Annotated in this window: 104 protein-coding genes, 3 tRNA genes and 1 pseudogene (1 of these 108 running past the window's edge); 32 read left to right on the top strand and 76 right to left on the bottom strand. The window is 41.9% G+C overall.

The window, feature by feature from the left end; genetic code table 11:
* Positions 1 to 1,005 carry the start of a neuraminidase-like domain-containing protein gene (locus AAGA18_03450; GenBank protein ID MEM9444384.1) on the bottom strand. 8,982 nt of this gene lie to the left of the window's left edge, so the window shows 1,005 of its 9,987 coding nt (coding positions 1-1,005); the start codon lies at positions 1,003 to 1,005; its stop codon lies off the left edge, out of view.
* 43 nt (positions 1,006 to 1,048) lie between these two features.
* The gene (locus tag AAGA18_03445; GenBank protein MEM9444383.1) at positions 1,049 to 8,764 is read right to left on the bottom strand and encodes a SpvB/TcaC N-terminal domain-containing protein; all 7,716 of its coding nucleotides are present in this window, start codon (positions 8,762 to 8,764) and stop codon (positions 1,049 to 1,051) included.
* Positions 8,765 to 9,340: 576 nt separating this feature from the next.
* On the opposite strand from AAGA18_03445, the gene AAGA18_03440 reads away from it, so the two are divergent.
* Positions 9,341 to 9,415: transfer RNA gene (locus AAGA18_03440), tRNA-Lys, on the top strand.
* A 498-nt stretch (positions 9,416 to 9,913) separates the two neighbouring features.
* Here the strand turns inward: AAGA18_03440 and AAGA18_03435 are convergent.
* The 5 genes and pseudogenes from AAGA18_03435 to istA form a co-directional block, all read right to left on the bottom strand.
* Complete coding sequence (locus tag AAGA18_03435; GenBank protein ID MEM9444382.1) at positions 9,914 to 10,948, bottom strand: nucleotidyl transferase AbiEii/AbiGii toxin family protein; 1,035 nt, start codon at positions 10,946 to 10,948, stop codon at positions 9,914 to 9,916.
* On the bottom strand, positions 10,941 to 11,552 hold the full coding sequence (locus AAGA18_03430; GenBank protein MEM9444381.1) for a DUF6088 family protein: 612 nt from the start codon (positions 11,550 to 11,552) through the stop codon (positions 10,941 to 10,943). The genes AAGA18_03435 and AAGA18_03430 overlap by 8 nt, the downstream gene beginning before the upstream one ends.
* A gap of 71 nt (positions 11,553 to 11,623) precedes the next feature.
* Positions 11,624 to 11,863: a hypothetical protein gene (locus AAGA18_03425; protein ID MEM9444380.1), complete on the bottom strand. Its 240-nt coding sequence runs from the start codon at positions 11,861 to 11,863 to the stop codon at positions 11,624 to 11,626.
* Positions 11,864 to 12,066: 203 nt separating this feature from the next.
* Positions 12,067 to 12,843, bottom strand: coding sequence for an IS21-like element helper ATPase IstB (gene istB, locus AAGA18_03420; protein MEM9444379.1), 777 nt, complete (start codon positions 12,841 to 12,843; stop codon positions 12,067 to 12,069).
* A pseudogene (gene istA, locus AAGA18_03415) lies at positions 12,840 to 13,766 on the bottom strand (IS21 family transposase). The gene istB and the pseudogene istA overlap by 4 nt, the downstream one beginning before the upstream one ends.
* A gap of 127 nt (positions 13,767 to 13,893) precedes the next feature.
* Here istA and AAGA18_03410 point away from each other — a divergent pair.
* Positions 13,894 to 14,955: an integrase core domain-containing protein gene (locus AAGA18_03410; protein MEM9444378.1), complete on the top strand. Its 1,062-nt coding sequence runs from the start codon at positions 13,894 to 13,896 to the stop codon at positions 14,953 to 14,955.
* A 310-nt stretch (positions 14,956 to 15,265) separates the two neighbouring features.
* On the opposite strand, the gene AAGA18_03405 is transcribed toward AAGA18_03410, so the two are convergent.
* The 8 genes from AAGA18_03405 to AAGA18_03370 all read right to left on the bottom strand — a co-directional run bounded on the left by AAGA18_03405 (position 15,266) and on the right by AAGA18_03370 (position 24,128).
* Positions 15,266 to 15,351 (bottom strand) — tRNA-Leu (locus AAGA18_03405).
* Between the two features lie 58 nt (positions 15,352 to 15,409).
* Positions 15,410 to 16,018 (bottom strand): ECF transporter S component, encoded by a 609-nt coding sequence (locus tag AAGA18_03400; GenBank protein ID MEM9444377.1) that lies wholly within the window; start codon positions 16,016 to 16,018, stop codon positions 15,410 to 15,412.
* The gene (locus AAGA18_03395) at positions 16,015 to 17,670 is read right to left on the bottom strand and encodes an ABC transporter ATP-binding protein (protein ID MEM9444376.1); all 1,656 of its coding nucleotides are present in this window, start codon (positions 17,668 to 17,670) and stop codon (positions 16,015 to 16,017) included. The genes AAGA18_03400 and AAGA18_03395 overlap by 4 nt, the downstream gene beginning before the upstream one ends.
* Entirely contained in the window at positions 17,663 to 18,520 is an 858-nt protein-coding gene (locus AAGA18_03390; protein ID MEM9444375.1) for an energy-coupling factor transporter transmembrane component T, read from the bottom strand. The genes AAGA18_03395 and AAGA18_03390 overlap by 8 nt, the downstream gene beginning before the upstream one ends.
* A 12-nt stretch (positions 18,521 to 18,532) precedes the next feature.
* Positions 18,533 to 19,441, bottom strand: a complete 909-nt coding sequence (locus AAGA18_03385; GenBank protein ID MEM9444374.1) for a DUF4430 domain-containing protein — start codon at positions 19,439 to 19,441, stop codon at positions 18,533 to 18,535.
* Positions 19,442 to 19,444: 3 nt separating this feature from the next.
* Positions 19,445 to 21,337 carry a putative Ig domain-containing protein gene (locus AAGA18_03380; GenBank protein MEM9444373.1) on the bottom strand — a complete coding sequence of 631 codons (1,893 nt, stop codon included), beginning with the start codon at positions 21,335 to 21,337 and terminating at the stop codon, positions 19,445 to 19,447.
* A gap of 7 nt (positions 21,338 to 21,344) precedes the next feature.
* Entirely contained in the window at positions 21,345 to 23,441 is a 2,097-nt protein-coding gene (locus AAGA18_03375) for a hypothetical protein (protein MEM9444372.1), read from the bottom strand.
* 30 nt (positions 23,442 to 23,471) lie between these two features.
* Positions 23,472 to 24,128, bottom strand: coding sequence for a PEP-CTERM sorting domain-containing protein (locus AAGA18_03370; protein ID MEM9444371.1), 657 nt, complete (start codon positions 24,126 to 24,128; stop codon positions 23,472 to 23,474).
* A 507-nt stretch (positions 24,129 to 24,635) separates the two neighbouring features.
* Here AAGA18_03370 and AAGA18_03365 point away from each other — a divergent pair.
* Entirely contained in the window at positions 24,636 to 25,934 is a 1,299-nt protein-coding gene (locus AAGA18_03365; GenBank protein MEM9444370.1) for a CHASE2 domain-containing protein, read from the top strand.
* Between the two features lie 61 nt (positions 25,935 to 25,995).
* Positions 25,996 to 27,918 carry a biosynthetic arginine decarboxylase gene (speA, locus tag AAGA18_03360; GenBank protein MEM9444369.1) on the top strand — a complete coding sequence of 641 codons (1,923 nt, stop codon included), beginning with the start codon at positions 25,996 to 25,998 and terminating at the stop codon, positions 27,916 to 27,918.
* Positions 27,919 to 28,522: 604 nt separating this feature from the next.
* On the opposite strand, the gene AAGA18_03355 is transcribed toward speA, so the two are convergent.
* Positions 28,523 to 29,170 (bottom strand): NlpC/P60 family protein, encoded by a 648-nt coding sequence (locus AAGA18_03355; GenBank protein MEM9444368.1) that lies wholly within the window; start codon positions 29,168 to 29,170, stop codon positions 28,523 to 28,525.
* Between the two features lies 1 nt (position 29,171).
* Positions 29,172 to 29,534, bottom strand: coding sequence for a cupin domain-containing protein (locus tag AAGA18_03350; GenBank protein MEM9444367.1), 363 nt, complete (start codon positions 29,532 to 29,534; stop codon positions 29,172 to 29,174).
* A 146-nt stretch (positions 29,535 to 29,680) separates the two neighbouring features.
* On the opposite strand from AAGA18_03350, the gene AAGA18_03345 reads away from it, so the two are divergent.
* The gene (locus AAGA18_03345) at positions 29,681 to 30,502 is read left to right on the top strand and encodes an N-acetylmuramoyl-L-alanine amidase-like domain-containing protein (protein ID MEM9444366.1); all 822 of its coding nucleotides are present in this window, start codon (positions 29,681 to 29,683) and stop codon (positions 30,500 to 30,502) included.
* 440 nt (positions 30,503 to 30,942) lie between these two features.
* Positions 30,943 to 31,027 (top strand) — tRNA-Leu (locus AAGA18_03340).
* On the opposite strand, the gene AAGA18_03335 is transcribed toward AAGA18_03340, so the two are convergent.
* The 9 genes from AAGA18_03335 to icd form a co-directional block, all read right to left on the bottom strand.
* Positions 31,028 to 31,870, bottom strand: coding sequence for an FAD:protein FMN transferase (locus tag AAGA18_03335; protein MEM9444365.1), 843 nt, complete (start codon positions 31,868 to 31,870; stop codon positions 31,028 to 31,030).
* Between the two features lie 17 nt (positions 31,871 to 31,887).
* Positions 31,888 to 33,441, bottom strand: coding sequence for a flippase activity-associated protein Agl23 (locus tag AAGA18_03330; GenBank protein ID MEM9444364.1), 1,554 nt, complete (start codon positions 33,439 to 33,441; stop codon positions 31,888 to 31,890).
* Positions 33,431 to 34,075, bottom strand: a complete 645-nt coding sequence (locus AAGA18_03325; GenBank protein ID MEM9444363.1) for a discoidin domain-containing protein — start codon at positions 34,073 to 34,075, stop codon at positions 33,431 to 33,433. Before AAGA18_03325 ends, AAGA18_03330 begins: the two co-directional genes overlap by 11 nt.
* 143 nt (positions 34,076 to 34,218) lie before the next feature.
* Positions 34,219 to 34,863 carry a hypothetical protein gene (locus AAGA18_03320; protein MEM9444362.1) on the bottom strand — a complete coding sequence of 215 codons (645 nt, stop codon included), beginning with the start codon at positions 34,861 to 34,863 and terminating at the stop codon, positions 34,219 to 34,221.
* A gap of 60 nt (positions 34,864 to 34,923) precedes the next feature.
* Entirely contained in the window at positions 34,924 to 36,324 is a 1,401-nt protein-coding gene (locus AAGA18_03315) for a Gfo/Idh/MocA family oxidoreductase (GenBank protein MEM9444361.1), read from the bottom strand.
* Between the two features lie 35 nt (positions 36,325 to 36,359).
* Positions 36,360 to 36,884, bottom strand: a complete 525-nt coding sequence (locus tag AAGA18_03310) for a MauE/DoxX family redox-associated membrane protein (GenBank protein MEM9444360.1) — start codon at positions 36,882 to 36,884, stop codon at positions 36,360 to 36,362.
* Positions 36,885 to 37,071: 187 nt separating this feature from the next.
* Entirely contained in the window at positions 37,072 to 37,818 is a 747-nt protein-coding gene (locus tag AAGA18_03305; protein ID MEM9444359.1) for an AraC family transcriptional regulator, read from the bottom strand.
* Positions 37,819 to 37,856: 38 nt separating this feature from the next.
* Positions 37,857 to 39,710, bottom strand: a complete 1,854-nt coding sequence (locus AAGA18_03300; GenBank protein ID MEM9444358.1) for a thioesterase family protein — start codon at positions 39,708 to 39,710, stop codon at positions 37,857 to 37,859.
* 44 nt (positions 39,711 to 39,754) lie between these two features.
* Positions 39,755 to 40,996, bottom strand: coding sequence for an NADP-dependent isocitrate dehydrogenase (gene icd, locus AAGA18_03295; GenBank protein MEM9444357.1), 1,242 nt, complete (start codon positions 40,994 to 40,996; stop codon positions 39,755 to 39,757).
* Positions 40,997 to 41,146: 150 nt separating this feature from the next.
* Between icd and AAGA18_03290 the strand changes: the two genes are divergently transcribed.
* Together AAGA18_03290 and AAGA18_03285 are read left to right on the top strand one after the other, a co-directional pair.
* Positions 41,147 to 42,469 carry a replication-associated recombination protein A gene (locus tag AAGA18_03290; GenBank protein ID MEM9444356.1) on the top strand — a complete coding sequence of 441 codons (1,323 nt, stop codon included), beginning with the start codon at positions 41,147 to 41,149 and terminating at the stop codon, positions 42,467 to 42,469.
* 8 nt (positions 42,470 to 42,477) lie between these two features.
* Positions 42,478 to 44,916, top strand: coding sequence for an ATP-binding protein (locus AAGA18_03285; protein ID MEM9444355.1), 2,439 nt, complete (start codon positions 42,478 to 42,480; stop codon positions 44,914 to 44,916).
* Here the strand turns inward: AAGA18_03285 and AAGA18_03280 are convergent.
* The gene (locus AAGA18_03280; GenBank protein MEM9444354.1) at positions 44,906 to 46,048 is read right to left on the bottom strand and encodes a hypothetical protein; all 1,143 of its coding nucleotides are present in this window, start codon (positions 46,046 to 46,048) and stop codon (positions 44,906 to 44,908) included. The two genes, AAGA18_03285 and AAGA18_03280, sit on opposite strands and share 11 nt — an antisense overlap.
* 102 nt (positions 46,049 to 46,150) lie before the next feature.
* On the opposite strand from AAGA18_03280, the gene AAGA18_03275 reads away from it, so the two are divergent.
* The 6 genes from AAGA18_03275 (at position 46,151) to pdxH (ending at position 51,547) form a co-directional block, all read left to right on the top strand.
* Positions 46,151 to 46,756, top strand: a complete 606-nt coding sequence (locus tag AAGA18_03275; protein MEM9444353.1) for a hypothetical protein — start codon at positions 46,151 to 46,153, stop codon at positions 46,754 to 46,756.
* A 12-nt stretch (positions 46,757 to 46,768) separates the two neighbouring features.
* A complete protein-coding gene (locus tag AAGA18_03270; protein ID MEM9444352.1) occupies positions 46,769 to 47,260 on the top strand; it encodes a hypothetical protein in 492 nt (163 codons plus the stop codon).
* Entirely contained in the window at positions 47,257 to 48,618 is a 1,362-nt protein-coding gene (locus AAGA18_03265; GenBank protein MEM9444351.1) for a deoxyribodipyrimidine photo-lyase, read from the top strand. The genes AAGA18_03270 and AAGA18_03265 overlap by 4 nt, the downstream gene beginning before the upstream one ends.
* Positions 48,615 to 50,318, top strand: a complete 1,704-nt coding sequence (locus AAGA18_03260) for a hypothetical protein (protein MEM9444350.1) — start codon at positions 48,615 to 48,617, stop codon at positions 50,316 to 50,318. The genes AAGA18_03265 and AAGA18_03260 overlap by 4 nt, the downstream gene beginning before the upstream one ends.
* A 2-nt stretch (positions 50,319 to 50,320) precedes the next feature.
* Positions 50,321 to 50,815: a DUF1318 domain-containing protein gene (locus AAGA18_03255; protein MEM9444349.1), complete on the top strand. Its 495-nt coding sequence runs from the start codon at positions 50,321 to 50,323 to the stop codon at positions 50,813 to 50,815.
* Between the two features lie 90 nt (positions 50,816 to 50,905).
* Entirely contained in the window at positions 50,906 to 51,547 is a 642-nt protein-coding gene (pdxH, locus tag AAGA18_03250) for a pyridoxamine 5'-phosphate oxidase (protein MEM9444348.1), read from the top strand.
* An 11-nt stretch (positions 51,548 to 51,558) separates the two neighbouring features.
* Here the strand turns inward: pdxH and AAGA18_03245 are convergent, their stop codons facing one another.
* The 5 genes from AAGA18_03245 to ilvB form a co-directional block, all read right to left on the bottom strand.
* Positions 51,559 to 52,410, bottom strand: a complete 852-nt coding sequence (locus tag AAGA18_03245) for an FHA domain-containing protein (GenBank protein ID MEM9444347.1) — start codon at positions 52,408 to 52,410, stop codon at positions 51,559 to 51,561.
* A gap of 511 nt (positions 52,411 to 52,921) precedes the next feature.
* Positions 52,922 to 53,836, bottom strand: coding sequence for an FHA domain-containing protein (locus AAGA18_03240; GenBank protein ID MEM9444346.1), 915 nt, complete (start codon positions 53,834 to 53,836; stop codon positions 52,922 to 52,924).
* A 41-nt stretch (positions 53,837 to 53,877) separates the two neighbouring features.
* Entirely contained in the window at positions 53,878 to 54,729 is an 852-nt protein-coding gene (locus tag AAGA18_03235) for an FHA domain-containing protein (GenBank protein ID MEM9444345.1), read from the bottom strand.
* Between the two features lie 680 nt (positions 54,730 to 55,409).
* On the bottom strand, positions 55,410 to 55,646 hold the full coding sequence (locus AAGA18_03230) for a DUF883 C-terminal domain-containing protein (GenBank protein MEM9444344.1): 237 nt from the start codon (positions 55,644 to 55,646) through the stop codon (positions 55,410 to 55,412).
* 25 nt (positions 55,647 to 55,671) lie between these two features.
* Complete coding sequence (gene ilvB, locus AAGA18_03225; GenBank protein ID MEM9444343.1) at positions 55,672 to 57,420, bottom strand: biosynthetic-type acetolactate synthase large subunit; 1,749 nt, start codon at positions 57,418 to 57,420, stop codon at positions 55,672 to 55,674.
* Positions 57,421 to 57,633: 213 nt separating this feature from the next.
* Between ilvB and rplM the strand changes: the two genes are divergently transcribed.
* The 17 genes from rplM to AAGA18_03140 all read left to right on the top strand — a co-directional run bounded on the left by rplM (position 57,634) and on the right by AAGA18_03140 (position 73,149).
* Positions 57,634 to 58,083, top strand: coding sequence for a 50S ribosomal protein L13 (gene rplM / locus AAGA18_03220; protein ID MEM9444342.1), 450 nt, complete (start codon positions 57,634 to 57,636; stop codon positions 58,081 to 58,083).
* A gap of 3 nt (positions 58,084 to 58,086) precedes the next feature.
* On the top strand, positions 58,087 to 58,491 hold the full coding sequence (gene rpsI / locus AAGA18_03215; GenBank protein ID MEM9444341.1) for a 30S ribosomal protein S9: 405 nt from the start codon (positions 58,087 to 58,089) through the stop codon (positions 58,489 to 58,491).
* A 134-nt stretch (positions 58,492 to 58,625) separates the two neighbouring features.
* A complete protein-coding gene (gene argC, locus AAGA18_03210; protein MEM9444340.1) occupies positions 58,626 to 59,669 on the top strand; it encodes an N-acetyl-gamma-glutamyl-phosphate reductase in 1,044 nt (347 codons plus the stop codon).
* Positions 59,666 to 60,880, top strand: a complete 1,215-nt coding sequence (gene argJ / locus AAGA18_03205; protein MEM9444339.1) for a bifunctional glutamate N-acetyltransferase/amino-acid acetyltransferase ArgJ — start codon at positions 59,666 to 59,668, stop codon at positions 60,878 to 60,880. The genes argC and argJ overlap by 4 nt, the downstream gene beginning before the upstream one ends.
* Positions 60,881 to 60,899: 19 nt before the next feature.
* Positions 60,900 to 61,775, top strand: coding sequence for an acetylglutamate kinase (argB, locus tag AAGA18_03200; GenBank protein MEM9444338.1), 876 nt, complete (start codon positions 60,900 to 60,902; stop codon positions 61,773 to 61,775).
* Positions 61,776 to 61,782: 7 nt separating this feature from the next.
* Complete coding sequence (locus AAGA18_03195; protein MEM9444337.1) at positions 61,783 to 62,235, top strand: DUF1287 domain-containing protein; 453 nt, start codon at positions 61,783 to 61,785, stop codon at positions 62,233 to 62,235.
* The gene (locus tag AAGA18_03190) at positions 62,232 to 62,357 is read left to right on the top strand and encodes a DUF1287 domain-containing protein (protein MEM9444336.1); all 126 of its coding nucleotides are present in this window, start codon (positions 62,232 to 62,234) and stop codon (positions 62,355 to 62,357) included. The genes AAGA18_03195 and AAGA18_03190 overlap by 4 nt, the downstream gene beginning before the upstream one ends.
* Positions 62,358 to 62,438: 81 nt before the next feature.
* Positions 62,439 to 63,389 (top strand): hypothetical protein, encoded by a 951-nt coding sequence (locus AAGA18_03185; protein MEM9444335.1) that lies wholly within the window; start codon positions 62,439 to 62,441, stop codon positions 63,387 to 63,389.
* 286 nt (positions 63,390 to 63,675) lie between these two features.
* On the top strand, positions 63,676 to 63,990 hold the full coding sequence (locus AAGA18_03180; protein MEM9444334.1) for a hypothetical protein: 315 nt from the start codon (positions 63,676 to 63,678) through the stop codon (positions 63,988 to 63,990).
* Between the two features lie 9 nt (positions 63,991 to 63,999).
* Positions 64,000 to 64,170 (top strand): hypothetical protein, encoded by a 171-nt coding sequence (locus AAGA18_03175; GenBank protein ID MEM9444333.1) that lies wholly within the window; start codon positions 64,000 to 64,002, stop codon positions 64,168 to 64,170.
* 85 nt (positions 64,171 to 64,255) lie between these two features.
* Positions 64,256 to 64,546 (top strand): Asp-tRNA(Asn)/Glu-tRNA(Gln) amidotransferase subunit GatC, encoded by a 291-nt coding sequence (gene gatC / locus AAGA18_03170; GenBank protein MEM9444332.1) that lies wholly within the window; start codon positions 64,256 to 64,258, stop codon positions 64,544 to 64,546.
* A 54-nt stretch (positions 64,547 to 64,600) separates the two neighbouring features.
* Entirely contained in the window at positions 64,601 to 66,040 is a 1,440-nt protein-coding gene (gene gatA, locus AAGA18_03165; GenBank protein MEM9444331.1) for an Asp-tRNA(Asn)/Glu-tRNA(Gln) amidotransferase subunit GatA, read from the top strand.
* 18 nt (positions 66,041 to 66,058) lie between these two features.
* Positions 66,059 to 67,504, top strand: coding sequence for an Asp-tRNA(Asn)/Glu-tRNA(Gln) amidotransferase subunit GatB (gene gatB, locus AAGA18_03160; protein ID MEM9444330.1), 1,446 nt, complete (start codon positions 66,059 to 66,061; stop codon positions 67,502 to 67,504).
* Positions 67,505 to 67,554: 50 nt separating this feature from the next.
* Complete coding sequence (locus AAGA18_03155) at positions 67,555 to 69,246, top strand: ATPase, T2SS/T4P/T4SS family (GenBank protein MEM9444329.1); 1,692 nt, start codon at positions 67,555 to 67,557, stop codon at positions 69,244 to 69,246.
* On the top strand, positions 69,246 to 70,922 hold the full coding sequence (locus tag AAGA18_03150; GenBank protein MEM9444328.1) for an ATPase, T2SS/T4P/T4SS family: 1,677 nt from the start codon (positions 69,246 to 69,248) through the stop codon (positions 70,920 to 70,922). Before AAGA18_03155 ends, AAGA18_03150 begins: the two co-directional genes overlap by 1 nt.
* Positions 70,923 to 70,929: 7 nt before the next feature.
* Entirely contained in the window at positions 70,930 to 72,258 is a 1,329-nt protein-coding gene (locus AAGA18_03145) for a type II secretion system F family protein (protein ID MEM9444327.1), read from the top strand.
* A gap of 12 nt (positions 72,259 to 72,270) precedes the next feature.
* Positions 72,271 to 73,149, top strand: a complete 879-nt coding sequence (locus AAGA18_03140; GenBank protein MEM9444326.1) for a glycine cleavage T C-terminal barrel domain-containing protein — start codon at positions 72,271 to 72,273, stop codon at positions 73,147 to 73,149.
* Positions 73,150 to 73,178: 29 nt separating this feature from the next.
* Here AAGA18_03140 and AAGA18_03135 read toward each other — a convergent pair whose 3' ends face one another.
* The 6 genes from AAGA18_03135 to aroE are packed head-to-tail and all read right to left on the bottom strand — an operon-like array spanning position 73,179 to position 79,406.
* Entirely contained in the window at positions 73,179 to 74,594 is a 1,416-nt protein-coding gene (locus AAGA18_03135) for an ankyrin repeat domain-containing protein (protein ID MEM9444325.1), read from the bottom strand.
* A 59-nt stretch (positions 74,595 to 74,653) separates the two neighbouring features.
* Complete coding sequence (ald, locus tag AAGA18_03130; protein MEM9444324.1) at positions 74,654 to 75,754, bottom strand: alanine dehydrogenase; 1,101 nt, start codon at positions 75,752 to 75,754, stop codon at positions 74,654 to 74,656.
* Positions 75,751 to 76,539 (bottom strand): glycosyltransferase family 2 protein, encoded by a 789-nt coding sequence (locus AAGA18_03125; GenBank protein ID MEM9444323.1) that lies wholly within the window; start codon positions 76,537 to 76,539, stop codon positions 75,751 to 75,753. Before AAGA18_03125 ends, ald begins: the two co-directional genes overlap by 4 nt.
* Positions 76,540 to 76,547: 8 nt before the next feature.
* Entirely contained in the window at positions 76,548 to 77,660 is a 1,113-nt protein-coding gene (locus AAGA18_03120) for a glycosyltransferase family 4 protein (GenBank protein ID MEM9444322.1), read from the bottom strand.
* A 21-nt stretch (positions 77,661 to 77,681) separates the two neighbouring features.
* Complete coding sequence (locus AAGA18_03115; GenBank protein MEM9444321.1) at positions 77,682 to 78,458, bottom strand: prepilin peptidase; 777 nt, start codon at positions 78,456 to 78,458, stop codon at positions 77,682 to 77,684.
* 36 nt (positions 78,459 to 78,494) lie between these two features.
* A complete protein-coding gene (gene aroE, locus AAGA18_03110) occupies positions 78,495 to 79,406 on the bottom strand; it encodes a shikimate dehydrogenase (GenBank protein ID MEM9444320.1) in 912 nt (303 codons plus the stop codon).
* Between the two features lie 616 nt (positions 79,407 to 80,022).
* On the opposite strand from aroE, the gene AAGA18_03105 reads away from it, so the two are divergent.
* The gene (locus AAGA18_03105; protein ID MEM9444319.1) at positions 80,023 to 81,249 is read left to right on the top strand and encodes an outer membrane protein transport protein; all 1,227 of its coding nucleotides are present in this window, start codon (positions 80,023 to 80,025) and stop codon (positions 81,247 to 81,249) included.
* Here AAGA18_03105 and AAGA18_03100 read toward each other — a convergent pair.
* From AAGA18_03100 to fusA, 38 genes are all read right to left on the bottom strand, one after another.
* Positions 81,246 to 83,753, bottom strand: coding sequence for a VWA domain-containing protein (locus tag AAGA18_03100; GenBank protein ID MEM9444318.1), 2,508 nt, complete (start codon positions 83,751 to 83,753; stop codon positions 81,246 to 81,248). The genes AAGA18_03105 and AAGA18_03100 overlap by 4 nt on opposite strands.
* A 12-nt stretch (positions 83,754 to 83,765) precedes the next feature.
* Positions 83,766 to 85,538, bottom strand: a complete 1,773-nt coding sequence (locus tag AAGA18_03095; protein MEM9444317.1) for a BatA and WFA domain-containing protein — start codon at positions 85,536 to 85,538, stop codon at positions 83,766 to 83,768.
* Positions 85,538 to 86,410, bottom strand: coding sequence for a DUF58 domain-containing protein (locus AAGA18_03090; GenBank protein MEM9444316.1), 873 nt, complete (start codon positions 86,408 to 86,410; stop codon positions 85,538 to 85,540). The genes AAGA18_03095 and AAGA18_03090 overlap by 1 nt, the downstream gene beginning before the upstream one ends.
* Positions 86,407 to 87,429, bottom strand: coding sequence for a MoxR family ATPase (locus tag AAGA18_03085; protein MEM9444315.1), 1,023 nt, complete (start codon positions 87,427 to 87,429; stop codon positions 86,407 to 86,409). Before AAGA18_03085 ends, AAGA18_03090 begins: the two co-directional genes overlap by 4 nt.
* A 12-nt stretch (positions 87,430 to 87,441) precedes the next feature.
* The gene (locus AAGA18_03080; GenBank protein MEM9444314.1) at positions 87,442 to 89,091 is read right to left on the bottom strand and encodes a hypothetical protein; all 1,650 of its coding nucleotides are present in this window, start codon (positions 89,089 to 89,091) and stop codon (positions 87,442 to 87,444) included.
* A gap of 1 nt (position 89,092) precedes the next feature.
* Complete coding sequence (locus AAGA18_03075) at positions 89,093 to 95,488, bottom strand: tetratricopeptide repeat protein (protein ID MEM9444313.1); 6,396 nt, start codon at positions 95,486 to 95,488, stop codon at positions 89,093 to 89,095.
* Between the two features lie 741 nt (positions 95,489 to 96,229).
* Positions 96,230 to 97,198 (bottom strand): DUF2156 domain-containing protein, encoded by a 969-nt coding sequence (locus AAGA18_03070; protein ID MEM9444312.1) that lies wholly within the window; start codon positions 97,196 to 97,198, stop codon positions 96,230 to 96,232.
* A 161-nt stretch (positions 97,199 to 97,359) separates the two neighbouring features.
* Entirely contained in the window at positions 97,360 to 98,655 is a 1,296-nt protein-coding gene (locus tag AAGA18_03065) for a hypothetical protein (protein ID MEM9444311.1), read from the bottom strand.
* Positions 98,656 to 98,801: 146 nt separating this feature from the next.
* Positions 98,802 to 99,287 (bottom strand): 50S ribosomal protein L17, encoded by a 486-nt coding sequence (rplQ, locus tag AAGA18_03060; GenBank protein ID MEM9444310.1) that lies wholly within the window; start codon positions 99,285 to 99,287, stop codon positions 98,802 to 98,804.
* A 2-nt stretch (positions 99,288 to 99,289) separates the two neighbouring features.
* The gene (locus AAGA18_03055; protein ID MEM9444309.1) at positions 99,290 to 100,300 is read right to left on the bottom strand and encodes a DNA-directed RNA polymerase subunit alpha; all 1,011 of its coding nucleotides are present in this window, start codon (positions 100,298 to 100,300) and stop codon (positions 99,290 to 99,292) included.
* A gap of 93 nt (positions 100,301 to 100,393) precedes the next feature.
* On the bottom strand, positions 100,394 to 101,002 hold the full coding sequence (rpsD, locus tag AAGA18_03050; protein ID MEM9444308.1) for a 30S ribosomal protein S4: 609 nt from the start codon (positions 101,000 to 101,002) through the stop codon (positions 100,394 to 100,396).
* Between the two features lie 19 nt (positions 101,003 to 101,021).
* Positions 101,022 to 101,666 carry a 30S ribosomal protein S11 gene (gene rpsK / locus AAGA18_03045; GenBank protein MEM9444307.1) on the bottom strand — a complete coding sequence of 215 codons (645 nt, stop codon included), beginning with the start codon at positions 101,664 to 101,666 and terminating at the stop codon, positions 101,022 to 101,024.
* A gap of 26 nt (positions 101,667 to 101,692) precedes the next feature.
* A complete protein-coding gene (gene rpsM / locus AAGA18_03040) occupies positions 101,693 to 102,088 on the bottom strand; it encodes a 30S ribosomal protein S13 (GenBank protein MEM9444306.1) in 396 nt (131 codons plus the stop codon).
* Positions 102,089 to 102,101: 13 nt separating this feature from the next.
* A complete protein-coding gene (ykgO, locus tag AAGA18_03035) occupies positions 102,102 to 102,218 on the bottom strand; it encodes a type B 50S ribosomal protein L36 (protein ID MEM9444305.1) in 117 nt (38 codons plus the stop codon).
* 156 nt (positions 102,219 to 102,374) lie between these two features.
* Positions 102,375 to 103,127, bottom strand: a complete 753-nt coding sequence (gene map / locus AAGA18_03030; protein ID MEM9444304.1) for a type I methionyl aminopeptidase — start codon at positions 103,125 to 103,127, stop codon at positions 102,375 to 102,377.
* A gap of 34 nt (positions 103,128 to 103,161) precedes the next feature.
* Positions 103,162 to 104,649 (bottom strand): preprotein translocase subunit SecY, encoded by a 1,488-nt coding sequence (secY, locus tag AAGA18_03025; GenBank protein MEM9444303.1) that lies wholly within the window; start codon positions 104,647 to 104,649, stop codon positions 103,162 to 103,164.
* 47 nt (positions 104,650 to 104,696) lie between these two features.
* Positions 104,697 to 105,173, bottom strand: coding sequence for a 50S ribosomal protein L15 (gene rplO / locus AAGA18_03020; protein ID MEM9444302.1), 477 nt, complete (start codon positions 105,171 to 105,173; stop codon positions 104,697 to 104,699).
* Between the two features lie 18 nt (positions 105,174 to 105,191).
* The gene (rpsE, locus tag AAGA18_03015; protein ID MEM9444301.1) at positions 105,192 to 105,908 is read right to left on the bottom strand and encodes a 30S ribosomal protein S5; all 717 of its coding nucleotides are present in this window, start codon (positions 105,906 to 105,908) and stop codon (positions 105,192 to 105,194) included.
* A gap of 2 nt (positions 105,909 to 105,910) precedes the next feature.
* Positions 105,911 to 106,279, bottom strand: coding sequence for a 50S ribosomal protein L18 (gene rplR / locus AAGA18_03010; protein ID MEM9444300.1), 369 nt, complete (start codon positions 106,277 to 106,279; stop codon positions 105,911 to 105,913).
* Positions 106,280 to 106,301: 22 nt separating this feature from the next.
* On the bottom strand, positions 106,302 to 106,844 hold the full coding sequence (gene rplF / locus AAGA18_03005; GenBank protein MEM9444299.1) for a 50S ribosomal protein L6: 543 nt from the start codon (positions 106,842 to 106,844) through the stop codon (positions 106,302 to 106,304).
* Positions 106,845 to 106,849: 5 nt separating this feature from the next.
* Entirely contained in the window at positions 106,850 to 107,242 is a 393-nt protein-coding gene (rpsH, locus tag AAGA18_03000) for a 30S ribosomal protein S8 (protein ID MEM9444298.1), read from the bottom strand.
* 11 nt (positions 107,243 to 107,253) lie between these two features.
* Positions 107,254 to 107,439 carry a type Z 30S ribosomal protein S14 gene (locus AAGA18_02995; protein MEM9444297.1) on the bottom strand — a complete coding sequence of 62 codons (186 nt, stop codon included), beginning with the start codon at positions 107,437 to 107,439 and terminating at the stop codon, positions 107,254 to 107,256.
* Between the two features lie 22 nt (positions 107,440 to 107,461).
* A complete protein-coding gene (rplE, locus tag AAGA18_02990) occupies positions 107,462 to 108,034 on the bottom strand; it encodes a 50S ribosomal protein L5 (GenBank protein ID MEM9444296.1) in 573 nt (190 codons plus the stop codon).
* Positions 108,035 to 108,057: 23 nt separating this feature from the next.
* Positions 108,058 to 108,348, bottom strand: coding sequence for a 50S ribosomal protein L24 (gene rplX / locus AAGA18_02985; protein MEM9444295.1), 291 nt, complete (start codon positions 108,346 to 108,348; stop codon positions 108,058 to 108,060).
* 14 nt (positions 108,349 to 108,362) lie between these two features.
* Positions 108,363 to 108,728 (bottom strand): 50S ribosomal protein L14, encoded by a 366-nt coding sequence (gene rplN / locus AAGA18_02980; protein MEM9444294.1) that lies wholly within the window; start codon positions 108,726 to 108,728, stop codon positions 108,363 to 108,365.
* A gap of 21 nt (positions 108,729 to 108,749) precedes the next feature.
* Positions 108,750 to 109,022, bottom strand: a complete 273-nt coding sequence (rpsQ, locus tag AAGA18_02975; protein ID MEM9444293.1) for a 30S ribosomal protein S17 — start codon at positions 109,020 to 109,022, stop codon at positions 108,750 to 108,752.
* Positions 109,023 to 109,040: 18 nt separating this feature from the next.
* A complete protein-coding gene (gene rpmC / locus AAGA18_02970; GenBank protein ID MEM9444292.1) occupies positions 109,041 to 109,280 on the bottom strand; it encodes a 50S ribosomal protein L29 in 240 nt (79 codons plus the stop codon).
* The gene (gene rplP, locus AAGA18_02965) at positions 109,277 to 109,702 is read right to left on the bottom strand and encodes a 50S ribosomal protein L16 (protein MEM9444291.1); all 426 of its coding nucleotides are present in this window, start codon (positions 109,700 to 109,702) and stop codon (positions 109,277 to 109,279) included. The genes rpmC and rplP overlap by 4 nt, the downstream gene beginning before the upstream one ends.
* A 3-nt stretch (positions 109,703 to 109,705) precedes the next feature.
* A complete protein-coding gene (rpsC, locus tag AAGA18_02960) occupies positions 109,706 to 110,353 on the bottom strand; it encodes a 30S ribosomal protein S3 (GenBank protein ID MEM9444290.1) in 648 nt (215 codons plus the stop codon).
* 4 nt (positions 110,354 to 110,357) lie between these two features.
* Positions 110,358 to 110,834: a 50S ribosomal protein L22 gene (gene rplV / locus AAGA18_02955; GenBank protein ID MEM9444289.1), complete on the bottom strand. Its 477-nt coding sequence runs from the start codon at positions 110,832 to 110,834 to the stop codon at positions 110,358 to 110,360.
* A gap of 2 nt (positions 110,835 to 110,836) precedes the next feature.
* Complete coding sequence (locus AAGA18_02950) at positions 110,837 to 111,574, bottom strand: hypothetical protein (protein MEM9444288.1); 738 nt, start codon at positions 111,572 to 111,574, stop codon at positions 110,837 to 110,839.
* Positions 111,575 to 111,853 (bottom strand): 30S ribosomal protein S19, encoded by a 279-nt coding sequence (rpsS, locus tag AAGA18_02945; GenBank protein MEM9444287.1) that lies wholly within the window; start codon positions 111,851 to 111,853, stop codon positions 111,575 to 111,577. It abuts the gene before it with no gap.
* Positions 111,854 to 111,855: 2 nt separating this feature from the next.
* Entirely contained in the window at positions 111,856 to 112,695 is an 840-nt protein-coding gene (gene rplB / locus AAGA18_02940) for a 50S ribosomal protein L2 (protein MEM9444286.1), read from the bottom strand.
* Between the two features lie 18 nt (positions 112,696 to 112,713).
* Complete coding sequence (gene rplW, locus AAGA18_02935; protein ID MEM9444285.1) at positions 112,714 to 112,998, bottom strand: 50S ribosomal protein L23; 285 nt, start codon at positions 112,996 to 112,998, stop codon at positions 112,714 to 112,716.
* 3 nt (positions 112,999 to 113,001) lie between these two features.
* Positions 113,002 to 113,616, bottom strand: coding sequence for a 50S ribosomal protein L4 (rplD, locus tag AAGA18_02930; GenBank protein ID MEM9444284.1), 615 nt, complete (start codon positions 113,614 to 113,616; stop codon positions 113,002 to 113,004).
* Between the two features lie 11 nt (positions 113,617 to 113,627).
* On the bottom strand, positions 113,628 to 114,293 hold the full coding sequence (rplC, locus tag AAGA18_02925) for a 50S ribosomal protein L3 (protein MEM9444283.1): 666 nt from the start codon (positions 114,291 to 114,293) through the stop codon (positions 113,628 to 113,630).
* A 56-nt stretch (positions 114,294 to 114,349) separates the two neighbouring features.
* Positions 114,350 to 114,664 carry a 30S ribosomal protein S10 gene (rpsJ, locus tag AAGA18_02920; GenBank protein ID MEM9444282.1) on the bottom strand — a complete coding sequence of 105 codons (315 nt, stop codon included), beginning with the start codon at positions 114,662 to 114,664 and terminating at the stop codon, positions 114,350 to 114,352.
* A gap of 11 nt (positions 114,665 to 114,675) precedes the next feature.
* A partial coding sequence (gene fusA / locus AAGA18_02915; protein ID MEM9444281.1) for an elongation factor G occupies positions 114,676 to 115,343 on the bottom strand: 668 nt, incomplete at its 5' end.

Genomic DNA, 115,343 nt, shown 5'->3' with positions numbered 1-115,343 from the left:
AACTTCAATTTCCTCATCGCTTCTAAAAGAGATGATATTGATTTTCATGGATTCTGTTAAAGCTTCCTTTAGCGTTTCCTTAGTTTGAGAAGCCAGAGAAAAGATATTTAAAGGAATGCTTTGTCGACCTAGGCCATAAAAATAATCGTTTTGTGTGCCCTCAAAATACCTCTCAAAAGCAGTGCTCTGAACTAAAAGAGAAACTTGCTCCAGAGGCCAGTCTACTTCTTGAGCTAGAAACAGAATTTGTTCATCCGACTGCCGGAGATCACTTAACGCTAGGCCAGATTCCTCTAAGAAAGAATTTGCTCTATTTAGCAATTGCTCATATTCAGAACTTTCTCGATAACCACTTAGACTGAGTATCATATGATGGTTTTCGATTTTACCGTCAGCAGTGTAGTTCTCTGGACGAGCTATTTCTGAATGACCCAAAATGATGCCCTGTTGTGCCCCGCTATCTGTCCGTTGCCCCTCGATCGCATAGACGATAACATCTGCCAAACGTCGTTCTGCTTCTCGATAGCTTGTATCTGTAAAACTGATGGAATAAAAACCGGTTTGATCTGTCTGAGTTTGGCCAAGCCTCTCAAAGCCATCACTCTCATCAAGCTCTATTTGTGTTTTAAGACTCTTATAAACACGCACACCTTTAAGATCCACATCGTAGGCGTTCACAGTAACACCTGGAATCGGTCGGCCACGACTATTATAAAGATAACCGCTGACCGAATATAATTTTTCATCTTCCAAAAGCCCTTTTTCGTTTAGTAGCTCATTGATTTTATCTGCAGTGATTTGATCTACCTGGCCAGCGTCTGGTTCTGAGAGTTGATAACGTGTTTGAAATAACCTAACCGCTCTTGAAGTATAGCTACCATAGCTTTTTTCGGATAGCTCTCTATCATGATTAATTGGGAAACCCAAAGCTATCAAGGCCTCTTGTAGATTGCCAACCACTTGGTCTTGATCACCATAACGGATTGGTGGAATAATTTTTTTCATTTTATTTATTATTTATTTTTAATTCTTAAATAGACTATTCAACTTATAAAGCTGGCACAAACCTACCCAAACCACTCATCCTACCAAGGAAACCAATACCCTTTAGAGCCCTAAATGCACCCCCAGTAGCTAAGGTGAGTTCTACTTCTACCGTAGTTCTTAAAACAAATTCAATGTTGGCCTCTCCATCTATTAAAAAGAATTTGTCATACCAAGTAGGGTCAATGAAACGAGGTTCTTTGCCCCTCTCACGAATTTCTACTGGAACACCAACGGGATGACCTCCACTATAATGCACCGTATAAGTAATTAAGCCTGGCTCCGGAAGATATAGGTGAATAGATACCTGGTGACCCCCAATAGTAGTTTTAATGGGATCAAAGACATCTGGATGCTCTGGTTTAACATGGTCGGCTAAATAAGTCCCTCTTTGTGCAGGGAGCCATCCAAGTGGGTCACCCGGATTAGGAAAATCATTATACCAATCGATTTCACCAGCATAGTTCTCGAACTCATAGGGATTATGAGGCTTTAGCTCATATCTATGAATCCCAGGTTCTGTTGGAGGATAAACATCAAAATCAACTCGCCCCGGATTACCACTACCACTTTTGCTTGCCCCAGGTATACGAATTTCAAAGTGAGAGATAATACCGTGCTTGAATAGTCTTTCCGTCAGCTCCGGGAGAACTCGTGCGTGAACTAAACTGCCCAGAGGACCAGTATTGTTGGAAGTAGAAAAAGGTGGCAGCATAGATGGCAACTGACGATCACTGTTCTTATCATCCCCTGCACCATTCCCCGGTTGCGGCAAAATAGGCCAACTTTCGCCAAAGCCACCTTGAACACTATCTCCCATGTTTAAGGGATCTGTCATTTGTTTGACTTGTGCTAAAATTGTTTCACGAGGACTGATACGAAACACCTTTCCCACATGCCAGCCGCTGCCATCCCAGGTGGGTTCCCCCGTAAAGTCATAGCCACTAGCTCTAGCCGCTGTGTGGAGTTGCTCCACTGACTCCTTTCCTGTAAATGTTGTTCCTGGAACAACATTAACCAGGCCCTTTTGCTCAGGTGCTTGACTTTGCTGTCCTGAAGGATCTGAGAGCGCTATAGGGTTATTGGAACTATAAGCAAAAATATTTAGCCCATCTACCAAGCCCATTGGGTCATAGATCGTCCACCTACCTAACCAAGGAATATAATACCTCGCAGAATGATAACTAAGCCCAGATTCCTCATCCCTCTCCATCCCTGTATAACGATAGCGTTTGGCAGCAACTTTGATGGAGGCGTTCACCGCTTGATAAGCTGTCGTACCAAAGGGATGATACTCCTCATAAGAAATTACTTGAGCTGACTCATTGGTTTCTAAACTGACAGATCCCAGGTGATTACCCATTTGATAACGGATCGTTCGCTGCCCCGTATCATCGTCTATTTCATTACGGGTGTCCACCATCGCGACTCTGCCAGCAGTATCAGAAATGTGTAAGGAACGTCGTTCCAAACCTGCATGCTGACCACTATGTTTGCGATAAATTTCCAAACCACCCAAATAAAGGCGCTCTTCTTTCAGAGAGTTCCCTCCCTGGTTTTCTGTGATCTTACGCACCCTCTCTCCCCCAGCATCGTATACATACCAAGTGGTTTCTGATATGCTACTATCGGCCTGTCGCGATGTAGAAAGCAGCTGATCAAGGAAATTCCACTGCATGGAGGGAAGATGCGGCATAGCGATCATGTTGCCGTGCTGTGCATGGTAAGGGTAATGATATATTTGTTGGCCAACTTGAGTGCTTTTTAAGCGATTGTTAGCTGATTCGTAGTTATAGTCACGCGTCCAGTTACCTCCTTGTGCCACATGTTGCATTTGCAGAAGATTACCTACACTATCATATTGATAACTCTGTGTGTAGGGGCGCATGGCCATCGAATCTCCCGCCTGATAACGCTTAAGAAATGGAAGATCATGCCAATGATCTTCTGAGCCTAATGTATTTTGAGCAACATGCTCTCTACCCTTTGCCTCGACCAGACGGTTTAAGCCATCATAGGTATATAGCGAGCGAGCTTGACTCACCATATTTCCAAAGAAAACAGTTGGAGCAGCACTATCCTGTATCTCAGTAATATTTCCAACTGCATCATATTGGTAGATGAAATCCTGCAGAAGTTCTTGATTCATGCCCTTGCTCTGCGAGCGTACTAAGCGGAAGGACTTTGGGTCGTAAATATAGTCAGACCTGGTGCTATTACCATATAGTATAGATTTGCGACGTCCCTTTTCATCGTAACTAATTTTTTTGACACAGTTTTCCTCGATACGGCTCAAACCGTTTGGGGTCTCCATGTTGACTGATATGCTATCCAGCATACTCGCCTCGTTGAAGCTATGGATATAAATACTACCGTCAGATGTCTCTATAAAAATAGGCCGATTCAGTGCATCATAACTAACTTTAGAAATAAATGTTTCCGCTTCTAGAAGGTTGTCAGGATCTAGCCCAGACCAATCGGCAGTTTGTCTATAACCAGAGGCAAAACGACGGTTCCCTTCAAGCAAATTCCCCTTAAAGTCAAAACTAATGCTGCTGATCTTACCTGCGGTATCATAAAGGGCTTGAACCTGACCTCGCATATTCAGATTCTTTGCGTTCGGCATGCTCTCACCATATACCAACTTTTGAAAGACATGATTGAGAGGTTGAGCTTGGTCCCCTCCTTCGACCCGCATCTCTAGTGGCCTTTGAAGTACATCAAAGGTGTTAGAAAGTATATGCCCCCTACCGTCCCAGGCTCGCAATAGACTACCGACTGCATTGACCAGCATCCAACGCTCCCCTGCATCCATGCTATTCTGATAAACGCGATACCCCAAAAAATTATAGCCATATTGCATGACAGAGTTACCCCGGGCATCAATCACTGCAAGGGTATTACCTTCTATGTCGAGCTCAATACGAGTCGCATAAAACGTATCTTGTCCTTGAACTCGATTATGCTCGACACTGTAGACCGGACGACCCTGGCTGTCCAAATGAAGTTGGAGCGGAGTATCATCATATTGAGCAGCTTTCCAGGCTGCGACAACTTGTGGGTCCGTAGAAAGATGATTGTAGGAGGGATCAGCCGGATCAGGACTTCCGCGATCCAAATACCATTGACTGTCGCGGACCGTATCATTTGAGTCATAAATGCGTTGTTGCCAGCTATCAAATTCGACTTTGGTAAACGTGCCATCCGGAAGCTCTGTCCGTATATTACGTCCCAGAGCATCATAGTAGATAACAGGTGTTACACCGCGCTCGACTAATTCCTTAGCATCCTCAAAAAACGGGTTCACTGAAAAGTAAGGCTCAAACTGTTTCACAGGATTACCCTTGTTGTTAAACACTGTTCTGCCATTACCAAGCCAGCGAAGATCATTATTTGTGTCAATCGTCTCCACACTGTAACTGCAATCCGGATAGATATTAAGGCTTAAGGCTTCGCCAGGTTCGGCTTGAGTTTTGACCATGGCAACCTGTCCCATACCATCTGAATATTCGAATCCTAACTGTAGAGGACTATTAGGATTAGTGACATGATGCTCTTCTCTTATGATCCCTCCAACAACAGATGGAAGGTATTTGACTACTTCACAGGGACCTGGATTAATTTGCTCCTCGCGCAATTTCAATGAGGTTTGGTAGCGATCAAAATCATAGACAAAACGAGTCGTAGCATTTTTTAATAATTGACGGGCAGTAGTTCGTAATAGCGTTGTATCTTTGAGAGTAAAATAGTGCTTGATCAAATCGTGTTCGGCTTGTTCGGTGGCCTCACTCAATCCCGACAAGTTATCTGCTTCCTGCCCCTTTCCCATCAAAGCAGTCGCTTTGACTAATCCCAGTTCATCAAGGATGACTTCAGAAAGGTTATCATTGGCATCTCGCATACGTGTAGGGGAGAGCACACGGAAATTGAAATTCTCAGCAGTAATCTCATTACCTAAAGCGTCTACGGTCGATTCCATCAACAAGAAGTAATCTTTAAAGTAATTCACTGTTGTTTTAGAACCGAATGGATCGGTATAAGATAAGGGAGTAAAAAATCGACTTTCAGCATCGAATCGACTCTCACCATTGGAAGTATCAACCAATTGTGTGATACCGGAACGAACCCACCAATTACCCTCCATCTCAATATAACGCCCTTCATTCATCAGGGTATTTTGGTCAATGACCTTGGTTCCGAAGAGATCTAGTAGTAAATCAGGAGTATAAGCTAACTGGTAACTCTCATAGCCTAACCCATGAGTTGGCAGTTGGTATAGCGGCAAGGCATGCGTTAAATCTTCATTATAAAACAAAGTCCTGGTGTGCTCGATAAGCCGACGTTCTCTGCCAGTAGACGCTTGGTCTCGGTAAGCAATTTCACTTGTTCCCACTGGGTTAGTCGTGGAGTTAAATTCTTCCAAGGCCTTTTGAAAATCGCCGAGCTGATAGAGATCACCCGATGGAAGGATACCGGTTAATTCAAAAGTCTCTGTCTCCGCCACCAAACGCAGGCGATATGTCTCAGGTTGAGTAATATCGTTGGTATATTGATGCCGCACACAAGTCATGAAGGTTTGGGCCTGCTTGGCTTGGATGTCTTGTGGCAAATAAGGGTCTACTATTCTTCTCGGATAAACGACAGAAACCGCTTCCAGAATTTGACCCAATTCATCCATACGAGTGTTGAGTAGATGAGTAACCCTAGGATCAACCTCGTTGCGCTCATAAGAGATGCCTATAGCTTCCCTTTCCGTTGTCATGAATACCGCATGCTTGTTGCCTGCTCTAGGCTGGAGCAACTGAATATCGCAATTGTGTGTAGCCACGGAGTACGGTTTAGCCTGAAGCATTAAAGAATCGTGATCTGTCTCTTTACCATCTAAAGCAAATATTTCCTGGCGCAAAATCATACCTCTGCAGGCCCGCAGCGCCTCCCTCCACTCATCTGCACTCAGGTATTCAATGATTGCTTGATCTTCAAGATTTTCTGCTGCTACGACCCTTGCATCCTCTAGTTGCGGTTCATTGACAACAACAGACGATTCAGGGAATAGCCTTTGATAAGCCTCATACCAATACTCTTTCTCGTAGTGGTTCAATATCCGTTCTCGATCCAAAAAAGCCCCTGTATGAAACCAAGTTTTCGTTAACACAGGAGCTTGATACAGCTCCTCCGTTTGCTCCAACTTAGTTCCGCTGCTGCTGGCAGACCATGTCCGGTATAATTCTGTATCAAGTTGCTCTACCATCCCAAAACCTCGAAACTCCTTCTCTGCATGGTCGTAGTAACCATGATGATAACGATAGTTGGTGCTAAAAGACACTGCTGTGATGTGTTCCTCAACGGTAACCTTGCTGACGACCTGGACCGGGAATGGTAACTTGGTTATCCAGGGCTTACCCTCTCGCTTATCTTTGAGATAATCGTGTGTTGAACTCCTATATTCTAAATAAACCTCCTTACCCAGGTTGTTAGCATAACGAGTCATGACATGTGGCTTGCGACTGTCCATCAGGTCAATGTAATGCATAGGCCTTTGACTATCGCTTGCTAAATTAGATGACCAGACAATGCATGAAGTGCCCGTCCCAAGTAGGTCGACTACTGAGACTTGACTGTTGCTATGAATGGGAAGAAAAGGATCAATCTCCTGGCTCTCACTCCAGGCATTACCACTAAGATTGACATAAGCTTTGAAACTCTGTTGACCAAGATACACGATATCGGTAGCTCCAGTTCCACTGATATCTGTAAACAGAACTTTCTCAGGATCAAAGGCATCAGAACAATCAAAAATTGGGGCATTACTCATACTGACTTTGGCACCAAATTTTCCATACCCCTTATTGGGCCAATAACAGATCTCTCCATTGCGCACACGGACAATATCAGTAAGCCCGTCGCCAGACATATCAGCCAAGACGATAGATTCCTGATCACTTAAATCTGCAAAAATAACGCTGGGGCCCAACTCCTCATCAAAGGTTTTTAAGGATCGCTCCGCCGCTTTATAACCCTTCTTTCCCTCTGAAGCATACCAGACAAAGACATTATCTTCGGTCACTACCAAATCGGCCCGGCCATCGCCATTTAAATCTAAAATGCGAGCATGAGCAGCAGATAATCCGATGTTGGCAACTGTTTGAAATGCTTGAAAGGACTTGAAGTCATTGTCTTCGGTCATCTCAAAATAACCTTGGATGCCAGGTTGATTCACTACCAACTGCTTTTCCCCATCAGCTTCTAAATCCTGAAGTGCTACAGCGCCTTGATGAAGTCCTCTAAAAGAAGGCTTAGGTGAAACTTGACTAGCTGGACTTAGCTTAACACCACTGCTGCCATCAATATCACCAAAATTACTCTTATAGTATAATCCTTCTGCTTGCTCGCTTAGAATTCCTGAAATGCCCTCTCCATATAAATCCGTCCATACGTAATCACCACCTAAACCTACTGGGGCATTCATGCAACTATCAGCATCTACTGTTCTAACTTCCGTATTCCAATTAACAGACTGATAATCAAAAATCATAGGCGGCAGAGCTTTAGTCGAATAAGTTTCATCCTGCCGGCGCACATATCCCCTGCTTGTCAGTTGACTTAAGTAACTGACTTCTGTTTGACCTGAGCCATTGATAGAAGAGGGGCTGTAGGTAAGATCTAATGAGCGGACAAGGCAGGGCTCTGAACCAAGCTCTTCAAAATGGTGAAACATCAGGATACGATGACAGCGTCGATACGTTCTTATTTCAAAGCCAGCGCGATAGAAAGAAAAAGCATCTGGCCGTGAACTCCATACCTGAACTTCCTGAGGCGTTGGCACATCTGCATCATGCTCTCCATAATCCATCACGAGTTCAAAAAAACACTCCGCATCATTCGGAGGTAGTGTGGGTTGGTAGGGATCACTGGCAAACCAAGGCTTTCGATTGCCATAGACCACACGCTTTAAATACTGATTAGTAATGGCCGCCAAGCCATTCAAGCGATTCCTTTCGTGCAGTTCACTTGCAAGATTATCAAAATTTTCTCGCTTATAGACGTAACGAATCCAGTTTCCCTTATCATCATAAGAAAACGATGGAAGCCAAGCATAAACCTGGTTGGGGTCTTCCGGATTTTGGATTCGAGAATCGTCATCCAATCCAAATAAAATGACAGTGTTGTCTCCACCAGTAACTTTCCAATAAGGGATTTTGTTGAGCTGAGTAATGCGCTCTATTCTCGAAAAAGAACCTTCCTGCCTAGGCCTATATCGTAGAATAGTTAGATCCCCAACCTGGGATTCTCTAACCTTCCAGTTTTCACCATCCTCATCTAGGTAGGCAACTAAATCCTCCGCACCCGAGAGCGTAAAAACATCCTCCAATTCTCCGGATAAATAACGAGGCAGTAATCGATCCATCTTGCGCTGAATCACTGGGTATGAGACTGACCAACCTAAGCCATAAGGACTATTACCTGAACCGGAATTATAACTTAAAGCTAGATCCGGAGAACTACCACTCCTTGCTGGAGAAACCGGTAAAGGAATACTAAAGCTGCTTGTCCCATTTGCAGGATTAACTTGGAACTGCTCATCGATTCCCTTTAAAGCACCACCACCCTTAGGCAAAGAGATTTCCGGGATCTGTATGGCGTTTGACTTGGCCGTCTTTTCTTTCGTGAGCTGCTCATACAAACCAGATGGAGACTTGCTCTCTTTGACCTCTGGCATTTGATGAGATGTACTCATTAAACGGTTAGACTGTATGAAAACCTGTATTTTTTCAAGAAAGCTTTAAGATTATATATTTTTTAGAATATACAAGAGCATAGCAGATAATGAGCAAAGCCTTCACATCATTGGCCGTTCATCGAGATCATTCGTTAGAAAGTTGATTCGATGCATAATAGTTTCACAGTAGAAGGTAGAGAGCGAACAAGATGTATCAATCGCATCGTCGGAGCAGACCCTATATCGCACAGGAGGAGAAACTATGATGCCCGCTGAGTACGCATTACCAATAAAATCGCGACATAGATCTCAAAATAGCAATATCACTCTAGGAGACTCTATGTTTTTTACAGCCAAGATCTTATGTAAATTCCTATATATCTGTGATTTCATCCGGGTATCATTAGGCTCCCAAATTAGCTTGCCAGTAAGTATCGCACGAAAGTAACATGTACCCTTAGGTATAAGCAGTGACGTAGAGATGGCATACATCGGCTTTCATTCAAGTCTTACCAAACTCAGTGATGGATAGATTTGAAAAGAGTGAGCGGATCTTTACTCCAAGCTTTTTGATAAGCCTCGTTAGCTCAGCGGTAGAGCAGGAGACTCTTAATCTCTTGGTCCTTGGTTCGAATCCAAGACGGGGTACCATTTGACGCATTCATTGCGTCAGAATGTTACACCGTTTGGAAAAGAACACAGTTCGAATGACATGCGCATTAGCGCAACCCTCCTATATCTGCGGAGCAGCACACCTCATAGAGTAGGGTACAAGGGTCTCAATTCCAAGACGGGGTACCAATCCGTTCTTTGATTGGGACTCCTCCGGTTTGGATGTCTTGCCGATCGCGACAGCGATTATATCTTTCTGTGGAGCGGCATTTAGCAAAGCCTCTGGAGAGGGATTAACGCAGTTCGAATGACATTTGCGAAGCAAACTTCTTACTTTAGCGCGGAGCCTTCATGATCCACGCCCTTAGCAGTAATCCAGCCTGTTTCCTAAGTGTTAGAAAAAATCTATTTATGACCTTAGCTCTATGGGGGTAATGGGTAAATAAGGATTTTAAATAAGCCAAATGACATTCAGAAGTTTATACCAAGACTAAGATTCTTAGTATTGATCGAGAGATCTCTCAAATCAAATAAGAACTAGCTAAAAAGCGCATTCCATTTATCTTGAAAAGTTTCAACTGAGTTCACTATTTCTGTAAAGCTTGGAACTTCGCCGAAAAAGAAGTTATTTTTCATAGACTCATAATCCTTCTCCCAAAAAGATAAAGCATCTTGTCCTGGAAGCATTTCCATCGTTCCAGGTCGGAGTGTTTCATAGTCCACCCAACTAACATTGTAATAAAACATGCGATGCTCCCTTACCCGAGTAACTAAAGATTCATTTGCAATAGCCTTATCGCCTATTCCAGCTTTAATCATGCAATACAGATCATAGTAATGACGAGCCATCCTACCTTTTCTTTTCCTGGATTCAGGCCGTTGTCCTTCTTCATGAAGCAGCATAGCCTTTTCTAAGAAGGTTCGACTCGAATCTAGAACATTTACTTTTATTTTACCTTCTGGAGGGAAAACCTGGGGCAACACTTCAATAAGATATGGTTTTATCTCGTGTTTATCAGCAGGCCAATTATCACCTCTTGGTCCTATTTCTAATTTCACATACGGAAGCAATGCTTCCAGACTCTTCTCAGGAAACACTCTTGGATAATAGAACTCTATTGTATTATGGTCGTGATCTTCTTGGTCAAAGATGATCTTAGCTAAAGACGGATCTGGAAGCTCTTTGTTAATTTGTTTCTCTAAACAAGAAAGCAAATCCTCTGAAACAGTTTTCCGACACGCTTTTTTAAGTCTCTCGATACGCTTCTTTTTTTGAGATGAAGTCTGAGCTTCTTCTGGTTCATTTTCTCCACCAAAACCCAAGTATTCACGGTCTACTATCAAATCAATATCTTCTGAAAAGCGATCGATAAGATTCCAGACTTTTGATAAAGAGGTACCACCTTTAAAAGTTAGCTTATCCTTCCACTTCGGAAGTTCAAAGAGTTGTTTAAGCGTCCAGCATACCCAAAAATCTTTTTCAATCGTTGCCGCAGGAATACCTAACTCAGCTTTAGCCTGTTCATAATAAAGAAGCTGCTCATTTACTGGTAATTGAATAAAATCATTCATTTGCAAGAGTTCTAAAGATATCTCCAATCCATGCTGGTGGATAGCTAATATCATCTAATAACTGCTTTTTATCTTTCTGACTCAGTCGCTTTTTAAGCTTTGCGATCATTTTCTCGTCTATCTGTTGTTTTCCCATATGTTTAAGTGCTTGGGTGACAAGCCCACTAATTTTGCCTGACATTGCCATCATCCTAGGTGTTGTTGGTATGAGGCGTATTTCCTGTCTACCTACCTTTACTAGCTTTCTTGGGCCATCTGTAAGAAAAATGATTTTCATGGGAAGCTGTTCAGACAATCCAGTTAAATTGGCAGCGTAAGCACCTGACGGCTGAATTCTAATAGCCTCAGATCCTTTTAGCGCATTAGCTATGCTATCTACTGAAGGAGCTATGAGTCCCAGTTTAGGGTGCTTTCTGGGATAATCATAAAGACCTGGAGCTAGCCTACGAATTGTCCCAGATTCAACATACCTTTTTAGAGCATTAAACACCGCTTGTTTACTGCCCAAATCTCTAAATTTTTTTGGTGTAAATACAATACCCCTTTTAAGGCCATATATCCTTGAGATTATTTTATTATCTATAGAATTTAGGTGTTTTCCCATTATTTTTGTTTACTTTTTTATATATTTTTGTAACCAAAAATAAAGCTATTTTCTAGATTTTTTTACGTCCCTCACCGCCGCAGGTCTTCATGATCCACGCCTTTAGCGGTAATCCAGCCAGTGTTGGAGATGTGGAAGGCATCGGTAAGGTTTTGCAGACCGGTTGCTTGAGGATCAGGAAGAAGATCCGTAAGGTCCTTGCGCTTCCATACCCACTGAGCAAACGGTGCTTCGGGATTGGCTTCGGGCGGTTCTTTTTCCCAGATGACTGCAGCGCCACCGGATTGCCCGACAATGAGCGGTGAATCCACTTCTATTTGAACGCTTTCGGGATCGGCAGGATCTAAGAGAACCGTGATGGTGCGCTTGTTGATAGCACGGGCAACTCCAGGCCACTCAAAGCTGTGTCAACGCGCAAGTAAAAGTGACCCATTAACGAGCATTAAGAATTGACCCACCCTGGGTCAGAAGAGGTGATGTTTTTTTCCTTTCTTTGTATTGAATGTTAATTTCTTTAGGTAGCGATCAGTTGATCTGACCCAGCCTTTTTCTTTTCCTTTAAGCGGAAACTTTCTCCTTTGATATTAAGAACCGTAGAGCGATGAAGTAGTCTATCGAGAGCAGCACTGGCCATAGCAGCATCTTCGCAGAAGACATCAGCCCAATGACTGAAAGCTTTGTTACTGGTGAGGATAATGGCCCCATTTTTCTGATAACGCTGACAGATGACCTGGAAAAGCAAGCTTGCCTGAGGTCCATCGAATTGGAGGTAGCCGACTTCATCGATGATGAGCAGCTTGGGGCGAGTGAGGTTTTTCATCTCTCGGTGGAGTCTGTTTTCATCAACTGCTTTGGTAAGCTTGTGAGCCAGATCCATCGCATTGGTGAAGTAGACACGATGCCCCATTTCCGCACAAAGAACACCCAGCGAGATAGCCAGATGCGTCTTTCCAACACCTGGAGGTCCGAGCAGAACAACATTACGGCCTTCACTTAAGTAACGTCCGGCAGCGAGCTCTTCGATGATTCGAGGGTCAAGGCCTGGTTGAGCATTAAAGTCGAAGTCATCGAGTCGCTTGATGTAGGGGAAGCGTGCAAATTGGATGTTGATGGCAACGGTTTTGCGTCGCCTTTCTCTGAGTTCTCCATCTAAAAGATACCCTAGGAAATGTGTATAGGACCAATCTTGAGCAGATGCTTGCTGGCTGGCAGCATCAAGTTGACCAAGAGCGGTATGGAGACCAAGTTCTTTAAGGCCATCCTTAGCCAGAGTTTGATAGGTTACACTCATGAGTTGACCTCCTCAAAGGTGCTCAGCTCAACTTGTTCAACGTTCTGATCAAAACAAACGTTCCAACGAGGAGAGTTTTCCGGAGGTTTGATTTGTTGGGAAGTGAGTTTCCATAATTCGGCAAGATGGTCTTTATCAACAATGGACTGACCCGGCTTAAGTGCCTGCTTGTGCTCTGCAATAATAAGCTCTTTGGAGCGGATGGTAATCACACCAGCACTGGCTTCAATGGAGACGGTTTTACCTGCATGCTCAGGCGGCACAGAGTAACGACTACCATCAAAGCGCACCATACTCTCCCAATTGACTTTGCGACTTACAGGCTCATGCCAGTGGTAGGCTTTAATCGAATCAAGTGCCGTCAGCGACTCCTGTGGAAAGAGTTCTATAGGAGGAACACCCGTAGTAGCATGAACGCGAACATTAGCCGTATGGTTAAGCCAACTAAAACCTTGAGCATTAAGATCTGCAAGATCATCAAAATGCTTGCCTGCCAGAAAGTTATCCTTCAAGTAATCCACGGCTCGCTCAACTTTACCTTTAGTCCTGGAGCGGTAAGGTTGATGCGTCTTGGGGATAAACCCATAGTGATGACAAAAATCCAGGAAGCCCTCATTCCACTTCGAACGTGAAATGCGAACCTGCTTCATATTGTCATAGACAATCTGCTCAGGCCAGCCACCGAAAAAATCAAAAGCCTTCTTGTGGCACTCCATGAGTTCTTTGATTTGCATCGATGTAGTAAAACAGCTAAAGAGCATGCGCGAATAACCCAAGACCATGACAAAAGCATAAACAGAATGCTTGCTGCCCTGCTTATCAGGAAACTTTCCACAGTAAGCCCAGTCTACCTGAGCCTGTTTACCCGGAGGTGTTTCAAAACGCACCGTGAGCTTTTGCAAACGAGTCTTCTGAGGTTTGAGAGATTGTAGATAACCGTGGTGTCAAAAAATAGGGTTCCAGTTGTAAAACTCTTATGTGTGGTGTCAAAAAATAGGGTTCCAGAGTAAAGTCTTGGTTGCAAGGGTGATTTTGCTAGGAAATTACCCCATGTCCCCTCACTTACCATTGAACCTGCAGCAGGCTTCGCACATCTTGTTGATTCAGATTATTACCTATCTTTTGCTCGAAAACCAGAAGCTTAGTAAATGGATTCCAGGGCATTGTAGGCAAAAACTTACCAATACAGATCGCATGTTACTCTCCAAACTTGCTCACCCTCTAGGCCCACTACGAAAGTATTTCGTTTCCATTGTTCATCCCAAAACTATAGAAAAATGGTTCAGACGCTTTGTTCTTAAAAAACAAAACCCTCCATCAGATAAAAACAATTACGTTGGTAGGCCAGGTATTCCCAACAAGATCCGTAAATTAGTAATCTCTATCGCAAGGGAAAATACCAGTTGGGGCTATGAGAAAATTGCGGGCGTCCTTGCCAATCTAGGCTTTTCTATCTCCCATCAAAGTATCGGCAATATTCTTAGTAATGCCAATATTCCACCTTCTCCAGAACGAAAACTTAGCTCCAGCTGGCATCGCTTTCTTAAAACACACAAACATGTCTGGGCCACTGATTTTTTTACCAAAGAGGTCTGGGAGCTTTCAGGCCTCAAAACTTATTACATCCTCTTCTTTATTCATATTAAGAGTCGAAAAATTTTCATTGCTGGTGCAACTGAATTTCCCAAAGAAGCTTGGATGCTTCAGCATGCCAGAAATATTTCTTCCCGGGATGAGTTCCTCGATAATATAGGCTTTTTGATTCATGACCGGGATTCCAAATACTCTCATGCTTTCGGTAAGGTCTTTTCAGATATCGGCTTTGATACCATCCGACTTCCTAAGCGCTCCCCCAACCTCAATGCTTTTGCAGAGCGTTTCGTGCTCTCTATAAAATCCGAATGTCTTGATCATTTACTCCTGCTTGGTGAGTGTTCATTAATTCGAGCATTACGGGAGTATGAAGCCTTTTATAATACCGAGCGAAATCACCAAGGTATTGATAATGTCATCCCCTTTCCAAAAGATCATGTCGGTCAAAACTGCGGAGAAATTAAAAAGTCCTTCCGTCTGGGCGGTTTACTAAACTATTATTACCGACAAGCCGCCTAATCTTTATTTCAATATTTCAAAAAACTTTCATTTGAGAATTTCTCTTCTCAAACTCAGAACCCCTGTGCCTACTCATTTTAAACTACTTCATCATCAAATGCACAATGGTTCATATTCGACTTAATCGTAAGCTTTTCGGTGCCCTATAAAATTCTACAGCATCTCTAAACTCTTTTTAAATCCTCCTTCTTTGCGGAATCCTATTTTTTTACCCCACGCGGCAGATATTGTGTGATCCTGTTCAGAAGAAACAAGAAGTCTATTAGAGGTGCTAGCTTTGGATGATCTTTGGTGGGAAGTTTTGAAATATTACCCGGGGCGGGGCTCGAACCCGCACGAGAGTCGCCTCTCACAGGATTTTAAGTCCTGTGTGTCTGCCAATTCCACCACCCGGGCGTCTTTAGACGAGCTGGAAACACTACCAGAAACTTCCAAATGGAGGCAAGTCGCCAATTTAACTTTTTGGATGAATATTTAGTTTCTGTCGATATTTCCGAAGCAGTTTGATGCACCAATTTCCAAGAAACCATATCAATGCAGTATTAACCAACCCATGTTGTACATCAAACCAAAGCGATAAAGCGTTGGTCGTTAGCCAGCTTTCCCAGGTAAGCGGGTAAACAAAAGCCAACCAATGCCAAATATTCGTTATCCAACCAAATAAGAATCCCCATGCCAAGCCCATGAGTGCCATGATCTTCAAAGAAAGCCTGGGCCACTTAACACCTAGAAAACCAAAACTCATACCGCAAAGCGACCATGCTAGCATCTGCCAAAGTGTCCAAGTTCCATGTCCTAAAAAAGAATTTGATATAAGAACCGAAACAACTGCAACCACAAACCCATTCAAAGGTCCGAAGACAAAGCCAGACATGATAACCATAAAAGTTGTAGGTTGGAGGCTGGGAAGGGCAGCAAAGGGAATTCTTCCGATACCAGCTAAGGTCCCTAAAACCATGATAAGTGATAGTTGTCGGGCAGTCATTTTCGAGCGCTCAAAAAAGAAAGCCGTTACACCCAAGAAAATGAGTGCCCCCAGTGACCAAGTCATCGCTGCATTCATTGCACCGATTCTTTTATGTGGCTTAATCTCTCTTTCGCACTTTTGGCATGGTAGACATCCTCTGAAAATCCTCTAAAAAGGCGCCGAACTGTTGAAGTATAATAACCTTGCTTGAAAAAATGCTTAGCCTCCAGCAAGTGAGACATCTTCCCCGATTCTATTAATGCAATCCTATCTGCGTATTCTGCGGCAAAATCAACGTCTTGAGTGGCAAGTAAGATGCTTGAGCCCTGATCCAAGTAGCTTCGAAGTAATTTTCCTAACAATTCTTTTAAATCCTGATCCAAACCTCGTGTGGGTTCATCAATTAGTAAAATTTCAGGCTTTTTAATAAGTACACAGCCCAAAGCTAAACGCTGTTTCTCTCCTCCACTCAACGTTCTAGGATCTCTCTCTTCCAGGCCATCCAATTGCAATTGATGAAGCATTTGCTTAATCACATTAGTTTCATCCATAGAATGTAAGGTACTTTGCTCTAAGCTAAATTTAAGTTCTTCATAAACCGTATCATGAAATAAGTAATCATGGGGGTTCTGAGAAAGGTAGCCTATCTTTGTAAATTTGTATAAAGCGTCTAAGCTTTGAAGCGGCTCTCCATGAAACAATACCTGGCCTCGAATATTTTCTAGCAGGCCTGACAACCCCACCAGTAAGGTGCTTTTACCTGCGCCGTTTTCCCCTAACAAACAAACCAGCTCACTTTGATGAAGTTCTAATTGGATATCTTTTAGAATCGGTTTTTCATCAATCGAATATTGGAAATTCACACTCTCTAGAATCAAGGAACCATTGACCCATACCCTTTCTTCACAATCCTGTTTTTCCAAACTCGGGCCTATCAACAATGATTTCAAAATATCTCTACCTTCTTCAATTGTTATGGGAGGCTCATTCGCCACTATTAGCTGACTGACTAATGGAGCACATAAATTGGCAGAAGTCTTGTCTTTCAACGATGCCTTGACGAATTGCCTCGGAATTTCATTATGTATGATTCGTCCTTCCTCTAAGAAAAGCACTCGATCCACTCGATGTAATAATGAATCTACCTGCTGTTCAATGAGAATGATGGTCAACCCCATCTTTTTCTTTAGGTCTGAAAGCATTTTTAATAATTGACGAGAAGCATTTGGATCTAACTGCGAGAAAGGCTCATCTAGAATCAAGGTTTGACAACCCATAGCTAAAATAGAAGCAATAATCACTCGTTGGAGCTCTCCACCAGATAAGTTTTCGCATTTCCGATTTAATAGATGTTTGATGCCTAAGCTGCTAGAAAAATGATCCAACCTCTTTTCCATTTCAGCATGTGGCAATCCAATATTCTCCATACCACATACTATTTCACTGAGGACATCTGGTGTTAAAACCTGTTTCTCAGGGCTTTGAAAGACCATGCCTACGGAACGTCTGAATTCTATATCACGATACTGACTAAAGGGTTTATTTTCCCAAAAAATATTTCCTTTAAACCGTCCCCCATAATAGTCTAATAGAATATTTCCCAAGGCCTTTCCTAAAGTCGACTTACCACTGCCAGACTTTCCCAATAGCAAAATCCACTCACCTTTTTTGATCGTTAAGTTCACACAAGACAAAGCTGGCGATTTAGACTCGGGGTAATCATAGGAGAATTTTTTGAATTCAAACATATTTTCTTCCATTGAAAGCCCTGAGGATGATTGGGATACAGAAGAGAACACACCACAGCAGGGAACACATTATAGAAGGCTTCCAATCAGCAATCACCAGTGCAGGAAAGAATTGCCAATCCACAGGATTCCAATATCTAGCTAGCAAGCTAAATACTAGTGCTGCGATACCACATAAAATAAATACAAAAGAAATCCCATTCATTGGCCATGTCTTATATTGTGTCTTGCTGCCCATTCTAAAACCACGTGCCTGTAAAGCCTCCCCGCGTTCCCAAGCACTTTCCAAGGCTGAGGTAATGGCTACTTTCCAAAGATAAACCCATGCTTTCATTCGCTGGCTGATACATTTTGTTTTGAAAGGAACGCCCCTGCTCTCTAGAACAAGCCGGATGCGCTTTACATCGCTTAATAATTTTGGCAACCAGGCCAGGCTCATTTGCAAGAGTGTACCCAGTTTGGGGAAACTAGCTGTTAACTTAATAATGAGATCGTTGTAAGAGGTAATAACGCCTAGCAAACTGAAAGCCATGATAGTAACCCAAACCTTAACTGCGGCCATTATGCCGTATAACAAGGCTTCTAAAGTAAATTCTCTTCCTAAAAATTCTAAGAGCGCCCTTTCGCCCTGACTATTAACAAGGGCATTAAGAAAGATAAAAGGAATAGCAGAGCAAAAACCAAAATAAGCGAATGCTCTCCATTGCTTAAAGGGCATTAACATAACATGTACCCCCCACAAAAATAAAACCAGACTCACCAAAAGAAGAGGATTATTCATGCTCATAGCTGCAGCAAAAATACCTATGACATAGATGAATGCCGCAATAGGATGAACTTGATTAGACATTATCAAAAATTTTTACCAAACAGGTAATGTTATAATCTCATGCTTACTCAAAGCTATCCCACAACCAAATTGAGTCTTATCAGATGCAGCTAGAAACAGTTTTGATATTTCTTTGATACTCTGGCTTTGGTTACCAGTCACGATCCAGACCGCTCCGTTTTGTCCTACCTTCCCCGCGATCAATGTGGCGCCTCCATCGATTTTTTTGGCCGGCTTCCCATCAAAATAACGAAGCTCCAGTTTTTCTTCTGAATTGAATCTAACAAAAAATCCTAATTTATCCGCATTTTCGAAAAATTTAAGGGTTTGCTTGTTTTTTACTAAATCTTTGTAAGCACCGATAAGCAGCAGATAGGATTTAGTAAAGTCCTTCATTGCAGATAGCTCGGCTGTTTGAACATTATCAACATGATGCTTTTCTAAATCTTCAGCCCACATTTGACCAAGTGCTTGGAATCCTTCGGCATGGGCTACAACAGTCTTTTTTTTCTTGCCACGGTATCCCCCTAGAAAAGGATGAGGATATGCACCAACCAATGCACTTATTGAGATACCTTCTTTCCAATGATGAAAATCCCACCAAATCATATCCTCGTGATGTAGTTGATATTGCTTAGCTCCAACTGGCGCCAAGATACCATTTACATAGTAAAACCAGTCCTTGGTTTCACCGTTCTTTGAAACAGATTGAATACCATTGATAGAGTTCACAAACCCCCCACCAAAACCAGTCTTTAGATCGGTGTGAGCCTTCAGTAATTCAATCACATTTAAAGGTCGGGTTTTGTCACTAAGATGCAAGATGGGTTGTTGAGAAAAACTTTTAGTAATCCTTAAAGTCACCTGCATCTCAGCAATGAGCGTCGAATAAAGACTGAGAAGCAGCGGAAAAAATCTTATAGCTAAAGGTAAAATCATCATCACCTAATAATGGATCGCTTTGACTGCATCGAGGTCAAAGCCACTTTTATTGAAATTTGGGTTAACTGAACCTGTTTCAGTTGTATGCCTCACAAAATCTCCATCTTTATCTTGTATCCATAGGTCGCCGGTAGACTGAATTCTTATGTAGCGCGCCCAGGACAGACCAACTTGTGCGAGGTCGAATTCATCCCCACCAGCATCACCTTGGAACGTAGGATTAACGCCCGCAAACCCTCGCGCATATATGAAAGGATTTGAAGTATCAACTGTTTCACTTTCATCTCCGTCTGGATGAGGTAAAAAATCAAATGGCATTTGCCTCCAAGTCCTACCATCCTTACTTACCCAAACGACTGCTGGCTCCATAAACCGACTATTTTCCGTTCCATAAATATTGAAGACATTTTCAAAAATTTTAAAATCAGGGCCTGGACCATTGAAAATAAAATTATCTAGAAATTTTAGGACAATACTTCCGCCATATCTATCTCTGCTTCCATCGTTAATGGCTGCTCCTAAGGAAACTACATCTGTCGATCCGAAACCGTATTGCGGAAGCATAGGAGGACCTAGAGTCATTTCAGCAGAACCGTAAGGAGAATGATGTAGAGGGCTAAAAGAGTCTATGTCATCCGCATAAGGATCAATCTTTTCACCTTGTAATGAGAGCCCTGTTACCGCAAATCCCAGTGCTAATTCTTTCTCTGAAGATTCTTCGCTTTGCCCGAATAGAGCATAGTAGTATCTGTTACCCTCACTAACATCTAGATCTAGAAAACAATTGTCCCTGCCTAGATATCTATTTTCACCCGTGACAGTAGTTGAAGGATAGCCGGCTTCCGACCTCATAAGAATAAATTGATCTGGTCTTTTGCCTTCTTCTACTTGATTCCAGCAGATTAACATCGCATTTTTTCCGGGTATCATCTTTATTTCCCATTTACTTTCATCTTCTGGTTCAACAACTTCTAAAGTGTGAAGCTTAGTAGCTACCTGGCCCACGCTATCCATAACCTGGACGATAAATGAATAAGTATCTGGGTCACCTTGAGGTGTTCCGCTTAAGCTAGCCTGATTGGAAAAAGTAAATTCCGGAGGCAATGCGCCTTCAATCAATTGCCAACTGTAAGGTTTTTCTCCTCCATCAGCTTGAAAGCTATACTCGTATTCTTCCTCTAGAAAAGCTTGTGGCAGTTCACTCGGAGACATAATAGTCAGGAGATCCTCCTCTTTTTCATTCTCTAGTATTATAGAGAGTCTGTATTCTGCAATGTCTTGATTTCCTGTAGCATCTGATACTTTGATGCGAAAGACTGACTCGGAGATCTCTTCACTTAGGCCATATAAAGTTGCTGCCGCAGGACTAAAAGCAAAGCCTTGAGGGAGGCTGCCATTTACAAAGGACCATTTATAAGGGAAGCTTCCACCAATTGCCTCAAATTTAAAGTATGCTTCCTGACCCACTTCAACAGGACTCAAGGGACCTGTTGTAATATATAAAGGCAAATCCACATAGACCAATTCTTCTCCCCGCTGATTTTTCCAAACAGCCCCGTCAGTAGGGTCTGGAGCTTGTAGCCAGAAACCATTTTTTTTCACTCTTCGGCTCTCGCCTTCGCCTGCTATCTCATCAAACTGAGAAGCTCTTTGGTAAGGTCCACCCTCTTCCTTCAAATCAGAGTCCTCAGGCTGTTCGGCTATGGGGACTGCTATTAAATTTTCATCTGGCTTCTCTCTTTCAGAAAAATTCCCTAGGAGGTTCTTATTTTCTTCAGGTGATGAATTTAGTAACTTTTGACTGACACCATACACTATAAGGCCTATCCCTATAAAAGCCAGAAGCCATAGAGAAGCTTTGGACTTCATATAGATAGCTATGAGTTGATCTACCATGTATGCTTTACTCTAAAAGCTGGACGTTTATTCGCATGAACCTCCGTTCTAAGTCAAAGAATGATTCTCCATCCTCGACCTCAGTCTCAACCAGACCTCCTAAAAGATTTTCCGTGATGCTACCCGCACCCGGAGTTCCTATAGACTGCATAGGGTTACCTCGCTCACTTCTTGCAATTACATCCCAGCTGCCAGGTAGCAAGTCATTGGATACCTCTACGTCCATTCTTAAATCATTGGTTCGATATCGCCTAGGAAAGGAAATCCTAAAGCTATCAGTAGTTAATTGGTAACCAATCAGATTACTTCCATCTACCTCCTGAGGATCCAAACAAAATGCATATTCTTCAAGATTTGTCCAATCGTCACCATCTGGATTTGCATCATTACCCCACAGAGTTGCCTCCAAGGAAGGGTTATCCACATCGTCACCAAAAATCCATCGTTGCCATGTTGTGATAGTAGACGGCAATATAGCGTCGACATTGGCATAGACATAGTAGATTTCTTCAGAGACATCGAATGCATCCCGAGCTAAAAAGGCTATATACTCTTCATTTGCTCTACTAAAGATCTGTATTTGATACATCACAGAGCCCGCGCCAGCTATGACCGGGTGCTCAGGGGCAATTTCAACTAAACCTCCAGTTTTGGGCTCGTAGACTTCAACAAATCCATCTGCTTTAAATCCTCCCGCCCATATGCGACCTTGCCCATCTACCGCGAGAGAACCAGCACTGGTAAAATCAACCTGAAAAACTCCATCACTAAGAACTAGTGCCGCACCTGTGATTGCTGATTCCATTTGGCTAGTGGAAAAGCGGTATACAGCATCTTTCGTTTGTGACAGCTCAAAGGTAGACACATAGACATTTCCATCATGGTCCGTGGCTATTCCGCTACTAAAGGTAGATATAGAATCTATTACTACTTTAGCCGTAAGCCCATCTAGTGATATATAACTGAGTGCGTGCTGGCCAGAGGAACCATTGGTACCAGCAATAAGCCAACCTTCCGCAGATGAGAGCGAAGACTTCCAATAAACCCCATCAAAATTCTGCAAACCAGCTAATGCAGAATAAGAAGGATTTATATTATCTGATGGATTGAATGCAGTCACTTCACTGGCCTGGCCAAAGGTACCACCTGCCCCAATGAGTGCACTTGTATCATCTTTCACGGCAATAAATGCAGGATCGTATGATGGACCATTGGCATATTGAGTCATTCCGGCTTCTCCCCAAGTATCTTGCGCAAATAATTCTGAAAGATGCCCATAAAGAAATCTCCCATCCATTAAGTGATCAAATTTAGGTGAGCGAAATAGTACATTAATGCCATCTACTTCAGGTAGATCAGGCAGTTGTAATACCTGCCAGGTATACGCATGAATAACACCTACTGCATCTAGATCGAATCCTCCTGAAGCAAAAGGCGTTTTCCAAGGGTCATTCACTCTGTTACCAAGAGAATCCAGAGTAGCGTAAGAATTATCTATAGAACCAACTGCATCGATGATTTTAATATGGGTGATGCGATCCACATCTAATAGAGGATTTGTCGTTTTTAGCTCCTCAAGATCAAAGGGTGTGCCAAATCCCGCTCGATATTTTCCGGCAAAATTATACAGCTCTGTGGGGTCTAATACTCCAAAGCTATTCACTTGGGTGGCCGTCTGAGTTTCAGAGACAGAAGGAAAGCGAAAATAGTCTATGCCATTCGAGCTAACTTCTACGTAAGCTAACTCCAAAAAAGTATCTGAGAAGCTATTTTCAAAAACTGCGAAATCAGCACCTGGTCCATTGTAGATAAAGGAATCAAATGTTAAGACCACACTGCCGCCATCTCCTAAACTTAGGACTGGATGTTCTGCACCATCTGAGTCAGCCTTACCCAAGATATTGACCGTTTGTCCAAACGTTGCTAGTGGTCCACCTGGGTCTGATATATCGACAGGACCCATAACAAAGTCTTGATAGCCTGTAGCCCATCCTACGAAAGAACTATCTGAGACGGCAATTGCAGTCGATCCAGGCTGACCTGCAGCTGGCGCAAAAGAGCCAGCTATCAGATACGGATTTAAGTTAATGAAAGTACAAGACAAAAAGCAAAGCAAGAAACGCACAGGCACTCCTTATTCATTGACTCTTTTGCCTTTCCTAATCATTACTCCTAGGACACAAGCCCCTAAAATTAGGAGAGCATAGGTTGACGGCTCTGGAACGATTTGCGCAGCTAGTGGCTCAGTATTAGGCGGGGCTAAATGATCGAAAGTTTGAGGATCTGTTGGGCCAAAACTCCAAGCGTCCCAAACACCATCTGTTAAAACACGTCCAGGGAATGAATCATCACCGAATTGGCTTGGAGAAGCTCCTACAGGAGATATTTCCCATAACACACTAGAAAAATCACTCCCAGTTCCCAGGTAATAGCCCCAGGAATCTGGAGCAAAATCACTAACCCCAGAATGGTTTTCACTACCATCAAAATAATCTATTGAAAGTAGGAAGAAGTTACTCTCGACTGTTCCTCCGAATGAAATAGTTAAATTAGGGTCAGCGTCAGCTATGGCACCAAGCATATCCGCCCCATAAGCAAGTCCATCCCAGCGGTAGCCCCAAATCCAGGACTCTTGGATTTTTCCATCATTCCAATCGATAACTAGCGCCGCTTCATTTGAACCTGAACCAACCCAACTCTCAATATCATTAAAGGTGATAGCAGCATTCAGTGAATATGAACCTGCGTATAGACATACCATCAAAGCCGTGGCATTTAACGTTTTTCTCATTCTCAATCTCCATTTTATAGCAAGAGATCGAAATACTCTAAGCTTTGATTAGCAAACAACTAAGCCATTATCCCGTCTCTCACTCTTCATTTTAGCGATGAAGTTTTTACCTTAGCATTACTCAGTCTAGGGCAAGCGAGTATTTGCAGTCAGATATTCGGACTCCGGGCCTTCATTATCATTTCAAAAGAAAATCTAAAACCTTCCCTCACGCCTTCGCTGATAAATCAACTGACTATTCCCTTACTTGAACAAGGTAGAGGGTCGTATCCCGATACCGCAGCGCAACTGTAACCGAGTCTCACGGTTTTCCCTGGCTCTGCAAACAACGATAACTTCCAAAGAACCACTCTGAAAATATTTCAAAGTATCTTCTGCGGACATTATAGAATTCTAACCATCTGTCAAAATCAATCTTCCCAAACAGATTTTAAAGCACTCATTATTTTTTATTGTAAGAAGGCGCGTCAAAATCTTATATGCTAGTGATAGCACTTTAGCTCATCTATGCCGGAAAAGTATTATGAAAAATCTCTTAGGCTCAGGACATTAGCTGTTCTGTTATTCTCTCTTTTAGTGACTGCGGCGAGTATTTTTGCCTATAAATCTCACATGACTCTATTGCTAGAAGAAGCACTTTTAGATTATCTTCAAAGAAGAGCCCCGCAGAATTACCCCACTGAATCACCTATCGTGCTGGTGAGCATAGAAGATTTGTCATTTCAGAAATGGCCTTGGCCTAAGCTTGACTTTGCACTCATTCTCCAAGCCCTGAGATCTGTATATCCGCAAGTGGTAGCTTTCGATGTTCCCTTCCAACGCCTTGATGCCTATAACCCTGATTTTGATAAAATGTTCATCAAGAGCCTACAACGCATGCGCTCGGTCATTCTCCCGGCAACGGCACTTACTGAAAGGGGATTGGATCAAGAACTCACAAACCTCATCACTATACCTTACAGAGGAACCATTGACTCGATCGACACCTATCATTCTGCCCTGTGGCCTCATGAAAAATTTGCCGATCATGTCTCCGTAGGATTTAGCAACACATCCCCCTCGTTCAATAACACGATTCGGAGACTACCCTTGATCTTCCGATGGAAACATAAAATTGCGCCCAGCTGGGCGCTCCTAGCTTATGCAGAGTACCTGAATGCAGATCTATTTAAATCAGAAGTAATACCCGGCAAGGCAATTATCCTTCGCAATGACAAAAGGGAGTTCATCGAAGAAATACCTATTGACCCTCAGGGGCATCTTATCCTGCGTTACTACCCTTTGGAAGCTCACATAAAAAAGCATGAATTTAATGACATTATCTTAGCTTCCGAAAGCCCCAACCCTGAGGAAATTGCTGGTGTAGATTTTCCCAAACTAAGAAAAAAACTATTGGTTATTGCTCGTATGACTCCAAGCATTTATGAACCCATCGACACCCCTTACCAAAATAATGCGGCACCCGTCTTACCTCATCTGATGGGATTACATAATTTATTCCATAAGTCATATATAAAAAGTCCTTCCCTAACTGTCTTATCTGTCATTCTTTTTCTCCTATCTTTTGTATCAATAGCACTTCCCTTTACTTTTGGTAATTTTAGAGGAGGGCTCTACTTCATACCCCTTCTTGTCACTGAAGTAGCAACATCCATTCTTATTTTCAACCTAGCTAACATATGGCTCCCCACCATTCTTATCATGACGACAATGATCCTTTCCTGGTTGGGAGGCAGCATATTGAATTTCACTTTTGCCAAAAGAAAACTAAGCAATCAGTTAGACCTTTTTGAAGCAAATGCATAACTTCTATTTTTACATCGTTTTTGATGGATCAATAACTGTTTATCTTTATAGATAATGGAAAATGGCTAAATCAAGCGAACGCTGGACAAATAAAAAATCCATCGAAACATACAACATTGATCGATGGGGTGCTGAATACTTTAGTGTCAACAAACAAGGACACATGATTGTCAACCCCCTACAGGATGAAGGACCATCTCTTTCCATCTACGATGTTGCTAAGACCGCAAACGCCAATGGCGTCAGCTTCCCCATGCTGATCCGCTTTCAAGATCTTCTAAGACACCGCGTCGAAAAGATAAACCAAACTTTTCAGGAAGCGATTGATAAGTACCATTTCCAGGGCAGTTATCGAGGCGTCTTCCCTATCAAAGTCAATCAATTACGTGAAGTAGTAGAAGAAATCATAGATGCAGGAGAACCCTATCATTTTGGTTTAGAAGTAGGCAGTAAACCCGAACTGCTAGCCGCTTTAGCGGTTCATCAAGACCCCGAGAGCCTCATTATCTGCAACGGCTATAAAGACACAGCGTTTATACGGCTAGCACTCTTAGGCCGTAAATTAGGTAAGAAGCTCATTTTGGTGATTGAGAAAATGGAAGAACTCCAAAGAGTGCTTGATGTTGCTAAGGACCTTGAAGTCGAACCCTTAATAGGGGTACGCATTCGCCTCCAAACCAAAGGAACTGGCCGGTGGGCTCTATCGGGTGGCGAATCTGCTAAGTTTGGACTTAGCACCAGTGATCTTATTGAAACTTGTAGGATACTTGAGAAGGCAAACATGAAACACTGTTTCCAATTACTTCATTTTCATGTCGGCTCACAAATCCCAGATATCCTGACTTTACAAAAGGCTGTCAATGAAGCTGCCCGCTATTTTGCTAAACTTTATCAACTCGACTTCCATCTCAACTATTTTGATGTAGGTGGTGGCCTCGGTATTGATTATGATGGTTCAGGTACTTCATCTCATAGCTCAATTAATTACACACTCCGAGAATACACCCGCGATATTGTCAAAAGCTTGTGTAAAGTATGTAAGGAAGAAAATGTCCCGCACCCCACTATTGTCAGCGAAAGTGGTCGATCGATTGTGACTCACCATTCGGTTCTGCTTGTCGAGGCTTTTGGAGCTATTGAAAAAACGCGAGGGGAATTTATCCCTGCTTCATCTGGCGATCATGACCTGGCTATCGAGATTTCTAAACTAGTTACTAAGTTGAACAAGCGAAACCGCCGCGAAAGCTTACACCGCGGATTGCAAATCAAGGAAGAATGTGCCACTCGTTTTGAACTGGGTCTACTAGACCTTCACACTAAGGCGAAAGTTGAAACTGCTTTCTGGCACCTAGCAGAGGAAATCGTCAAACTCTTCAAAGGCGCCAAGCAAATCCCGGAAGAAGTCATCGAACTCAGTGAGCAACTCTCTGACCAATTTCTTTGCAATTTTTCTGTTTTTCAATCCCTCATCGACCATTGGGCAGTGAACCAGCTATTCCCCATCGCACCCATACACAGACTAAACGAAAAGCCAACTCACGATGCCACGCTCGTAGACATCACCTGCGACTCTGATGGAAAGATTGATAAATTTATCGACTTCGAAGACATCGCTTCCACGCTTCCTTTACACACGGTAAATGGAAAACCTTATATACTAGGCCTTTTTTTAGTAGGAGCTTATCAAGATGTCATGGGTGACTTACACAACCTTTTTGGGACAGTTAGTGAAGCACATGTCTTTTTAGATGATGATGAAGCTGAAGGCTTTTACATCGAAGAGACAATCGATGCCGCCTCTATTTCAGATGTCTTAGATGAAGTTCAATGGGATGCCGCTCAGCTTAGCCGCCTTATGAAAATGAAAATTGATAAGGCAATTAAATCAGGGTTACTGAAACCCAAGCGCGGCATCATGCTTTTATCTGAATACGAGGCCGCTATCAAAAAATCCACCTATCTTGATCTTCAACCACGGTTCTAGAGATTTTTAAGTTGATTTCAAACCTCTTTTTTTGTCATACCCCGATCCAACATGGGTTCCAGGAGATTGAATGATTCATGGATCCCCCCCGGATGGATCCTCTGACGTCAGCTCCAATATAAGCTCAGATGCCCTATGCCTATTTTCTTGATCCTTCGGTCAAGCCGGAGGATGACAATAAAAAGGCCGAATATGACAGTGAGAGGAGCTAGGAAATAACAGGTTGGATGAAGCACTATTGCCTATTCATTAGAAAATGCACTAGGGCAAATCTTACTTGGAGTCTTCGAGTGAATGAATTTAGTAAACACTTGTACTGCTCTGGGTTACACCCGAATGATGTGATAGAAGTTGAACGAGATACGTAAAAGCTTACGCTACAAAAAAGAGTCGACAAAGATTTATCAACCGCATCGACTGACGCATAGCTTTTAAAAGCAAGGGAAGGCAAAGCTATCAAGTGCCTGGAATACCAATGCGGATAGAGTTCTGACATGGGTATCAAAAAAGTGATACCTCTAGGAGACTCTATGTTTCTGGAGGCTAAGATCTTCTACAGATCTTTAAGTTTTTAGTGCATCATTCGAGTTAAAATTAGCAGCTTCTATCTCTGTGCTACTTGCGGCTCTGTCTTAGATGGCCTGACAACTCTACCAAAAGCGACAAAGCGTCCCTTGTGATATTTACCATTTTTCCAAACACCTCCGGACGGGCTGTTGGGGCTAAATTGATAGACATCCACTCCACCTTTTCTAGTTATTTCTCCAGCAGCGCTGCTTGCGGAACCTGCCATTTTATGCACGCCCTCCTTTGTTTTCCCTAGATAGACCATCACATGCGAGATGGGTGGATACCTTTTCACATTATAAGTCCATTCCCAAAACAGAAGATCTCCAGAACGAAGGTGATCAAACAGCAAGTCCTGATTGATCGAGCCATTGGCAAGACGGGGCGCGGCATAAACTTTTCCTTCTTCCTTAAGCCACAAGAACTGGGCTGATGCTGTTCGAGGTATAGACTCACCCAGCACCTGCTCATAGATAAATCTCGAAGTATTCGAGCAATCCATCACCCACTTCTCTTTTTGTCCAGGTGGCCGCCAAGACTTAGCATACTTAATTCTCTGTGTGGCTAACCATCGACTCGTCTGCACTAATGACTCATGCTGTGCCGGCGATAGTTGACTGTGCCCTTGTTGACACAGACTAAATATTAGGAAAGTTAGAGCAGTCAATTTTAGAAGTCTTTTCATATTACTCTGTCATCACCGTATCTTCATTTTCATAGCAAGGAGCACAACAGCATAAGAACACCAAAGGCTCTTCTCCCAAGTTCCAGATCTTATGCCGCTTGCCTGGGGGGATCGCGATGGCGTCTTTGGGGCCAACCTCTTGTTCTTCATCCTCTATCCTCATACGAGCTTTACCTTCTAAAATGTAGTAAATCTCTTCGGCCATTGGATGATAGTGCTCTGCGGTAGCACAACCAGGCTTCAATGTTGCCTCAGCCAAAGATTGGTTGCGAATGCTTGAATTTCGGTGGGCTAGAAATTCTCTGATCTCAGACCCATCCACTGTAATAAAAGCCTTTACTTGCTCTCGGTTTATTACATCCATGTCTTTAATTTACATGTTTTTACGTAAAATGTACAAGTCAAAAGTGCATACTAACCTTTTGCTATAATAACATAACCGTGTTAATGACTTGCATGCTCAATCATGTTTCTATCATCCTAATACTCTGTCTGCTTTTAACTACACCAGTGGTAAACGCTCAAACCCTTCCATTAGAAACAACCTTCAGGGGCACTAAGAAATTTGAACAGATCGTAGCCAAAGCTAAAAAGGAGAATTGGCAGAATCTCGCCATCGGTGAAAGGACTGCTGTCATTGGAAAAGAGCTATTGGAAACACCCTATAAAAGCTATACCCTAGAAATACATGATCATATTGAAGCACCGTCCGCCAATTTCTATGGACTAGATTGCTGGACTTTTTTCGAGATTTCTCTGGGAATGGCCCGTATGCTTGAGAAAAATAAAGAGACGTATTCGCCTCCGGACTTACTCGAGGAAATAGAATATACCCGCTACCGGGATGGTAAATGCTATGGCAACTACCTGGACCGCATCCACTATCTAGCAGAATGGTACGTGGATAACCATAAACGAGGAAATATCATAGATATTACGAAGGACTTAGGGGGCACTCGTTTTAAGAAAGAATGCCGTGAAATGACCGTTCTTTGGAAAGGTTACCGTTACCTGCGAAAGAATCCTGAATTGCGCGCTCCTATGAAAAAGCATGAAGAACGCATTTCAAGCCTACCCATGTACCATATCCCCAAAAATAAAGTAGGGGCTATCGAATCACAATTACAGGACGGAGATATCATAGGCATAGCTACCAACCCTATAGGGTCCTTCTGTTCTCATGTGGGTTTAGCCTACCGTGATAGCAAGGGAGTCCTTCGTCTCATGCATGCCTCGAGTGATTTCAAAAAGGTTCTCATCGATGTTAGACTCAAGGATTACCTTTACAGGTACAAAAAGCATGCCGGCGTCATCGTGGGAAGACCAAAGTAAAGACTTGGACTAGAAATGCCTATAGGCGCCCATACGCATGGATTTTGGCATAGAGGAACACTCTGTCACTCAGAGTAATTTTTGCCCGACAAATTTAATGCCTTGTTTTTTATTATCTAATGCATTTTCTCATGAATAGGCAACTGTGCCTCAGCCAAAGAGTCATTCTCTGGTTTCAACGGTGAAAGCCTCTACAAATCTGTGTCGTCTCTTGGTGCTTGGATCCATATTAATAGCAGGGGATCAATCCGGAACATGACATAAATGGGTATTTACAATGAATTCAATAATGCTCTAAATTGTAAAATCATCTTGCTCTTTGTGTTTTTTGTGTCAGAGAATTCACTTAAGCCCGAACGATAGCATACAGACTTTAAGATCCGCGCAAAATCTTGCTTGTGTACCTGCTTTTTCTCATTACAGTACATCATTCTTAACAGGGGCGTGTGGCGAAATTGGCAGACGCGCTGGATTTAGGTTCCAGTGGAGCAATCCGTGGGGGTTCGACTCCCTCCACGCCTACCATTAACAAAAAATTTGCGTCTCAGGATTTTCAAGCAAGTAAGTATTAATTTCTTCCTGATTCATAACCATAAATGCAGTGGAAAGAGCATCTGAGGTAGCGGCCGTTTTGGCTAAGGCCCAAACCCTGTTTTGTTTGGGAACAGGGTTCCCAGTACGTGGGTTAATAATGTGTTCACCTTGTACCCCCATTCCAGATCCGCTAACTGCGGAATGATTTAACAGCAGAGGCTCTTTCCAATCCAATCCCCCAAGACCCACGTCCCATACTTCATCCACAGGCTGATCTAAAACCAAAACCGTACTACCTCCAGCACTTAGCATGACTTCGTTCATCTCCCAATCATCTAAGAGTAACTCGGCAACTGTATCCAAGGCATAGCCTTTACCCACTCCTCCTAAATCTAACTGCATATGATCAGCCAACATTTTCACGGAAATGCTATCCTCATCTAATATTATTTTCTGCCAACCTACCGCTTTCTTAGCCTCACTAAGTACCTTGGGATCAACCTTCACTTGATTGTCTTGGCATTCTCTCCAATATCTAAAAAGCGGACCAATGGTAGGATCGAAAGCCCCATTGGTAGCAGCAGATATATCCAATGCTTGCTTTAAGCACTCAAAGGCATCTAGCCCAAAGCGAACCCAAGTATTAGTCTGAGAGCGATTTAGCCTCCAAATATCGCTACCTTCACGAAAGCGACTGAGTTCATTTTCCAAGCGGTCTATTTCGTTCCAAAGCTCTACTGCTACATGCTTAGCATTATCATTACTATCACTAGCAACAAACATCTCAAACTTTGTGGCCATGGCATGATGGGCAAACTTTTGGATAGAAGACATAGGTTTAAAAATAATTATTATTGATCCTTGATGAATTTATTCCAAAGATCTTTTCTTATTTTCATCACCAAAAATACACCATGTCTCAAACCATAAACTTCACTCATATATTCATCCTGTAAAACGATATCTAGGGCGTCATTCATATGCGGTGATGTAATGACAACTGGAGCGTCTGGATTTTCTGGAATGCTGTGCCAATAGCCTATGTTGGGATATGCTCGCAAATACCAAGGAACTGGCCAATATTCTTCACAGATAGCTTTGATCAGCACCTCTTTACCGTCTTCATGATATTGAGCAATAGCATCCAGCCTTTTCTGTAGCCTTAAAAAATCCCTACTTGTGTGTGAATAGACATAAGGATTACGCACATCTGAAGACAAGCGGTGATTCGTTAGCCGTGTAAAATCGACCGCTTGCCAGACCAAAGCCAGAAATAAAAGAGTGATCCCAGCCTTCCACCACCACTTTATTTTAGAAATCCATAAGAATTGCGCACTCCAACCACTTATGAGAATAAATCCATGCATAAAACCTAAAGCTAACCATGGCATCTTATAAGGTATAACAGAATAGATGGCCATGAGTACCCAACCATATAGCGCGAGTGTCCTAAGAAGTATTCTCTTTTTAGCATCTTCTATTTTTACGAGAAATACTATGATTGCTCCAATAAATGCTGGCGCCAGCACTATCCATTCATGAAAGACAAAGCCAGGGCCATTCTTATACCAGCCAAGAAGAGTAACATAATACCACCAGGGCTTCTCATGACCCTGACCTTCAGCACGATTAACATAAGAAAAGTAGGTTAAAAAGGAATCCACAATTCCTTGCGGATGTTTTCCAAATGATGAATAAAAAACGAAAGCAACAACAAGACCCACTACGACTCCTACACCCCAATGCCATAGCTGAAAACCTGTTCGCCAGATAACTGCTAACTCTTTAAACTGACCAGATTTCCATTCCATTAAAAGAACCCATATACAGGCTAATCCCAACGCTCCCCCCATGAGCACCCATGTCTCTTTGGACGCGAACATCAACCCAGTAAATACTCCAAGTCCAACCATCCAACCAAGACGAGGCTTACAAAAATATTTCCATCCGCAAATAAACACACCCATCATCCATACGATGAGCATCATCTCGTGAATGTAGTATCTACTATAATAGACAAAGATTGGAGATACCGCTGTCAACACAACAGCAAATAACATTCCTCCATTTCCAATTAGCCCTCTTAAAAACCACGTACTTCCAATCAACAACACACCAAAAAAAATCGGTAAGGCACGTAGAGTAGTCTCTTTTAGCTCTGCATGAGATTGTGCGCCTGAAAACCAGATAAAGGGAAGCGATAGATAATATAATGTAGGGCCATGATACTCGGTAAGATCATATTTATACTCTCCTTGCTCTATTAAATAACCTAGTTTCGTCGCATGGACTGCCTCATCCGTATGCATGGGTCTGACACCTGCATCCCATGCTCTGAGCACAAAGCCAACAGTGACTACGAACAGGAATAAAACTAAAAAAATGAATGTCTTTTTATCTACCAAATACTTCTACTTCAACGTAATGATTCATCTCACCAGAAATGCTTCCATTAGAATATAACCGAACATTTTGCCCTTCTTTACCACTTACAGCTATAGGCCATCCTTGAAAAGTCTCTTTATAAACCTTGTCTTGACCTTTGCCTAATTTAGACGAATTATCATAGTCGTTATTGAAAACAGTAGTCACACCCTTCTTAAATTCTGGGTCATTTGAAATCTGAGCAATAACATCATGATAAGCCCTTTCACTACCGTGGTAGTACCATAAAATTATCGCGTAGATCTTTGATTGCTTTTCTAGATCAAACTGGATCCATTGGATACTTGGTCCAGGCTCTACATAGCCGCCTTCGCCAGTTTCTTTTTCACCATCATTAATAAAATTCACTTCACCTAGTAATGGAAAATCATCACTTGAAGTAATCTTTTTATTTTTTGCCAGATTATTTACCTCTTCAGGCATCTGAGACCATTTGATTTTTCCATTATATAAATTTTCAAGCCCTTTATCCCAATTTGGGTTTGGAGTTTCTAAGAGTTGTTCAAGTGGCAATCCAGTTTTTAATAATCCAGCAAAACTTACTGAGCTTAAACCCAGAATAAAGCAAAATAGAGCCCTACATTTTTTATTCACTTTTATATCATCCCTTCTTAATTTGAATTTAATTTATCAAGTAATTGGACGGGCATTCTCAATTAAAAATTTATCAAATCTATAAAACAAAAACTCCCTACTACTTTTTGTAATAGGGAGTTTTACATTGAAAAACTTCGATTCTACTTCCCGAATACTTCCACCTCTATGTAATGATTCATTTCACCAGAAGTGCTTCCGTTTGAGTGCAAGCGAACATATTGTCCTTTAACACCTTTTACAGCGATTGGCCAACCCTCGTTCGTCTCTCCGTAAACTTTATCACTACCTTTTCCTAACTTAGCTGAATTATCATAGTCATTATTAAAGATAGTAGTTACATCCTTTTTGAACTCTGGATCGTTTGAGATTTGCACAACAACATCGTGGTATGCACGAAGTTGGGAGTGATAATGCCACACAACTATTGCATGGATTTCTGACTCCTTGGCAAGGTCAACTTGGACCCATTGAAGACCTGGTCCTAGTTCTACGAAGTAACCCTCGCCAGCATCTTTATCACCATCAGTAACAAACTCAAGTTCACCCAGAAGCGGGAAATCATCGCTAGAAGTGACCGCTTTACCCTTAGCAAGATTAGTCACGCCATCGGGAACTTCTGGCCATTTAACTTTACCCTTATATAGGTTTTTAACACCTTCATCCCATTTTGGATTAGGAGTCCCCATCAACTGAGGCTCAGGCAAATCCGTCTTTAGAGGTGCTGAGTAACCCACGGACGCTAAAGCGCACATGGCTATCAATACTGTTATACTTTTCTTCTTCATTCTTTACCTTATCTAATTAGCGAGGCTAACTTTATTGTTCACTACAGTATGACGTTAGTTCTATGCTATAAATTCACTGGGCTCAAATTTTAGCATTTTTTGTGCTCCAACAGCTTCGTTTGCCGCTAGAATCATTACCGAAGATGCAAATGCTTTATCTGCTGGGCAGTTTAAAGCCGTCTCTCCCCTTACCGAGTCAAAGAAGTTTTCCAGGTGGAATTGATGAATTTTTTTGTTACCTAGATCGACTGGAATGTCCCATGAAACAAGTGCAGCGGTTTCTCTTACATCCACTTTTCCAGAACCACCCTTGGGTTTGTCCCATGGTTTTGGAGCCAATGGATTATATCCACCTCCACCCCCAGATGCCCCTTGCTTAATGTAACCTTTATCAATCCACTCTGCCCAATCTGCTCCCGCTTCTTGGAAGACTTGAGTGTATTTTGGATTTTCAGAAATTTTAATAGCGCCACCTGTTCCCATGAAATACTCATAGTAGCCGCCGCCAGCACTTGTGGTAGTTTGAACCTGGTAGAAAGCCCTGGTCTTCCCAAGTTTACCTTCGTACTCATAAATGGCCATGACATTGTCATACCACTCATGCTTGTCATAAAAATCAACACCGCCACCTGCTATGATTGACTGAGGGTTTGCATCTAGAAACCAATTGTAAATATCAATCTGGTGAGCGCCCAGGTCGGAAATGGGCCCGCCACCGTATTGCTTGAACCATCTCCAGTTACGAAACTCAAACATATTAGCATAGCCATATTTATCAAGGGTTGACTGATCAATCTCATACTTTTTAGGCCAGGTATCATCCTCTTTAACGGCGCGATTCCACTGCCCGTTAATGGTTGTGATGCGCCCGCACAGATTTGCCTCGTCTATCAATTTTTCTTTAGCATGGATATATCTCGGGTTACTTCGTCTTTGGTGGCCGATTTGAAGAAGCTTACCCGTCTCACGTTGCGTAAGCACCATACTACGAGCACCTTCTACAGTATTAGACATCAATTTCTCGCAGTAGACATGACAGCCGGCACGCAGCGCCGCATTAGTATGGTCAGCATGGACAAAGTCAGGAGAAGCGACTATGACACAGTCCAAATCTTTCTCCGAATCAAGCATGTCTTGGTAGTCTGTGTAAACATTTACATCATGCTTAAACTTTTGAAGGTATCTTTGCGCATATTTTTGTTTGTAAGGCCATACATCGCAGATTGCTTTGAAACGGACACCTGACGGTATTTGTAGCATGGCGTCCATGAGCACTTTGCCCTGTGAACCAAATCCTATCACGGCGACGTTTAAATCTTCTTTCTTCGCCGACTCAGCCAGCGATTTCATCGGTTTAGAAGCTACAACCAAACCTGTTCCCAGAGCCGCGGCAGATGACACAAATTCACGGCGTGTCACATTTGTTAGATCTGTATTCTTCTGTTCAAGTTGATTACTCATAATTGGTTTCCTCAATTAAATGTGGCAGCTATCGGCTAATCCTTCCAAATGGCCAACTTATTGTGTTTCACCAGAAGTAAGGCCCAAACATTCATAGCGATGTGAATAGCAAGCCAAGCAATTCCAGCCCTCTCTTCCACTGCCATTAATCCGAAGCATAAAGAAACATACGTCAAACCTGATAAAATCAAAACTATTCTTGTTTTTATACCCAGGAGTAAAGCCACTCCTAGCGCCACGAGTAAATAGCCTAGAGGATAAGCGTAAAATTTAGTTATCCATTCAGGCATGAAAGAATTGCTGGCTATACCGCCAGCCATGCGATCCATATTGGTAAAATAATTTTCATTTGTATATGCACCATCCAATTCCCATTTTTCGATGCCTGCTATAAACCACCGAAGCCCTAAAAACAGTCTGAGGGTCAAAAATCCCCAAGTTTCGTTCGACCAGTTCAATGGCCAAATCCCATTACAACATTTTGTTTCGTTTTCTGCCATACTCTCATTCGACGGGTTTTCCTCCTGTATCATTTCATCTGCTAATGCTTTTTTAGACATAAACTCTTTCTTTCAATCAAATTAATTGGCTGTAGCGTTAACAATTAGCATTGTGCTTTTTATGTTAAGCAGCAAATAAGCTAGCATAATCTGCTAACTTGAAAACGAAAAAGGTTCATTGACTGAACCATTTTATTAAAAAAACATTAGGTTTCAGCCCAAAAAAATAGAGTTTATCAATTTTTCGTTATGCTTTTTTAGAATATTTCAGTCTATATTCCCTAGGCGTAACACCCAATCTAGCTGAGAATTCTTTTGTCATATAGCTTTGGTCACAAAAGCCACAATCGAAGGCGATTTCGGAAATAGTTCTGCTTGTATTAGTAAGTGCATAGCATGCGGAATTTAAACGAACTGTTTTGATATATCTTAGAGGAGAGGTATCAAAGGCTTTTGTAAAGCGGCGATTAAGGGTTCTGACTGTCAGTCCAGCTATTTCCGCGAGCTGCTCAACATTAATTTGTTTGGCAAAATTCATACGTATATACTCGACTACTGTGTTGAGATTAGAATCTGTAGATACTTGTATATCGCTCGCTGCCATTTTCCTTGAGATCCCAGCAATGCCCACGACCTCGCCATTGAGTCCAAATAAAGGGATCTTATTAGCCAAACACCAATCCAATTGAAGCTCATTATTGGGAACTAATTCCATACGATTTGGCAAAGGTTTTTGGCTTTCCATGACCAGCTTGTCATCTTCAACAAAGCAAGTTGCAATGGTTTCTGGGAAAAAGTCAAAATCTGTTTTACCGAGAACTTCATTCCCATCCTTAGTCCCAAGCATCTCTATAAAGCCTTGGTCAACCAAAACAAAGCGTCCTTCTTTATCTTTCATGAAAAACTGAATATCTGGAATGAGGCTAAAGAGTTCAGACAACTGTCCAGCTCTTAGGTTTTTTAAAAAAGATTGGTCACTATAGCAAAGAGTCATCCTCAAATCCTGTTCAGTAGATAAAATGGTATCAATTATTATATGTGAGGCGAGAAAGCTTTATAAACCTCTCGCGGAATGTCAATCAACTTATAATTACTAGAATCAACAAACATTAAGGACTGATTTCCCTTCCCCAGTAAATCATTTTGAGCATCGTAAATGCGATGCTCAAGCATCGCAAATTTTCTGTTGTTCTCACTAATTCGAATTTTAATTGTAATCTCATCAAATTCTTTGGCCTCCTTCGTGAATTTATGCTCAAAGGATCTGGTCAAAATAAAGTAATCTGTGTTATTTAGGTCAAAATTTGGCAATACCTTATTAAAAAATAGTTCTCTGGCTTTTCCAACCCAGACTGGATACATAGCAAAGTATATATTCCCCACAGAATTAGTATCTACATAAGTAGCCAAAACCTTATAAACAAACCAATGATTATCCTCAAAATAACCGCCCGAGCCTTTTACAACTTCAACAATTTTGGTTTTGTCTCCACTGCCGGTAACGCCTTCCTTTACCTGCTTAATGAGACTAGTAGCTTCCTCTTTGATGACTGTGGGCAAGTCAAGCTCCTCATCTGCACCTGGTTTCAAAAGTAACCACAAAACATAAATTAATGGCATAAGCGCGCCAATAATCTGCGCTGCAGGGGTCTCTTGAAAATAGCCATAGGAAAAAACCACAACTGCTACGCTTCCTACACAAAATAATTTAATTTGAGGTAAGGGAATGGTGGGCTTCGCAGAGTAACACCGACTAACTGCCAGAGCTTCATAACCTACAAAAAACGTCGCATAAAAGATCATGTAATATTCCAACTGAAATTTTGCAATCACCGCAAATATAGTAAAGAAGCCGCAAAAGATTAATGTGGGGATAGGTGAAGAGACTATCCACTCAGGAACAATGGAAAAAATCATGTGCTTGCTGGCTTTAGCATTGGAAGAGAGAAACCATTTGAGTGCTATATAGCCACTATCTAACGTGGTCAAAATACAAATACATATAAATGCACAGTACGCAGGAAAAACCAGGTCTCTCAGATATTCATGATTATAGAAAAAGGCCGTATTGATTCCTTGCGCATAGCTATATAAATCAATGCCCTTGAGGATGCCAATTTGACTAAGCTCACTAATCCCAGTCCTTGTTCCCACTACCCACCAAGTCAACAACCCATGAAATAGTAGAAGAAGGAAAAAGCAAGTCGCACCTATGACATATGACTGAAAGATAGATGCCTTTTCTCGGCGTATCTGGATAGCCCTCTGCCACTGCTGTAGGTCGAGCCAGGGCCCTAACAATAAACCTATACATAAAGGAATAACATAGCCCCAATAACCCATATCTTTGATTGGTTCAAAACTTATCCAACCTTGCTTTTGGATATCATCAAAATCGATATGAAAAAACAATATCCCTATAGCCACAAGCATAATAAGCCCAAGTGATAAATGGCTAAATTTGATGCGCGTGATATCAAACTCTTCACCAAATAAACTAGCGGCTGCAAGCACTACTAACAGGGTTAAAGGAAGGTACAGTAAGAATGGCTCTAGACCTAAAGGCTCCCAAAGATAGCGTATAATTGCAAAGATCGTCAGCATTAATGCTAACACCTGATAAAGAAAAAATACTAAACGAAATGGCCTGGACCACTGAGCATAAAATTCCGAGAGAGACTCGGGACCAGGTTTTCGATTAGCTACACGCTGAAGAATATATCCATATATAAGAAGCCCTAAGGCATTAGGAATAGCGAAGGATAACAAGCCAAAAAGCCCAAAGAGATAGGTAATCTGAACAGAGAAAAATAAGCCTAAACCCCACATCCATGACAAAGCAATCGAGTTGCCCCAAAGAAAAGGATTTATCAGACGCTTTACCATGTCGAACGAGGCATTACACTACATTATAACGCCATCGTAAGGAATCACATATTTTCAATAATTGCTGAACCAAATTCTGAGCACTTAAGTTCTGCAGCACCTTCAATCAAACGGGCTAAATCATAAGTCACTTTCTTTTGTGAAATAGTTTCTTCCAATCCCTTAATCACCAAATCGGCAGCCTCAGCCCAACCTAGGTATCTGAACATCATTTCACCAGAAAGTATAACAGAACCAGGATTTACTTTGTCTTGTCCAGCATATTTGGGTGCTGTGCCATGGGTAGCTTCAAAAACTGCAAACCCGCTTTCAAAATTAATGTTACCTCCAGGAGCTATTCCAATACCACCTACTTGCGCTGCAAGGGCGTCTGATACGTAGTCACCATTGAGATTTAGCGTCGCTATAACGTCGTATTCAGAAGGACGGGTTAGGATTTGCTGCAGGAAGGCATCCGCAATAACATCTTTTACAACGATTCCATTAGGAAGCTCGCACCATGGCCCTCCGTCTATTTCTTTGCCTCCAAATTCATTTTTGGCTACCTCATATGCCCAGTCACGGAAAGCACCTTCGGTAAATTTCATAATATTTCCCTTGTGCACTAAGGTTACGCTTTTCCGCCCCTGGTCTATGGCATACTGAATAGCCGCTTTTACCAAGCGTGAGGTTCCCTCAATTGAAACAGGTTTTAAACCAATACCACAAGTATCTGGGAAGCGGATTTTCTTGAATCGATCAGGAAAATTCTCGGCTAATAAAGTCTTGAGCTTCTTGACCTCATCACTTGCTTCCTCAAACTCGATACCTGCGTAAATATCCTCGGTATTTTCACGAAAGATCACCATATCAACTAGCTCGGGTTTTCTTACAGGACTTTCTACTCCCTTAAAATATCTAACCGGGCGCTGACAAGTATAGAGATCTAACTCTTGACGAAGAGCCACATTTAGAGACCGAATCCCTCCACCAACAGGAGTTGTTAATGGCCCCTTAATTCCCACCAAGAACTCACGAAAGGCATTGAGTGTGTCTTCTGGCAACCAGCTCTGAGTCTTATTGAAAGCTTTTTCTCCTGCATACACTTCAAACCAACTAATTTTCTTGGTCCCTCCATATGCTTTTTCAACAGCTGCATCAAAGACGCGCTGGGAAGCCGCCCAAATGTCCGGACCTATACCATCTCCCTCAATAAAAGGAACTATAGGATTATCCGGCACATTTAATTTACCATTCTTAATCTTAATTTGATCACCAGCTGGAGGTGTAATATCTTTATAGTCCATTGTCTTGTATCATTCTCTAAACATTGTTAAACGAGCCAGAGACTACCTTTTGAATAACTAATGGCAAGAAAAAGCAAAAAAACTACTGTCTTAGGTGACTACAGAGCTTATGATTAATGAATGACAGGTGATTTTTTTGGCTCTGAGACGATGACCAGACCTCAGCTGCAACCGCCTGACCAGAGCCTCGCCAGCCGCTTTCGCCCAAACTCACTGGAGACCTTCTTTGGCCAAGAACATATCCTAGGTCCAGGCAAACTTCTGCTACGGCTAATTGAAAGCAACAGAATAACAGCACTCCTTTTCCATGGACCGCCTGGAACTGGAAAAACAACTCTTGCCCACATCATAGCTCGTAAGGGGGAAGATCACTTCGTATTATTAAATGGCGTAGAATCTTCAGTCGCGGATATCCGTAAGTGTGTTGATCAAGCCAAACAGTTATGGAACTCTTCAAAAAGGAAAACACTTGCTTTGGTCGATGAAGTTCACCGCTTTAACAAGAGCCAACAAGATGCTCTACTCCCACACGTTGAAGAAGGTTGGATTCGTTTGATCGGCGCAACCACAGAAAATCCCTATTTCTCTCTAACTTCAGCTCTTTTGTCTCGTATGCAACTGTTTGAATTCCTTCCGTTAACTGAAAATGAGATAGTGGCGCTTCTTAACCGTGCCCTTGAAGATCAACTAAAAGGGTTGGGTAAATATCAAGTGGAAGCTGAACCTGAAGCACTAATCCATCTGGCCAAAGTATGCGAAGGCGACGCTCGAAAAGCATTAAATGCTTTAGAAGTTGGCATCATGACAACCAATACTTTCTCCGAAAAACAGGCAATTGCATTTACCTTGGAAATCGCTGAAGAATCTATTCAGAAGAAGGCTATAATTTATGATATTCAGGGAGACCAGCACTACGATACAATATCTGCTTTCATCAAATCGATACGAGCTTCCGAACCTGATGCTGCACTGTATTGGTTGGCCAAGATGCTTCAAGCTGGGGAAGAGATACGCTTTATTGCCAGACGCCTTACTATCTTGGCGGCTGAAGACATAGGACTCGCCGATCCCCAAGGGCTTATTTTAGCAAATGCTTGCCAAGCATCAATTGAGTGCATTGGCATGCCTGAGGCCAGGATCATACTTGCGGAGACTACTGTTTACCTAGCAACCGCACCGAAAAGCAACCGCTCTTACGCTGCTCTTGAGTCAGTTCTTTCAGACTTATCTAAGGAGCGCACCCTAGGTGTTCCAAAAGCTCTACGGGATAGTCATTATCCGGGAGCTAAAAAAAGAGGCCATGGCAAGGGCTACCAATATCCGCATGATTACCCCAATGCTATAGCACCTGGACCATTTATCGAGAATCTAAAAAAGTACTATGAACCTACAAACAACGGTTATGAAAAAATCATTAAAGAACGCCTCATAAAATGGGATAAATCCAAACAGCATCAGGATTTCAATCCTTAGAAGTTTCTATGAAAATTGCAAAAAAGCCTCAAAAGTTTTTTCAACTTCTGAATCCCGTTTGGTACTTAGATGCACTTCTTTTTTGGTCCATTTTTACGAGTAGCACTATCTTCATGTTTGGACTAATCACAAATGATTCCAAAGATGTACTACGTAGCATTATCAACCGCGATCTTGAAATTATTATCCAGCAAACAACTCAGTCTTTATACAAAACACAAATGAGCATTAGAGAGCTTGACTCGGCTAAGCAGAAGAAAATAATTTCGCGGGAATTAGACACGCTTCTAAGTAATAATCGAGACCTACTAGGGATCCGCCTCTATACCAAGGGCCTAGACAAAGATCTGGTATTGCTTGTATCTTCGAATCAATCCATTTCTGATCCCCAAAAAAAAGAACAAGTTCAAAAGTCATTTAAATCAGAAAGCTATAAATCAATGATAGCAAGTGCTTCATCGACTCGCAATATAACCAGAAGCTCATGGAGGTTTTTAAAAAGTTACCACTACCAATTAGTAACGCCCGAGTCTCCAGTGGTTGAGTACATCGCCCAGCCCTTTACTGCAAATGAAGAATCATTCACTGGCTTATATCCCATGCTTGTTTTTGCTTTTGATGCTCAAAAAATCAGACACCCCTTTAAGAATATTGACTATACAAACGGTCAGGTAATTGGAATATCTATCTTATTTGCTACCTTATTGAGCCTTCTTATTCGCCGGCGAAGCATGCAGAGAGAAGAAGCTGTTAAAGCCAAATTAGCTGCTCTCAATATACTCAAGCAAAGAGACTCTATTCTAGCAACTTTAGCTCAAACAGGTGACCGCCTTCTTGGACAAAAAGATATCTCTATGCTGTTGAACCGCATGCTCAGAAAAATTGATGAGGCTTTGGCTACTAAAAATTGTTATGCTATACTACACCTACCGCAAAGAGAGTTCTCTATTACAGAAACAGATACACTGATATTAGGAACTCAGATTAACCGCCCAATTCTATCAAGCATTGAACAATTAGAACAGGCTCCTTGGAACAACTATCGCTACAACCTCAAAAAGGGTAAGCCTTTAGCCTTGCCTTATGAAAAAGCCCATTTCTCTGTTAGGAAAGAGCTCGAGAAACATAATATTAAAAATCTGATAATCTTACCTATTTTCATCAACGAACAGCTCAGGGGCTTTCTCATACTAGAAGACCATCTTCACTCGGAAACTTCTGAATCAGGATTGATTGATTGCCTTCGTCTAGCTGCTGAACTCATAGGAACCGCCTATGACTATGAACAAAGCGAAAAAGCTCTAAGACAATCAAGTAAGATGCAAGCACTGGGCCGTATGGCTGGAGGTGTAGCTCATGAATTTAATAATTTACTGCATATCGTAACAGGAAATTTAGATCGCCTCTTAAGCTCATTAGAAAGATCGGCTAGCGATTCCGAGGACCGCCAAATTGTAAGCAATGTTCTAGAAGTTGCTCATAGAGGCGAAATAATTGTAGAGCAACTCCTTAAAGCAACGCGACAACACTCCACAAATTTACGCTCGGCTAACCTAAATGATATTGTTAACAGAACCCTTGTGCTTGCAAAACCTATCCTAAAAAACACCATCCATATCAATACACGGCTCACACCTACTCTACCAGCATGCTACCTAGACGAAGGCCAGATCAGCCAAGTCATTCTTAACCTCTTACTCAATGCCAATGACGCTATTGAGGAAAATGGAACCATTGTGATTTCCACCGGAATCTTTAAGCCTGATGAAAATCCTTCCTCTCAAGAAGGTTACGTATTTTGTAAAATCCAAGACAGTGGCACAGGAATCGATTTAAAACTCAAAGATTCTATCTTTGACCCCTTTGTCACTAGTAAAGAGCCCGGTAAAGGAACTGGTCTTGGTCTCTCCACGTGTAAAGGCATATTATCTGCACATTCTGGGTATATTAGCGCTACAAATGTGGAACCCCATGGTGCCGTTTTCACAATTGCTATTCCAGTTGCCTCTTTTTCGGAAGCCTCGCCTGATAAGAAGAAAATAACGTCACCTATTCGAAAACCCTCCGGTACTAGGGCTATTATTGCAGATGATGAGCCACTCTGCCTGCAGGTGCTTACAGACAACTTGCATGAATCTGGTTTAAAAATCTACTCTGCTAACAATGGAACAGAAGCTCTTGAGCTCGCACAACAATATGGTCTTACTATAGACTGGATTATAACAGATTGGACTATGCCAGGCCCACCTGGAGCAAAGCTTGTCGCTGAGCTCAGAAAATTGGCACCAAGCGCACTGATAATTGTGACAAGCGGATACATACTAGAGAGTGAGCAAAATAAGAATATAGATGCGATTATCAAAAAGCCCTTTCAACCTGAGCTACTTTTAGGAACGATGCAACGTCTTCAGATAGATCGCCAACGTAAATCAGCTTTTACTCATTAAGATGATCAGCCTTATCCAAGGTGATTTCTTCCTCTGCCATGATCTGACCAATCAGATCCTTTGATGCCTTTTCCCTCTCTGCTTCTTTTTGGGCGAGTTTATCCCAAATAATTTTTTGCCTCTCAATGACTCCTCCGTCTTGAGATACTTCCAATAGGAAGTCCGCTCTATTAAACCATGCAGTCGGTAATACAAGAGGCACGCCATCCATCTCTTTACCTAACTTTGAAATCACCTTGAAATACCCACAGGTGTTTAGCATCTCATTTTGTTTTTCATCATCTAGCAACCATTCAGCCAATTTCATAGCTTCCTTTAGTTCCACAGCCTTTGCCCCTAGTAATAGATGATCGAATAAAATCATTGAGCCTTGGGCAGGGGACTTTATATAAGTTCCCGCTGGAATTTGATGACTATTTTTGACTAAATATGAAAGAGGTATATAGGTGACATCTATTTCTAGATCTTTATATTTTCTCCATAGCGTTTTTTCATCAAAAAGTTTATCCATCAATTCCTCTGCTAAAACATCTCCAATAACATTTCTTTCATCAAGATTTGCTGGGTTAGCCACTTTTCCAGATTCCTTCAATGACAACGCAGCTAATAAATGTTTATCCTTAGGCCATGCACTATTCGCAGCTTTACGCCAATTCCGGTAAATATCTCCTTTATTCTCAGGGTTACGCACCAAAAATAAATAGGGAGTCCACCTCCAGGGTCTTGTATACAGCCCATCAATGTCAAAAGGATGATTTGTAAAAACGGGGCTCACACCATCTTGCTTCAGTTTATCATCAAGTTTTACTAGAGCGACTTCTTCCGCCAACCCCAGCATCTTTCTGGGTGTTAAGATATACAGCTCGGCATCGAGCAAAATATCATCCGGTAAGTTTTCATGGAATTGGAACTGGGTGATCTTCAACCCACCATTAGCTAACCATGCATCACACCAGATCTTAGGTATGCCTTCATACTCAAAAACAACTCTTAACTCTCTCTCGGGTGATTTCTCTAGTGCTAGCAACCTTTCCTTAAAATTGCCCTCCTTCTGCTTTGAACAACCTACAATAGAAAATAAAACCGCAAAAATAGTTAAAGGGGCGATCCCAGTTGGTTTTATGTTCAACATCTACCTACGTAGTAATAGAGCTTTCAAGCATTCACACAATCACAAACAGTTGGAAAAATTTAAGAATGGAATTACTATAAAACGAAACAATTTAATGTAATTATGGAACAAGATAAACAAGTATTAGAAATTTGGTTAAAGCAGCTTGAGCGAATGAGATCTATGCAATATAGCTACCACAAGAAATTTTTCACACTGATCTCAACAAGCTTAGTACTCTTCCTCACACTTATATTATTACCTCACTCACACTCCATATTTTATCTACCTTTTCTCGTTGTAAGCGCTGGAGTGCAGGCTTCCTTTTATCTGCATTTTTGCGATTTTGCTCGCATACATGCTGAAGCAATTGAAAAGAAAATTAATGAAATGTATCGTCTAAATTTACTGCTAGGAGCTGAGCTAGAATCCACCTATTTTTATGATCTAAAAAAGCCTAGAATTAGCGGCTTCTTACTTTCTACTCCATTCCGTTTCTTCTCGTTTTTTACCTTACACTGGTCCTTTATTTGGGCTGCTTTCTTTCTCATAGGAGTCTATCAAAGTTTAAATGCACTTTCATCCTCTGCGAAGTGGTATTACCTAGGCGGTCTATTTTATTGGGCAGCATGCAATATTGGTTTTATTGCTTACTATTTCATCAAAGCTAATGACTCTAAAAGAATCATTAAGCTCCTCAGTAACAACTTAGGTAAAGAAAGAGTATAGAAGCTACTGCAAATGCCGAAACCACACTTTTCCTTTCATTCAACGAAAACAAAGATTCCAACTTCCGTAGATGCACTCTACCATTTTCATCTAGAGCCCAAAAATATTCCTCTTATTTCTCCTAGTTTTCTCAAACTCAAGTCCATTGATGTCAATCAGCAAAAGACCCCGCATATAAAACTTTGCGTATCAATCTTTGGCATCGCTCAGTACTGGGAAGTTAATTGGGGATCCAATAAAAAGCCCTCTATCTCTGAGCCAGATGCTGCTAGCATCCAAGATATCGCTTCCAAACTACCATTTCCTTTTACAAGCTGGATACATACCCATCAATTTATTAAGTCTGAAAACACTAATCAGTCTTATTTAACTGATACTATTCAGTACGACATTAAAGGCGGTCCATTGAAATATCTTTTATTCCCATTTATAGAAATTGGCTTTAGAATTTTATTTCGATATAGGCACCAAGCTACCATCAACTACTTTGCCAAAAATACATGACAACTGCTATCCACTGGTTCCGTAGAGATTTAAGACTCTCAGACAATCCTTCTCTCTATCATGCTCTAAATGAGCACGATACGGTCTTACCAATTTTTATTTTTGACCCCAAGATCCTAAAGGCCAAAGACGTAGGCATACCACGTATAGCCTATCTTCTTGAGGCATTAGCCTCGCTAAAAAAAAATCTTCAATACATTGGTGCTGAACTCTTTATTTTGAAAGGCGAGCCCGTTCAACAACTATCAGGCCTCTTTAAAGCAAACAGGATAACCGCACTCTATTATAACAAAGATTATGAACCTTACGCACTAGAACGTGACAACATAGTAAATCAACTTTGCCAAAAGAAGGAAATTTCATGCAAAGTTTTTGAAGACCTATGCATCTATCCTCCTAATACCATTTTAAAGAAGGATGGCAGCCCTTATACAGTTTTCACTCCTTTTTCTAAGGCACTGCGCCAGCTCACCCCACCTAAGACTCTGCCTCGACCGCAATCGATAAAATTACCCCAAAAAACTCAAACAAGTCTTAAATCCTCCATCCCGAGTCTAGATGAGTTAGAACTCAGACTTGAGATACCCATGATTTCTTCCGGAGAAAAAGCCGCAAACGATGCTTTAAAATCCTTTCTGAAGAAAAATATATTTCATTATGCTAGCAAGAGAAACTCTCCTTTTGAGGATACTACATCGCGCCTTTCTCCGCACCTTCGATTTGGAACAATTAGCCCCCGCTTCATCTACCTAAAAGTTATTACCTTAAAAAATCAGTCCTCCAATTATCCCAGCCAAATCCATGAATTAGACACCTTCGTATCTGAACTCATTTGGAGAGATTTTTACAAAAATATTTTGTATCATTTTCCGCACGTAGCTAGTGGCTGCTACCGGCCAGAATATGATCGGATTCCATGGCAGAATGACACTAGGCTCTTTAAAAAATGGTGTCATGGTCAAACAGGCTTTCCGATCGTTGACGCAGCAATGCGCCAACTAAATCAGACTGGTTGGATGCACAATCGCCTACGTATGATCGTAGCATCATTTCTTTGTAAAGATCTGCATATAGATTGGAAATGGGGAGAAAAATATTTCATGCAAAAGCTTTATGATGGGGATCTAGCAGCTAATAATGGAGGTTGGCAATGGACAGCTGGCACGGGCACTGACGCAGCGCCCTATTTCCGTATCTTTAATCCCACTAGCCAAGCTGAAAAATTTGACCCTGAAGGGCATTTCATTAAAAAATACGTTCCTGAATCAAATTCGCTGGACTATCCGCCACCCGTTGTTGATCATTCCCAGAGTCGTCAAAAAACGCTGCTTCTATACAAAGAGGCAAAAGGCTCATGAGTTCCTTGGTAGATAAAAGAAACAAAAATAAATCTAATAAGCCATTACGCCGAAACCCATGGTTAATCCTAGGAATCACTATCCTTTTACTAGCCACCGGTATCTCCTTTTATTTCGCTAATTCTTTTTCCCCTGAAAGCTTTATCACAAATGCCGCGAAGCAACTTGGATATGATATTGCTATCGATTCAGTAGAGATAACAAGTGGTTTTCATGAAATGATTGTTCATAACATCAAGATCGAACAATTTGCAAGTGTAGACAGAGCTTCTATTAAATGGAAATACAATGGACTAATCAAAGGCGAAATTGAAGAAATACGAGTTTATGGAGCCAAAACATGGCTAAGCAAATTAGAAGAGTTTCAAGAGTCAAAGGACAATAAGATTAAGGACAGCCAAGCTAATCAAAAAAAAACCGAGCTGAATGTCCTTCTAAAGAAACTTGTCATAGGACAAGTGCAAGTGCTTATTGACAACCTAAGTCCTGATAAAAGCCCAATCACTATTAATATAGCTGATACAGACGCTATTATTCTAGAAAACGTTCGCCTCGGATCTTCAGATCCTCAAATAAATCAAACTTTATACACAGAAAATATAGAAAACTTTGCTATCTACTCACCGCACAATTCATTTAGGAAAGTCCTTAATATTGAGAGAATACAGCTTGCTTTCAGCCTTGAGGGGCTCATGCAAAAACAGTTTGATCTCATTGCCATCCAGCAACCTCAAATTTATGTTGGCGAGGATCTGTTTTGGCTCATTGACGTTATTCAAAAAAAACCTAAGAAACAAAGCGTGCAGGAGGAAAAACTACCTTGGAGCATTGCGAATTTTAAAGTAGAGGGAGGCCGTCTAATACTTACCACATTTGGTAGACCTGGAATCACTCTTCCATTTGTTTTTAATACAGAAGCCTCTGGCTTAGTTTTAGATAACTTTTCGGAGCTACCTTTAAGTTCCAATTTTAAAATTCCACTTAGCAATCAAAGCTACCCTAACTACGGCTTGCAGCTGTTAGGCCTAGAAGGTCATTTGTATTTTAGCTTGCCACTAGAAGAAGCTAACACTGACAATATTGTTCCTTCTATCAGAATTAATACCGTTCTTTGGAAAGAGATACCTGTTAATAATATTGACCTAGGTCTCACATTTGATGCAAAAGGCATCTACGGAAGCCTCTACGGAGAGCTTAATAAGGGATATGCTCAGGGAGGTTTTTCTGTAAAACTTGACACAGATTTCCCCTGGAATGCTTGGATGAGCACATTTGATATAAATCTGAAACCAATCACCGAATTGCTTAGCCCTGAGGACTTTTTAATGGATGGCCTTGTTCAGAGCACGTTTACCGTCGATGGACGTAACACAAAAATCCGACAACTCTCAGGAGATATTAAGCTAAATCAACCAGGAAAGCTTACGATCTCCTCTGTTGATAAACTTTTAGAAAAACTTCCTGAAGACTTTAGCCCTACTAAACGACAACTTAGTGAGGTTATTCTGAAGGCCTTTAGAGACTATGACTACACTCAAGGGTCTTGTGAATTTAACTATCACCCCCCCAAAAGCAAACTATCCCTCCGTTTAGATGGCTTGCAAGGTAAGAGAAATTTCGATATTTCTTGGCTAGAGCCAGATAAAGCTGAAAAACATCCGTCATCAACTAAATTCACACAGGCTAAGCAAAGTAAGTAACGATGAGACTAATAATAGAGACTCTTTTCATTTTAACTTCTTGTTTCTTACTCATTAATTGTGCTCCTACCATCAAAATAGAGACTCCTGAACCTGTGGTAATTGATGTCAACATGTCTGTAGACGTGCATCATCACAACCATCAAACAGAAGAAACATCTGGCGAAGCAGATGATCCAAATTCACTTTCGTTAGATAAAAGACGCCTTTACCGCATGGCTGAAGTGCAAAATCTCAAAAATGATGAAGTGGCTGGGGAAGGGAATAACGGCCTTCTACACTTAAGAAATAAGCCCATTGATCCTACTTATCTTGAATATGCTAAAACCGTCATAAATGCTGAGAATGCTGATAGACAGGAATTATTTGAGCAGCAGGCAAAGGAAGAAAAGAAGCCGCTATCCGTTATCATCAAAGAATATGTAAAGCGCAAGCAAGATGCTTCCTTCCCCGGCGAATGGGTGCAGTCAGATGACGGCACTTGGAAAAAAATTTGATCCGCTCCCTTTTGAGATTAGATTAATCTATACTGATTACATGGGGGACATTTCTGCCACCTACACTAGATATAAAACATGTCTACCGATATAAAGATATCCGATTTACGTAAAGAATATTCTACCCGTGGGTTGCAACCTAACGAGTTAGATGCAGATCCTATTCGACAGTTTCGTTGTTGGTTTCAAGAGGCGCAGCGGGCTAATCTTCTAGAGCCTAACGCAATGACTTTATCCACAGCTTCTTCATCGGGATTAGTTACTTCGCGCACTGTTCTACTCAAAGCTTTTGACCATCGCGGATTCGTTTTCTTCACAAATTACGAAAGTCTTAAAGCAAAGCAAATTCAAGAAAACCCTCAAGTTTCTTTGCTCTTCCCGTGGATAGCCCTAGAAAGGCAACTCCATATCAATGGCAAAGCTGAAAAAATTGCAACCAGTGAGTCTTTGAGCTACTTTATCAGCAGGCCCTTTAACAGTAAAATAGGAGCTTGGGTTTCTCAACAAAGTAGCATTATTTCATCGCGCAAGATACTAGAAGCTAAGTTTGATGAATTAAGCAAAAAATTTGCTCAAGGTGAGATCCCTCTCCCAAGCTTCTGGGGAGGGTTCCGAGTAGTCCCTGCCTCATTCGAATTCTGGCAAGGCTCAGCCAGCAGACTACATGATAGGTTTCGCTATAGAAAAGACAACCAACAGGGGACATGGACCATAGAACGCTTGTCTCCGTGAAGTAGGTAAGACTATTTTTTTATCAAACCACGAAGAAGGCTTTTTTTAGCCACTGACTTTTTAGTAGGGAGATTTTCCCAGTGAATTGCCCGAGTATTTTGATCGAGAGGATTAAACGAGAGGGGCCTCACTGCCATTTTCCTCTCTGGCATCTCCTCCTGTGGATCGGGAATCATTTTTTCCAGATTTAGTGCTCGCCTCATCGTCCCCTTAACTCTCAAAGTCATTTCGCCCAACTGAATCAAATCACCTGGAATGGCATAGTCTTTCTCTACCATGCGTCCCTCTATGTATGTCCCATTAGTAGAGCCAAGATCTTGGATAATCAGTGAATGCTGACTCAAAATGACCCGGCAATGAATCCTAGAGATTGATGGGTGCTTGATAACTAGATCGCAAGCATCTGAGCTACCAATAGATAATGGGCCTTGCTTTAATTGATAGATATCCGCTTCGAGCCCCTCTTGCTCCACTTCCAAGTACAGTAAGTATGACTTCAAGTTAGGTAGCTCTCTAGCTTTAACTTTTTCAGTCTCTTTATTCTCCTGCTCCAAATGTGCTAGAACCAAATGAGAAACTAGAGCCTTCTTATCAGGAAATTGGTCTTCGAGCCTTATAAACTCAAACAGAATGAGATCCGTGTCATACTTACAACCTATTTTTGATGTCTTCTTGTCTACAGTAAACTCAACCTTTGCATCTGCCCAGGACATCATCATAAAGATGGCTATGCTATCCCTATAGCCTTTGGTCTCCGAAAATACTATCGATCCATCGTGAAGGTAAATGGAACCGGAAGATGAACCGTCTGCCTTAGATATACGAAACGCCCCGGTAGTAGATCTAGGTCCATACGTTTCCAAATATGCTATTAGCTTGTTATTAGACAAAGCCTTTTTCCCCTCTCAGCTGATTAGACAAGTGTCAAATTAGTTTAATTATGCTGATAGGCAATATAAATCATCACGGTGGCCAATAAATTTGCTCCTTACTCTAATTTACCGGCTAAGGGAATCCATTGGTAGTCCTGAAAATCAATTTTTTATTTAACTCCAGATGATGTGATAAAAGTTGAACGACATGGCTAAAAGCTTGACCCACAATGGAAAGAGAGCCGGCACAAATAATTAATCATACCTTTTCTTCTGAAGATAATTCTTTCATCAAATTAGTGTGGAACGCCAGTCCGGATCAATACAAACGTAGATTTCAAAAGGACAATTGATCTAAGAAACTCCATGTTTCAGGGTGCTAGGATCTTGCCCGAATCTTTCAATTTCCTTTGCACCAGCTGGTCAAAATACATGTTGTAATGCGATCTAAGTTAATTTCAAATGCATCTACATCAAAGCTTTACTGCATCGGTTATTATATTTAGACCTTAAGAAGGTTAGCCAATAAATTCATTCTCGGAGATTTTTTGTTTTCAAAATTCTTCCAATGAATAACCTTAGTTGTATCGCTTACCGGATTGAATGAGTCTTCAAGATCTTGACCATTTTCCGCTTCTTGCATTTTTGAATCCTCTATTAGCACATGTTGTCTGGTTAAATTTCTCTTCATCACTGCTTTGATTCTTAATGAATGTTCACCTAACTGAATAAGATCTCCGGGCACTATATATGACTTCTCTACCATGGAACCTTCCACAAATGTCCCATTGGTAGAACCCAAATCCTGAATCACCATGGAGCTTTGAGTTAACTTAATCTTGCAATGGATCCTGGAAACAGCAGGATGCTGAACCACAATATCACATTTCTCAGATCCACCTAGAGTAAGGTCTCCTTCCCTTAGCTCGTAAATTATCGGCATATGAGGCTCTCGCTCCGCCTCTAAATAAATAGAATATAATTTTAAGTCAGGTAATTCGCGATAAACATCCATCTCCATTCTGGCGTTTTCATTATCCAAGTATTCTTTTAACGCCTCAGCATGTGGATATTGATCTTCCAACTGAATAAATTGAAAGAGAATAAGATCTACTCCAAAGCTACAGCCTACCTTAGGAGGAGCTTCCTGAGGCAAAAATTCTACAGTTGCCCCCTTCCATACCATCATCAATAAGATGGCTAAACGGTTGGTGTAAGCTTCAGTCTCAGCATAAACTATTAATCCATCATGCATGAAAATGGCTCCCGTTTCTTCTGAATACTTATCCATCACACGAAATACTCCTGTCCGCAATTGAGGGCCAAATGTTTCTAAGTAGCTTATAAGTGTTTGATTTGCCAAGGTAGTATTCTCCTTACTATTTGCGTCTTCTGTCTGGATTATAAACTCAGACATAATAATTAATTATTCAAATTTTGCAAATTAAAGTTATATCTTTATCTTCCTACGAGAACATCGCTATCCTTCACATGGATTGCCTCTGTTCCAAAATCATCAGTTTCGCAGCTCACATCATATTTATCAGGCTGAGATATTGAGTAAAATACATTGGCTTGAAAACCTTTGATATCAGCAGTTTCTCTTGCAAATTTACGCTTGGGGACCTGATTTATTCTAAATGATAGCTCACCGAGACTTATGGTATCCCCAGGCGCGAGAAAGGCTTTTGCGATCATCTTATTTTCTAAAAAGGTCCCATTGTGCGTTCCTAAATCCCGTATGACCATGGCATCGTGGGATAAATCAATACGACAATGAAACTTAGATACAGTAGGGTGATCCACGGCTATATTGCAGTTTTTAGAAGTACCTATAAATGATTGCCCTAATTTTAACATATAGCTCTTGGCAGAATGACTTGCTAATTCCGTTTCCAAATACAGATTATAGTTTTCTAAGTCTGGTATTTCACTGGACCTCCCATTCGGAGCCATAATACTTTCACTCTCTAAGTAACTAAGAATCAAATTAGATCTAAGCTCTTTGATTCCTGGGTAAAGGTCTTCAAGCTTTGCATATTCGTAAATCAGTACATGAGGCTCATAGCTAGATCTAATATAAGGGAGTTTCTCATTTTCTAAGAATTTGACGCTACCATTTTGCCATGACATCATCATAAAAATAGCAATTTTATCTATGTATACATCTGTTTTAGCGTAAACAATTAACCCATCATGAAGATAGATGACACCCTTTTGCATCTCATGTTCATCAGATACATGTAACGCTCCTGTTATTATTTCGGAGCCAAATGGCTCTAAGTAGTTTATGAGTGCTTCATTTGCCATGATAAACTCTCCTAAAATTCTTTTAATAGCTTTTTAATCAACCCTACAAAGTAGCTTTATCGAACTGTTAAGCAATTGATTTTAAAACAAATAAAGTCTATTATATTATAATTTTTACAGATTTTAAATATTTAAGGAAAAGATTCTAATCCTTATAGTGTCATACAAATTTAAAGATAATGCTGATAGCTTGGGCCTCTGTAAAAATGTAGACAACCAAGATGTATCAATGACATCTTATGAGCTTGGCTCTTATGAGCAAGCGAAGCGCCCATCCGGATAGAACGGAAACATGTGTCTCAAAAAGGTGATAATTCGAAAAGACTCTATCTTAGTTGAACTAAGATCTAGCAGATTTTTAAGCCTCTATCCCATGATTCGAGATAAATTGAAGTATTGGATACCTCATAGTCTACTTATACACTCTGTTTGATCGGCGAAAATAAATGTATATACAATAAATTTGCCCGTAACACCCTCCTTCACGATCAGGTCCTAGATTAATAGAAATTGTATGTGGGGTTGTTTTGTAATCCGTTCTGACACCTTGATTAATAAAAAAGAATAAGACCATCATATTAACAATCGGGTACAATTACATAAATCGACAAGAGTTTGCTTACCATTTTCTCAATAAAAGAAAACATATAGCAGGCAGAATAAGCTTAACCTCTTTATAATTAATCCTTACTCGATTGGGTGCTCGTCAGAAGAATTGAACTAACTAATACGCCTACAGCAAAGCCAATTCCGGCTGCGTAGCCCACAGCCTGTATGGGATTTTTTCTGATATAAACCTCAGTTTGTAATAGAGAGCGATCTTTAAAATAGTGAGCTTTATCGACCGCCCGTCCCACTCTAGCTTCGATATTACCTGTGGTTAGTTCATGTAGCACTTTTTTACCAGCTTCACTCATACGATAGCTCTCTTAATTTTATATCTTATCCGGGAATATCTCCCTTGATATGACCATTGTCTGAACCCATCGGCTCAGTGATAATATCATCTACAGTCATTCCTGCAGGTATCATAGGCAAAACATGCTCCGTATATGGAACCATCACATCCAAAACATAAGCTTCCTTTGAATCCACTAACCGCTGAAGAGCTGGTCGTAAGTCTTTAGGATCCGAAACACGCTCAGCTTTTACTCCAAAGCCTTCACAAATCGCCAAATAATCCGGGTAAATACGCTTAGGATCATCAGGTAACCCTAAGTAGGTATGACCACGATTACCCTTAAAGAAACGATCCTCCCATTGAACAACCATTCCTAAGTATTGGTTATTAATAACTATGGCCTTGGCAGCAACTCCTTCAGCAACTGCACAAGCAAGCTCCTGGATGTTCATAACAAAGGATCCATCGCCATCGATGTCGATAACTTCGCGATCTGGACAAGCGACTTTTGCTCCCAAAGCCGCAGGATAACCAAATCCCATCGAACCCAAGCCCGCAGAAGTAAGGAAGCTTCTAGGATGAACAAAATCATAGTATTGACCTGCCCACATCTGGTGCTGCCCAACACCTGTAGTCAGAATAGCCTCCCCTTTCGTAAGGCGATAGAGTTCTTCTATTACATGCTGGGGCATAATGGTTCCCGGCTCTTCGACATAGTGGAGGGGATGCTCCTTCTTCCATGCCGCTAATTGTGTATGCCATGTGGAAAGATCTTTTTTCTCTCTCCCTTTTTGCGCTGAAAGTAGTTCGTTAAGACGATTTAATGCATATTTAACATCACTCAAGATGGGTAAATGGACTACCTTGTTTTTATTAATCTCAGAATTATCAACCTCAACATGGACAATAGTAGCATTCTTAGCGAATTCACTAACCTTGCCTGTTACACGATCATCAAACCGGACTCCCATTGCAAGTAGAAGATCACAATCACGAACTGCATAGTTCGCATAGACAGTGCCATGCATGCCCAACCATTTCATCGAAAGATCGTCAGTCTCTGGGTAGGCACCAATACCCATTAAAGTTGTCGTAACAGGGATTCCCGTAGCCTTGACAAATTTCATGAGCTCCTTCGCTGCGTCAGAAGTGATGATTCCTCCACCTACATAGAGCATTGGTTTTTCTGCCTTTTCTACCAAGCCCAGTAATTCATTTAGTTCTAAGTCATCCGCCTTCGGAGGAGTCTTAAATCCAGGTAAATCAACTTCATCAATAAATATTGGATGGGTCTTTGCTCCCTGAACATCTTTAGGCATATCAATTACTACAGGACCAGGGCGCCCAGTAGTAGCAATGGTAAAAGCTTCTTTTACAACACGTGGTATGTCATTAACATCCATGACTAGGTAGCTATGTTTGACGACAGGTAGCGTCATACCAAAAACATCCGTTTCCTGAAACGCTGATTTACCAATAGCGTCCCTTTTTACTTGCCCTGTTATGGCTATCAAAGGAACAGAGTCCATCCACGCATCCGCTATGCCGGTAACTAAGTTAGTGGCACCCGGTCCTGAAGTTGCCATACAAACTCCTGGCTTACCGGATGCCCTAGCGTAACCAGCAGCCATGAAAGATCCCCCTTGTTCATGGCGAGGTAAGTATGTGCGAATTTGCTTGGAGCGGGTTAGGGACTGGTGCATTTGCATGCTGGCCCCACCTGGATAAGCAAAGATAGTATCTACACCCTCGCGCTCTAGGCACTTGACCAAGATATCACAACCCTGCATTGCTTTACCTACCTCTTTACCCTGTTTTTTTTCCCGTTTGCCTTTTGGGGCACTTGTTTCTGCACTCATATGTTATTTCCAAATCCTAGATGATATTACCTCTATTTCTGCGATAAGACAGGTTACAATACCGAGAAATACACTTCTGACAATAAATATTCATTAAATCATTGACATAGTGGGGCTAGATAAATATCTTTTCTCTCCTTTTTTATGAAAACAACAGCTTCAGCTAAGGCAACAGATATTAATCGTCAGTGGTGGATCATCGACGCAAAAGACCAAGTCGTCGGACGCGTCGCTGAGAGAGCTGCAGTGCTCCTACGTGGCAAGCATAAGGCCCTATATACTCCCCACATCGACTCTGGGGATTTTGTAGTGATCATAAACGCAGACAAAGCTGTTTTCACTGGTAAGAAAGAAGTTGATAAAACCTACACTTATTTTTCCGGGTATGTTGGCGGATTGCGCTCTGAGAACCCTAAGAAGCTCAGGGAGCGTCGTCCAGAACTGATGATGGAGAAAGCCGTCAAGGGAATGATCCCTCACAATCGTCTAGGACGCTCCATTTTCAAAAAATTACACGTCTACAAGGGTGATTCTCATCCCCATGAAGCACAAAAGCCTCAAATGGTTTCAACTAACAACGCACAACAGAAATAGTTTATGGTAACAAAAAAATCCCCACCACTTTTTATGGCTACAGGACGAAGAAAAGCATCAACAGCTAGAGTAAATCTTAAGGAGGGTAATGGAAAAATTACCGTTAACGGCAAGCTGCTGGACGAATACTTCGTCACTGCTGGACAACGCATTCAGGCACTTCAGCCATTACTGAGTACTGAAATGCATAAAAAATTTGATCTTCTTATTCGTGCTGAAGGTGGTGGCCTAACGGGGCAAGCTGGGGCCATCAAGATGGCTATCGCCCGTGCACTCACGCAATTTGATATCGAACTTCGCCCAGAAATGAAGAAAGCTGGGTTTTTGCGAAGAGATGATCGCATGAAAGAGCGTAAGAAATCAGGCCAACCAGGAGCACGCAAGCGCGTCCAGTTCTCCAAGCGCTAAGTCGCTCAAAGAATTATTTTTTCAAGGGGCCAAGTCACCAACTTTGCCCCTTTTTTGTTTCAATAATTAAGAGCATCCCAGTTATTTCATCTCGCAAAATAAAAATAAAGACCTAGTTTGTAGGGCCGTCCCTCATGACAAGTAAAGAGAAAATATCTGTAGCAGTGGTTGGGGCTTCCGGATACACGGGAGAAGAACTACTTAGAGTACTCATAGACCACCCCCAGGTTAGTCTATCAGCGATAACTTCCCGCCAGTTAGAAGGAAAACACCTTTCTGAGGTTCTTTCAAGAACTCAACGAGTACCTGACCTCTCTTTTAAAAATCTCTCCCCCAAGCAAATCACCGATCGCGCAGAAGTCTTCTTCCTGGCCTTGCCTCATGGAGTCTCATCAGAATTTGTCTTACCCTTACATGCCGCAGGCAAAACCATTTTTGATTTAAGTGCCGATTTTCGCCTTGCTGATGCTGAGACTTATCAAGAATTTTATAACAAAACTCATCCTGCGCCTGAACTTTTGGCCCAAGCCACCTATGGTAGTCCAGAAATAAACCCAGACCAAATAGAAAGCTCTAACCTTATCGCCTGTCCTGGATGTTATCCAACGAGCGTTCTTTTAGCACTTGCCCCAGCGCTAAAAAATAAACTCATCAAGACGAATGACATCACCATCAACTCATTAAGCGGTGTTTCTGGTGCAGGTAAAAAAGCTGCTACTGAATTTTCTTTCTGTGAAATTAATGAGAGCATGAAGCCTTACAGTGTCCCAAAGCACCGACACCTACCGGAGATCGAACAAGAACTCTCTCTAATTGCCAAAGAACGAGTACAAGTTACGTTTGTACCTCACCTCGTTCCAGTTCACCGCGGCATGCTCAGCACAGTGGTGGCAGGCAGTTCACAAAATTTTCCAGATGAAATAAAGGTCCGTAAACTCTATCAAGAATTTTACAAAGCCTCACCATTTGTTAAAATCCTAACCAGTGATCAACTACCAGAAACCAAGAACGTGGTGCAAACCAACAGCTGTCACATCGCTATTAAATACAATACACGCACCGATAAACTCATCATCATGAGTGCTATTGATAACCTCGGTAAGGGAGCCGCCACCCAAGCAGTGCAATGCTTTAATATACGTTTCGGTCTTACCTCTCAAGAGGGCTTAGCATTATGATTGCGGGACTCAAAGAACTTGAGGGTGGAACCGTTGCATCCACTCCGGGCTTTTTAGCTGCTGGCATTTCTAGTGGTATTAAATCTGGAAACAAAAAAGACTTAGCTCTGGTTGCTTCTGATGTCGACTGCGAAGTTGGCGCTACTTTTACCACAAATCAGATTAAAGCCGCACCTGTTCGCCTTAGTGCTCAGCATTCCAAAAGAGGCACATGTCGAGCAGTAATTATCAACAGCGGCTGTGCCAATGCCTGCACAGGCATTAAGGGCATCACGGATGCCAAATCTATGGCTGAAACTACAGCATCTGAGCTGAAGACCACTAAAAGTAAAATCTTAGTCTGCTCTACTGGTGGTATAGGGCATCTCCTTCCTATGGACAAAGTAACCTCTGGCATACGCAAAGCTGCTCATTCACTTAAAGAAAAGTATGGAACCCTAGCCGCTAAGGCTATCATGACAACAGACACTTTCCACAAAGAGCATGCTGTGTCATTTCTTATCGACGGCAAAAGAGTCACCATTGGTGCCATGGCTAAAGGTGCAGGAATGATCCACCCAAACATGGCCACCATGCTTTGTGTGGTAACAACAGATGCGCATATTGATAAAGTCACCTTACAGAAATGTACCCACAACGCTGTCGAAGAGACCTTTAATAGAATTTCTGTTGACGGCGATACCTCAACTAATGACTCTGTTCTAGTTCTCGCTAATGGACTCGCAAAAAACAACAAACTTCGCAAAGGTCATGCTCAAGTAAACCGCTTCCAACAAGCACTCACTCAAGTAATGCAAGTGCTTGCTCGCATGATTATTGAAGATGGCGAAGGCATTACAAAAGTCGTTGAGCTTCATGTCAAAGGGGCCAACAGCACAAGTGATGCCAAAAAGCACGCGGAAGCTATAGCTTGCTCACCACTTGTCAAATGCGCCTGGGCAGGGCATGACCCCAACTGGGGTCGTATTGTTGCTGCTATGGGATATTCTGGAGCTAGAATCCGTGAAGAACTTATCGATATCTATTATGATGGCGTTGCCGCTACAAAAGGAGGTTTAGTCACAAAAACACCTCTCAGCAAACTGAGAAAAATTGCTCGCAAAAGAAACTACACCATCACCATTGATCTCAATATTGGGAAAGGTCAGTACAATTTGCTCACCAATGACTTTACAGAAGAATACGTCAAAATAAATAGAGCCTACGAATAAAAAATAACCCATCGTGAGCATGTTAGATATAGAATCCAGCACATCTATACTCATCGAGGCTCTGCCTTACATCCAGAAATTTCGCGGCCAAACCTTTGTTATTAAGTACGGAGGGTCTGCTATGGAAGAACCTCAACTTGTTGAATCCACTCTAAAAGACATCGTCTTTTTAGAGGCAGTCGGCATCAACCCCGTTCTGGTTCACGGAGGAGGAAAAGCCATCAGTCGACGCTTGCAAGAAAAAGGCATTGAAACAAAATTCATCAATGGACTACGCGTCACAGATAAACCTTCAGTAACGATTATTAACGAGGTGCTCAATCAAGTCATCAATCCTGAAATCGTCAATCGCATCAACAGCTTGGGAGGCCATGCTCGTTCCTATCAAGGCAATCAAGTCCTGCGCGTTAAAAAGCGTGAAGCTACCGATGAAAAAGGTAATCTCATTAATCTCGGTTTTGTTGGTGAAGTCATAAGCTGTGATGTGTTTGATTTGCGAATGGCTATTTCCCATGAAGTAGTTCCAGTCGTCTCACCTATTGGCACCGACAAAGAAGGGCAACCTTACAATGTTAATGCAGACACTGCTGCTGCAGAAATCACCATGGCTCTTAATGCCTCACGTATTATCTACCTCTCGGATGTTCAAGGGATCCTCAAAGACCCGAATAATCCTGAAACACTTATCCCTACTGTTAGTGAAAAAGACATCTCCGACCTAACCGCAACTGGAATGCTTAGTGGCGGCATGCTTCCCAAAGTTGAATCTGCTTTACAGGTATTAAAGTCTGGCACCGAAAAAGTCCACATGATCGATGGCCGTATTCCTCATGCTTTGCTTCTAGAGCTCTTCACTGACAAAGGGATCGGAACTGAGATTGTCAAAGGGTCTTAAATCTTTCATGAATAAAACCCTCTCTATAGCCCTCCTATTTTTTATGACCCTCACAGTATTAACGATTGCTGATGGATATGACATCGTAGATGCTGCGCGAAGCCAGATTGGTAAGACTCTTAGCTATGACCCTCGTTATGTCGCCCTCGATTACCCGGCTGGTGATATTCCTATAGAATCTGGTGTTTGCACAGATGTCATTATCAGAGCACTGCGCAAAAGCAGAAACATTGACCTTCAAAAACTTGTTCATGAGGATATGGAAGCTCATTTCGAAAAATACCCACAAATATGGGGTCTGAAAAGAGCAGACAAAAATATCGACCACCGCAGAGCACCCAATTTACAAACCTACTTCAAAAGATCGAACTTTAACTTACCGACACCCAGAAACCATTTAACTTATCAGCCCGGAGACATTATCACTTGCACCATTCCCCACACTTACCTCACATCATGATTGTATCGAGTATAAAAAATAGTCGGGGCATTCCTCTAGTCATACATAATATCGGCAGCGGCGTTCAAGAAGAAGATCGACTCTTGGAATTTAGAATTACGGGACATTACCGTTTAAAATAACATACCTCATCGACCTACTCTCCTTTCCATCAAGTAACTGGCTATATTTAAACAAGAATAAAAACTACCTATTAAAACTTCATGGACTTACAGTTAGCATTGATTATTTGTGGTTTTCTTCTAGCCGCCTATTCTACTGTTGCTAACGACTCCATCCAAACTGTGGGAACCTTCCTAAGTTCTAACGCCCATCGGCCCTGGTGGTTACTGTGGATTTTTATCAGTGGTATTCTTTGTATTGTTCTGCTGTATGGGTGGCACACCAATGATGGCGATGTCGCTTACGGCCGACTTGAGAAATATCCTTTTCCAGAAGATTTTTCATGGATCTATGTTCTAGCACCTTTGATATTACTTGGTTTAACGAAATTCGGATATCCTGTTAGCACAACTTTCCTGATTCTAACAGTCTTTGCCCCGAAGAATTTGGGGGCTATGTTAATAAAATCTCTCTCGGGTTACGCCGTAGCGATTATTGTCACTTTTCTGATCGTCTTTTTTGTCACACGTGCACTAGAGAAGAAATTTGCTGCTACAAACAAAGAAAAGCCTCCTGTCCATTGGGTCATCTTTCAGTGGTTTTCCACGGCCTTTTTGTGGTCTCAATGGCTCATTCAAGACCTTGCTAACATCTATGTTTTCTTGCCTAGAAACCTTGAGTTTCATTACTTAATTTTGAGTCTTGTTTTGATGATTTGTCTGCAGGGAGTACTTCTCTATTTCCGAGGTGGAAAGATCCAAAAAGTAGTCCTCTCCAAAACCAATGTCACAGATATCCGCTCAGCCTGTATTATCGATTTACTCTTTGGTATTATTCTCTTTATCTTCAAGAACTTAAGTAATATTCCTATGAGCACCACTTGGGTATTTCTGGGGGTTCTTGCAGGAAGAGAGCTAGCCCTTACTCTTCTACTCAAGCACCGTGGCATGAAGGGAATAGGGAAAAATATTGGCTCTGACGCCTTCAAGGCAATCATTGGTCTCATCATCAGTGTCCTGATTGCCTTATTGCTACCTAAGCTCGCTGCTTAAATGAAGCTATGCAGTAGTTATGCTAGAGATCCTAACAACATAAAAAACGTTGTCATCTTAAAATGCGAGCGGTTTATTGCATTCTTCAAGAAATAACAGACCACTTAACCTTAGCTGAAGATTACTCACTTGCTTTTGAATTTGAAGCGTAACCTCCAACCTAATGACTCAAGCCAGCTCAGATACCGGCATTGATTTGGTCTAGACAGATGCTTCTGCGGATAAAGACAACTTCAGAGTTGAACGCAGTCTCACATCCGGCTCAGGATTTAGCGAGATTGCCACCTTGCCTGCCAATACTCTTTCCTACACTGACCATACTGCAGCACCGAGAATCACATATTACTATCAAATCATCGCAGTAAATGAAGCGAGTGAATCTTTACCTAATAACGAGGTTAACACAACCACCTGGACGAAGCTTGAACCTTGGCGCTTCAACAACTTTGGCACCATAGAAATTGTTGAGGGTGCCGCTAAATCTGCTGACATTGATTTAGATAAACTCATAAACCTTGAAGAATATGCTCTTCGAACAGACCCCAATGTCACCCCCCTATCTCCCTATTTGACCAGTTTATATCAAGAATCAAGTCACTAGCACCTCTCCATGGCTGTCCCACGAGCTGAAGAAAAATCCGATGTCTCTTACTTTTTGGAATCTGGCAATGCCTTAAACACTTGGTCACCTGATGATATTACCATATTAGAGTATTCTTCTACTCTGGTCAGGCTCAAAGATAATATTCCGGTTTTTAGCGCTAATCGTTGCTTTGTTTAATTCCGCGGCACTAATCCTTGAGGGATTCTATGGTCATTTTGAGTTTCAGCTTGAGCAAGTGGCCAGCTAGAGATAAAAAAATTGCGTGAAAGATGGAGCAATTGATGTTGGGTATGTAGCCGATTTGGCCAGAATTGAATTAACTGACGAGGAAAAGGCCCTTTTTCAGAAGCAACTTGGTGACGTGCTGGCTTATGTTAAGCAATTAGAAAGGATAGATATCTCATCTATCCCTGAAACACCTGTCGACCCACACCTTCCTACTAACGTATTACGACAAGACGATGTAACTGAAAGCTTACCAGTCCAAGATGCTCTGCTCAATGCGCCAAAACAAAAAGACAACCTGATCGTTGTTCCAAAAATTGTCGAATAGATCCATAAGTTATCCTACCATCCATTTAAATATTCAGCGCCTATAGATCCTAAGATGAATCCTGAAAAATTTACCCTTTCATCACTCAAATCAGCCTATGATTTAAAAGAACTATCTCCTAAGGAAGTAGTTACTTCTTTGCTAGGGCGCATCGAGAGAATAAACCCTAAGCTCCAAGCCTACCTGCGCGTCGACTCAGAAGACGCTTTAGCTCAAGCGGAAAGAGCTGACATCTCCAAACCTCTCGGTGGCCTCCCTATAGCGATCAAAGACAACATCAATGTCACAGGTGAAAAAACTACCTGCTCTTCAAAGTATCTTGCGAACTTTGAATCCCCATATGATGCCACCGTCATCCGTAAACTCAAAGAAGCAGGAGCCATTCTATTAGGTCGGACAAATATGGATGAGTTCGCCATGGGTTCTTCTTGTGAGTACTCAGCTTTCAATCCTACCCGCAATCCATGGAATCTAAATAAAATCCCTGGTGGAAGCAGTGGAGGTTCCGCTTCAGTCGTAGCAGGAAAGATTGCAGTTGCAGCTCTTGGATCTGACACTGGTGGATCTATTCGTCAGCCTGCAGCACTTTGTGGGTGTGTAGGGCTCAAGCCAACATACGGTAGAGTTTCCCGCTATGGTCTAGTCGCTTTCGCTTCGTCGCTGGACCAAATTGGCCCACTCACTCATACCGTTAAAGACTCCGCTCTCTTGCTAAATGTCATATCAGGACAAGACCAAATGGAAAACACAAGCTGCCCGGTAGATGTACCTGACTTTACTAGGAATCTCAACACTTCAATCAAAGGGCTCAAAATTGGCATACCCAAAGAATATTTTATCCATGGCATCGATCCTGAGGTTTTGAGTGCCGTTGAATCTGCTATTGACTGGTATAAGAAAAATGGTGCTGAGATTGTGAAGATTTCACTTCCTCACACAGAAGCTGCCGTAGCTGTTTACTATATAGTCGCGACTGCTGAAGCCTCAGCCAATCTTGCGCGATTTGACGGGGTTCGCTATGGACACCGTACGGCTGAACCCAAGGATGTCCTAGAAATGTACAAGCTGTCCCGGGAAGAGGGACTGGGACCTGAAGTAAAACGACGTATCATTCTTGGAACCTATGTTCTTAGCTCAGGCTATGCTGATCAATACTACAAACGTGCTCAAAAAGTCCGTCACCTACTACGCCAAGACTTTAGCCATGCTTTTGAAAAATGTGATGCCATCCTGACTCCAACTTCACCTTCCCCTGCCTTCAACATTGGAGAAAAAATGACGGATCCTCTTCAGATGTATCTAGCTGACATTTTCACCATCGCAGCAAACCTAGCTGGCATCCCAGGTATTTCTATTCCTTGTGGTTTTACCAAAGATAATCTCCCCGTCGGCTTACAACTCCTGGGGCCTCACTTTATGGAAGAAAAGATCTTGCATCCTGCTCATGCTTACGAACAGGCTCACTCCTGGAAGGATAAACAGCCCTCATTTTAATATATCCTAACAAACACTATGAAATACGAAGCAGTCATCGGTTTAGAGGTTCATGTCCAACTCAAAACAGCATCTAAAATGTTTTGCGGATGTATCAATGAATATGGAGGTGACCAGAATACACATACTTGCCCGATTTGCCTAGGCATGCCGGGGGCCCTTCCAACACCTAATGAAAAAGCTATTATTCATACCATCCAAAGTGGTCTCATGCTCAATTGTCAAATTGCTCCGGTCTGTAAATTTGACCGTAAAAATTACTTCTACCCTGATATGCCGAAAAACTATCAGACCTCCCAGAGCGATTTACCACTCTGCATAGGCGGTCATGTTACTTTACATAAATACGCATTCCCCAAAGATGTTCAGAAGGAATCCCTTGCCTCAGAGGATAAAAAAATCCGTATCAACCATATTCACTTAGAAGAAGATGTCGCAAAGTCCACTCATTACACAGATCATAGTGGTATTGATTATAACCGAGCAGGAACACCCCTCATGGAATTGGTCACCGAAGCAGATTTACGCCATGCAGATGAAGCGTTTGCATTTCTAACTACTTTAAAACAAATCTTGATCTACGGGAATGTCTCCGACGCTGACATGGAGAAAGGACAACTGCGTTGCGATGTAAATATCTCCATTCGCCCAGTGGGCCAGGAAAAATTTGGGACAAAATGTGAGATCAAAAACATGAACTCTATTTCAGCAGTTCGTCGTGCCTTGAAATATGAAATTGATCGCCAAATTGATGTCGTTTCTTCTGGAGGGATAATCCAACAATACACTCTAGGATGGAGCGACGATCTAGGAGAGACATTTCAAATGCGTAAAAAAGAAGATTCACACGACTACCGCTATTTTCCTTGCCCAGACCTTTTACCTATTCGCACTAATGAAGGCCTTCACCAAGAGGCTGAAAAGCTCATACCCGAGTTGCCTGATAAAAAAAAGGAGCGTTTCATGCAGGATTTTCAACTTACTGAATACCAAGCAGAAGTCCTTGCCTCTGAAAGACCACTAGCTGACTATTACGAAAATGCCGCTCAAACAGCCAAAAATCAAGCTGCCGTCGCCAATTTTATTATCAATGATTTCCTGGCCACTGAGCCTGACTTTTCTGATGTATCCATTCCTGCAAAGCACTTTGCTGAGTTGTCTAACTTAGTCGAGGGAGGAAAAATCAATAGCAAGGGAGCCAAGGTGATTATTGCTGAATTATTAGAAAACCCCAGATCACCAGAAGCCATTGCCAAAGAAAAGGACCTGATGCAAGATCTCGATCCTTCGGTTGTTGAAAACTGGTGTCAAGAGGCAATTGCTGGAAACGCCAAAAGCGTAGAAGATTTTAAATCAGGAAAAAAAGCTGCCATTAATGCTCTTAAGGGATATGTAATGAAACAATCCCGAGGAAAGGCCAATCCTGCCCTTGTAGAGGAAATTTTACTTAAAAAACTGTCATAATAACCTTGTCCCCTTGTGGCATAGGCGATTACATTAATATTGTAATGGCGATGAATGATGACTACGTAGTAGAATTGCTAATCAATTCTGGTCTCATCACTTCAGACGATGCCATGCTAGCCCGCGTTCAAGCAGCTCAAGAACAACGCACAGTTGCTGATGAACTGATTTACCAAGGACTTGTTAGCCGTGACGATATGCTAAGAGCAATCGCCAATGACAATGGCATGGATTTCTTACCAGAAATTGACCATATTGACGAAGAGGCCCTTTCCATCTTAGACCAGGAAGTCGCGCACCGTTATCATGTCATTCCCCTTTTTCATCGTGGGCATTCAGTATCTGTAGCCATTCCTGATCCCTTAGATTTTGATACGTTAGATGCCATTCGTTACCTGGTAAAAGTAGATATCGACCCCATTGTCGTGCCGCTCGACCAAATCAACAATGCCGTAGCCAAGTACTACGGCTCACTAAGCGAATCAGTTGGCTCTCTTTTGGGAAATGAAGAGGAGGAGATCCAGCTAAGAGAATCAGAAGCTATCACAGGCGAGTCAAGCAGTGAAGGAGATGCCCCTATCATCAAAATGGTCTACGGCATGATACTGGACGCCCACCGCTTACGTGGTAGTGATATCCACTTGGAGCCGCTAGAAAAACGTCTCCGGCTAAGATATCGGATTGACGGTAAGCTGCAAGAAATGCGTGATCCACCCAAAAAACTTCAAGCAAGTATCATATCGCGCATCAAAATCATGGCCAACATGTCCATTGCTGAGAAACGTCTACCTCAGGACGGGAGAATAGCACTTGCCATGCAAGATAGAAGTCAGATAGATCTTAGAGTCTCCAGTGTGCCAACAGTCCATGGCGAATCCATTGTCATGCGTATCTTAGATAAAAAAGCACTGGTACTTGGCTTACCTGAATTAGGCTTTTTATCCGATGACCAAGCCATCATGGAGCGCATCCTAGGGTTTGCAGATGGCATCTTCCTTGTGACTGGACCAACAGGTTCCGGAAAATCAACCACTCTTTACGCCTGCTTAAACATGCTCAACAAATCAGACCGCAAGCTCATTACCGTTGAGGATCCCGTGGAATATGAAATGGCCGGCATTAACCAAGTTCCGGTAAACCATGATACGGGTATGACTTTTGCCGCCGCTCTCCGTGCCATGTTACGGCAAGCACCCAATATTATTATGGTCGGAGAGATTCGAGATGCAGAAACAGCTACCATTGCGATTAACGCCTCACTCACCGGGCACCTCGTATTCAGCACCTTGCATACCAATGATGCTCCCAGTGCTGTTACAAGACTTGCAGATATCGGTGTAAAGCCCTTTCTGGTTTCATCTTCAGTCCGTGCTGTTCTCGCCCAACGGCTAGTGCGTAAGATCTGCTCTAAATGTACTCAGCCTTACGTTCCAAGTGACGACGAGCTACGAGCACTAAACCTGGATTCTACTCGAATTGCCGAAGCAAATTTTCAAATTGGCCATGGTTGTGACTATTGTAGAGGACAAGGCTATAAGGGAAGAATGGGGATCTTTGAACTCTTTTCTGTCAACGATGACCTTCGCTCACTGATTAATGAAGGAGCTAGCGTATCTGAAATCCGCCAAAAATCTCGTGACTTGGGCATGCGCACTCTACGTGAAGATGGCATACGCAAAACAGTCGGCGGCATGACAACGCCCGAAGAAGTCATATCAATTACCATGGGAGATAAAGAATAATGGACCCAGAACATCTAATCTATTTCCTTATCGAACAAAGCATTGTGACGGAAGAACAACGTCAAGATTTGATGAATGAGCACCAAAGATCCGGTAAACCTATCGAGCAAATCGTTTATGATTACGATATTATTTCCGAGCATGAACTTCTCTCCAAAATAGCAGAACATCTTGGTGTTCAATATGTGTCCTTGGAGGGTGCTGAATTTGTGCCTGAACTACTCAGCGCTATTCCTCCACAAACTGCTCGAATGCATGGAGCACTGCCTGTTATGGTGGACACGAATACTGTCACAGTTGCCCTTCTTGATCCACTCAACCCTCAAACAATTGATGACCTCCGCTTTACTTGTAATAAAGATATCGCTCTAGTCATCGCTTCAGCATCTCAAATTGAGGAAAAAATAAATACATTCTACGGCTCACAGGATGACTCAATCGATGACCTTCTCACACAGCTTGCTGGAGAAGTTGAAGAGACGGACGAAAATGACTTAGAAGCTGCTTCAAGTGCTGCAGCTAGCGCTCCCATCATTAAATTTGTAAACACAGTAATTGGCAAAGCAATTAAAGCCCAAGCAAGTGATATTCACTTCGAGCCCTTTGAAAGCGAGTTTAAAATCCGTTACCGTGTAGATGGAGCGCTTTATGAAATGTCCCCACCTCCCAAGCGTCTTGCACTTCCCGTTACTTCGCGGATCAAGGTAATGTCTGGCCTCAACATCGCAGAGCGTCGTATACCTCAAGATGGCCGCATTCAAACGACTATGGCTGGTCGACCTATCGATCTACGTGTCTCCACCCTCCCCACACAACACGGTGAAAGTGTTGTCTTACGTGTTTTGGACAAGAGTGTCGTCAACTTAGATCTAGAAGCCTTGGGTATGCCAGATTTCATCTTCCAATACATCACGGAGGTCATTGAAAAGCCACATGGAATTTTTATTGTAACCGGACCAACAGGTTCAGGTAAGACTACAACATTGTATTCCTGCCTTCGACGTATCAATGGCATCGACACTAAGCTTCTTACAGTGGAGGATCCTGTGGAGTATGAACTTGAAGGTATACAACAAGTTCCCTGTAATGAGGGTATAGGTCTAAACTTTGCTCGGGTGCTAAGAGCATTCTTACGTCAAGACCCCGACCGTATTATGGTGGGAGAAACACGTGACTTGGAGACCGCCCAAATTGCTATCCAAGCATCCTTGACCGGTCACCTCGTTCTTACCAGTCTTCATACCAATGATTCACCTGGAGCAATCGCCCGGTTGATCGACATGGGAGTAGAACCGTTCCTCATTGCCTCCACGTTAGAAGGCATTTTAGCACAGCGTTTAGTCCGAAAAATATGTTCAACCTGCGTTACTGCTTTCGAACCCGATGAAAGTGTGCTTTCTCAAATTGGTCTCTCTCCTCATGACATAGGTGATAAAAATTTTTACTATGGGAGGGGCTGCGCAAGTTGTAGCGAAAATGGCTACAAAGGAAGAAAAGGTATTTATGAATTGCTCGACATTAAAGAGCCAATTCGCCAACTTATTACCCAGAAAGCTCCCACCGTCGTAATCAGACAAAAGGCCATCGAGCTTGGCATGGGAACTCTGCGCGAAGATGGTTTGCGTTGCATTTTTGATGGAAAAACAACAATCGAAGAAGTTCTAAAATACACCTAAGGTAACTATGCCAACATTTTCTTACACTGCAGTAGATAGCCAAGGCCAGCAACAAAACGGAATGGTAGAGGCTAATAGCCAAGCCGAGGCTTCTGCAAAAATCAAACAAATGGGATTCTATCCTACAGCCGTAGTTGAGTCTGCTCAAGGAATTGGCGTCTCTTCACCCAGTCAACAGCACGCGGTTACTAGCAAGGGTAAAGGCAAAGCTGGTAAGGGCGTGCCTAGTAAAGTACTCATGGTCTTTACCCGGCAATTGGCTACGCTCATCGATGCGGGACTCCCACTAGTTCGCAGTCTTAAAACTCTTGTATCACAGGAGAAGCAACCTTCCCTTCGCTATACCATGGGTAACTTGGCAGACACTGTAGAAGGCGGCAGCACTTTCTCAGAAGCACTTGCTCAACACCCTAAAATTTTTAACAGACTCTATGTTAATATGGTAAAAGCAGGCGAGCTCGGCGGTGTGCTTGAAACAGTCCTTCTACGGCTCGCTGAATTCCAGGAAAAATCACAACGAATAAAAGGAAAAGTTATTGGAGCACTCACTTACCCAGTCGTTGTTCTGATCATAGCTGCTCTGATCATGGCTTTCCTCCTGTTCTTTATTGTCCCTAAATTTGAATCCATCTTTAACGAAATGCTTGAAGGAAAACCTCTGCCCTTGATCACCGAGCTAGTAGTTACTTTCAGCCGTAGCTTTGTCTATCTCATTTTTCCTCCCCTTACACCAGAAGGATCTGAAGTACCTGCTTTCATATCGATCCTTCCCAACGCCCCTATCCCGTATCTCCCCATTTTTATTTCACTATTGATTATTGGCTATTATTTTGCTTCCAAAACACCCTCTGGGATTAGACTAATAGATAGATTTTCATTAAATATGCCTATCTTTGGAAATCTTCTCAAAAAGACCGCCATCGCCCGCTTTACCAGAACCCTAGGAACCCTCGTCTCCAGTGGTGTTCCTATTCTCCAAGCCCTCAATATTACAAAAGAAACTTCTGGAAATGTGGTTGTCATGGATGCTATCTCAAAAGTTCACGACGCAGTAAAAGAGGGTGAGTCTATGGTTGCCCCTCTAGATGCCAGCGGCCTTTTTCCTCCCATGGTTATCAGTATGATACAGGTTGGGGAAGAGACTGGTCAGCTTCCAGACATGCTTACTAAAGTAGCTGACGTTTACGAAGAGGAAGTAGATGTCACTGTCGGTAGTCTCACCTCTCTGCTAGAGCCGGTTATGATCGTGGGTCTTGCGGTAATTGTGGGAACCATCGTGATAGCCCTCTTCTACCCGCTAATCACAATCATTACGACACTCTCAAGCAATATTTAGATCTAAGTAATCATGAGTCGAAGCCAACTCAATGAGATCTTGACTGACTACGATGGCGTGCTAGCCGGAGAAATAGCACTACCTATTTCTCCCAGATTAATTCTAGAGCTTAAAGGATCTGATCGTATCAGATATTTAAATGGTCAGGTGACAAGCGATGTTGCTAGCCTCCAAGAGAAACATTCACAATATTCATCCATTTGCACAAACAAAGGCAAGATGGTTGGGGATGGTTGGATCTCTAAAAATACAGACTCCTTTTTTGTGGATGCAGACCCCTCACTTGAAGAAACTTTAACTGCTAGGTTAGATCGCTATATCATTGCTGATGATGTAGAACTTGTAGATGTGTCACAAAGCTGGAAAATTTTTCATCTTATCACTCAGCGGCAACTAGATGCTAAATTAACATTTCAATCTAAACGGTATAACACACCCGGCATTGACATCTGGCTGCCTGCTGACCAGGAGTACGAACAGCCCGTTTGCTCAGCTAAAACAGCGACAGCAATTCGCATAGAAGCTGCCATGCCTCTATGGGGTAAAGATATTAGCGAAAAGAGCCTACCACCTGAAGGCAATCTAGACAAGCTGGCTATCAGCTATTCCAAAGGATGTTATACAGGCCAAGAGCCTATTGCCCGTATCAAAAGCAAAGGGCATGTGAATAAAAAACTCTGCCTCTTAAAAACCGACCATGATACATGTCCTAACTTACCAACAGAATTAACTAGAAATGGAGAAAAGTCTGGAATCCTCACAAGCTCATCGTTTTCTCCCAAGCACCAAGCAATCATTGCCCTAGGGCTTATTAAAAGAGGTCTACAAGAGACGGGCACCCAACATACATCCGGTGACATAATCTGGGAGATTATTGACCTTCCTTATTAAGACTTGTTCAAATTTAACTCAAATGATATCTACTTGTCTAATATACCAATTGCCGCTTCGTTCTTGAATTTAATAGCATGATCTAGAGCAAGTGAGCCATCTTCAGCTTTCACCCCTGGATCAACTCCAGCTTCAAGAAGTAGTTTGATGATCTCCTTGCCACCACTAGCAGCTCCTTCGTGTAACGCCGTTCCTCCTGCGTTACTCAGTTTATGAACATCAGCTCCTGCTTCTATGAGCATTTTTGCTATTTCAAGTCGATTCTTAGCTGCAGCAAAATGCAAAGGTGTCCAGCCAGTCTGATCACCTAAACTCAGAGAAGCGCCTCTCTCTATCAACACCCTAACAGACTCCTTCCCTCCTCTCTCTATCGCTAAGTGTAAAGGTGAGCGTTTGGAAGTTGTTAGTAAATCAAGTTTTCCTCCATAATCCGCCAATAGGCTTAAAATAGCCGGCTTATTACGAATAGCGGCTAAATGCAGAGCGCTAAATCCAGCTTTATTCTGTTCATTCACTACTGAAGAATCAATTTGGACATGAACCTTGATATCCTCAATGTCATTCTTAGCTATAGCCTTAGCTAAAGTTTCGTTTCTCTTAATTAAGGGTCTCTCGGATTCTACGCCACCTTCAGGTATACTTCCTTTAGCGACCCAAACAATACCATTGAGAATTACCTTTCTTAATTGATCAATTGTCCAATTCCAATGAAAGTGTCCACCTGTAAAACCAAACCCTCTTCCTGAACGACCGTTATCACTAACCCAGCTTAAATGCTGCATTTCTCCTCTTGTAACTTTTTCCCGAACAACCGGATTTCCTGACCTGGGGCCATTCTTACCTAATGTATCTAAAGATGGCACTACTGAAAGAATTGGACTTACTCCTTTCATGTTATCCCTAAACTTCATGTGATAGTACCATTCATCTTCAATAGCCGGGAAGTCTCCTACACCATTACTCACAATGTGCTCACTTACTTTAAATTCCTTCGCTTCCCAAATAGGATTCACAGACCAACCCACTTGGAATCTAGCGCCGATAGAGTCCATCAAAAAATTCCCGAGATCTTTATCTTCAGATTCTAATGCAAAATGTAATACGACAATACCCATTCCCTTTTTCCAGAGCTTCCGGATCTGATCAACACGACCATTAAGTACATGCTTTTCTAAGCCATCGCAAATAACCACTATTGCATCCGCTTCACTCAAAATTGAAGAATCATCAGGCCAGCCGGTATCAAGAACATGCGCATCGATTCCCAAACTACTAGTATTAAGTGCGTCAGCAAAAAGCTTGGCATCCTTTAAGTGTTCGTGGACTCCAGACTTGTGGCTATTAGCACCTGTTAAAAAATAAATCTGCTTATTTTTTTCATCCCCACAACCGACAAAAAATAAACAGATAATCGCACCAATAAGGTATGAAATCGCTTTAGACATAAAATAAGAATACGCCTTAATTTATCAATCTTGAAGCATAAATGATAGTGAGACAGCCTCTAAGTGACTATTGGCGCATAATCCAAGGAATGTGCATCCGCAACTGCTCGACATCTAATCTGACCATCCATCACATTAACTCCTTGCTTTAGTCCATCGTCTATTTTGCACGCCCCTGCCAAACCCTTTTGAGCCAAAAGTTCCACGTAAGTATAATTGATATTAGTTAGAGCCTCAGTTGCACTTCTGGAGTAGGCTCCCGGCATATTCGCTACACAGTAATGCAATATGTCTTCCTCAAAATAAGTAGGGTCTGTGTGTGTAGTCGGCTTTGTCGTTTCTACGCACCCGCCTTGATCTACTGCTACATCTACTACCACACTACCTGGTTTCATACTTTTTAACATCTCTCGTGTCACTAACTTAGGAGCCTTAGCTCCGGGCAATAGTACTGCACCAATCAACAAATCAACATGAGGCAATATTTCCATTAAATGGGCCTCATTTGAGTAAAAGGTGTGAGCATTTCTCATGCTAATATCCAGATAACGCATACGCTCTATGTCCACCTCTAAAATCGTAACATCTGCGCCTAAGCCTGTTGCCATTCTTGCGGCATTTACGCCACAAGTACCTCCGCCAAGTACTACAACTTTACCGGGAAGTACTCCAGGTACACCACCTAATAACACGCCTCTTCCACCCTTAGGCTTACTTAAATAATACCCTCCAACAATAACAGACATTCTCCCAGCTATTTCACTCATCGGTTCCAAAACTGGCAAGTGTCCATTACGCTCAACAGTCTCATAAGCAATAGCAGTAACTCCTGTATCCATAAGAACCTCTGTTAGTTTCTTATCGGCTGCTAAGTGTAAGAAGGTAAAGAGAAGCTGATCTTTCCTTAACAAGGAGTACTCCTCAGGTAAAGGCTCCTTAACTTTTACAATTAGATCAGCTCTTTCGAAAACTTCCTCATGTTTGGCTAGAATCTCAGATCCTGCTGCTTCGTATTCCTCATTAGCAAAACCTGAGCCTAGACCAGCGTCTTTTTCAATCAAAACTGTATGACCTAACTTGACAAGCTGATAGACACCAGATGGAATCAGAGCTACCCGGCTTTCTAACTCCTTAATTTCCTTAGGAATACCAATAATCATTTTAATTCGCCTTCTTTATCCTTTTCATCATGTCTTGAATTATCAAGTTGATACAAATATTTGTACTTCAGATAAACACCCCATGCATTACCCCATGCTATTTCAATACCTAGTATTCCATCCAAACAGCCTCTTTTCAATATTAGCCCCCTAAAGAATGTCCAAAGCGCATGAGCATACGCACAAACTACCGATACTCTTTTACCTTCTTCATACTTCGATTCGGCCCATAGTTTAGCGTATCGCCTCAATCTGTCACGGCGATCATTAGCATCAGTGTAGGTATAATGATTCAGCTCCCCTGACAAAGATACAACTCCTCCTTCTAGCTGCAACCTTTCATGCACTTTACCTCCTTCAAAACGGCCTTTTGTTTTCTGGAAAAATCTAACCAAATAATCTGGATACCAATCACCATGACGTATCCACTTTCCCCTAAAAAAAACAACCCGAGTAACTCTATAGCCTGTAATACCAGGGAGTGACTTCTCGTTTTTAAATTTTGTTAAGGAACTCCTCAACTCTTCAGACAATTCTTCATCTGCATCTAGATTTAGAATCCACTCATACTTAGCCTGATTGATGGCAAAATTTTTCTGGGCAACATAACCTTTCCATCTTTGATAAATGAACCTTGCACCAAAGCTTTCAGCCACATCTTTTGTGCGATCCTCACTGCCTGAATCAACCACAACTAACTCTTCTACCAAGCCACTTAAGCTTTTGAGACATCGGACTAAATTTTTCTCTTCATTGAAAGTGATGATAACTGCTGAAATTTTCATCTTGATTTTTAAGAGCTCATACTTGGAGCGATAGTGCGTTTGTAGAGCTGCTCCATTTTTTTACACATGATTTCAAGACTATATGCTTCTAACGCTTTTTGTCTGCCCGCAAGAGCTAAACGCTTTCGCAGTGATTGATCTTCTAAGAGTCTTATGACTGAATCCACAATTGCACTCTCACACCTAGGTTCTACCAGCAGCCCATTAACCTCATGCTGTATTACCTCTGGAATTCCACCGACTTTGGTCCCTACTATTGGTTTTGCCATAGCTTGAGCTTGCAATAGAATTTGAGGAATCCCTTCATGCGCGTATGAAGGCAACACCAAAACCTCTAAGAGATTGATTACTTCCACTACGTCCTCCTGGTGGCCTATCATCGAAACAGAATCCTCTAAGGACATTTCTGTAATCCAGTCACGAATAGCTGACTCCATAGGTCCTGCACCTGCAATCACAAAATGAACATCATTTCGTTGGTCTATCACTTTTCGTGCGGCTTCCAAAAAATAACGGTGTCCCTTCCAGCTTCGTAAAACGGAGATCATTCCAACCAATCTAAGATCGCGTGGTAAATGATATTTCTGAGTAATTTCAGTTTTGATCTCACTGGGACTAAACTTCTGCAAATCAATCCCTGTTGCCACACAAGAAACTTCATCCGGATTCAAATCGAGTCGCTCTACTAAATTCGTTTTGATTTTTTCACTCGTCGTGGTTATCACATGAGGAAGTATTCCAAAGGCCCACCGGCCTAACCATCTGTTAGGGTACTCAACATCTATATGTCTCGAACGCACTAAAGTGCAACCTGCCAGCCTCGCAGCAATACCTGCTATATAGCCATCTCGTGAGCTATGCGTATTTACTACCTCTGCTCCCCATTCATTCAAAAAAGTTCTCAGTTGTAGGATAGAAATCGGATACAAGAAACGATTAGATGAAAACACCTGACATAAAAACCCAGCGTCACGACATCTTTGTATAATCTGGCTTTTCTCTTGCGCCACTAGAGCCAATTCATGCCCTCGTTCACGCATGGCCATCATCTCTGTATAAATGCGTATTTCCTGCCCCCCCCAACCCAAGGAGGCTTCTGTATGAACAATACGAATTGCCATGGGATCAAAAGGACGAGCACATTACCTCAGGCCTGCTCCTTGCAAGTAGGCATCCATCCATTGGTTACCACCATAAATCCATATCAAAGCTGCCAAACACAAAAAGGGACCAAATGGCATAGGTACACCGAACATTTTCCCCTTTAGTAAAAGCAAGGTAATGCCATAGACTGAACCCATCACAGAGGAAACAGCTATAATGAAAATAGGTGCTTCCCAACCCAGGAAAGCGCCAAAAGCAGCCATAAGTTTAATATCCCCCATCCCCATTGCCTCTTTACGCAATATAATCGCCCCACCTATAGCAATCGCTAACAACATACCTCCTCCTATAAACCAGCCCCATACGCTGGATCGAAGAGCGCCCCAGTGCGATTCCACACCTTGAAGTACAGGAAAGGCAAAACTAAAGATCATACCTGCAACACACCCCCCAATGGACACCTCATCGGGAATAATAAAATGGTCAATATCGACAAAGGTCGCTACAATCAATCCACTAGCAAATACAGCATAAACAATTGCTTGAGCAGGGGCATACAAATGCCAAAGTGTTACAAAAACAATTGCTGTCAAAATCTCGACGATGAGATACCGGACATCCAGCTTAACAAATTTACACATACACCTTCCACGCAGAGCAATCCAGCTCACGACTGGTATGTTTAAGAACCATGGCAAAAATTTTCCGCAAGACATGCAATGGGAGCCCGGGGAAACTATTGATTTACCAGCAGGCAATCTATAAATACAGACATTTAGGAAAGAACCAACACAGGCACCCACTAAAATAGGCATGACGTAGCCTAGTAAATAATGCTGCAATTGCTCTCCCTACTCTGTTAACGCCTTTTTAAGGGCTTGCCTCATCTCTGCCAAGGGTGCTTCAACGCCTGTCCATATCTCAAATGACAAAGCTCCCTGGTGTAAGAGCATAGACAAACCATTAGCACACCTAGCACCCACTTTTTCCGCAGCTTGCAAAAGCTTCGTTTTAGAGGGCTTATAAATCGTGTCGTAGACAAATAAATGCGGCTGCAAGACTCGACTAGGTAAAACTGGAGGATCAGAGGACTTTAGTCCAAGGGACATACAGTTTACCACCAGGTCAATGGTATTGAGCTCTTCCTTCACTGGCTCTTCTTCAAAAGGAATGACCTTTAGCTTTTGTTCCGCGCCTACTAACTGCTCCGACTCAAAATAATGCTCGATAGACGAAGCAATACGTTGGGCTTTATCTACCGTACGGTTCACTAACACCAATCTCTCACAACTCTCTATCGCCGCCTGTGTGGCAATAGCTTGCCCCGCTCCTCCTATACCCAACACCATGATACGCATGTCACGAATATCGACAAAAAATTCTTCCCTAATCGCTCTAACCCAGCCCTCACCATCTGTATTGAAGCCTATGAGTTTTCCATTTTCGTTAAGGATGGTATTCGTTGCTCGCATCAATTGAGCATTCTCAGATGATTCATCTATTAGCTCCATTAACTTTGCTTTGTGAGGTAGAGTGCAATTCCAACCTTTGAATCTCATTTCCCGCATTTTTTGAATACCAGCCTCCAATTGATCAGGACTCAAGTGTATGCGCACATAGTTGGCTTGCCGATTAATCCCATTGAAGCCTGCTTGATGAAGATCCGGAGACAAAGAATGATCTACAGGATCGCCGATCACAGCATACCTATCTACATCGCCTGGAATCTCACCTATTTCATCTAAGTTATAGCTGTGTTTCACTACGCTGTATCATGACATATAATTTTTTTTAAGCCACAAAAGATTCTTGGCCTGAAATTGCTCTATTCTATGACTCATGAACACACTCAAGAATCATCGGTAACTTATCAAATGTTCGATTTATGAGCCTTTCCTTCTAAATACTTTCCTATTTTATCCCCTATTACCTACTTAATAGGTCTATTCTGATGGCAGCTTTCATGTTCGAATAAGACTATCATATTCTGTTTCAGCTTGAATCTAATAAGAACCTAAGCCCAATCCAAAAAAACAAAATTAATATGCAGAATGACTTATCCATGTTTGATAGCCATACACGCCTAGCCAATCACGAAGCTTGACGCTATCAAATTGAGTGACTTCGCTTGTAACTCAATGCCTATTTTAGACTTAACACCTTCGATGAAATAGATGACTTTGGCGCACTTACCCCACGATCAATTAAAAGGCCAGGAATCCTCCATCAATAGCCAAAGGATGCCCAGTAACAAAAGAAGCTTCTTCAGAAAGTAACCAAACGATTTGAATTTTGATTTTTACCATATATAGCTTAATCCACTGCTTCAATAGAATAATGTTGACAGTGAATACTTTAAAGTAATATAACTCGCCGATTATGGCTCGGCCAACACATTGTATGAAGCCTCTACGTTTCATGTCTTTATGCACGTTAACTCTTTGCCCTTTTATAACTCTTCAGGAATGTAAGGCTGTTGGCTTTCGGGTCTTAAATCAAAATGCTGATGCAGTTGGAAGAGGTAATTCATTTGTAGCAACTGCCGATAATCCCTCAGCTATCTATTACAACCCTGCTGGTATAACTCAGATAGAAGACAAACAATTACAATTTGGTTCTTATAATCTGTATTTTGAATCAGATCACCGCTCTGTAACTGGAAACAAAACAGATAGCACGGACAGACTATTTGCCATACCCCATTTTTATGTGACCTATAACCCTCCAGAAATGCCATTAGCTTTCGGGGTAGGTACTTATTCACCTTTTGGATTAGGTATCAGCTGGCCAAATGATTCAGGCTTTACCAGTATTATTACTAAAGCACGTATCCAGTATTTCACACTCAGTCCTGTCATCGCTTGGGAGGTCCTACCCAACCTTTCTATAGCTATAGGACCTACTATCAACTACAGTGCAACCCAAATAAAAAGCACTATTGGACTGACACCCGGAGATGAGTTCAGTTTCGATGGAACTGCCTGGGATTTTGGTTTTACTGCGGGCCTTATGTGGCAACCACATCCTCAATGGTCCTTTGGCTTTAACTACTTTAGTGAAACCAGTATGGACTACGATGGGGATCTTGGGCTAAAGCCTTTTAAAGATGTCCAAGATTCAGAAGGGACTCTTAACTATCCGAGTTTTTTATCATTTGGAATTTCATATCGCCCTACACCAAAATGGAACATAGAATTTAATGTGGAATATACAGATTGGGATTATTTAGAAGATATTACGATTTTGGATCCAACAGGACCCGACATAGGCATCCCTGTAGAATATACTTCAGGATTTATGTATAAAATCGGTGCCAGCTATAAATTTGATAATAAAATAACTTTAAACATAGGATATTTTTACACGGAGAATAACGTTGAAGATATTCACTTTACTCCTCAGGTGCCTGATACTGATTTACATACACTAGCCATTGGTATTGGCTACGAATATAAAAACTGGTATTACTCGGTAACTTATCAACACATCACTGGACCTTGGAGAGAAGTTCGAGGCAGCACACCATCAGCGATCGGTGAATCAGCAGACGGAGATTACCAATATACCTTCCATACATTAAGTATCTCGGCAACGGTTAAGTTCTAGATCCTTCTAAGCAGAATACCGAGGCATAGAAAGAACAACGCTAGAAAGTAAGCATAGTGATCGATACGCTTTTTGTGTTTCTTGACCGATAGATCTTCACGAATTTTATCTGGCTGATACAAGTCTGTCGCAAATAAGTATTGATCAAACTCTGTAGAGAGCCGATATTCAGCAGGATAGGGCCTGTGGTAATGGAACATACGGAGCTTATCGTGGTCCCGATCATGAATTCGCAAGGTAAGTTTTTTTTGGTCCAATAAGGGGACTTCCAATTGATAACGTCCTAGGCCTATTTCACGAACCGCCATCTCATTCATTTGGCCACTCTCATTAAGAATTTCTGCACTCCACTCAACCCTAGAAAGAGGAAATCCATTAGGCTCCTCTCTTTTAATATCAAAAGACCAAGCATCCTCAGTAACGCGTTGCTGAACATCAAAACCTTGTGGATCCAGTCGACGAATAATGGCCCTCAGTGCTTGCCCCCAAAATTTACCACATTCAGCCCAAGCTAGCCATTCCTCACCCCACTGCTCATTCATACTAGAGGTGTAAGCGAGGCCCATCCCTAGACCAAAACGAGAGATCGCCAGTAATGGATCTCCGCTATCGGTTGATAAAAGAACCTGGGCAGTTGGTTTAGCCTGAGTCATCACATAGCCTAATGCAAAAGGTAGATCTGCATCGCTATAACCAGACAACATAGGATGATCCCCAACTTGAACCGCTTGTACCAAGTCCTCTTTAATAGCAGATTTAGAGGCTTCCATCGTTTCTTTGGTAAAAATTTGCGGAACAGTAGATGGATCCATTGTTTCATAGTATCTGCCATTTCCAATCTGCGAGATCCGCGATAACAATTGCCTATCTGCACCTCCCCCTAAGGCTACACCTGATACAGTAATCCCAACATCTACCATAGACTGAGTTAATGTCTCGTGATCTGAAGCTTGAGTTCTACCATCTGTCAAAATAATCATATGTTTAACTTTTGCGATTGTGTTCTCAAGCATCTCCTTCCCTATCATCATAGCGGGGTATAGATTGGTCCCCCCTCCAGAAGATAAGGAATCTATAGCGGTGTGGATAGTTACAGATTCTGAAGCCAACTGCATATCAGAAATAATGAGTGGCGAACTATCAAACCCTATCACTGCAATTTGGTCATGTTTACTAAGAACATCGACGGCTGCTTTAGCAGCTTGCCTAGCCAAGGCGATAGGCAATCCTTTCATGGAACCAGACTTATCAATTACCAATACCATGGCCAATGTTGACTTTTCTTTTTCCTTCTCATAGCGAGATACTAAAGGCAATACTTCTTCAACGGGTGTTTGGAAATAACCTCCTAAACCAAAAGAGTTTTCAGAGCCAAACATCGCTAACGAACCTCCAAACTCAGTAACATATCTACGAATAAATTCCATTTGTCTAACATTCATCTGAGTAGCAGGAAAATTAGCTAACACGACAGAATCAAAAGAAAGCAACTCATCCATAGTGGTAGGTAAGCCGTTCCAGCCACGAAGCTCTACCTCAAAATCCTGGCCACGTAGGACCCTGGCGAATGGTCTCATATCCTCCTTTTCTTTATCTAAAACTAATACTCGTGGCTTACCTTGCACAGAGATGGTAGTAAGCAATTGATTATTAACTAAAAAATTATCCTCTTCCGCTACCACTTCAGCTTTCCAAACACTAGCTCCAGGTGTTGTCATTTTAACTTCAAAAGAAATGACCGTTTCACTATTTGCTAGAACATCCATTATTCGTTCACGAATCAGAACGCCTTTATGAAACAAACGTACTTTAACCTCACTGCTATAATTCGCCGATACTGTTGTATCCATACGGACCATTTCACCTAAGAACGCTCTATCCGAATTCGCCTTAAAATCTGTAAGCACTATTTCCTTCTGGCTGATAGGCGATAGACGGTGATGCTGTACTTCGACCCCTTCATTTTTCAAATTGGAAAGGACTTCTTGTAGCTCTTCTTGAATTACGACACCATCACTTAAAACGACTATCTTGTGAGCTTTACCTGCTGGCAGTTGTATTTGTGAAGCTAGAAGCCCATCCACCAACTTTGTAGCCGATCTAAATTCATCATCTGATTGCCCTTGCTTCCAAGTCTCTAAAACATCCTTAAATTCTGCTATCTCATAACGTTTCACGCCGTTAGCAAAAACAAACAATGCGTAGGAATCTCCAAGTTCTAGTTCACTTAACCCGTCTTCTACTCTTTCTATCGCATCTTCAACTGCTTTAAGATCGACTGATTCAGAAACATCTAGGAGAAAGTTCACATGAAGTTCTTTACTTTCAGTGAATAGATAAGGACCACATAATGCCAATAGTAGAAATAAGATACCTATAACCCTGCAAGCCAAAGAGAAACTCTTAAGCTTAGAGGGGCGGTCTACTAATGAGTAATAAAAACCGATTGCTAGGGGAATGAGTAGCAGGCTCCAGAGCAGTGGTTGGTACTGAGTTAACTCCATACCTACCTCTGACTAACCCACGAGCCTTCTATCATAAAGAATACTCTCGGCTACTAAAAAAATAATGGCTAATATCGTTAATAAATAAGCTATTGAGCGACCACGTGGAATCACATCAATCCTCTCTGCGAGAAGACGGCTTTCCAATAAAGAATCTTCCTCTGAAAGTAAAGAGCTGGAAAATTCCCAAGCACCTTCATCGTTTTTCATTGAATAATACCCTAAATTTTTTAGTGGACCATATTCTCTGTTGACTAAGGATGTCTGTTCCCCTGTTGGAAGTTGTAATAAAAACTCTTCCTGCGACTCTTTTCCAGGTAAGTCAACAAAGGTGCCTGTAGGATATGTCGCCTTAAAGTCTTGCTCACGACCCGCTAAAAACAGCGCAGAGTTGTATACTAGAATGGGAAACCATGCCGAAAAGTAAAAATCCGTTCCACTCGGATCCATATTCACAACAACTGCTCTTTGATTACCCTTCCTCACCTCATAAATCAGAGGAATGGCATCCTCATTTTCCACTAAAACTATGGCTTCGTCTGGAGCATTCAATTCCCTTGCCCCTAAGAAGGTCATCTGTGTTAATTCTAAATGCTCTATAACAGGGTGATCTTTAATGACAACACGTGGGCTAACTGAATCAATTTCTTTTCCCAAGGAATGCCACCAAGCAGATTCACCTAGAGGCTCAAAAAAGAGCACCGCCTCAGCATCCACACTACGGCGGTGAGAAACAACAAGATCCTCGCCTCCATTAACTAATTCGAGCAATCCTGATTCGCCTGAAAAAGCAAATACAGAGTGTTTATAAAAATAAGGGTCTTCAGCTTGAACTGAAATTTTTACGGGCTCTAACTCAGGTAAAACAAAGTGAACAAGATCATCCTTTTGAAAAGCATCATCCACTCTTAAACGAGCACTCCACTTTCCCGTAGCGGGATTGTCCAAGAAATAAACCTCAGGCTCATTAATACCAGGTCGAATCTCCAAAGGGATTATTTTTATCAGCACATCAGTGTCTTCATGCTTTAGTTCAAGGTCTACGCTGGTCTTCTCTTGATAAGTAGACGCAATCTGGAAGTAAAAACCTGCACGCCTACCAAGACCTGGAACAGATCGAAAATCTGCTGCTATAAGACCGATATTCTGTTGCGACTCACCAATAAGCACTAAACTAATATTCTCATCCTTTACCCAAGCTTCATTGATTGAGGCCCCATCACTTATAAGAAGCACTTGATAGTCCTCACTAACTCCTTTCAATTGGAATAAAGAGTCTAGGGATTTAGCGACCAAAGGCATATCTGTTCCTTCAATTAGGTCTATCGCCTCAACCAGCTCTCTGGTATGATAAGTTAAGTAGGTTCTATGCTTTATTTCTGAAGCGATACTAAATATGCCAATTTTTTGAGACCCATCCACAGCTCTCACAATTTTCTTAGCCTCACGCTTGGCTAACTCTAATCTTGAATACGTTCCCTCTAAGGTAGACATCGATGCTGATTCATCTATTAGAATAATAAGATCTTTCTTTTCTACAAAACTGAACTCAGGTCTAGTTAAAGCAAATATAGCCAAAGAAAAAGCAACTACCATCAGTAACAAGGACCACAAATTTCGTAGCCTCTGAAACAATGAATTGGTCTGTTTTTCAAAAAAAATTTTCTGCCATAGGAAAAGCGCCGTAGTCTTTTTGCGAGTAGGCTTAACCTTTAAGAAATAAATTCCCACCAGAGGAATTAAAGCAAGGAAGCTCCAGAAAAAGATGGGGGCTAAAAAATTCACTATCGAACTAATCCCCCACGTCTCAAAATATCTTCTACCACACTTTCAAAAGCATGATCCGGGCTTGTTGACGCAAGACCTATACCTCCCCTGGCACAAAAGCGGTTGAGCCCCTGATTCCACTCATTTACAGCTTCCTTATATTTCTGCGCTTCTTTAGGAGATACGGTCACCTTGACTCTATTACTACTTTCGATACATTCTAATTCTACATCCCCCTTTAAATCACATTCATAGTCCTGTTGATCTTGAACTTGTAGACAAAAAATTTCATGTCGATTCCACTGTAAAAGCTTCAAGCCTCTTTCAAAACCATTAGGATAAAGAAAATCAGAAATGATAATGACAACCCCTTTTCTACTATGCCTGGCCTGGAACTCTTTAATGGAAGACTCAAAATCCGTATCCTTCCCATAAACTTCAAGCTTTTCCAGTGATTTCAACAAAGAAAAGACTTTGCCTCTACCCCTACACGGATCAAAAACATTTTTAAGCCCCTCAGAAATCCCATAGACTGCCACACGATCTAGACAATTCAGACCTATATAACCCAAAGCCGCAGCTAGCTGCCTAGCAAAGAAAAACTTTGACTCCATAGAACGACTACAATCAATCAGAAGATAAATAATAGCATCCTCTTCCAACTCAAACATCTTTATGATTAACGTTTCGAACCTTGCATAAATACGCCAGTCAATTGCCCGATAATCATCTCCTAGTGAATATTCTGAGTAATCAGCAAATATAATTCCCGCTCCTTTCTTGCGAGACTTTCTATCTGCTTGAAGAGAACCTCCTAAAACCTTGCGAGCTAAGAGGTAAAGAGATTCAAGTTTACCAATAAAATCCGAGTCCGTTAACAAAGCATTCATGAAGAAACCTTAGCAATGACAGACTCTATAATTTTATCTGTAGAAATACCTTCCGCCTCCCCTTCGAACGAAAGAATCATACGATGCCTTAAGGCTGATTTTGCCAGACGTTCAATATCCTCTCGAGCGACATGAAAACGCCCTTCCAACAGAGCTCGAACTTTTGCAGATGAAAGAATGGCTTGCGCCCCTCTAGGTGAAGCTCCATGTCTTACGTATTTAGTTACTTCATCCGAAGCATTGTCATCACCAGGGTGTGTCGCTCGGACAATTTTCACTAAATAATCCTGCACCGTTTTATCAATAGGCACTTGCCTCGAGGTTTTACCCATGAAGAGAATATCTTCACCATTTGCGATTGACTTTAACTCTGGCTGAACAGTTCCACATGTTCGGTCTAGTATCTCCGAAAATTCCTCACGCGTTGGCAACTCCACATGTAACTTAAAAAAGAACCTGTCTAGTTGAGCTTCAGGCAATGGATAAGTACCTTCCTGTTCAATTGGGTTTTGAGTCGCCAAAGTAAAAAATGGAAGTTGCAACTGATGAGTTGCACCCGCAACAGTAACCGACTTCTCCTGCATGGTTTCTAAGAGTGCCGATTGAGTTTTAGGTGTTGCGCGGTTAATTTCATCAGCCAAAAGAACATTACAAAAAACTGGCCCAGGCTGAAATGTAAAAGCCTTATGTCCACTATCCTGCTCCATTAAAATTTGTGTTCCGACAATATCCGCAGGCAAGAGGTCAGGTGTAAATTGAATACGTTGAAAATTTAGATCCATGGCCTGCGCAATAGAATGCACCAATGCAGTTTTCCCCAACCCAGGGACGCCTTCCAATAAAACATGTCCACCGCAAACGACTGCAATAAGAACTTCTTCGATAAGAGACTGGTGACCTACTATAAAGCGGGAAACCTCGCTCTTTAGATTATTGAATGTTTCATTAAAATGCTTAGCACTATCCTCCAAACTTAATTCCTCTAGCGCAACTTGATGATCTGCTGGATTTGGTTCCATCTTATAATTCCTTTATTCTCCCTGATGAATATTCTCAAAATATGATTTAACTCCTTGACGAACCTCTTGAGGCACATCTTCTCTCTGAATGAATGACTCTACTTGATACTCAAAATCTTTGGTTATTTTTTTTGATACTCTGGTAACAGTCCCACTTCCTTGATTTGCTGATTCAAGTGCCCTCAATGAGGGCCCCGTTCCTTGAGCACCTTTCAATTGAGTCGCTAGTCCCGTTTTTGATTCAGTTGCCTGTGCTTCTCTACTAGAGTCTATTGATTGATTTCCAGCCAATTTCCCGCTTTGTGGCCCTTCATTTTTATCGATCGGTAATTTCTGTATAAACTCTCCTTGTATACCACTTAATGCAAATCTTAAGTTCTCTAGCCTCTGCTTTGCTTGATTCATCTTAGAGAGCGATTGCAGGCGCTGCGACAATTGCCTCAAATCCCCTTCCGCACTATCCAGTGAATTTTCAAAATCCTTAGTCATCTGCTCATTCTTCGGACTCTCATCCATATATTGACTCAATAATTGGTCTGCATTCTCTAAATTTTGCTTTAAGTTATCAAACAGATCCTTTAAGTGCTTTTGATTAGCGTCATGGTCATTCGCATCTTTTTGCTTTGCCATTTGTGGCATGTTGTTCTGCAAGCTAGCTCCTTGGTCCATTCTACTTGCTAAGCTGTCAGATGCAGATGCCATTCGTTGCGCTAAAGTCTTTAATTGCTCAAGCTGTCTTTTCTTTTCTGATAAATCTTCCTGTTTCTTCATTCTTGTCTGTTGGTCTTTCAACTTTTGAGCAGCTTGCCTGTATCTCTTGGCGCGCAACATTTCTCCTAACTCTTTGGACTCTCTTGCTCTAGCCAACTCGGTTCCCACCCTATTAAGCAGCTGCTCATCCTTTTTTCTTTGTATCGAAAAAGACAACTTATTCAATTTTCTCTCTAGCAGAGCATATTGTCTCAAAGCCTCTTCTCGATCCTTGGTGCTTTTGAGCTCTTGCACCCATTTTTTGAGTCGATCGGCCTTTATCAAATCACGCTCCTCGTTATCTACGGACTTTTCTTCTAAATCTTTCACTAGCTTCTCAAGCTCGCCTTTTATTTTTGCTGTCTCCCGTTCTGTTTCCAATTCTTCCTGTTGCTTTTTCAATAAAGACTCGGAAGGTCCTTTAAAAGCCATTAGGACAGAAACAAGACCAAGCACTAGGAGAACTGCAAATGAACGGCGAGGCAATTGATAGGCAATATGCTTTACAGATAGAGGCTTAATAACATTAACCGTCCTTCTAGCTTGTAAATCGTAGACCTCACCTTCAAGCCGACTCTTTGCAAAATTTCGACATGAAACTAAGCTATCTTTCAAATTAAAAAACCGATCTCCGTAAGCTGCCGCTTCATCCTTGGTAATCCTTCTAGACGTAAAATACAATAACCAAGTAACAATCGCTAATCCTCCCACTATCCCATAAATATACTTAGGAATTTCATGGCCTGTGAGCAGATAACTTGCACCAATTAAAACCATCAAGACTGCTGCTGCTGCACACGAATAAATGAAATAATTCCATAATCTGTGCTGATTGAGTCTTTTGCAAATACTAGCAATAAACTCTGTTACTCCAGCGCCTCTATCCGTTTCAATTTGCGTTAATTTATCCATATCAGCCCTCGGTCTTTTGCTTTTTCAACCAAGCAAGAAAATCTCTGCTATCTTCAGACAGTTCAGTATCATAAATATCTTTAGGGAGTAAGTCACGTATTGCCAAGATCCACTCGTTCTTTTGCTCTGAAGGCAATCCAGCCAGTGATTCTGAGTTCAAGGTAAAAAGCTCAAGAAGACTTTCCCCTGATTTATCTTTAAGATAGGCGAGTGCGAACTGGAGCCCAAATGAAGAATCTTTTTCAGCCGCCTCTGACAGTGCAACGATCACACTCTCCTTTTCATTTTCTTTAGCCCTTTGAATATTACCCAAAATAGATGATACTAATGTCTTTTTATTAGCATTTTGAATGCGATAGAGACGCATTCTATCCAGATCAAGTCTAAGTAGTTCTGAATTTATCAAAAAAGAAATAACCTCATCTGATTGTTTTGGGACTCTTCTTACCAAATTATTAATAATGGGACCTTTATGATTTGACGCTAACTTTGGTGAAATCGAATCTAAGTAGTGATAAGCAAATAAAGAGATTGACTCATATCCAGCCAGTTCTTCAATGAATGAAGCAAATAAATAAATATCGTGTCCTGGAGAGCCATGAGTGCGTCCACGTGTTTCTAAATACTGATTTAAGAATTTTTCTCTATTCTTACCTTGGTCCATATACTCTAAAGCAATACTATCTAGCATAGCTGAAAGAGCTTCTCGACCTTCCCTGTTGTATATTTCCAAGCAATGCTCAATTACTCCATAGGGAACCTTAAACCAATACCGATTTCTCTGCTCCAAACCTACTAACAAAGTATCGGATAAATCCATCTTAAACTGACGCTCAGACCATATATCCGTAACAATATCTAGATAATGCATACCTATACTATTCCCAGGGAAACTTTTACGGACAAAATCCTGGGCCACCCGAGCAAATTCATATTCTTCAACTTGGTATAATTCAGAAATGGCTTCCAGTAAATCGGCCATCTGACCCAGCTCTTCTTTTCTAAGACTTGGAATTACTTCATTTGTGAGAAAATCCCAATTATTTTCTCTATATGCATGAAGAGCCAGATATTCTATTGGTGTATAATGGGATAAAGCATCGTGAGATCGCTTGCGGCTGTAATTTTGGTATACCCAATTTCTCTTAGCTAATAGCAATGCTTCTTGAGCCATTTTCGGCAATTCATTTCTTGGGCGCTCTGATGCTAATATTAGCCGGCAAACTTTTTCAAAAGCATAGAGCGACATTTCAGGGTTATTTAGCATGACCCGGCAGAGTTTTTCATAAGTTTCCAACCTTACGGCTGAAAGTTTTTGTGCCTTTTCTCTTATGCTCTCTGATCCGCTTTTAGAGGAAATCGTAAACTCTCCCCGCATACCTCTGAGGGTGCTAAGCTGCGGCAATTCTATGCCATCCTGATTATAACTGCGTTCCAAAACATTAAAAACGGATCGAACCCATTTCCATGATCCGTCCAGCAGCTCTATAGCTTGCAAACGGCACGTTAACATTTCGATAAGCTCTATTCTAGAGAGATAACTTATTTTACGATTATGATTAAAGTAGGTTTCCAAATCGTTTGATACTATATAAAAACTGTCACGATCAAATTGATTAATGATGCCACGGGCAGTTTCTTTATTATCCCTTAAACTCATCATGGCTACACGAAGTGAGATAATGACTTGATCGGGATTTATTTTTAAGGCTTTCTGGTAATAATCAAGGGCCAATGAATCCTCCTCCATTAGTTCATGGGCTGCCCCCAAAATTGCCAATTGTTTAAAATTGAGTTCAATACTGGGCTTAAGCTTTTCTAACACATCTTTAACTAACCCTTTTTTACGAAGCTCTTGCTGCAATTGCTTGGCTGTTTGATTTGTTTTACCCCCGTTAGATAGAAATTTTTGTGATAAACTTCTGAGTTCGGATGCTGCAACATCAACAGCATGTTCGCCCTTCTTTTCATTGAGATACTTTTTTACTTTATCAAGACTATTAGGCTGGCGAGCAGGCGAACGGCTAGTTGCAGAAATATTAGCGAGCGGTGAGCTAGAAATAGCCAAGCGGCTCTTGTACTTTTGAGCTTCATCTTTAAGCCCAAGTGATTGCATAGCTTTAAGTAATAAATCAGTCTCCTGTTTGGTATTCATTTTGCGAGATAGGCTTTGCAATGCGAGTTGGCCTATCTCTAAATCACTATCAGTAACTTTTTCTTTATCCATTTCTAATAAACTAAATACAATTGCCTGATCAACTTTAGCTTTAGTCATGGCATTGATAGGCTTTTTCTTAGCCTCCCTATATAAATTTAGCGCATCTACATGCCTATCCTGGTAAGAAGCAAAAGCTGCTGACCATAGGTAATCATCTAAACTAGGACTCTCTTGAAGTAAAAGTTTATCAACTTCTGATTTAGTTAGAGAGTCATCTTCTAAAAGCCTCACGAGAAGGATTCTTAGATAGGGGTTCTGCGTTTTATCCACGTGCTTGAGAATATCTACCTTTGATTTTGGTAGCTTTAGAGTAAGATAGGTGCTTGTCCTTACCGAAGGAGGATCAACTAATATCAACATAAATTCTGGTAATTCCTTTGTACCACCAGGAGGAAAGTTTAGTTTACCAAGAAATTTTTGCTGCTGAATTCTCTGAAAATAATTGGGCAGGTTGCTTTTAATATTTGGGCGACTAAACCTTTTAGCTTCATCATCCAGAAAGGAGATTAAAGTTTCATAATCCTCTTCGTGTGCCAGAGCTTGAGCTACATAGACCATAATCCTTGCACCGAAATCTAACATCTCCCAATCTACATTGTTATACCAATTCAACATGAGTTCTTTTAATTTGATTCTATTTTCTAGGCTTATGTAAGAGGTCTTATTTTGCGAACTTAATGCCCCCAACACTGTCGGCAATGTAACTGTTAACAAAAGATTTGGTTTATTTATTCTTTTATCAGAGCTGAGAACTTCAGCTAATAATTTGTTCCCTCTTGAATCAGCTAGAGCTGCATTAAGAGCACCAAGAAAAGCCATCTGTATACTTTCCTCTCTAAACACTTCATATACCTGGCAACCAAGTTCGTAACACTTTTTGTTCCCGAGATTTGAGCTTTTCCCATAAACCGCAAAAAGACCTAATAGTGCCCTATCTTGAGGATTTTTTACTATAATATCACATATAAGTTGCCAGTTAGGCTGCATTCCCTCTAGGACTTGATTAACCCAAAGTTCGCTTCTTTCCACGCCACGTTCACCTAAGCTTAAAACCAGAGAGCTCCTTCTCTCTGAACTCATATCCTTAGCAAGCTGCTGTATATGAGCCATCGTATAGACTCTCAACATCTTCACACCTACAGGAAGGGTCAAGCCATAGCTCTGAGCACTTACAGGCTGATTGAAAGTAGAGCGATTATTTGCTTTATATTTAAATATCTCATCCGAATGACGACGGCTTGTTAAAAGGTGATTTGTTACTTCAGGCAGCAATTTTGCGTAACTCCTTATCATTTCGTAACGGTATGAACCAGGAGTATCCGTTTCTACTACTTTTACTCTAGCTAGCTCATCCTTCACTTCTAGAAGTCTCAGAAACTGCTCAATTGCTTTTTCTTTTTCTAAGCTCTCTACATAAGCTACCGCCAGCATAAAACGTAATCGGTAGTCATTGGGAAATTTTTGCAGTTTTGACTTAAGAAACTCGATAGCACCTTGCCAATCACCGGAACTCACTCTGGCATTTGCAATTAACTCAATGGCCTCTTCGTCCATCTCGTCATTCCCTGCTATGTTTTTTAAGACTTCAAAGCCTTTTTCATCATAACCTAAAGAAAAATATAATCTCGAGAGTCTTTTTTGAATATTAGCGCTTTTATCCTTCTGAGAAATTTCTTCTAGGATCGACAGCGCATTATCTAATAACCCCTCTGTCTCTAAAAATGAAGCTAATTCAAGTTTTAACGCTTGGTTTTTTGGGTCTAACTTAATGGCCTTCTCTAACGCATTTCTGTAATCTATAGGTTCATTGGCGATTTTATAAAGCTCAGCAAGCGACAGAATATAAAGCACTGATTCAGATTCTCTAAGATGCAAACTCTCAAACCTCTTTATAAGTTCTTCGAAGCCCCTCTTTTCTCTAACAGCATTAGCCATCTGACGAACCCACTGAAGTTTAGCCTCAGCATCCTCTGCCTCGTAGAATAATTCCCAGTAAATTTCTACTGCTCGTTGACTATTTCCCGAAGTCGTAAAAACTTCTGCAAGCTTAGCTCTTAAAGAAACGTCATTTTGGTATTTTCCTACCGCCTTCTGAAGGATTTCAATGGCCTTTTCAGTTCGATCAAGTTGCCCTAATACTTGGACTTCTTGCAACCATGGTTCTACCTTATTTGGAGATATCTTTTTAAGCTCTCTTACCCAACTTAAGGCTTTTTCCCATTTGCTGGCTTTCTGATAATAACCTATTAACTGTTCTAAATAGAAAGATCTTCTACCTTTGGCATGCTCGATCATTTCTTCTGTTACTATAGCAGCTTTCTCCCAATTTTGAGCGCGTGCATATATATTAACCATAAGCCCAAGAGATATGAAAATATCCTTGCTTTTTAAATCCTCTAGCACCTCTTCAGCATCCTCTAGTGCTCCTTCTTGAGCATACATTTCCGCCAAGAGAGCTCTTTCCTGAATGCTAAGAGAAGGTTTGCTTTTAAGACTTTCAATCGTCTGTTCGATTTTTCTTGAGCGACTAATGATAAATGATACTTGTGTCAAAGCTGCCCTTATCTCTTCTAGACCTCGTGATAACTCCAGCTTCTTTATTGCCCAGGGTAAAGCTTCATCCCATTTCTTAAGAAAACGGGCTTCCTGAGTAATAAGTCCTAAATAAATTACATCATCCCCATATTCATCAATTCGTTCTTTTAAAAAATCGTAAGCGAGCTCATGCTCTCCTTGGGCAGATAAAATACCAGATATGCTAATTAGCTCTGACCGCCCTCCTTGACTAATCATTTCTTTCCAAATTGTAACTGCCTCATCTCTACCGCCATTTTCATATAGATAAGATGCATACTTCCCTCTAGCACTAAGGCTATAGGGGTATACTTCAATGAGTTTTTCATAGACTTCCCCAGCCCTACTTTTGAGATCAAACTCTTCCAGTAATTTGGCAACTCGTAAGTAAACATATTCTGATTTGTCACTGACCTCTAAGTACCTGTCTAAAGCCTCTCCCGCACTCCTCTTATCGCCGTTTTGGAACTGTAACTCAGATAGCCTCACCCATAGCTCACCGTCAGCAGCATGACTGTCCAACAACCCATTAAGTACCTCTATGGCCTTTCTGTGCCGCCCCATCTGTCCCAATATCTCTACATATTTTTCCCTGTAAGAACGCTCGCCTGGCATGATTTCTAAAATTTCCTCAACTACTTCAAGTGCTTTTCCGCCCTGGTTGAGGTCTAACAGAACCTGTGCATACCTCTCCTTAATCGAAACTCGTTGCTTATCGTTATCTAAGAGATTTCTATAAAACTTTTTAAGGCCGTTCAGATCTTGTTCTTGACGGTAAATTTTTTCAACCGCCTCACAAATTTCTTTTTCCAACCAAGAACCTATTTCAATCTGCTTTAGAGATTCACTGTAGATTTTTAAGGACTTTTCTTTTTCTCCTGCCCGATTGAGAAGCTCAGCTTTTTGAAGTGTTTTAGCAATTCTTTGGTGAACGTCAGAAGTTTGTTCAATCAGCTTGCTCACACTGATAATGGCCTGATCTAGAAACCCCTCCTTAACTTGCAGATCAACTAAGTCCTCTAATACACTTGGATCATTCGAATACGTTTCCGCAATGCTCTCCCATAACTCTAAAGCTCTTTCATTCTCTCCTATACGGGCATAGAGCTTACCTTTAAGTCTCTCAATTTTAATTGCATCCTGATCTGAAAGTGATTCTTGCTTAATGCTCTCAAGTGATTTTATAGCTGAATCAAAATCAAGGTTCTTGGCTTCCAATAAGGCCTTTTCATACCATGTGCCAGCATCGTCTGGTTGAAGTTTCGCAACTTCCTCAAATAGCTTTAGGGCAAGATTGTCTTCCCCTGTTTTCAGATAGAAGAATGCTAATAATAATTTCCTATCTTCAAGGTCCTCATTGGAAGAGGAGATTTTTTGCTTTAGAAAATTCTCCAAGCCTTTAACAGTTCCATGATCCAGCCACGTTTCATAAAACTTATCATATAATCTTCCCGCTGCAGGTCGCTTTAACAAGGCATCATAGTACTTTTGAGTCTTCTCAGCAGGATCAACTCCTTGGCTACGAAGGCTTATAGAGCAACATATGATTAGCAGAAAGCAGCTAATCGCTTTTCTGAAAAACTCACGATTATCTCGAAAAGTCATTTCATATAAGAATAAGCCCAATCACTGCCTTTAACAACCGCTTTTCAGCCCTCTATTAACTTATCTGGAGACTTTAGAAGCAATGATAGAAGTGGAACAAATACATAATAGTGTAAGCCAGAAGGAAAAGAGAGTCGAACAAAGATGTATCCATAAGATAATACTGCTGGGAGCTTCTATATTTCTTGAGGCCACGATCTTACCCAGATCTTTAAGTTCCTATGGCGTCAACAAGTTTAAGCAGTTAAGTTAGCTTTTTCGCTTAACTGTGAAGTGAGGAGCCCATAGGAAATCAAACAGCCATGCACTGGCCTGTAGACAATTTCCTTGCTTCTAGCAGTATATGCTCAGAATAATCTTTAGCTTTGTAAAGTCGGCTTCGAAGAGCTTTACCTCCTCCTGAAACTCCTAAAGAACGGAACAATCTAGCGATGAAACTCGGATATCTTCAGAATATTCCATGATTTCGGAGATCAAGATCTTGCACAGATATTCAAGTCTCTATGGCATGGCTCAGTTTAACCAAGATTATATCATAGAAATTGAACGAGGCGCCTAAAAGCTTAAGCCACAAAGAAATGAGAGTCGACGAAGATACATCAAAAGGTGATACCTCTAGGAGACTCTATATTTTTTGAGGCCAAGATGTTGCGTAAAATTTTAAGTCTCTTCTGCATAATTCGGGTTTAAATCTGATTTCCCGTAAATCAGAACTCCTTGCATCTGATAAGTAGTATGATCCTAAATTAGGCCCATATATTTATGAAAAGCTAGAACATCCTTAATCGGATTGATGCTTTTTGTTGCCACATAAACATCATGTTCATCCCCTCTAAATTGAGCTTTGTAAGAAGACAATCCTTTAAAATTATGAAGTCTATTTCCATACCGATACAAAAACTGAAACAAAGCTCGTAGTCCTAAGCTCTCCTTAAAGTCAGTGTCTGATCCTAGTCGATAAAAAGGTGAAAGTCCTAGTGAGAGATAAGAAATCCCCTCTTGCTTAAGTTTCTCAAAAGCCTTCATGATGATATACGCAACATGGCCTTTTGAAGCCCCCTTAACTACTCTCATGTGATCAGCGCAATAGCCTACTGTTTCACCTTCAGAGTATATAGGATTAAAGAAAACAAAACCTATCAATTCATTATTCTTATCTATAGAATAAAATTTCCTTACACCGGGTTCGTCTTCATAAATAGTCTCACGAGTTAAAAACCTAATCTGCTTCTTTCGCTTCTTCTGGCTAAGCCATTGCTTAGTAACACATTCTATATCACCCACCGAAATATCAAATTGCTTACTCAAGCCTTCAATTGTTAGTTCATAAATATTTGATTGTCTTTCCCCTTTTCTTATATACGAACGTAAGTTACGTTTTTTGTAGTCATTAGATAGTTCGTAGCTTTGTGTATGAAGCTGCGATTCTACCCCTATTTTTGTAACCTTATATCCAAAATGATCATGTAGTAGTCTAGCAAAGCTTTTGTTGATCTGAACAAATGAAGGACAGCCGAGGTCCTTTATGACTTCAGTAGCAAAATTCTCTAGATCCTTGTCCGAACAAATAATCGATCCCAAAATAAAATGAGATCCCAAACAACTTGCGTAACTTGCATAGCCAGAATCAGCTATGTAATAATCTCTAAGCCCGCTTTGAATAGTCGAGTAGGCAATAGGATCTGAGCCATACCGCTTTAAATAGTGCATTTTATATTTTGGACTAAGCCTAGTAGCCTTACACCGCTTAAGTCCTCGATACCTAAAACAGCCTTCATTACCTGTCGGAGAGTAAGACGGAGTTTGTGCAAAGGTTTCGCAAGCGCAAATCATATCTGGTTATAAGAGTAATTAAGACTAATTATCTTCCATCAATTCGCAACTTTATCCACGCTTATACATGCTTCTTGATGACTCATCAATAAGTCAACCCTAGCTCTCATTTGCTTCTGTGTAAGTATTTTATGGATCTGACTTAAATGAGACTCTTGTATATTCGTTTTTGCCGACATACCTTTAATACTATTCTTATCTATTAAAGAGACAAAGTCATATACAGTCCTGACACCAAATGTTCTGAGGGCAGGCAGGTATTCTTCCTGGACGTATAGTTTCAGTAGGCCTTGTCCAATAAAATCGATCACCTTGCCACGCTGATAACCCATATCATTTAAAAGCGACTCTACATCGCAGAAACACAGATTTTGTACATTAGCAATACCAAGTTCCTCAAACCTAAATATAAAATAATCATTCATTCCATCTAGTTTAGATAGTGACATCGAATTTTCTTCTAATTCAGATTGTTTTTGCAGGGAGAAGATCGTTTCAAAACGTTTTCTAACGAACTGTAATAATTCCTTAGGGTAAAAAGGAATCAAAAAGCACATGGCCGCCAATAACGTTGGCGGAATCAATTCTGAGGAAAACATAATTGGAGCCATGACAATTGCAAGAGCACAGACAAAAATAAACCGCCCCGAGTAACTATAGAGTGCCATAGGATATAAATCCCTTAGAAAAACCCTCTTCATTAGATCAAGCAAACAATACACTACCCAGCCAATCACAGTAAAACCCGCACTCAAGAAAAAGGGAATGGTGCTAATGCTCTCACGTAAACCTATTTTGTTTTCTAGCTCAAGCTCTATACCTTCAGCTATCACAAGATTTAAACTCTTGTCTTTCCAACTAATAGGATCAGACGCAAAAACATGATGCGATTCCATAATCATACTGATCTGTAAATCGCTGCTTAGCTCTGAATCGGTCTTATACAAATAATGCTGATTAGCCTCATTGTAAATTTCAGCGAATAGCAAAGGTCTCGCAAATAAGTTAGCTGAGAAAGGAAAGACCGAGGAAAGTCCCGCTATCCCTATAAAAGCCAATAAATGCATAGTTGCAGAAGGAACAAACCAAAATGAAAACCAATGTGTGTCATTACTGGCATATAATGAAGGCTTTGTAAGATAATAAATCTGCACAATTAATACGAATGGAAGCCCTGCCACGTACGCACAGCAGTATGTGAGAAATTGTGAGGCATTTGTTTCTGCAAATGATCTAACTGTTAAATTCTTCCAGTTTCCCGTTATAAAGTCCTGATAAACCAAAGACCCCGACGCTAGGATAAATGCAATAAATGCCGAGATAACAATATACATAAACAAAACTGTTAGCTTCGGATTTCTCTTAAAAACATCATGATATACATCCACTAGTAAAGAGTGTCCAAAAAACATTTATTTGCAAAAAAAAACTGCTGCCAAATAGGCAGCAGTTTGAAAAGCAAACAAGAGGCTTAAATTTTTTACTTAGAATCCTTCTTCTCCTCTTTAATAGCCTCGACCTCTACCACATCATCTTTTGCTGGTGTTTTGGGAATAGCCTCCTCTTGGGAAGCTTCTGGTTGAGTCTCAGTAGTTGGTTGAGCTGATAAATCAAAATCAACCCATTCCAATAAAGCCATTTCTGATGCATCACTTTTCCTTTGTCCAAGCTTAAGAATCCTCGTGTACCCACCTGCTCGCTCTCTAAAACGAGGAGCAATATCAGAAAAGAGTTTCTTTACGGCACTTTTATCATTTAACTTCGCCGCAGCTTGACGACGATGGTGAAGTTCACCTTTCTTGCCTAAAGTGACCAGCTTCTCAGCATAAGGGCGAACAGCTTTAGCTTTAGCTAGAGTTGTCTTGATCCGACTGTGCTCAATCAGGCTAATGGTTAAATTTGAAAGTAATGCATCACGATGCTCAGATTTTCTCCCGAGCTTCAGTGTTTTCCTACGGTGTCTCATGTCTATTCCTCAATATTCTCTAACCCAACATCGACTAAACCGGTCTCGAACTTCATACCCAGAGATAGTCCTAATTGAGAGAGCTTATCCTTGATCTCATTCAATGATTTTTTACCAAAGTTACGGTACTTAAGCATCTCCGCCTCGCTCTTCATGGCAAGTTGGCCTACCGTTGTAATATTAGCATTGTTCAGACAGTTTGCTGCACGAACTGACAATTCAATTTCGTTAACGCTCATGTTCAGCAGTTTCTTAAGTCCGCTGTTTTCTTGGCTAACCTGCTGCTTAGGCTCTTCAAATTCAATAGGCTCTTTATCAAAATTAACAAAGATATCTAGATGATGACGCAATATAGCCGAAGACTGAAGCAAAGCCTCATCTGGGTTTAAACGGCCATCTGTCCAAACATCAAGTGTTAGCTTGTCATAATCAGTTCTTTGACCAACACGAGTATCTGAAACAAGATACTTTACTTTACGAACTGGTGAAAATAGAGAATCGATAGGAATTACACCTATAGGTAAGTCATCACGCTTATTATCTTCACCGCTGGCATATCCACGACCCACCTTAACTTCAAATTCTGCCTCGAATTTTTGCTTTCCATCTAAGGTGCAAATTAGTTGATCAGGGTTGATGATTTCAACACCTGTGTCTAGTTGAATATCACTGGCTAAGACTTGACCTTCTTTGGTAACATTTAGTAAAAGAATACGAGGGTCGCGGCTTGGCAACTTAAAAAGAATCTTTTTAAGATTGAGTATGATGTCGGCGACATCTTCTACAACCCCAGGAAGAGTAGCAAACTCATGTAGAGCTCCTTCAATCTTTACTGTGGTAATGGCGGCTCCTTCAAGAGAGCTCAGCAATGCTCTGCGTAGAGAATTACCTAGTGTGTGTCCGTAGCCTGCTTCGAAAGGCTCCGCAATAAACTGAGCGTAGGTTTCAGTAGCGCCTTCTTCTTGTTTAACGAGACGATTTGGAATCTCGAAACGTCCTAATTTAATAGCCATTATTTTACCTCCTTTAAACTGGGTTCCCCTGAAAGCCTATAGCCGATAGGTCCAGGACCAACAGTTAACTTATTTATTATCAAAAGACTTTTACTATCTTGAGTATAGCTCAACAACAAGACGCTCATTTACAATTGGAGCAATTTCTTCACGAGTTGGCAAACGGTCTACAGTACCGCGAAACTGTTCACGCTGTAACGTTACCCAATCAGGAACAGGATCTAATGATGCAGCTTCCAAGCAACGCGAAGCAATTTGACGCGACTTAGGATTATCCTTCACCTCAATGACTTGGCCTTCTTTACAACAGTAGCTAGGAATCGTCACTTTTCCACCATTGACACGAATGTGACCGTGATTAACCATTTGCCTGGCTAGACGGCGGCTGTTGGCAAAGCCTAGACGGAATACAATGTTATCCAAACGAGTTTCTAATAGCTGTAACAAAGTATCCCCAGTTACGCCACGTCGCCTGTGAGCGGTCTCAAAATATTTGCGAAATTGGCGCTCTAGCACACCGTACATGTGCTTTAGCTTTTGTTTTTCGCCAATAGCTATCGCATATTCCGATTGTTTACGTCGACCCTTTGCACCGTGTACTCCAGGCGGGTAAGGACGTCTCTCCAATGCCTTAGAGGGTCCATAGATGGGGAGACCGAATTTTCTATTTATCTTACTTCTTGGTCCAGTATAACGAGCCATAACAAATTCCTTCTACTAATTAAACACGGCGTTGTTTACGCAAACGACAGCCATTATGTGGGATAGGGGTTACATCACGAATTGAATTCACATCTAAACCAATTGCTTGAACCGCACGGACTGCAGATTCACGTCCGCTCCCAGGCCCCTTCATACGAACTTCGACCTCTTTAAGGCCATGAGCCATAGCTTGGCGGCACGCATCCTGAGCTACTACTTGTGCAACATAGGCAGTGGATTTTTTGGATCCACGGAAACCACATTTACCGGAGCTAGACCAGCCCAGAATATTTCCACGGGCATCAGAAACTGAAACAAGTGTATTATTGAAAGTAGCTAGGATGTGCACAATACCGTGTATGACATTCTTACTTCCCTTAGCTTTAACTATCTTGGGTTTGGGTAAATCATCATCAAGAGAAAGACTCGCTGCTGGAGACTGTTCCTCTGTCTTAGCTTCGTCTTTTTTACCCTTAGTAACTTTTTTCTTCGGTGCCTTTTCAGCTTTAGTGTCTTTCTTAGCTTCTGTTACTTGAGGTGGTGTCTCTTTCTTTTCGGGCTCTTCTGCTTGAGGAGCAGGTTTCGTTTCTTGTTTTGCCGCATCCTTCTCAGCTTTTACTTCTTGAGCTTTAGACTTAGGCGTTTCTTTTTTCTCATCTGCCATAGTAATGAATCCTTGTAAAAAGTTTTTTAAACCTTTCCTGCTTTTGCATTTTTATTCCGAACAACTCCAACGGTTCTACGTGCACCTTTGCGTGTTCTTGCATTTGTTGATGTTCTTTGTCCACGGACAGGAAGCCTGCGCTTGTGACGAATACCGCGATAGCAATTAATAGCCTGTAATCTCTTGAGATTTGCCTGAATTTCCCTTCTCAAATCCCCTTCCACCAAAATATCATTCACACGAATGACATTTATCATCCGATTCATCTGTTCATCCGACAATTCTTTTGCACGAAGATTAGGGTCAACATCTGACTCCTCTAAAATTGCCTTGGCACGGATCTTACCGATACCGTAAATATACTGTAGAGAAGCTTCGATCCGCTTGTCTCCTGGAATATCAACACCTAATACACGGGGCATAACTTTGTCCTTACTAACCTTGTCTTTGCTTCAAACGCGGATTCTTCTTGTTAATAACATAAATCTTGCCCTTACGGCGTATTACTTGACAGTCCGCTGTCCGTCTTTTCACTGAAGCTCTAACTTTCATTTTTATCCTTATATTACTTGCTTTAGCCCCCTCTAAATTTACAGGGCTCAACATATTACTATTTTTTCACAACCTGGCAAGCGCCATATTACAATATATTTTCAATTCCATTTATTAGATAGCATTGATCCAAACAACGCCAAAACTGTCTACCATCTAGTCATCTTGACAAGTTAAAATCTCTGGATCGCCCTTTGTGATAAGAACCGTATGCTCAAAGTGAGCAGAAGGCTTACCATCTGATGTCACCACCGTCCACCCATCCGATAAGATCTTAACGCCCGCACGCCCCATATTTACCATTGGCTCAATCGCAAAAGTCATTCCCGCCTTTAGTTTGGGCCCAGCGCCCTTTTTCCCATAATTTGGAATTTGAGGCTCTTCATGAAGAGTTTTGCCCACTCCATGTCCTACAAATTCTCTTACAATGGAATACTTATGGCTTTCCACATGCCTTTGGATAGCATTGCAAAGGTCTCCTAAGCGCTTCCCTTCTCTGGCCTGATCGATCCCTCTGTAAAGTGCTTCCTCTGTTACACGTAGCAAATCTTCCGTCTCGGGGTGAATGGCACCGACAGCAACCGTTGTCGCATTGTCTCCAACCCAGCCATCGAGAATCACTCCAACATCTAAAGTTACCGTATCGCCGTAAGCTAGCTTTTTTGCCCCTCCTATACCATGAACAACTTCTTCATTCACTGAAATACAAAGTGTTCCAGGAAATCCCCTGTAGCCTAAAAAAGGACTCACTCCGCCTAGCTTCTTAATAAGCTCCGCAGCATATTGATCTAACTCACCAGTGGTAACACCCGGTTCAACTTTTGAAACGACTTCATCCAATACCTGACGAGCCGCCTTACCACTCCTGCGCATCGATTCTATTTGCTCAGGGGTCTTAATTGGAATCATCAGATCTCTCTAATTTATCAAAGAACTTACACTATCAAATAAAGGTAGCTACTATTCCGCCCAAAATAATGATACCCACTAATACTAGGAGCCACCCAATACGCTCACCAGCTACCCCATCAGAACTTTGATAACGGTCTGCATTCGAACGTCCTCGGATTCTACCCTTCTTAAGAAAACCATCATAATGACGCTGTAACAAAAATGTTTCTGTCTGTCTCATAGTATCCAACATAACACCTACAATGATAAGTAAACTCGTTCCTCCAAAGAAGGAAGCTGTGAGGAAAGGAACTCTTAAACCGTGAGAAATAAGCATAGGCAGGAGAGCTAATGCTGTTAGGAAAAGTGCTCCCGCAAAAGTGAGGCGTGTCATAGAGAAATCTAAAAACTTTGCAGTAGGTTCACCAGGCCGTACGCCAGGAATAAAACCTCCGCTCTTCTTCATATCATCAGCGATTTGCGTAGGGTTGAAAACCATAGCTACCCAAAAATAACTGAAGAAAAAAATCATCACTCCATAAAGTGTGTAATAGACGGCACCCTCCGAAAGAATACTCACTACCTTGCCCGCCCAATCATATTCCCTAAAAATTAAGCCCACCATTGTTGATGGAAACATCAGGATCGCACTAGCAAAGATAATAGGCATCACTCCAGCGTAATTTACTTTTAGTGGCAAATAAGAACTCTGACCTTGATACATTCGATTACCACGTACTTGCTTAGCATAAGAAACTGGAACTTTACGTAACGCCTGAATAATCATAACCGTTGCCGCTATCACAAAGAATAAGAAAGCAATGAGAAGCACTAGCAAGAGAGGACTCTTTGCTTCCTGCCCTGTTTCGGCTGGATTAAACATTTGCCAACCCTGTACAAGAGCCGCTGGCAGTTGAGCTAAGATTCCAACTGCGATGATGAGTGAGATACCGTTGCCAATACCCCTATGAGTAATCTGCTCCCCCATCCACATTAATAACATAGTCCCTGCTGTCAGTGTAATAACGGTCACGATGCGAAACATCCATCCAGGATTAGGCACTAAAGGGCCCATTCGCTGCATGACTTCTTCGATACCTGGTAGCATAGGTATATTTTGAGGGGACTCAAAGCTAGCAGCTAGCAAATAACCTTGGACAAGACATAGAATGAGCGTTCCCAACCTCGTGTATTGTGTAATTTTTTGACGCCCACCCTCTTCTCGAGCTAAACGCCCTAGAGATGGAACGACACCCTGAGCAAGCTGCATGATAATGCTAGCACTAATGTAGGGCATGATAGTAAGAGAAAAAATTGCACAACTACTTAATGCACCACCACTAAATAGATTTACCATATTTAAAAGCCCACCTGCCGGATCTTGGGCCACTGAAGAAAAATATTCTTGAAGAACAGCCGAGTTGATGCCAGGACATGGAATAGAGGAACCAAGCCTAACAAATACCAAAACAGCTAAGGTAAATAATATCCTCTGTCTTAGCTCAGGTATTTTAAATGTATTAATAAAAGCGCTAAACATCTTCTTCCCGTCTTTCTAAGCCCCAATCTTAAAGCAATTAAATATAATTACTTTTTCTGGTCTTCTCCCTCTTGGCTAAGCGCAACGATTTCAATTTTACCGCCAGCTTTCTGCACTTTTTCTAATGCAGACTGACTTGCAGAATGAACTTTAATATAAAGCTTCTTAGAAATCTCACCGTTTCCTAGTATCTTGATTCCATCCCAGCGGCCTGTCACTAGACGTTTCTCTCGTAGCGCTGCTTCGTCTACAGTGTCCCCTTCATTAAAGCTATCCAATTTAGAAAGGTTCACCGGAGCGTAAAAACTTTTAAAATTTTTATTGTTAAAGCCACGCTTAGGCAAACGACGAATCAGAGGCATCTGCCCACCTTCGAACCCAGGCCGAATAGAGCCACCAGCACGAGCTTTTTGGCCTTTATCACCCTTACCGCAAGTTTTTCCAAGACCAGAACTCTCACCACTTCCAAGCCTTTTTTTACGATGTGTTGACCCTTTACTTGGTCTTAAATCATGTAATTGCATAACACTTTCCTTAAATTTCTAATTCTTAGCAGCAAGAGCCTTACCTCTTGCTTGATAAATCTGTTCTTTTGTGCGCAATTGCTTGAGAGCTTCCATAGTAGCCTTCACGACATTAGCAGCGTTACTAGAGCCTAGAGACTTACCCAATACATTCTGAACCCCTGCAGCCTCAACTACTGCACGAACCCCTCCACCAGCAATGAGTCCAGTACCTTCAGAGGCTGGTCTTAAAAGAACTCTTGCACCACCAAACTCCCCATAGACTTCGTGTGGGATGGATGTCTTAGTCAGATGCACACCTTGCATCTCACGTTTAGCACTTTGGCCTGCCTTACGGATAGCTTCAGAAACCTCATTCGCTTTACCGAAGCCAACACCTACATTTCCAGAACCATCACCCGATACCATGAGCGCACTAAAGCTAAAACGGCGACCACCTTTCACAACCTTGGCACATCGGTTAATAAAGACGATTTTCTCAATATACTCTTTTTCATCATCGCTGTTAGAACTCTGCTGACGCCCACCTCTGCGTTGCTGTCCACGACCACCTTGCTGGCCCCCACGACCCCTACCATTTGCACCGCGGGCTGGCCTATTACTGCTTTTCTCAACATGAGAAACAGCTTCTTTGACTCCCCCAGCATCTACACCTTCGGGTATAGTTACAGTAGGCTCTTTTTGCGCTGCAGTAGTCTCTTGAGATTTCGCTTCTACCTTCTTCTCTTCAGCCATAATTAAAACTCCAATCCACCTTCACGTGCAGCATCAGCTAACGCTTTAACTTTTCCGTGGTATAAGAAACCGCCACGGTCAAATACGACCCCACTTACTTTCTTCTCTTTAGCTCTTTCCGCTATAATCTTTCCTACTTCAGTAGCTCCATGACAATTGGGACGAATTGCCTTAGCTTTTAAAGTTTTTTCTGTTGTCGAGACGCCCACCACTGTCTTGCCCTCTCTATCGTCGATAATCTGGGCATAGATGTGCTGCCCACTAAAGCAAACATTCAAACGAGGCCGCGACTCAGATCCTGAGATTTTTTTACGCACGCGTAGATGTGCTCTCTTACGCTTAAATCGACTGCTAATTTTACTCTTTTTCATCTCTTTAATTCCTAGTGATATTTTATTTACCTTGCGCGGTCTTACCTTCCTTACGACGAACTATCTCATCAGCGTAACGAACTCCCTTGCCCTTGTATGGCTCAGGAGGATAAAAGTCACGGATTTTTGCCGCAACTGCTCCAACGCGCTGCTTATCAATGCCCTCAACAAGTATCTCAGTATTATTATTTACTGATACCTTAACATCTTCAGGAATCTCATAATCAATAGGATGAGAAAACCCCAAATTAAGATTAAGAACTTTTCCTTTTAGAGCTGCTCTGAAACCAACACCTTGAATTTCAAGCTTCTTAGTAAAGCCCTCTGTCGCACCAGTTACCATATTACTGATAAGGGCACGGCTTAGGCCATGAAGAGCTTTATCTTGACGGTTTTCGCTCTCCCTACTAACAGAGATTTTACCGTCCTCAAACTTAGCATTAATGACAGCAGGCATCTCCCATTCCAGCTTACCCTTGGGACCTTCTACGAAAATCATTCGGTCCTCTACACGGATTTTTGCTTTATCCGGAACCTGTATTGCTTTTTTTCCTATTCTAGACATCGCTATTACCACACTGTAAGCAGGAGCTCTCCCCCTACATTTTGTTTCTTTGCTTCTTGTCCTGTCATCACTCCGCGTGATGTGGACAAAACAGAAATACCTAAACCACCAAGTACCCGAGGAATATCTCTAACAGCGACATACTGTCGAAGACCCGGTTTTGATACTCTCTTAATTCCCCTGATCGGTTTAGCTTTCTTCTCCACTTTTAAAGTTAGCTTTAAAGATTGTTTGGCATCATTCTTCACCACTTCAACTTCCTTGATATATCCTTCACTCTTAAGAATATGAGCAACATCACTCTTCATACGCGAGTATGGTGATAAAATCTCGGGTAGGCTCGCGGTATTCGCATTGCGAATTTGCGTTAAAAAATCTGCTAATGGGTCTGTTTGCATAATAACTCCTTTTACCAACTTGCCTTTACAACTCCTGGGATCTCACCTCGTGATGCCATTTCTCTAAAAGCTATACGACTTAATCCAAACTTACGAATATAGGCACGACGACGACCCGTAATGCTACAACGGTTGTATTTCCGACTCGTAAATTTCGGTTTGCGCTTCTGCTTCTCAATCCATGATTTTTTAGCCATGTTAACTTATCCTTTATATTTATTACGCACTTGCTGAGGCCGCTTGAGGTTTTGGAACACGATCAGCAAAGGGCATCCCTATAAGTGCTAGCAATTCCTTCGTTTGTTCTTTATTTTTACCTGAGGTGACAATGGTAACATCAAATCCAATGGTTCTTTTCACCTTATCCAATTCAATTTCAGGGAAAATTGTGTGATCTTTTATTCCGAAAGTATAAGCACCACGTCCATCAAAAGCTTTACCCGATATACCTCTGAAATCTCGAATTCGAGGAAGTGCCGCAACAATCAAGCGAACGAGGAACTCATACATGTTACGACCACGCAAAGTGACCTTACATCCTAAGTCCATCCCTGCACGCAACTTAAAATTCGCTACACTCTTCTTAGCTAATACCCGAATAGGCTTTTGCCCTGTGATTGCAGTGATTTCACGCTCAGCATCTTCAATCGCAGCCTTACGGTCTGAAAATGAACCTAGACAACAATTGATAACAACTTTCTCAATTTTGGGCACATCATGAATATTTTTGATTCCGAGCTTATTCTTAAGCTCTGGCACCACTTTCTCTTGATAATATTTTTTAAGATCCATGATTTGTCACTCCTTCTCTTGATTTATTCATTTTTCTTAGCAGCTTTTTTGGCAGCTGCCTTCTTTTTGGGTGCTTTAGATTTAGCTTCAACTTTCTTAACATTAGAGACATGAATTGAACCTTCTCTCTCTTCAAATCCACCTTGAGGATTAGTCTGAGTAGGGCGTGTCGACTTTTTAATCATATTGACACCCTCAACAACCACACGGTCACTCTTAGTGAGAATCTGCAGAATTTTGCCTTGGCGTCCTTTATGCGCACCGGCAATCACTTGCACTTCATCTCCACTTTTTACATGAAACTTTGTATTCATTAACTAACTTTCCTTTACAAAACTTCCGGCGCCAAAGAGACGATCTTCATAAAATTCTTATCTCTCAGTTCACGAGCAACTGGCCCAAATATACGAGTGCCCTTGGGGTTCTTATCTTTGTCAATAATCACAATCGCATTATTGTCGAAACGTAACTCTGAACCATCTGGACGCTTAATAGGATATTTGGTTCTGACAATTACGGCACGAACAACATCACTCTTTTTAACAGAACCATCAGGTGCAGCCTCTTTTACATTAGCTGTGATGACATCCCCTATGCGAGCACTCATAGACTTTTTACCTATAACACCGATCATCATTGCCTTACGGGCACCCGTGTTATCTGCAACATCTAACTTTGAACGAAGCTGAATCATTTCTTATTTCTCCTAATATCCTTAATGCTTAACGATTTCTGCAAGCTCCCAGCGTTTGGTCTTACTTCTGGGGGGCGTCTCAGCTATGCGAACACGGTCCCCAACTCGCGCCTCCTCTTTCTCATCGTGCACGTAAAACTTCTTTGATGTCTTGATAAACTTGCGGAACTGGGGATGCGGCATAGATCTGGTTACTTTTACCACTATCGTTTTGTTCATTTTCTCAGAAACAACTTCGCCCACGCGCTCTTTCCTAACCGCTTTCTTACCATCTTTTTTTACAACTTCACTCATGCTCTAAATCCTTTTTGCTTACGCTGCTTGCGGCTCCTTTGCCGTTTCTTCTTGCTTACTAGAAATCTGCTTTAAACGCTTGTTACTTAGAACCGTTTCAATTCTAGCAAGGGTCTTTCTTATATCTTTTAAGCGGCTAGGTTTTTCTAGCTGCCCGGTCAATTGTTGCAGGCGTAAATTAAGACGCTCTTGGCGCAATTCCTGCGCTTTACTGCGAAGCTCCAGTTCGTTAAGGGCTTTTACTTCATCTATCTTCATGCTACCAATTTCCTTTCCCTTGTGATGAACCTAGTGTGAACCGGCAACTTAGACGCGGCCAAGCGAAGGGATTCGCGGGCTACAGACTCACTCACACCATCTAGCTCAAATAAAATATTTCCAGGCCTTACTACGGCTACCCAATATTCAGGGTTACCTTTACCTTTACCCATACGTGTTTCCGGAGGTCGTGCAGTTACTGGTTTATGAGGAAAGATGCGAATCCACAACTTACCTTTCCTCTTCATATTACGAGTCAGAGCTACTCGAGCTGCCTCGATCTGAGTATTAGTGATCCATCCACGATCTAAGGTTTGTAGAGCAAAAGATCCAAATGAAATCTCAACTCCACGTGTAGCGTTGCCAGCACGTGAGCCGCGTTGTTGTTTACGATGTTTAACTCTTTTAGGTAGTAATGGCATAACTCATTTAGCGGCTGCTGTATCCGCTTCCTCCTTTAAACAAATCCATACTTTCACACCAATCTTACCCGCAGTGGTGTTTGCTTCCGAAAATCCATAATCCACATTTGCGCGCAACGTATGCAATGGAACTTTTCCTTCGCGATACTCTTCGGCACGAGCAATTTCAGCACCTTGCAAACGCCCAGCACAGCGAACTTTGATACCAAGAGCTCCAAAATCCATGGTCGTTTGCAGTGAGCGCTTCATAGCGCGACGAAATGAAATACGACGCTCTAGCTGAAGTGCAATATTTTCTGAGACCAATTGCGCATCCAATTCAGGATTCTTGATTTCTTTAACATCAACCAGCACCTCACGATCCGGAACAATGTCACGAATCTCACCTTTCAGACGGTCAAGCTCCGTCGCCTTACGACCAATCACAACGCCGGGACGGGCTGTAAAAATATTTACGCGCAGACGATTAGAAGCCCTTTCAATCAAAACTTTGGAGACAGCAGCTCCTACTAAGCGCCTCTTGAGAAAGCTTCTAACTTTATGATCCTCAGCCACGTAAGAGGGAAACTCTTTCTTACCTGCGTACCACACGGAACGCCAGTCGCGGCGAACCGCTAAACGAAACCCAATTGGATGTACTTTTTGTCCCATAAATTTATTCCTTTGTATTACTTTCTGTCTCAGCCTTTGTTTCAGCTTTTTTCTTAGGAGCTGGTTTTTTAGCTGCTGTTTTCTTTGCGGCAGTTTTCTTTGCAGCCGTCTTTTTCTTAACCTTAGTCTTTTTCCTTTCCAGGTCCTCTGGCTTTTCCGTGAGAATAATCCGGATATGGCTAGTGCGCTTGCGAATGTGTCCAGCACTTCCACGAGCCCTTGGTCTAAAACGCTTAATAGTGGGCCCCTCCCCAACCACCGCTTCCTTCACTATTAATGTCTCAGGATCAAGAGCGTCATTATTCTCAGCATTAGCAATGGCCGTCTTTAAAGTTTTACTTACCAAACGAGCAGCCTTTTGGGGTGAAAAGCGCAATAGATCCATCGCGTCATTTACAGGCATCCCCTGTATATGACGTGTCATGTTCCTCGCTTTGAAAGCGGAAACCCTCACAAATTTTGTTATTGCTTTTACTTCCATATCTATCTTATCGCATCTACTAACAAGCGGTCACCCACCTGCACGTTTATTTCATTATTTTTTTCACCAGGCTCAATCAGCGCAGCACTTAAATACTCGCGTGTTTCAACAATGCGACATTTACCAACTACTGACTGACCTCTTAAAATCTTAAATGGCATCCCTATTCGGGCGCCTTGTTTTTTCCCAAGGTTTATCACGACTGTCTCTATCTCTTGATCGACATGTATGACTTGTCCTGATCCGAGATCCAATGCTGGTCTTACAGCCCCCAGAGGATTACCAGCTAAAAATTCTCGAGCCTCTCGAACTATGACTTCATATTCCGCTCTCTTTTCAGCTTTCTCAAGAGCCGTAGCTCCGTGATAAGCAGAAGCTGCTTTGATCAAATCAGTTAGCAATTTTTCAGTATGAATCCTGCGTTTCTCGCTTTGATGGAGCTGGCCTACTAGCCTAATAAGCTTGCCACGCATGGCTTGCTCATCTGCACTCAAGCCTTCAAGCCCCAGAGCTCTATTCTGCAACTTCATCTCTGCCAGTTTTTCCTGAAAGAGATCTGCGTCCGCTTTAGCCATCATCAAGCTCTCCTGTAACTGGAGCACTTGCTGTCGCAACTTCTTAACCTTATCTTTATCTGTTAAAGAACTATTCGACGCTTTTTGCGCCGAGACTGTCATAAGGCTGACAGTCAAACCTAAGCCCACTATTATTAAAAAAGTAGGCTTACTAAAAAAATTCATCTACTTAGTCACCTTCTCCGTATGACCTCCATGTCTCTTAAATATCCGAGTGGGAGAAAATTCGCCGAGCTTGTGACCTACCATATTTTCGGTAACAAAAACCGAATTGAAGGCTTTGCCGTTATGAACCATGAAGGTCAACCCGACAAAGTCAGGAATAATCATAGACCTCCTAGACCAAGTTTTGATGGGTTTTTTATTTCCCGTCTCAATTGCCTTTTCAACTTTATCGAGCAAATGCTCGTCTACAAATGGACCTTTTTTTAAACTTCTTGCCATGATTATTTCTTATTCTTACGTTCAACAATAAATTTATCTGATGGTTTGTGCTTCTGACGTGTTCTGAAGCCCTTAGCAATTTGACCCCAAGGTGATTTAGGATGTTTGCGGCCACCACCACTCTTACTTTTAGCTTCACCACCCCCCATTGGGTGATCGACAGGATTCATCACCATAGCACGAGTCTGAGGGCGTCTACCCAACCAACGCGAACGTCCTGCTTTACCTAGCTTAATTTTTTCGTGCTGAGTATTGCCAACTTGTCCAATGGTTGCATAGCAAGTGCTATGAACGCGGCGTATCTCACCCGAAGGCAACTTAATCTGAGCATATCCTCCTGAATAGCCCATCAACGTAGCGGAAGAACCTGCAGAGCGAACGATCTGAGCACCTCGCCCCGGCATCAATTCAATGTTATGAATACTCTGACCTAAAGGAATTTTGTTCAATGGAAGTGAATTACCCAAATCAGGCTTCACATCAGGACCAGAAACGACCTTTGCACCGACTTTAATTCCGACTGGCGCCACAATGTAAGCACGCTGCGTGTCAGGATACTCTAACAGCGCAATGTTAGCCGTACGGTTCGGATCATACTCAATAGCAATTACTTTTGCTGTTTCACCGTGACGATTACGCTTCCAGTCGATGATACGGTAGTGACGCTTATGCCCTCCTCCACGATGACGGGCTGTCTTGCGTCCACGGTTGTTACGGCCACCACTTCTCTTCTTAGGTTGAAGCAAGCTCTTTTCGGGCTCACTCTTGGTAATTTCCGCAAAGTCGGAGGAGGTCTTATAACGAAGTGTTGGAGTGACTGGTCTAAAAGTTTTTACTGCCATAGCTTATGATTCCTTGGTTTAAAAGAGGTCTATGCTTTCGCCTTCCTTTAGGGTGATGATTGCTTTTTTCCAATGATTTGTGCGCCCAAAATTCGCAGTTCTTTCTCGCTTCTTCTTACCTTGAACACGCATCGTATTCACACTCTGAACACTTTTGCTAAAAATCTTTTCTACAGCAAAACGTATCTCCTGTTTGGTAGCTCTACTATCAACCTCAAAGATGTATTGATTATATCGCTCAGTAAGAGCGGTGGCTTTCTCAGTCACGCGAGCAGTTTTAATAATGTCGTATGGATTTCTCATAGCTTACTTTATTCGTTGAGCAATCAATGGGGCCGCTTTCTCTAGTAAAACAACCTGCTTATAGCGGCAAATTTGCTCGGCATTTACTTCACTTGCATTCACAACTTCCACCTTCGGAATGTTACGGGAAGCCAGAATTAACTTCCGATCAATTTGGTCAGTAATAATCAAAAGATGCTCAGGTAATTTTGCTCCACGAATCCAGGAAACAAGATCTTTAGTCTTTCCGCTATCTACCTTAAGATCTGCTGCTGCTTGTAAGCGTTTCGACTTAGCAGCTTCGCTGAATGCTTTCTTAAGTGCTAACTTCTTCACTTTCTTCGGAGTCACTTTAGAATAGTCGCGAGGTTGAGGCCCAAAGACGACTCCACCTCCACGCCAGATCGTAGATGATTTATAACCCGAACGAGCATTACCAGTTCCCTTTTGACGCCACGGTTTCTTTCCCGATCCACTTACCAAAGCCTTCGTCTTGGTTGCATGTGTCCCGGAACGGCGGTTTGCTTGATAGGCGACTACTGTTTCATGTAGAGCCTGCGCACCCTTTTTATCATCTTCGATTAGCTTGGTATCAAAGGCCTTTTCGGCAGCGCTAAAATCTAATTGTTTTACACTCATCTATCAGGTCCTTATTTTTTCTTTTCAGCTCCGTTGGTAGCCACATTTTTTTGCCCCTTAACGGCCGAACGTACCATGACATAACCGCCATTCGGGCCGGGGACTGCACCTTTAATCAGTAGGACATTATCATCCTCGCGGACTTGCACGACGCGCAGATTTTGCACCGTCACCTTGCTAGAGCCCATGTGCCCAGGCATCGGTTGATTCTTAAAAACTCGGCCAGGAGTTGAACCAGCACCAATTGCACCTGGACGACGATGCATCATCGAACCGTGACTGTCACAAGAACCGTGAAACTTATGGCGCTTTACAACGCCCTGAAAACCACGTCCTTTACCGGTTCCAATCACATCCACTAGTTGGCCCGCCTCAAAGCGGCTAACCTTAATCTCATCACCAACTTTAAGCTCTTCTCCATTAAAGGTTATTTCCTTGAGTTTGCGCTTAGGTGTAAGACCCTTTTTCTTAAAGTGACCCAGACGAGGTTTACTAACACGCTTGTCTGCTACATCGTCATAGCCAACTTGGTAAGATTGATACCCATCCTTGTCTGTTGACTTCACTTGACAAATGACATTGGGGGCTGCTTCGATCACAGTCACAGGTGTAGCTGCTCCTTTGTCATCGTAAACTCGAGTCATTCCTACTTTTTTACCTAAAATTCCGACACTCATTTTTCGCTCCTTTTAGCGACTTATCGCGGTTATTTCCTTGGTTCCTAAATTATTCATTAAATCTTAATGGTAATATCCACACCTGCAGGCAGGTTTAGTTTCTTCAGCTCATCCACCGTTTTCGCGGAAGGATCTACTATATCAAGCAGACGCTTGTGGGTACGTATTTCGAACTGCTCCATGCTTTTCTTGTCTACATGGGTGGAGCGGTTCACGGTATAGCGTTCAATTTTTGTAGGCAACGGGATCGGACCTGCAATCCGGGAACCCGTTCGGATAGCGGTTTCAGCAATTTCCCCTGCTGCTTTATCAATCATTCGATAATCAAATCCTTTGAGTCTAATTCTTATTCGAGTCGCTGCTGCTGCCATAATTTTCTCCTTTAAACCGTTTGCTCCACAAGTTGTTGTATGATATTCCCAGGCACTTGCTCAAAGCGTGCTGGCTCCATGGAATAAGAAGCCCGCCCGCGAGAAAGCGAACGCAAGGTATTCACATAACCGAACATCTCCGCTAATGGGACTTCTGCATTAAGAACGCAAGCGCCACTTTTGTTTTCCATTCCACTAATCTGACCACGGCGACGGTTGATGTCGCCCATGATATCTCCTTGAAACTCCTCAGGGGTAATAACCTCTACATTCATCAAGGGCTCTAGCAAAATTGAATCCGCTTTGCTTAGTGCCTCCCTTGCAGCCATCATTGCTGCTAACTTGAAAGCTAATTCGCTGGAATCAACTTCATGATATGAGCCATCGAGAATATCCACGTGCAGGTCAATCACCTCACTTCCAGCCATCACACCATTCATGAAAGCTTCTTCTAGTCCTTTTCTAACCGCACCTATATACTCCTTGGGAATAGCGCCTCCTACAATTTTATTATCAATGGAGATGCCTTGACCGCGCTCGCGAGGCTTTACACTGATCACAACGTGGCCATATTGCCCTCTACCGCCAGACTGCTTGATGAGCTTGCCTTCAGCGCCAGCTTCTCTAGTAATTGTTTCCCGATAAGCAATCTGCGGTGCACCAGCATTTGTTTGTGCTT

This window comes from Verrucomicrobiota bacterium (genome assembly GCA_039192515.1).
GTDB lineage: Bacteria > Verrucomicrobiota > Verrucomicrobiia > Methylacidiphilales > JBCCWR01 > JBCCWR01.
The sequence above is the reverse complement of the archived record's forward strand: the minus strand, read 5'-3'. Positions and strand labels throughout refer to the sequence as shown.

What these genes read in the sequence shown, in the direction of transcription:
- AAGA18_03255 (MEM9444349.1), top strand. Translation starts at nt 50,321, where the DNA reads ATGAGACTAATAATAGAGACTCTTTTCATTTTAACTTCTTGTTTCTTA.
- argJ (MEM9444339.1), top strand. Translation starts at nt 59,666, where the DNA reads ATGATTGCGGGACTCAAAGAACTTGAGGGTGGAACCGTTGCATCCACT.
- rpsD (MEM9444308.1), bottom strand. Translation starts at nt 101,002, where the DNA reads ATGGCTCGTTATACTGGACCAAGAAGTAAGATAAATAGAAAATTCGGT.
- ilvB (MEM9444343.1), bottom strand. Translation starts at nt 57,420, where the DNA reads ATGCAGGGTTGTGATATCTTGGTCAAGTGCCTAGAGCGCGAGGGTGTA.
- AAGA18_03395 (MEM9444376.1), bottom strand. Translation starts at nt 17,670, where the DNA reads ATGTTTGAATTCAAAAAATTCTCCTATGATTACCCCGAGTCTAAATCG.
- rplR (MEM9444300.1), bottom strand. Translation starts at nt 106,279, where the DNA reads ATGAAAAAGAGTAAAATTAGCAGTCGATTTAAGCGTAAGAGAGCACAT.
- AAGA18_03365 (MEM9444370.1), top strand. Translation starts at nt 24,636, where the DNA reads ATGCCGGAAAAGTATTATGAAAAATCTCTTAGGCTCAGGACATTAGCT.
- AAGA18_03065 (MEM9444311.1), bottom strand. Translation starts at nt 98,655, where the DNA reads ATGTATATTGTTATCTCGGCATTTATTGCATTTATCCTAGCGTCGGGG.
- rpsJ (MEM9444282.1), bottom strand. Translation starts at nt 114,664, where the DNA reads ATGGCAGCAGCAGCGACTCGAATAAGAATTAGACTCAAAGGATTTGAT.
- AAGA18_03260 (MEM9444350.1), top strand. Translation starts at nt 48,615, where the DNA reads ATGAGTTCCTTGGTAGATAAAAGAAACAAAAATAAATCTAATAAGCCA.
- AAGA18_03300 (MEM9444358.1), bottom strand. Translation starts at nt 39,710, where the DNA reads ATGGTAAAGCGTCTGATAAATCCTTTTCTTTGGGGCAACTCGATTGCT.
- istB (MEM9444379.1), bottom strand. Translation starts at nt 12,843, where the DNA reads ATGAGTGTAACCTATCAAACTCTGGCTAAGGATGGCCTTAAAGAACTT.
- AAGA18_03155 (MEM9444329.1), top strand. Translation starts at nt 67,555, where the DNA reads ATGAATGATGACTACGTAGTAGAATTGCTAATCAATTCTGGTCTCATC.
- rpsC (MEM9444290.1), bottom strand. Translation starts at nt 110,353, where the DNA reads ATGGGACAAAAAGTACATCCAATTGGGTTTCGTTTAGCGGTTCGCCGC.
- AAGA18_03370 (MEM9444371.1), bottom strand. Translation starts at nt 24,128, where the DNA reads ATGAGAAAAACGTTAAATGCCACGGCTTTGATGGTATGTCTATACGCA.
- AAGA18_03235 (MEM9444345.1), bottom strand. Translation starts at nt 54,729, where the DNA reads ATGGCAAATGAAGCACTCATAAACTACTTAGAGCCATTTGGCTCCGAA.
- AAGA18_03090 (MEM9444316.1), bottom strand. Translation starts at nt 86,410, where the DNA reads ATGAATGCTTTGTTAACGGACTCGGATTTTATTGGTAAACTTGAATCT.
- rplD (MEM9444284.1), bottom strand. Translation starts at nt 113,616, where the DNA reads ATGAGTGTAAAACAATTAGATTTTAGCGCTGCCGAAAAGGCCTTTGAT.
- map (MEM9444304.1), bottom strand. Translation starts at nt 103,127, where the DNA reads ATGATTCCAATTAAGACCCCTGAGCAAATAGAATCGATGCGCAGGAGT.
- AAGA18_03115 (MEM9444321.1), bottom strand. Translation starts at nt 78,458, where the DNA reads ATGCCTATTTTAGTGGGTGCCTGTGTTGGTTCTTTCCTAAATGTCTGT.
- AAGA18_03315 (MEM9444361.1), bottom strand. Translation starts at nt 36,324, where the DNA reads ATGAGTAATCAACTTGAACAGAAGAATACAGATCTAACAAATGTGACA.
- rplC (MEM9444283.1), bottom strand. Translation starts at nt 114,293, where the DNA reads ATGAGTGTCGGAATTTTAGGTAAAAAAGTAGGAATGACTCGAGTTTAC.
- AAGA18_02950 (MEM9444288.1), bottom strand. Translation starts at nt 111,574, where the DNA reads ATGAATTTTTTTAGTAAGCCTACTTTTTTAATAATAGTGGGCTTAGGT.
- AAGA18_03385 (MEM9444374.1), bottom strand. Translation starts at nt 19,441, where the DNA reads ATGATGATTTTACCTTTAGCTATAAGATTTTTTCCGCTGCTTCTCAGT.
- icd (MEM9444357.1), bottom strand. Translation starts at nt 40,996, where the DNA reads ATGGACTATAAAGATATTACACCTCCAGCTGGTGATCAAATTAAGATT.
- AAGA18_03175 (MEM9444333.1), top strand. Translation starts at nt 64,000, where the DNA reads ATGGCTGTCCCACGAGCTGAAGAAAAATCCGATGTCTCTTACTTTTTG.
- AAGA18_03230 (MEM9444344.1), bottom strand. Translation starts at nt 55,646, where the DNA reads ATGAGTGAAGCTGGTAAAAAAGTGCTACATGAACTAACCACAGGTAAT.
- AAGA18_03270 (MEM9444352.1), top strand. Translation starts at nt 46,769, where the DNA reads ATGCCGAAACCACACTTTTCCTTTCATTCAACGAAAACAAAGATTCCA.
- AAGA18_03080 (MEM9444314.1), bottom strand. Translation starts at nt 89,091, where the DNA reads ATGGATAAATTAACGCAAATTGAAACGGATAGAGGCGCTGGAGTAACA.
- AAGA18_03320 (MEM9444362.1), bottom strand. Translation starts at nt 34,863, where the DNA reads ATGAAGAAGAAAAGTATAACAGTATTGATAGCCATGTGCGCTTTAGCG.
- AAGA18_03350 (MEM9444367.1), bottom strand. Translation starts at nt 29,534, where the DNA reads ATGGATGTAATAAACCGAGAGCAAGTAAAGGCTTTTATTACAGTGGAT.
- AAGA18_03445 (MEM9444383.1), bottom strand. Translation starts at nt 8,764, where the DNA reads ATGCCAGAGGTCAAAGAGAGCAAGTCTCCATCTGGTTTGTATGAGCAG.
- AAGA18_03240 (MEM9444346.1), bottom strand. Translation starts at nt 53,836, where the DNA reads ATGTCTGAGTTTATAATCCAGACAGAAGACGCAAATAGTAAGGAGAAT.
- argC (MEM9444340.1), top strand. Translation starts at nt 58,626, where the DNA reads ATGACAAGTAAAGAGAAAATATCTGTAGCAGTGGTTGGGGCTTCCGGA.
- rplP (MEM9444291.1), bottom strand. Translation starts at nt 109,702, where the DNA reads ATGCCATTACTACCTAAAAGAGTTAAACATCGTAAACAACAACGCGGC.
- rpsH (MEM9444298.1), bottom strand. Translation starts at nt 107,242, where the DNA reads ATGCAAACAGACCCATTAGCAGATTTTTTAACGCAAATTCGCAATGCG.
- rpsI (MEM9444341.1), top strand. Translation starts at nt 58,087, where the DNA reads ATGGTAACAAAAAAATCCCCACCACTTTTTATGGCTACAGGACGAAGA.
- ykgO (MEM9444305.1), bottom strand. Translation starts at nt 102,218, where the DNA reads ATGAAAGTTAGAGCTTCAGTGAAAAGACGGACAGCGGACTGTCAAGTA.
- AAGA18_03310 (MEM9444360.1), bottom strand. Translation starts at nt 36,884, where the DNA reads ATGTCTAAAAAAGCATTAGCAGATGAAATGATACAGGAGGAAAACCCG.
- AAGA18_03120 (MEM9444322.1), bottom strand. Translation starts at nt 77,660, where the DNA reads ATGGCAATTCGTATTGTTCATACAGAAGCCTCCTTGGGTTGGGGGGGG.
- gatB (MEM9444330.1), top strand. Translation starts at nt 66,059, where the DNA reads ATGAAATACGAAGCAGTCATCGGTTTAGAGGTTCATGTCCAACTCAAA.
- AAGA18_03075 (MEM9444313.1), bottom strand. Translation starts at nt 95,488, where the DNA reads ATGACTTTTCGAGATAATCGTGAGTTTTTCAGAAAAGCGATTAGCTGC.
- AAGA18_03430 (MEM9444381.1), bottom strand. Translation starts at nt 11,552, where the DNA reads ATGGGAAAACACCTAAATTCTATAGATAATAAAATAATCTCAAGGATA.
- rplQ (MEM9444310.1), bottom strand. Translation starts at nt 99,287, where the DNA reads ATGAGACACCGTAGGAAAACACTGAAGCTCGGGAGAAAATCTGAGCAT.
- rpsK (MEM9444307.1), bottom strand. Translation starts at nt 101,666, where the DNA reads ATGGCAGATGAGAAAAAAGAAACGCCTAAGTCTAAAGCTCAAGAAGTA.
- AAGA18_03150 (MEM9444328.1), top strand. Translation starts at nt 69,246, where the DNA reads ATGGACCCAGAACATCTAATCTATTTCCTTATCGAACAAAGCATTGTG.
- AAGA18_03435 (MEM9444382.1), bottom strand. Translation starts at nt 10,948, where the DNA reads ATGAATGATTTTATTCAATTACCAGTAAATGAGCAGCTTCTTTATTAT.
- AAGA18_03335 (MEM9444365.1), bottom strand. Translation starts at nt 31,870, where the DNA reads ATGTCTTCTATCCAAAAGTTTGCCCATCATGCCATGGCCACAAAGTTT.
- AAGA18_03100 (MEM9444318.1), bottom strand. Translation starts at nt 83,753, where the DNA reads ATGGAGTTAACTCAGTACCAACCACTGCTCTGGAGCCTGCTACTCATT.
- AAGA18_03285 (MEM9444355.1), top strand. Translation starts at nt 42,478, where the DNA reads ATGAAAATTGCAAAAAAGCCTCAAAAGTTTTTTCAACTTCTGAATCCC.
- rpsM (MEM9444306.1), bottom strand. Translation starts at nt 102,088, where the DNA reads ATGCCCCGTGTATTAGGTGTTGATATTCCAGGAGACAAGCGGATCGAA.
- AAGA18_03380 (MEM9444373.1), bottom strand. Translation starts at nt 21,337, where the DNA reads ATGGTAGATCAACTCATAGCTATCTATATGAAGTCCAAAGCTTCTCTA.
- AAGA18_03275 (MEM9444353.1), top strand. Translation starts at nt 46,151, where the DNA reads ATGGAACAAGATAAACAAGTATTAGAAATTTGGTTAAAGCAGCTTGAG.
- AAGA18_03390 (MEM9444375.1), bottom strand. Translation starts at nt 18,520, where the DNA reads ATGTCTAATCAAGTTCATCCTATTGCGGCATTCATCTATGTCATAGGT.
- AAGA18_03185 (MEM9444335.1), top strand. Translation starts at nt 62,439, where the DNA reads ATGGACTTACAGTTAGCATTGATTATTTGTGGTTTTCTTCTAGCCGCC.
- AAGA18_03410 (MEM9444378.1), top strand. Translation starts at nt 13,894, where the DNA reads ATGTCCCCTCACTTACCATTGAACCTGCAGCAGGCTTCGCACATCTTG.
- AAGA18_03190 (MEM9444336.1), top strand. Translation starts at nt 62,232, where the DNA reads ATGATTGTATCGAGTATAAAAAATAGTCGGGGCATTCCTCTAGTCATA.
- AAGA18_03125 (MEM9444323.1), bottom strand. Translation starts at nt 76,539, where the DNA reads ATGAAAATTTCAGCAGTTATCATCACTTTCAATGAAGAGAAAAATTTA.
- rpsE (MEM9444301.1), bottom strand. Translation starts at nt 105,908, where the DNA reads ATGGCTGAAGAGAAGAAGGTAGAAGCGAAATCTCAAGAGACTACTGCA.
- AAGA18_02995 (MEM9444297.1), bottom strand. Translation starts at nt 107,439, where the DNA reads ATGGCTAAAAAATCATGGATTGAGAAGCAGAAGCGCAAACCGAAATTT.
- rplB (MEM9444286.1), bottom strand. Translation starts at nt 112,695, where the DNA reads ATGGCAGTAAAAACTTTTAGACCAGTCACTCCAACACTTCGTTATAAG.
- rplM (MEM9444342.1), top strand. Translation starts at nt 57,634, where the DNA reads ATGAAAACAACAGCTTCAGCTAAGGCAACAGATATTAATCGTCAGTGG.
- AAGA18_03145 (MEM9444327.1), top strand. Translation starts at nt 70,930, where the DNA reads ATGCCAACATTTTCTTACACTGCAGTAGATAGCCAAGGCCAGCAACAA.
- rplO (MEM9444302.1), bottom strand. Translation starts at nt 105,173, where the DNA reads ATGCAATTACATGATTTAAGACCAAGTAAAGGGTCAACACATCGTAAA.
- rplF (MEM9444299.1), bottom strand. Translation starts at nt 106,844, where the DNA reads ATGTCTAGAATAGGAAAAAAAGCAATACAGGTTCCGGATAAAGCAAAA.
- rpmC (MEM9444292.1), bottom strand. Translation starts at nt 109,280, where the DNA reads ATGAAGATAGATGAAGTAAAAGCCCTTAACGAACTGGAGCTTCGCAGT.
- AAGA18_03135 (MEM9444325.1), bottom strand. Translation starts at nt 74,594, where the DNA reads ATGTCTAAAGCGATTTCATACCTTATTGGTGCGATTATCTGTTTATTT.
- speA (MEM9444369.1), top strand. Translation starts at nt 25,996, where the DNA reads ATGGCTAAATCAAGCGAACGCTGGACAAATAAAAAATCCATCGAAACA.
- secY (MEM9444303.1), bottom strand. Translation starts at nt 104,649, where the DNA reads ATGTTTAGCGCTTTTATTAATACATTTAAAATACCTGAGCTAAGACAG.
- AAGA18_03085 (MEM9444315.1), bottom strand. Translation starts at nt 87,429, where the DNA reads ATGGAACCAAATCCAGCAGATCATCAAGTTGCGCTAGAGGAATTAAGT.
- rpsQ (MEM9444293.1), bottom strand. Translation starts at nt 109,022, where the DNA reads ATGAGTGAAGTTGTAAAAAAAGATGGTAAGAAAGCGGTTAGGAAAGAG.
- AAGA18_03280 (MEM9444354.1), bottom strand. Translation starts at nt 46,048, where the DNA reads ATGTTGAACATAAAACCAACTGGGATCGCCCCTTTAACTATTTTTGCG.
- rplN (MEM9444294.1), bottom strand. Translation starts at nt 108,728, where the DNA reads ATGATTCAGCTTCGTTCAAAGTTAGATGTTGCAGATAACACGGGTGCC.
- AAGA18_03355 (MEM9444368.1), bottom strand. Translation starts at nt 29,170, where the DNA reads ATGAAAAGACTTCTAAAATTGACTGCTCTAACTTTCCTAATATTTAGT.
- AAGA18_03265 (MEM9444351.1), top strand. Translation starts at nt 47,257, where the DNA reads ATGACAACTGCTATCCACTGGTTCCGTAGAGATTTAAGACTCTCAGAC.
- rplV (MEM9444289.1), bottom strand. Translation starts at nt 110,834, where the DNA reads ATGGAAGTAAAAGCAATAACAAAATTTGTGAGGGTTTCCGCTTTCAAA.
- AAGA18_03055 (MEM9444309.1), bottom strand. Translation starts at nt 100,300, where the DNA reads ATGGCTATTAAATTAGGACGTTTCGAGATTCCAAATCGTCTCGTTAAA.
- AAGA18_03400 (MEM9444377.1), bottom strand. Translation starts at nt 16,018, where the DNA reads ATGAATGCAGCGATGACTTGGTCACTGGGGGCACTCATTTTCTTGGGT.
- rplX (MEM9444295.1), bottom strand. Translation starts at nt 108,348, where the DNA reads ATGAATACAAAGTTTCATGTAAAAAGTGGAGATGAAGTGCAAGTGATT.
- AAGA18_03195 (MEM9444337.1), top strand. Translation starts at nt 61,783, where the DNA reads ATGAATAAAACCCTCTCTATAGCCCTCCTATTTTTTATGACCCTCACA.
- AAGA18_03070 (MEM9444312.1), bottom strand. Translation starts at nt 97,198, where the DNA reads ATGCACTATTTAAAGCGGTATGGCTCAGATCCTATTGCCTACTCGACT.
- gatA (MEM9444331.1), top strand. Translation starts at nt 64,601, where the DNA reads ATGAATCCTGAAAAATTTACCCTTTCATCACTCAAATCAGCCTATGAT.
- AAGA18_03290 (MEM9444356.1), top strand. Translation starts at nt 41,147, where the DNA reads ATGACCAGACCTCAGCTGCAACCGCCTGACCAGAGCCTCGCCAGCCGC.
- ald (MEM9444324.1), bottom strand. Translation starts at nt 75,754, where the DNA reads ATGATTATTGGTATTCCTAAGGAAATTAAGGAGTTAGAAAGCCGGGTA.
- rplW (MEM9444285.1), bottom strand. Translation starts at nt 112,998, where the DNA reads ATGAGAAATCCATACGACATTATTAAAACTGCTCGCGTGACTGAGAAA.
- AAGA18_03140 (MEM9444326.1), top strand. Translation starts at nt 72,271, where the DNA reads ATGAGTCGAAGCCAACTCAATGAGATCTTGACTGACTACGATGGCGTG.
- rpsS (MEM9444287.1), bottom strand. Translation starts at nt 111,853, where the DNA reads ATGGCAAGAAGTTTAAAAAAAGGTCCATTTGTAGACGAGCATTTGCTC.
- argB (MEM9444338.1), top strand. Translation starts at nt 60,900, where the DNA reads ATGTTAGATATAGAATCCAGCACATCTATACTCATCGAGGCTCTGCCT.
- rplE (MEM9444296.1), bottom strand. Translation starts at nt 108,034, where the DNA reads ATGGATCTTAAAAAATATTATCAAGAGAAAGTGGTGCCAGAGCTTAAG.
- AAGA18_03305 (MEM9444359.1), bottom strand. Translation starts at nt 37,818, where the DNA reads ATGACTCTTTGCTATAGTGACCAATCTTTTTTAAAAAACCTAAGAGCT.
- AAGA18_03105 (MEM9444319.1), top strand. Translation starts at nt 80,023, where the DNA reads ATGGCTCGGCCAACACATTGTATGAAGCCTCTACGTTTCATGTCTTTA.